General features: G+C 44.3%; 118 protein-coding genes (2 of these 118 cut by a window edge). 42 read left to right on the top strand and 76 right to left on the bottom strand.

Annotation, left to right across the window (positions count from 1 at the left end):
* The 3 genes in view from rimO to QZX97_RS03450 are tightly spaced (at most 46 nt apart) and all read left to right on the top strand, a layout consistent with a single transcriptional unit that may run on beyond the window.
* Window positions 1-1,189: the 3' portion of a 30S ribosomal protein S12 methylthiotransferase RimO gene (gene rimO, locus QZX97_RS03460; protein WP_295653661.1), read on the top strand. 146 nt of this gene lie to the left of the window's left edge; only the last 1,189 of its 1,335 coding nucleotides appear in the window; its start codon lies beyond the left edge, outside the window; it ends in the stop codon at window positions 1,187-1,189.
* Window positions 1,190-1,235: 46 nt separating this feature from the next.
* Window positions 1,236-2,837 (top strand): bacillithiol biosynthesis cysteine-adding enzyme BshC, encoded by a 1,602-nt coding sequence (gene bshC / locus QZX97_RS03455; protein WP_295653658.1) that lies wholly within the window; start codon window positions 1,236-1,238, stop codon window positions 2,835-2,837.
* A 41-nt stretch (window positions 2,838-2,878) separates the two neighbouring features.
* A complete protein-coding gene (locus QZX97_RS03450; RefSeq protein ID WP_295653657.1) occupies window positions 2,879-3,529 on the top strand; it encodes a hypothetical protein in 651 nt (216 codons plus the stop codon).
* 95 nt (window positions 3,530-3,624) lie between these two features.
* On the opposite strand, the gene QZX97_RS03445 is transcribed toward QZX97_RS03450, so the two are convergent.
* The gene (locus QZX97_RS03445; protein WP_295664171.1) at window positions 3,625-4,038 is read right to left on the bottom strand and encodes an SRPBCC family protein; all 414 of its coding nucleotides are present in this window, start codon (window positions 4,036-4,038) and stop codon (window positions 3,625-3,627) included.
* 433 nt (window positions 4,039-4,471) lie between these two features.
* Here QZX97_RS03445 and QZX97_RS03440 point away from each other — a divergent pair, with 433 nt between their 5' ends.
* Window positions 4,472-5,548 carry an Ldh family oxidoreductase gene (locus QZX97_RS03440; protein ID WP_295653653.1) on the top strand — a complete coding sequence of 359 codons (1,077 nt, stop codon included), beginning with the start codon at window positions 4,472-4,474 and terminating at the stop codon, window positions 5,546-5,548.
* Window positions 5,549-5,627: 79 nt separating this feature from the next.
* On the opposite strand, the gene lepB is transcribed toward QZX97_RS03440, so the two are convergent.
* The 5 genes from lepB to QZX97_RS03415 are packed head-to-tail and all read right to left on the bottom strand — an operon-like array spanning window position 5,628 to window position 10,287.
* A complete protein-coding gene (lepB, locus tag QZX97_RS03435; protein ID WP_295653651.1) occupies window positions 5,628-7,097 on the bottom strand; it encodes a signal peptidase I in 1,470 nt (489 codons plus the stop codon).
* 26 nt (window positions 7,098-7,123) lie between these two features.
* Entirely contained in the window at window positions 7,124-7,879 is a 756-nt protein-coding gene (gene dapB / locus QZX97_RS03430) for a 4-hydroxy-tetrahydrodipicolinate reductase (RefSeq protein ID WP_295653649.1), read from the bottom strand.
* The gene (locus QZX97_RS03425) at window positions 7,876-8,553 is read right to left on the bottom strand and encodes a DUF5683 domain-containing protein (protein WP_295653647.1); all 678 of its coding nucleotides are present in this window, start codon (window positions 8,551-8,553) and stop codon (window positions 7,876-7,878) included. The genes dapB and QZX97_RS03425 overlap by 4 nt, the downstream gene beginning before the upstream one ends.
* A gap of 2 nt (window positions 8,554-8,555) precedes the next feature.
* Window positions 8,556-9,473, bottom strand: a complete 918-nt coding sequence (locus tag QZX97_RS03420) for a ParB/RepB/Spo0J family partition protein (protein WP_295653644.1) — start codon at window positions 9,471-9,473, stop codon at window positions 8,556-8,558.
* A 7-nt stretch (window positions 9,474-9,480) separates the two neighbouring features.
* On the bottom strand, window positions 9,481-10,287 hold the full coding sequence (locus QZX97_RS03415) for an AAA family ATPase (RefSeq protein ID WP_295653642.1): 807 nt from the start codon (window positions 10,285-10,287) through the stop codon (window positions 9,481-9,483).
* 158 nt (window positions 10,288-10,445) lie between these two features.
* On the opposite strand from QZX97_RS03415, the gene QZX97_RS03410 reads away from it, so the two are divergent.
* A complete protein-coding gene (locus QZX97_RS03410; RefSeq protein WP_295653640.1) occupies window positions 10,446-10,967 on the top strand; it encodes an NAD(P)H-dependent oxidoreductase in 522 nt (173 codons plus the stop codon).
* A gap of 152 nt (window positions 10,968-11,119) precedes the next feature.
* Here the strand turns inward: QZX97_RS03410 and QZX97_RS03405 are convergent, their stop codons facing one another.
* The gene (locus QZX97_RS03405; protein WP_295653638.1) at window positions 11,120-11,812 is read right to left on the bottom strand and encodes a VIT1/CCC1 transporter family protein; all 693 of its coding nucleotides are present in this window, start codon (window positions 11,810-11,812) and stop codon (window positions 11,120-11,122) included.
* 100 nt (window positions 11,813-11,912) lie between these two features.
* Between QZX97_RS03405 and QZX97_RS03400 the strand changes: the two genes are divergently transcribed.
* Window positions 11,913-13,991, top strand: a complete 2,079-nt coding sequence (locus QZX97_RS03400; protein ID WP_295653637.1) for a TonB-dependent receptor — start codon at window positions 11,913-11,915, stop codon at window positions 13,989-13,991.
* Window positions 13,992-14,480: 489 nt separating this feature from the next.
* Here QZX97_RS03400 and QZX97_RS03395 read toward each other — a convergent pair whose 3' ends face one another.
* Complete coding sequence (locus QZX97_RS03395; RefSeq protein WP_295653635.1) at window positions 14,481-15,416, bottom strand: cobalamin-binding protein; 936 nt, start codon at window positions 15,414-15,416, stop codon at window positions 14,481-14,483.
* 172 nt (window positions 15,417-15,588) lie between these two features.
* On the opposite strand from QZX97_RS03395, the gene QZX97_RS03390 reads away from it, so the two are divergent.
* Window positions 15,589-17,499 carry a gliding motility-associated C-terminal domain-containing protein gene (locus QZX97_RS03390; protein WP_295653633.1) on the top strand — a complete coding sequence of 637 codons (1,911 nt, stop codon included), beginning with the start codon at window positions 15,589-15,591 and terminating at the stop codon, window positions 17,497-17,499.
* Here QZX97_RS03390 and QZX97_RS03385 read toward each other — a convergent pair whose 3' ends face one another.
* The 7 genes from QZX97_RS03385 to QZX97_RS03355 all read right to left on the bottom strand — a co-directional run bounded on the left by QZX97_RS03385 (window position 17,500) and on the right by QZX97_RS03355 (window position 23,187).
* On the bottom strand, window positions 17,500-18,039 hold the full coding sequence (locus QZX97_RS03385; RefSeq protein WP_295653631.1) for a C40 family peptidase: 540 nt from the start codon (window positions 18,037-18,039) through the stop codon (window positions 17,500-17,502).
* A 165-nt stretch (window positions 18,040-18,204) separates the two neighbouring features.
* Window positions 18,205-19,458 carry a DUF2130 domain-containing protein gene (locus tag QZX97_RS03380; RefSeq protein WP_295653629.1) on the bottom strand — a complete coding sequence of 418 codons (1,254 nt, stop codon included), beginning with the start codon at window positions 19,456-19,458 and terminating at the stop codon, window positions 18,205-18,207.
* A 37-nt stretch (window positions 19,459-19,495) separates the two neighbouring features.
* Window positions 19,496-20,422, bottom strand: coding sequence for a bifunctional riboflavin kinase/FAD synthetase (locus QZX97_RS03375; protein ID WP_295653627.1), 927 nt, complete (start codon window positions 20,420-20,422; stop codon window positions 19,496-19,498).
* A gap of 43 nt (window positions 20,423-20,465) precedes the next feature.
* On the bottom strand, window positions 20,466-21,191 hold the full coding sequence (gene truB, locus QZX97_RS03370; protein WP_295653626.1) for a tRNA pseudouridine(55) synthase TruB: 726 nt from the start codon (window positions 21,189-21,191) through the stop codon (window positions 20,466-20,468).
* Between the two features lie 41 nt (window positions 21,192-21,232).
* A complete protein-coding gene (locus tag QZX97_RS03365; protein WP_295653624.1) occupies window positions 21,233-22,021 on the bottom strand; it encodes an undecaprenyl-diphosphate phosphatase in 789 nt (262 codons plus the stop codon).
* Between the two features lie 3 nt (window positions 22,022-22,024).
* Complete coding sequence (locus QZX97_RS03360; RefSeq protein ID WP_295653621.1) at window positions 22,025-22,309, bottom strand: DUF3098 domain-containing protein; 285 nt, start codon at window positions 22,307-22,309, stop codon at window positions 22,025-22,027.
* Window positions 22,309-23,187 carry a permease-like cell division protein FtsX gene (locus QZX97_RS03355; protein ID WP_295653619.1) on the bottom strand — a complete coding sequence of 293 codons (879 nt, stop codon included), beginning with the start codon at window positions 23,185-23,187 and terminating at the stop codon, window positions 22,309-22,311. The genes QZX97_RS03360 and QZX97_RS03355 overlap by 1 nt, the downstream gene beginning before the upstream one ends.
* Window positions 23,188-23,496: 309 nt before the next feature.
* On the opposite strand from QZX97_RS03355, the gene leuS reads away from it, so the two are divergent.
* Entirely contained in the window at window positions 23,497-26,307 is a 2,811-nt protein-coding gene (gene leuS, locus QZX97_RS03350) for a leucine--tRNA ligase (protein ID WP_295653617.1), read from the top strand.
* A gap of 161 nt (window positions 26,308-26,468) precedes the next feature.
* A complete protein-coding gene (locus tag QZX97_RS03345) occupies window positions 26,469-28,994 on the top strand; it encodes an outer membrane beta-barrel family protein (RefSeq protein WP_295653615.1) in 2,526 nt (841 codons plus the stop codon).
* Window positions 28,995-29,133: 139 nt separating this feature from the next.
* Here QZX97_RS03345 and uvrA read toward each other — a convergent pair whose 3' ends face one another.
* On the bottom strand, window positions 29,134-31,950 hold the full coding sequence (gene uvrA, locus QZX97_RS03340) for an excinuclease ABC subunit UvrA (protein WP_295653613.1): 2,817 nt from the start codon (window positions 31,948-31,950) through the stop codon (window positions 29,134-29,136).
* 243 nt (window positions 31,951-32,193) lie between these two features.
* Between uvrA and QZX97_RS03335 the strand changes: the two genes are divergently transcribed.
* The 7 genes from QZX97_RS03335 (at window position 32,194) to QZX97_RS03305 (ending at window position 39,570) form a co-directional block, all read left to right on the top strand.
* Window positions 32,194-32,778, top strand: a complete 585-nt coding sequence (locus QZX97_RS03335; protein WP_295653611.1) for a sigma-70 family RNA polymerase sigma factor — start codon at window positions 32,194-32,196, stop codon at window positions 32,776-32,778.
* 189 nt (window positions 32,779-32,967) lie between these two features.
* Entirely contained in the window at window positions 32,968-33,342 is a 375-nt protein-coding gene (locus QZX97_RS03330; RefSeq protein WP_295653610.1) for a hypothetical protein, read from the top strand.
* 36 nt (window positions 33,343-33,378) lie between these two features.
* A complete protein-coding gene (locus QZX97_RS03325; protein WP_295653608.1) occupies window positions 33,379-34,065 on the top strand; it encodes a hypothetical protein in 687 nt (228 codons plus the stop codon).
* Window positions 34,066-34,350: 285 nt separating this feature from the next.
* Window positions 34,351-34,560, top strand: a complete 210-nt coding sequence (locus QZX97_RS03320) for a hypothetical protein (RefSeq protein WP_295653607.1) — start codon at window positions 34,351-34,353, stop codon at window positions 34,558-34,560.
* Between the two features lie 40 nt (window positions 34,561-34,600).
* The gene (gene nth / locus QZX97_RS03315) at window positions 34,601-35,350 is read left to right on the top strand and encodes an endonuclease III (RefSeq protein WP_295653606.1); all 750 of its coding nucleotides are present in this window, start codon (window positions 34,601-34,603) and stop codon (window positions 35,348-35,350) included.
* Between the two features lie 518 nt (window positions 35,351-35,868).
* Window positions 35,869-36,876 carry a recombinase RecA gene (gene recA, locus QZX97_RS03310; RefSeq protein WP_295653605.1) on the top strand — a complete coding sequence of 336 codons (1,008 nt, stop codon included), beginning with the start codon at window positions 35,869-35,871 and terminating at the stop codon, window positions 36,874-36,876.
* Between the two features lie 141 nt (window positions 36,877-37,017).
* The gene (locus QZX97_RS03305; protein WP_295653604.1) at window positions 37,018-39,570 is read left to right on the top strand and encodes a PKD domain-containing protein; all 2,553 of its coding nucleotides are present in this window, start codon (window positions 37,018-37,020) and stop codon (window positions 39,568-39,570) included.
* On the opposite strand, the gene QZX97_RS03300 is transcribed toward QZX97_RS03305, so the two are convergent.
* Window positions 39,567-41,384, bottom strand: a complete 1,818-nt coding sequence (locus QZX97_RS03300; protein ID WP_295653603.1) for a DNA mismatch repair protein MutS — start codon at window positions 41,382-41,384, stop codon at window positions 39,567-39,569. The two genes, QZX97_RS03305 and QZX97_RS03300, sit on opposite strands and share 4 nt — an antisense overlap.
* A gap of 71 nt (window positions 41,385-41,455) precedes the next feature.
* Between QZX97_RS03300 and rlmH the strand changes: the two genes are divergently transcribed.
* Together rlmH and QZX97_RS03290 are read left to right on the top strand one after the other, a co-directional pair.
* Window positions 41,456-41,929, top strand: a complete 474-nt coding sequence (gene rlmH, locus QZX97_RS03295) for a 23S rRNA (pseudouridine(1915)-N(3))-methyltransferase RlmH (RefSeq protein ID WP_295653601.1) — start codon at window positions 41,456-41,458, stop codon at window positions 41,927-41,929.
* A gap of 23 nt (window positions 41,930-41,952) precedes the next feature.
* Window positions 41,953-42,909 carry a cation diffusion facilitator family transporter gene (locus tag QZX97_RS03290; protein ID WP_295653600.1) on the top strand — a complete coding sequence of 319 codons (957 nt, stop codon included), beginning with the start codon at window positions 41,953-41,955 and terminating at the stop codon, window positions 42,907-42,909.
* Window positions 42,910-42,942: 33 nt separating this feature from the next.
* Here the strand turns inward: QZX97_RS03290 and QZX97_RS03285 are convergent, their stop codons facing one another.
* Together QZX97_RS03285 and QZX97_RS03280 are read right to left on the bottom strand one after the other, a co-directional pair.
* Window positions 42,943-43,563, bottom strand: a complete 621-nt coding sequence (locus QZX97_RS03285) for a DUF5606 domain-containing protein (RefSeq protein ID WP_363151828.1) — start codon at window positions 43,561-43,563, stop codon at window positions 42,943-42,945.
* Between the two features lie 19 nt (window positions 43,564-43,582).
* On the bottom strand, window positions 43,583-44,044 hold the full coding sequence (locus QZX97_RS03280; protein WP_295653598.1) for a peptidylprolyl isomerase: 462 nt from the start codon (window positions 44,042-44,044) through the stop codon (window positions 43,583-43,585).
* Between the two features lie 542 nt (window positions 44,045-44,586).
* On the opposite strand from QZX97_RS03280, the gene QZX97_RS03275 reads away from it, so the two are divergent.
* Together QZX97_RS03275 and QZX97_RS03270 are read left to right on the top strand one after the other, a co-directional pair.
* Window positions 44,587-46,023: a metallophosphoesterase gene (locus tag QZX97_RS03275; protein WP_295653596.1), complete on the top strand. Its 1,437-nt coding sequence runs from the start codon at window positions 44,587-44,589 to the stop codon at window positions 46,021-46,023.
* Between the two features lie 142 nt (window positions 46,024-46,165).
* Complete coding sequence (locus QZX97_RS03270; RefSeq protein WP_295653864.1) at window positions 46,166-47,347, top strand: asparagine synthetase B; 1,182 nt, start codon at window positions 46,166-46,168, stop codon at window positions 47,345-47,347.
* Window positions 47,348-47,404: 57 nt separating this feature from the next.
* On the opposite strand, the gene QZX97_RS03265 is transcribed toward QZX97_RS03270, so the two are convergent.
* From QZX97_RS03265 to lpxK, 3 genes are read right to left on the bottom strand one after another with little or no spacing between them, the layout of a single operon-like run.
* A complete protein-coding gene (locus tag QZX97_RS03265; RefSeq protein WP_295653593.1) occupies window positions 47,405-49,480 on the bottom strand; it encodes a putative porin in 2,076 nt (691 codons plus the stop codon).
* A 16-nt stretch (window positions 49,481-49,496) separates the two neighbouring features.
* Window positions 49,497-50,318, bottom strand: a complete 822-nt coding sequence (locus QZX97_RS03260; protein WP_295653590.1) for a purine-nucleoside phosphorylase — start codon at window positions 50,316-50,318, stop codon at window positions 49,497-49,499.
* Complete coding sequence (lpxK, locus tag QZX97_RS03255; RefSeq protein ID WP_295653588.1) at window positions 50,302-51,345, bottom strand: tetraacyldisaccharide 4'-kinase; 1,044 nt, start codon at window positions 51,343-51,345, stop codon at window positions 50,302-50,304. Before lpxK ends, QZX97_RS03260 begins: the two co-directional genes overlap by 17 nt.
* Before the next feature lie 76 nt (window positions 51,346-51,421).
* Between lpxK and QZX97_RS03250 the strand changes: the two genes are divergently transcribed.
* Complete coding sequence (locus QZX97_RS03250; RefSeq protein ID WP_295653587.1) at window positions 51,422-52,336, top strand: serine hydrolase; 915 nt, start codon at window positions 51,422-51,424, stop codon at window positions 52,334-52,336.
* A gap of 93 nt (window positions 52,337-52,429) precedes the next feature.
* Window positions 52,430-54,067: an L-glutamate gamma-semialdehyde dehydrogenase gene (gene pruA, locus QZX97_RS03245; protein ID WP_295653586.1), complete on the top strand. Its 1,638-nt coding sequence runs from the start codon at window positions 52,430-52,432 to the stop codon at window positions 54,065-54,067.
* A 39-nt stretch (window positions 54,068-54,106) separates the two neighbouring features.
* Here the strand turns inward: pruA and can are convergent, their stop codons facing one another.
* Complete coding sequence (gene can, locus QZX97_RS03240; protein WP_295653585.1) at window positions 54,107-54,772, bottom strand: carbonate dehydratase; 666 nt, start codon at window positions 54,770-54,772, stop codon at window positions 54,107-54,109.
* Window positions 54,773-54,940: 168 nt separating this feature from the next.
* Here can and QZX97_RS03235 point away from each other — a divergent pair, with 168 nt between their 5' ends.
* From QZX97_RS03235 to QZX97_RS03220, 4 genes are all read left to right on the top strand, one after another.
* Window positions 54,941-56,482, top strand: coding sequence for an acyl-CoA carboxylase subunit beta (locus tag QZX97_RS03235; protein ID WP_295653583.1), 1,542 nt, complete (start codon window positions 54,941-54,943; stop codon window positions 56,480-56,482).
* Between the two features lie 87 nt (window positions 56,483-56,569).
* A complete protein-coding gene (locus tag QZX97_RS03230; protein WP_295653581.1) occupies window positions 56,570-56,974 on the top strand; it encodes a GNAT family N-acetyltransferase in 405 nt (134 codons plus the stop codon).
* Between the two features lie 221 nt (window positions 56,975-57,195).
* Entirely contained in the window at window positions 57,196-58,308 is a 1,113-nt protein-coding gene (locus QZX97_RS03225) for a M42 family metallopeptidase (RefSeq protein WP_295653579.1), read from the top strand.
* An 82-nt stretch (window positions 58,309-58,390) separates the two neighbouring features.
* Window positions 58,391-59,293, top strand: a complete 903-nt coding sequence (locus tag QZX97_RS03220; RefSeq protein WP_295653577.1) for a sugar phosphate nucleotidyltransferase — start codon at window positions 58,391-58,393, stop codon at window positions 59,291-59,293.
* 97 nt (window positions 59,294-59,390) lie between these two features.
* Here QZX97_RS03220 and dnaK read toward each other — a convergent pair whose 3' ends face one another.
* From dnaK to rplC, 30 genes are all read right to left on the bottom strand, one after another.
* Window positions 59,391-61,289, bottom strand: coding sequence for a molecular chaperone DnaK (dnaK, locus tag QZX97_RS03215; RefSeq protein ID WP_295664166.1), 1,899 nt, complete (start codon window positions 61,287-61,289; stop codon window positions 59,391-59,393).
* A gap of 644 nt (window positions 61,290-61,933) precedes the next feature.
* Window positions 61,934-62,500 carry a 50S ribosomal protein L17 gene (gene rplQ, locus QZX97_RS03210; protein ID WP_295653572.1) on the bottom strand — a complete coding sequence of 189 codons (567 nt, stop codon included), beginning with the start codon at window positions 62,498-62,500 and terminating at the stop codon, window positions 61,934-61,936.
* Between the two features lie 154 nt (window positions 62,501-62,654).
* A complete protein-coding gene (locus QZX97_RS03205) occupies window positions 62,655-63,647 on the bottom strand; it encodes a DNA-directed RNA polymerase subunit alpha (RefSeq protein ID WP_219486814.1) in 993 nt (330 codons plus the stop codon).
* Between the two features lie 92 nt (window positions 63,648-63,739).
* Window positions 63,740-64,348 (bottom strand): 30S ribosomal protein S4, encoded by a 609-nt coding sequence (gene rpsD, locus QZX97_RS03200; protein ID WP_295653570.1) that lies wholly within the window; start codon window positions 64,346-64,348, stop codon window positions 63,740-63,742.
* A 65-nt stretch (window positions 64,349-64,413) separates the two neighbouring features.
* Complete coding sequence (gene rpsK, locus QZX97_RS03195) at window positions 64,414-64,803, bottom strand: 30S ribosomal protein S11 (protein ID WP_295653568.1); 390 nt, start codon at window positions 64,801-64,803, stop codon at window positions 64,414-64,416.
* 128 nt (window positions 64,804-64,931) lie between these two features.
* Entirely contained in the window at window positions 64,932-65,309 is a 378-nt protein-coding gene (gene rpsM / locus QZX97_RS03190) for a 30S ribosomal protein S13 (protein WP_295653567.1), read from the bottom strand.
* 70 nt (window positions 65,310-65,379) lie between these two features.
* Window positions 65,380-65,496 carry a 50S ribosomal protein L36 gene (gene rpmJ / locus QZX97_RS03185; protein WP_008506259.1) on the bottom strand — a complete coding sequence of 39 codons (117 nt, stop codon included), beginning with the start codon at window positions 65,494-65,496 and terminating at the stop codon, window positions 65,380-65,382.
* A 9-nt stretch (window positions 65,497-65,505) separates the two neighbouring features.
* On the bottom strand, window positions 65,506-65,724 hold the full coding sequence (gene infA / locus QZX97_RS03180) for a translation initiation factor IF-1 (RefSeq protein ID WP_219486810.1): 219 nt from the start codon (window positions 65,722-65,724) through the stop codon (window positions 65,506-65,508).
* A 70-nt stretch (window positions 65,725-65,794) separates the two neighbouring features.
* Window positions 65,795-66,580 (bottom strand): type I methionyl aminopeptidase, encoded by a 786-nt coding sequence (gene map / locus QZX97_RS03175; RefSeq protein WP_295653560.1) that lies wholly within the window; start codon window positions 66,578-66,580, stop codon window positions 65,795-65,797.
* A 5-nt stretch (window positions 66,581-66,585) separates the two neighbouring features.
* Window positions 66,586-67,926: a preprotein translocase subunit SecY gene (gene secY, locus QZX97_RS03170; RefSeq protein ID WP_295653558.1), complete on the bottom strand. Its 1,341-nt coding sequence runs from the start codon at window positions 67,924-67,926 to the stop codon at window positions 66,586-66,588.
* A gap of 6 nt (window positions 67,927-67,932) precedes the next feature.
* Window positions 67,933-68,379 carry a 50S ribosomal protein L15 gene (gene rplO, locus QZX97_RS03165; protein WP_295653557.1) on the bottom strand — a complete coding sequence of 149 codons (447 nt, stop codon included), beginning with the start codon at window positions 68,377-68,379 and terminating at the stop codon, window positions 67,933-67,935.
* A 4-nt stretch (window positions 68,380-68,383) separates the two neighbouring features.
* The gene (gene rpmD, locus QZX97_RS03160) at window positions 68,384-68,563 is read right to left on the bottom strand and encodes a 50S ribosomal protein L30 (protein WP_219486806.1); all 180 of its coding nucleotides are present in this window, start codon (window positions 68,561-68,563) and stop codon (window positions 68,384-68,386) included.
* A gap of 6 nt (window positions 68,564-68,569) precedes the next feature.
* Window positions 68,570-69,088, bottom strand: a complete 519-nt coding sequence (gene rpsE, locus QZX97_RS03155; RefSeq protein WP_295653554.1) for a 30S ribosomal protein S5 — start codon at window positions 69,086-69,088, stop codon at window positions 68,570-68,572.
* A gap of 12 nt (window positions 69,089-69,100) precedes the next feature.
* Window positions 69,101-69,451: a 50S ribosomal protein L18 gene (gene rplR, locus QZX97_RS03150; RefSeq protein ID WP_295653552.1), complete on the bottom strand. Its 351-nt coding sequence runs from the start codon at window positions 69,449-69,451 to the stop codon at window positions 69,101-69,103.
* Window positions 69,452-69,456: 5 nt separating this feature from the next.
* Window positions 69,457-70,014 carry a 50S ribosomal protein L6 gene (gene rplF / locus QZX97_RS03145; RefSeq protein ID WP_295653550.1) on the bottom strand — a complete coding sequence of 186 codons (558 nt, stop codon included), beginning with the start codon at window positions 70,012-70,014 and terminating at the stop codon, window positions 69,457-69,459.
* A 21-nt stretch (window positions 70,015-70,035) separates the two neighbouring features.
* On the bottom strand, window positions 70,036-70,434 hold the full coding sequence (gene rpsH / locus QZX97_RS03140; protein ID WP_295653548.1) for a 30S ribosomal protein S8: 399 nt from the start codon (window positions 70,432-70,434) through the stop codon (window positions 70,036-70,038).
* A 134-nt stretch (window positions 70,435-70,568) separates the two neighbouring features.
* Window positions 70,569-70,838: a 30S ribosomal protein S14 gene (gene rpsN / locus QZX97_RS03135; protein WP_295653545.1), complete on the bottom strand. Its 270-nt coding sequence runs from the start codon at window positions 70,836-70,838 to the stop codon at window positions 70,569-70,571.
* Window positions 70,838-71,401 (bottom strand): 50S ribosomal protein L5, encoded by a 564-nt coding sequence (gene rplE / locus QZX97_RS03130; RefSeq protein ID WP_295653543.1) that lies wholly within the window; start codon window positions 71,399-71,401, stop codon window positions 70,838-70,840. The genes rpsN and rplE overlap by 1 nt, the downstream gene beginning before the upstream one ends.
* Window positions 71,401-71,712, bottom strand: a complete 312-nt coding sequence (rplX, locus tag QZX97_RS03125; protein WP_295653861.1) for a 50S ribosomal protein L24 — start codon at window positions 71,710-71,712, stop codon at window positions 71,401-71,403. The genes rplE and rplX overlap by 1 nt, the downstream gene beginning before the upstream one ends.
* Window positions 71,713-71,743: 31 nt before the next feature.
* Window positions 71,744-72,112: a 50S ribosomal protein L14 gene (gene rplN / locus QZX97_RS03120; RefSeq protein ID WP_066006038.1), complete on the bottom strand. Its 369-nt coding sequence runs from the start codon at window positions 72,110-72,112 to the stop codon at window positions 71,744-71,746.
* Between the two features lies 1 nt (window position 72,113).
* Window positions 72,114-72,374 (bottom strand): 30S ribosomal protein S17, encoded by a 261-nt coding sequence (gene rpsQ, locus QZX97_RS03115; RefSeq protein ID WP_363151814.1) that lies wholly within the window; start codon window positions 72,372-72,374, stop codon window positions 72,114-72,116.
* 12 nt (window positions 72,375-72,386) lie between these two features.
* On the bottom strand, window positions 72,387-72,596 hold the full coding sequence (gene rpmC, locus QZX97_RS03110; RefSeq protein ID WP_295653540.1) for a 50S ribosomal protein L29: 210 nt from the start codon (window positions 72,594-72,596) through the stop codon (window positions 72,387-72,389).
* A gap of 81 nt (window positions 72,597-72,677) precedes the next feature.
* Window positions 72,678-73,100: a 50S ribosomal protein L16 gene (rplP, locus tag QZX97_RS03105; protein ID WP_295653538.1), complete on the bottom strand. Its 423-nt coding sequence runs from the start codon at window positions 73,098-73,100 to the stop codon at window positions 72,678-72,680.
* 52 nt (window positions 73,101-73,152) lie between these two features.
* Window positions 73,153-74,028, bottom strand: a complete 876-nt coding sequence (rpsC, locus tag QZX97_RS03100; protein ID WP_295653536.1) for a 30S ribosomal protein S3 — start codon at window positions 74,026-74,028, stop codon at window positions 73,153-73,155.
* A gap of 6 nt (window positions 74,029-74,034) precedes the next feature.
* Window positions 74,035-74,463, bottom strand: coding sequence for a 50S ribosomal protein L22 (rplV, locus tag QZX97_RS03095; RefSeq protein ID WP_295653533.1), 429 nt, complete (start codon window positions 74,461-74,463; stop codon window positions 74,035-74,037).
* A 3-nt stretch (window positions 74,464-74,466) separates the two neighbouring features.
* The gene (gene rpsS / locus QZX97_RS03090; RefSeq protein WP_219486794.1) at window positions 74,467-74,733 is read right to left on the bottom strand and encodes a 30S ribosomal protein S19; all 267 of its coding nucleotides are present in this window, start codon (window positions 74,731-74,733) and stop codon (window positions 74,467-74,469) included.
* A complete protein-coding gene (gene rplB, locus QZX97_RS03085; RefSeq protein ID WP_295653530.1) occupies window positions 74,733-75,557 on the bottom strand; it encodes a 50S ribosomal protein L2 in 825 nt (274 codons plus the stop codon). The genes rpsS and rplB overlap by 1 nt, the downstream gene beginning before the upstream one ends.
* Window positions 75,558-75,559: 2 nt before the next feature.
* Complete coding sequence (gene rplW, locus QZX97_RS03080; RefSeq protein WP_295653528.1) at window positions 75,560-75,850, bottom strand: 50S ribosomal protein L23; 291 nt, start codon at window positions 75,848-75,850, stop codon at window positions 75,560-75,562.
* 2 nt (window positions 75,851-75,852) lie between these two features.
* Window positions 75,853-76,482 (bottom strand): 50S ribosomal protein L4, encoded by a 630-nt coding sequence (rplD, locus tag QZX97_RS03075; RefSeq protein ID WP_295653526.1) that lies wholly within the window; start codon window positions 76,480-76,482, stop codon window positions 75,853-75,855.
* Between the two features lies 1 nt (window position 76,483).
* Entirely contained in the window at window positions 76,484-77,101 is a 618-nt protein-coding gene (gene rplC, locus QZX97_RS03070; protein WP_295653525.1) for a 50S ribosomal protein L3, read from the bottom strand.
* Between the two features lie 231 nt (window positions 77,102-77,332).
* Here rplC and QZX97_RS03065 point away from each other — a divergent pair, with 231 nt between their 5' ends.
* Window positions 77,333-78,736: a C45 family peptidase gene (locus QZX97_RS03065; RefSeq protein ID WP_295653522.1), complete on the top strand. Its 1,404-nt coding sequence runs from the start codon at window positions 77,333-77,335 to the stop codon at window positions 78,734-78,736.
* 88 nt (window positions 78,737-78,824) lie between these two features.
* Here QZX97_RS03065 and QZX97_RS03060 read toward each other — a convergent pair whose 3' ends face one another.
* Both QZX97_RS03060 and QZX97_RS03055 read right to left on the bottom strand, forming a co-directional pair.
* On the bottom strand, window positions 78,825-79,067 hold the full coding sequence (locus QZX97_RS03060) for a hypothetical protein (RefSeq protein ID WP_295653520.1): 243 nt from the start codon (window positions 79,065-79,067) through the stop codon (window positions 78,825-78,827).
* Between the two features lie 41 nt (window positions 79,068-79,108).
* Entirely contained in the window at window positions 79,109-80,374 is a 1,266-nt protein-coding gene (locus QZX97_RS03055; RefSeq protein ID WP_363151857.1) for a prephenate dehydrogenase, read from the bottom strand.
* Between the two features lie 90 nt (window positions 80,375-80,464).
* Between QZX97_RS03055 and QZX97_RS03050 the strand changes: the two genes are divergently transcribed.
* Complete coding sequence (locus QZX97_RS03050; RefSeq protein WP_295653519.1) at window positions 80,465-81,172, top strand: hypothetical protein; 708 nt, start codon at window positions 80,465-80,467, stop codon at window positions 81,170-81,172.
* Between the two features lie 102 nt (window positions 81,173-81,274).
* Here QZX97_RS03050 and rpsJ read toward each other — a convergent pair whose 3' ends face one another.
* The 5 genes from rpsJ to QZX97_RS03025 form a co-directional block, all read right to left on the bottom strand.
* The gene (rpsJ, locus tag QZX97_RS03045; RefSeq protein WP_040627320.1) at window positions 81,275-81,580 is read right to left on the bottom strand and encodes a 30S ribosomal protein S10; all 306 of its coding nucleotides are present in this window, start codon (window positions 81,578-81,580) and stop codon (window positions 81,275-81,277) included.
* A 144-nt stretch (window positions 81,581-81,724) separates the two neighbouring features.
* On the bottom strand, window positions 81,725-83,836 hold the full coding sequence (gene fusA / locus QZX97_RS03040) for an elongation factor G (protein WP_295664161.1): 2,112 nt from the start codon (window positions 83,834-83,836) through the stop codon (window positions 81,725-81,727).
* 137 nt (window positions 83,837-83,973) lie between these two features.
* Entirely contained in the window at window positions 83,974-84,441 is a 468-nt protein-coding gene (gene rpsG, locus QZX97_RS03035) for a 30S ribosomal protein S7 (RefSeq protein WP_295653513.1), read from the bottom strand.
* A 19-nt stretch (window positions 84,442-84,460) separates the two neighbouring features.
* Window positions 84,461-84,886, bottom strand: a complete 426-nt coding sequence (rpsL, locus tag QZX97_RS03030) for a 30S ribosomal protein S12 (protein ID WP_295653511.1) — start codon at window positions 84,884-84,886, stop codon at window positions 84,461-84,463.
* A 234-nt stretch (window positions 84,887-85,120) separates the two neighbouring features.
* Window positions 85,121-85,249, bottom strand: coding sequence for a hypothetical protein (locus QZX97_RS03025; RefSeq protein ID WP_295653509.1), 129 nt, complete (start codon window positions 85,247-85,249; stop codon window positions 85,121-85,123).
* Between the two features lie 136 nt (window positions 85,250-85,385).
* On the opposite strand from QZX97_RS03025, the gene QZX97_RS03020 reads away from it, so the two are divergent.
* Window positions 85,386-85,700, top strand: a complete 315-nt coding sequence (locus QZX97_RS03020) for an MmcQ/YjbR family DNA-binding protein (protein ID WP_295664158.1) — start codon at window positions 85,386-85,388, stop codon at window positions 85,698-85,700.
* 63 nt (window positions 85,701-85,763) lie between these two features.
* Here QZX97_RS03020 and katG read toward each other — a convergent pair whose 3' ends face one another.
* On the bottom strand, window positions 85,764-87,989 hold the full coding sequence (katG, locus tag QZX97_RS03015; protein WP_295664155.1) for a catalase/peroxidase HPI: 2,226 nt from the start codon (window positions 87,987-87,989) through the stop codon (window positions 85,764-85,766).
* Between the two features lie 302 nt (window positions 87,990-88,291).
* Window positions 88,292-89,521: an NADP-dependent isocitrate dehydrogenase gene (locus QZX97_RS03010; protein ID WP_295653502.1), complete on the bottom strand. Its 1,230-nt coding sequence runs from the start codon at window positions 89,519-89,521 to the stop codon at window positions 88,292-88,294.
* 131 nt (window positions 89,522-89,652) lie between these two features.
* Here QZX97_RS03010 and QZX97_RS03005 point away from each other — a divergent pair, with 131 nt between their 5' ends.
* Complete coding sequence (locus tag QZX97_RS03005) at window positions 89,653-90,075, top strand: hypothetical protein (RefSeq protein ID WP_295653500.1); 423 nt, start codon at window positions 89,653-89,655, stop codon at window positions 90,073-90,075.
* Between the two features lie 2 nt (window positions 90,076-90,077).
* On the opposite strand, the gene QZX97_RS03000 is transcribed toward QZX97_RS03005, so the two are convergent.
* Both QZX97_RS03000 and QZX97_RS02995 read right to left on the bottom strand, forming a co-directional pair.
* On the bottom strand, window positions 90,078-91,874 hold the full coding sequence (locus tag QZX97_RS03000; protein ID WP_295653499.1) for a DNA polymerase III subunit gamma/tau: 1,797 nt from the start codon (window positions 91,872-91,874) through the stop codon (window positions 90,078-90,080).
* A 90-nt stretch (window positions 91,875-91,964) separates the two neighbouring features.
* Window positions 91,965-92,663 carry a hypothetical protein gene (locus tag QZX97_RS02995; protein WP_295653497.1) on the bottom strand — a complete coding sequence of 233 codons (699 nt, stop codon included), beginning with the start codon at window positions 92,661-92,663 and terminating at the stop codon, window positions 91,965-91,967.
* A gap of 164 nt (window positions 92,664-92,827) precedes the next feature.
* On the opposite strand from QZX97_RS02995, the gene QZX97_RS02990 reads away from it, so the two are divergent.
* The gene (locus QZX97_RS02990; protein ID WP_295653495.1) at window positions 92,828-94,339 is read left to right on the top strand and encodes a hypothetical protein; all 1,512 of its coding nucleotides are present in this window, start codon (window positions 92,828-92,830) and stop codon (window positions 94,337-94,339) included.
* Window positions 94,340-94,342: 3 nt separating this feature from the next.
* A complete protein-coding gene (locus tag QZX97_RS02985) occupies window positions 94,343-94,897 on the top strand; it encodes a hypothetical protein (protein ID WP_295653493.1) in 555 nt (184 codons plus the stop codon).
* 48 nt (window positions 94,898-94,945) lie between these two features.
* Here QZX97_RS02985 and QZX97_RS02980 read toward each other — a convergent pair whose 3' ends face one another.
* Window positions 94,946-95,647, bottom strand: a complete 702-nt coding sequence (locus QZX97_RS02980; protein WP_295653492.1) for a hypothetical protein — start codon at window positions 95,645-95,647, stop codon at window positions 94,946-94,948.
* 544 nt (window positions 95,648-96,191) lie between these two features.
* Between QZX97_RS02980 and rpsF the strand changes: the two genes are divergently transcribed.
* From rpsF to QZX97_RS02955, 5 genes are all read left to right on the top strand, one after another.
* Entirely contained in the window at window positions 96,192-96,557 is a 366-nt protein-coding gene (gene rpsF, locus QZX97_RS02975) for a 30S ribosomal protein S6 (protein ID WP_295653490.1), read from the top strand.
* Entirely contained in the window at window positions 96,557-96,820 is a 264-nt protein-coding gene (gene rpsR / locus QZX97_RS02970) for a 30S ribosomal protein S18 (protein WP_295653488.1), read from the top strand. The genes rpsF and rpsR overlap by 1 nt, the downstream gene beginning before the upstream one ends.
* A gap of 16 nt (window positions 96,821-96,836) precedes the next feature.
* Entirely contained in the window at window positions 96,837-97,280 is a 444-nt protein-coding gene (rplI, locus tag QZX97_RS02965; protein ID WP_295653486.1) for a 50S ribosomal protein L9, read from the top strand.
* A gap of 75 nt (window positions 97,281-97,355) precedes the next feature.
* Window positions 97,356-98,081, top strand: coding sequence for a monofunctional biosynthetic peptidoglycan transglycosylase (gene mtgA / locus QZX97_RS02960; protein ID WP_295664152.1), 726 nt, complete (start codon window positions 97,356-97,358; stop codon window positions 98,079-98,081).
* A gap of 58 nt (window positions 98,082-98,139) precedes the next feature.
* Window positions 98,140-98,568, top strand: coding sequence for a hypothetical protein (locus QZX97_RS02955; RefSeq protein ID WP_295653483.1), 429 nt, complete (start codon window positions 98,140-98,142; stop codon window positions 98,566-98,568).
* Between the two features lie 50 nt (window positions 98,569-98,618).
* On the opposite strand, the gene QZX97_RS02950 is transcribed toward QZX97_RS02955, so the two are convergent.
* Window positions 98,619-99,236: a DUF1801 domain-containing protein gene (locus QZX97_RS02950; RefSeq protein ID WP_295653481.1), complete on the bottom strand. Its 618-nt coding sequence runs from the start codon at window positions 99,234-99,236 to the stop codon at window positions 98,619-98,621.
* Window positions 99,237-99,332: 96 nt separating this feature from the next.
* Entirely contained in the window at window positions 99,333-100,046 is a 714-nt protein-coding gene (locus QZX97_RS02945) for an endonuclease/exonuclease/phosphatase family protein (protein WP_295653479.1), read from the bottom strand.
* A gap of 169 nt (window positions 100,047-100,215) precedes the next feature.
* Here QZX97_RS02945 and QZX97_RS02940 point away from each other — a divergent pair, with 169 nt between their 5' ends.
* Genes QZX97_RS02940 through QZX97_RS02930 form a run of 3 tightly spaced genes read left to right on the top strand, consistent with a single transcriptional unit; the run spans window position 100,216 to window position 103,200 of the window.
* Entirely contained in the window at window positions 100,216-101,571 is a 1,356-nt protein-coding gene (locus tag QZX97_RS02940) for an oligosaccharide flippase family protein (RefSeq protein ID WP_295653477.1), read from the top strand.
* A gap of 11 nt (window positions 101,572-101,582) precedes the next feature.
* Window positions 101,583-102,086 carry a GNAT family N-acetyltransferase gene (locus QZX97_RS02935; protein ID WP_295653475.1) on the top strand — a complete coding sequence of 168 codons (504 nt, stop codon included), beginning with the start codon at window positions 101,583-101,585 and terminating at the stop codon, window positions 102,084-102,086.
* 46 nt (window positions 102,087-102,132) lie between these two features.
* The gene (locus tag QZX97_RS02930; RefSeq protein WP_295664149.1) at window positions 102,133-103,200 is read left to right on the top strand and encodes an alpha/beta hydrolase-fold protein; all 1,068 of its coding nucleotides are present in this window, start codon (window positions 102,133-102,135) and stop codon (window positions 103,198-103,200) included.
* 76 nt (window positions 103,201-103,276) lie between these two features.
* Here the strand turns inward: QZX97_RS02930 and QZX97_RS02925 are convergent, their stop codons facing one another.
* From QZX97_RS02925 to QZX97_RS02885, 9 genes are all read right to left on the bottom strand, one after another.
* On the bottom strand, window positions 103,277-104,980 hold the full coding sequence (locus QZX97_RS02925) for a DUF262 domain-containing HNH endonuclease family protein (RefSeq protein WP_295653472.1): 1,704 nt from the start codon (window positions 104,978-104,980) through the stop codon (window positions 103,277-103,279).
* Between the two features lie 97 nt (window positions 104,981-105,077).
* Complete coding sequence (gene atpG, locus QZX97_RS02920) at window positions 105,078-105,959, bottom strand: ATP synthase F1 subunit gamma (RefSeq protein ID WP_295653470.1); 882 nt, start codon at window positions 105,957-105,959, stop codon at window positions 105,078-105,080.
* Between the two features lie 146 nt (window positions 105,960-106,105).
* Window positions 106,106-107,677, bottom strand: a complete 1,572-nt coding sequence (gene atpA / locus QZX97_RS02915) for a F0F1 ATP synthase subunit alpha (RefSeq protein ID WP_295653469.1) — start codon at window positions 107,675-107,677, stop codon at window positions 106,106-106,108.
* Window positions 107,678-107,705: 28 nt separating this feature from the next.
* On the bottom strand, window positions 107,706-108,254 hold the full coding sequence (gene atpH, locus QZX97_RS02910; protein WP_295653468.1) for an ATP synthase F1 subunit delta: 549 nt from the start codon (window positions 108,252-108,254) through the stop codon (window positions 107,706-107,708).
* A gap of 80 nt (window positions 108,255-108,334) precedes the next feature.
* Window positions 108,335-108,847, bottom strand: coding sequence for a F0F1 ATP synthase subunit B (gene atpF, locus QZX97_RS02905; protein WP_295664146.1), 513 nt, complete (start codon window positions 108,845-108,847; stop codon window positions 108,335-108,337).
* Window positions 108,848-108,923: 76 nt separating this feature from the next.
* Window positions 108,924-109,130 (bottom strand): ATP synthase F0 subunit C, encoded by a 207-nt coding sequence (gene atpE, locus QZX97_RS02900; RefSeq protein ID WP_295653465.1) that lies wholly within the window; start codon window positions 109,128-109,130, stop codon window positions 108,924-108,926.
* Between the two features lie 39 nt (window positions 109,131-109,169).
* Window positions 109,170-110,345 (bottom strand): F0F1 ATP synthase subunit A, encoded by a 1,176-nt coding sequence (gene atpB, locus QZX97_RS02895; RefSeq protein ID WP_295653464.1) that lies wholly within the window; start codon window positions 110,343-110,345, stop codon window positions 109,170-109,172.
* A 19-nt stretch (window positions 110,346-110,364) separates the two neighbouring features.
* Window positions 110,365-110,748, bottom strand: coding sequence for a hypothetical protein (locus QZX97_RS02890; protein WP_295653463.1), 384 nt, complete (start codon window positions 110,746-110,748; stop codon window positions 110,365-110,367).
* Entirely contained in the window at window positions 110,745-110,978 is a 234-nt protein-coding gene (locus QZX97_RS02885; RefSeq protein ID WP_295653462.1) for an AtpZ/AtpI family protein, read from the bottom strand. Before QZX97_RS02885 ends, QZX97_RS02890 begins: the two co-directional genes overlap by 4 nt.
* A gap of 547 nt (window positions 110,979-111,525) precedes the next feature.
* On the opposite strand from QZX97_RS02885, the gene QZX97_RS02880 reads away from it, so the two are divergent.
* Both QZX97_RS02880 and QZX97_RS02875 read left to right on the top strand, forming a co-directional pair.
* The gene (locus QZX97_RS02880) at window positions 111,526-114,264 is read left to right on the top strand and encodes a hypothetical protein (RefSeq protein WP_295653461.1); all 2,739 of its coding nucleotides are present in this window, start codon (window positions 111,526-111,528) and stop codon (window positions 114,262-114,264) included.
* 1 nt (window position 114,265) lies between these two features.
* A protein-coding gene (locus QZX97_RS02875) for a transglycosylase domain-containing protein (protein WP_295653459.1) crosses the window boundary here: on the top strand, window positions 114,266-115,343 show its beginning. The gene runs 1,178 nt beyond the window's last position; the window shows 1,078 of its 2,256 coding nt (coding positions 1-1,078); it begins with the start codon at window positions 114,266-114,268; its stop codon lies beyond the right edge, outside the window.

Genomic DNA, 115,343 nt, shown 5'->3' with positions numbered 1-115,343 from the left:
TCAAAACCTCCGTAACGACGATATCATCGTGATCAATACCTGCGGTTTTATTGATAACGCCAAACAGGAATCGATCGATACCATACTGCAATACAGCGAGCTGAAGGAACAAGGTAAGGTAGGCAAGGTGATCGTTACCGGCTGCTTATCCGAACGTTACAAACCTGAGCTGGAGGCCGAAATTACCAACATCGATAATTACTTTGGTACCAACGACCTGCAAAATTTACTGCACAGCGTGGGCGCCGATTATAAGCACGAACTGATAGGTGAACGTTTGCTCACTACCCCATCGCACTTTGCGTACTTCAAAATTGCCGAGGGTTGTAACCGCCCCTGCTCTTTCTGTGCCATCCCGCTGATGCGGGGCAAACATGCTTCCACACCGATGGAGCAATTGGTGAGCAATGCGCAAAGTTTGGCCAAGAACGGTACAAAAGAACTGATATTGATTGCCCAGGACCTGACCTACTATGGCCTCGACCTTTACGGGAAACGTAACCTGGACGAGTTACTGCGCCGCTTAAGCGATGTGAACGGTATCGAGTGGATACGTTTGCAATACGCCTACCCTTCCGGCTTCCCGATGGAGATATTGGACGTGATTAACGAGCGCGATAACGTTTGCAAATATTTGGATATGCCCTTGCAGCACATCAGCGATGATATGCTGAAATCGATGCGCCGTGGCATCACAAAACAAAAAACTATCGACCTGGTGAATGCCATACGCGATAAGGTGCCTAACCTCGCCTTGCGCACCACGCTCATCACCGGCTATCCCGGCGAAACGGAGCAGGATTTTGAAGAGATGCTGCAATGGGTGGAAGATTCCCGTTTCGACCGTTTGGGGTGCTTTACCTATTCGCATGAAGAAAAAACACATGCACATAGTTTGGTTGACGATGTGCCCGAGCAAGTAAAGCAAGACCGTGTTGACGCCATCATGGAAGTTCAGCAAGGTATATCGTTTGATAAGAACCAGGAAAAGATAGGCCAAACCTATAAAGTGCTCATCGATAAAAAGGATGGCGGTTACTTTGTGGGCCGCACACAATTTGATTCGCCCGAGGTGGATAACGAGGTTTTGATAGATGCTGCATCACAATATGCCACCGTTGGCAGCTTTGTGAACGTGAAGATCGACAACGCCGAGGACTTTGACCTTTATGGAAATATTGTAAAATAAGTTATAATTGACGGGTTTTTAACTTATTGCTTTTACATTTGAGCCGATGGACGCCCACTGTATCAATTATTCGGACACCGGTTTTTTTTCGAAAACCATTTTACAATACCTGGATAACGACCCTGCCCTACAACCATTTTACCACAACCGGCCTGGTCTGGACGGTTTTGCCAAACAAATTGAAGAGCGGAAATACAATGCCGACCGAAATGTATTAGCTGATGTTTTAAAAGAGCAGTACGCTTCGATTTCGGATTTCGAATTTTCAATTTCGAATTTAGTTCGGAGCAATATTGAATTGCTTAAATTGGATAACACCTATACTATTACTACGGGGCACCAGCTCAATATATTTACCGGTCCGCTGTATTTTGTTTTTAAGATTGTGACGGCCATTAAGCTGTCGCGGGAACTGAAAGCGGCTTTTCCGGCTAAAAACTTTGTGCCGGTTTACTGGATGGCATCCGAGGACCATGACTTTGACGAGATAAACCATACCAACGCGGGCGGCAAAAAGATAGAGTGGAAACTGGACGCTGTTGGCGCGACGGGCCGCTTATCCACCAAAAGCATCCGCGAAGCGCTGAACCAATACAAAGGCATTTTAGGCCTGGGCGGTAATGCCGCTGAATTAGCTGAACTGGTGGAGGCCGCCTATACCAAATTTGATAAACTGGCCGATGCCACCCGCTATTTGGTGAACGCGCTGTTCGGGCAATATGGTTTGGTGATTTTGGATGCGGATGATGCGCGATTGAAAAAACAGTTCGCGCCTATTATCGAAAAAGACATTATAGGCCAGCATAGTTTTAAAAATATATCGGGTACCATACCCGCGCTGCAAAAGTTAGGCGCGCATATACAGGTCAATCCACGCGAGATCAACTTCTTTTACCTGACCGACACCCTGCGCGAACGTATTGTTTTTGAGCATGGCGTGTACGCAGTTTTAAATTCGGACATCAAATTTACCGAGCGGGAACTGCGCGATGAGATAGATGAACATCCCGAAAGGTTTAGCCCGAATGTGGTGATGCGGCCGCTTTACCAGGAAGTGGTGCTGCCCAACCTGGCTTATATTGGCGGTGGCGGCGAATTTGCTTACTGGCTTGAGCTGAAAGCCAATTTCGATTTTTATGGGGTTGATTTCCCGATACTGATCTTGCGCAACTCGGGGTTGATCGTAGATAAAAAGTCGGCTGATAAATGGAAGAAGACGGGTTTTGGCATAGCCGACCTGTTTAAACCCACCGAGGTGTTAAAGACCGAATGGGTAAAACAGCATACCCAAACTGACCTGAGCATCAGCAAGGAGTGGTTTGAACTGCAACATATTTTTGATGGCCTGAAACAGCGTGCCGCTGAAATAGACCCAACATTGGCTCCATCAACCGAGGCGATACAGTCGCGCTTAAAACACGCTATGGATAACTTAGAGCGCAAGTTGCTTAAAGCAGAAAAGCGTAAGCACGAGGTGAGCCTTTCGCATATCGAACATATCAAAAACCAGCTCTTCCCCAATGGCGGCCTGCAGGAACGGAGTGAAAATATCGCGTTGTTTTATGTGGCTTACGGCCAGCAACTGATCGATGACCTGATAGAGAAATTTGAGCCTTTGGCATTTAAGTTTGCGGTGATTACGGAATAGTTATTTAACTATATTTACTCTGCGCTAATTGCGGAAGCGGAATGAATCAAGTAATGATTATTTTTAAAATCAAAAAGATGGGAAACAAAATTCAAACGGCATTGAAAATTCTAATTTTTACGCTGTTGATTATACAGTGTAGTTTATGCTTTTCACAGGTTAATGATTTTGATGGTAAACCTAAGACTTTCTGTTGGACATATGATCATAATAATGATAGCTTCCTTTGGTTAGGATGTATTATCTATTCAAAAGAAGTTTATGGTCAAGTTAGGTGGGATGATAAAAAATTCTTTTTAGAGGTTACTGGAACATTCCAAAAAAATGCCAGCATTCCAGGCGATATTAATAGCTCAATCGAAGCTTACATAAAAAAGAACAAAAAGATCGATTTCACCTCACCCAAAGCAACACTTTTCCTTGACCGTTTTGTAAAGAATACTAATATTGTTATGGGTTTAATTTTTGAACCTGTTGAATCAGACAATTCAGTTAATGCCATGAAAGCTTTGGAGAATAAAATATTGAAAGATCCAAGCCTTTCGACTATATACAAATCTTATATCCCTGAACATCAGGACATGAGCATTTTATCTTCGGGTGAAGGAATTGCATTATATTTTCAGATGGCCTATTATTTAACAACATTAGATGATAAAAAAAACATACAAACCATTAAAGCTTTGTTGTAGAGAGTAAATTGACCCCATTTAGTTCAGATTTATAATATCTATCGTAGACCACCTATCGTGCAGAGGTTGCTTCGTTCCTCGCAATGACGCGGTGGTTAGTTCTCCTCCACATACTTCTTAAAATTATCCATAATGGCCTGCCAGCCGCCGCGCTGCATTTCGATGGGATTTTGCGTTTCCGGGTCGAAGGTTTCGGTTACGGTGGTTTGGTCGTCATCATCGGACGCGAAGGTGATGATGACTTTGCGGCCATCGCCTAAGCTGTAGGTGATCAGTTTATGGTCGATCACTTTATCGTACACGCCGGCAAACTCAAAGCTAAAGCTGCCATCTTTGGCGGCCATGGTGGCGCTGAACTTACCGCCTGTGCGCGGGTCGTTGGTGGCGGCGGGGCAATGCCAGTCGGGCGAGGCGAAGTTCCATTGGGTGATGTGCTCGGGCAACGTCCACATTTGCCATACGATCTCGATGGGCGCGTTTACGGTGGCTTGTACGGTGATTGGTTCCATATGGGGTGGTGATTTGTTGAGCGAGTTTACGGATTAATGTTTGAAAGTTGAAATGTTGGAAGGTTTTAAAGTTGGATATTTCGTTAGAATTTGCTATATTGTATGGAATAGCGAGTTGTGAATGGTGAGCGGTGAATAGAGTGAAAAGTTTTTTAAAAATACCTGTTTTTACCTGTTTTTTGGAAAGCGGGAAGCTTGAAGCACGAAGCCGGAAGCAAAATAAGTTCTTTGAAATATACCCATAAATACCCATGTTTTTGGCGGTTGTCATTGCGAGGTACAAAGCAATCACAGAGAAAGGTGTGGAAGCGACATGGTGCCGAAATATCAATTCGAGACCTATCCGCAGGGATTGCCACACTCGCGCTCGCAATGACAAAATAAAAAACACTTATAAATACCCATGAGAAAAACATAAAGCTAACTTTGCCGCATGACTTTTTCGGAACCTGAATTAAGGACTTTTACGGAGGAAATATTTTTGGCCATGGGCTGTAGCAACGCGCATGCGCATTTGGCTGCCGATGTGCTGCTACGCGCCGATATGCGGGGCATCGACTCGCATGGTGTGGCACGTTTAAGCGGCTACGTGCGCCTTTGGGAAAAGAAACGCATCAATACCACACCCGATATCAAAATAGTACACGAGACGCCTACCACGGCCACGGTTGACGGTGATGCCGGGCTGGGCTTGGTGGTAGCGCCCTTCGCCATGCAGGTTGCGATGGAAAAGGCAGCGCAATACGGCTCGGGATGGGTAGCGATACGCAATTCCAACCATTTTGGTATTGCGGGCTACCATGCCTTGTTAGCTGTAGAAAAAGATATGATCGGCTATACCATGACGAATGCCAGTCCGCTGGTGGCGCCCACCTTCTCGAACGAGCGGATGCTGGGCACAAACCCGATATGTTACGCTTTCCCCGCGGGCAAGTACCCGCCCGTGGTGGTAGATATGGCGACTTCGGCGGCAGCCAACGGCAAACTGGAAATAGCCCAACGCGCGGGCAAACCCGTGCCGGAAGGCTGGATACAGGATAAATCGGGGAATTTTACCACCGACCCGCACGCGCTAAAAACCGGCGGTTCGTTGTTGCCCCTGGGCAGCGACAGAGAACATGGCAGCCATAAAGGTTTTGGGTTGAGCGCTACAGTGGATATTTTATCGGCAGTGCTTTCGGGCGCTAATTATGGACCTTGGGTGCCGCCTTTCGTTTCGTTTTTGGATCCACCCGACGACCCGGTAGGTTTGGGCATCGGTCATTTTTTAGGTGCGATGCGGGTGGATGGCTTCAGGCCGATAGATGAGTTTAAGGCCAATATGGACAACTGGATACATCGTTTTAAATCGGCGCAGCCGATTAATGCAAACCAACCCGTCATCATCCCCGGCGAGCCTGAACTGGAAGCCGAAATTGAGCGGAAAAAGAATGGCATCCCGTTGGTGAACGCGGTGGTGAAGGATTTGAATGTGCTGGCGGAAAGGTTCGGGATAGAGAAACTAATGTAAGAGGGAAGACGGAAAATGGAAGATGTGAAAAGAGCATATCCTCACACATCTTCCATCTTACATTTTACATCTTCCCTTATCAATGTATCCCCCTGAACAGCCTGCTCCAGCGTATTTTGTTGAGGAAACCGCCGTTATCGTCCCAACTCATCCAGATGAAGAGGGCCTTTCCAACAATATGATCTTCGGGAACGAAGCCCCAGAAGCGTGAGTCTTCACTGTCGTGGCGGTTATCGCCCATCATCCAGTAATAGTTCATTTTAAAGGTGTAGGTATCGGTTTTAACGCCGTTTATGAAAATATCGTTGCCTTTTATCACCAGCTTATTGCCTTCGTACACTTCAATGCAGCGGCCATAAACAGGTAAGGTAAGGCTATCCAGTTTTACTGTCCAACCGGCTTTGGGTACAATTATCGGCCCAAAGTTATCTACGTTCCATTTGTAATCGGGCATTTTATGCAGCACGTAAAACTTAGGGTATTTATCGGGAAATACCGGGTACATCGGGTCGTCGGCATAGCCCTGTGTTATTTTTGGTGAAACCGACTTGATATACGAATAGCCCCTTAATGTATTTGCCGATTCCTGCGTCATGCTGGCGCCGGGAACCTGATCATAAAAAGTGATTTTAAGCTCCTCGTTTACTTTGGAGTTGATCTGCTCTTCGGTTTTTGTAGCGATATCATAATTCATTTGTTCGCCGGGTGGGTTTGGCGCGGCCTTGCCATTTACATACACCTGCGCCCCTACTACTTTCAAGGTATCGCCGGGAATGCCCTGACAGCGTTTGATATAGTTTTCGCGCTTATCTACCGGGCGGTACAACGGTGAGTCGGCATCCATGGGGTAGTTAAATACTACCACATCGCCGCGTTTAACTTCGCTAAGTCCCGGTAAACGGTGGTAAGGCAGTTCCCAGCCATCCCAATAGGCCTTGGTATTTAGCAAAGGCATGGTATGGTGTGCAAACGGAAAGGCGATAGGCGTCATGGGTGTGCGCGGGCCGTAGTTTACCTTGCTCACAAACAGAAAGTCGCCAACTAACAGCGAGCGCTCCATGGATGGTGTTGGGATGGTATAGGCTTCGATGAAGAAGGAACGTATGAGAGTAGCAGCGATGACCGCGAAAATGATAGCCTCAGTCCACTCCTGTCCGGATGATTTTTTTAGATGAGCCTTATGTTTTTCTTTAAACTCAGGGTTGCATGATGCCCCAATAAATTTGGTTTCTTTGTCTGTGCCCCATTTTGGTAAAAAGTAGAAACCAAATATTATTCCGGCTGCCCATTCAGACAGTTTGAATTTCCCATAGCATTTAAAAAAATCGATAGCTATGCCAATAGCGAACAGCAAATTTATGCCCGGGATAAGCATGAGTATGATCCACCACTTTGGCTTCTCGCTTATTTCTATCATGATATAGAAATTGACCAGCGGTATAATGGCCAACCAGCCCGGTTTATTGGCTTTTTCGAATAGTTTCCATAAACCGAAGCACGGGAGTGCGTAGAGCAATATAAATGCTAAAATAAATCCTACTATATTCACAATATTGTTTCTTAATTATTTATAAATCACTTAGCGTCAAAATTAAACATATCCTTTGCAGTAAAAAATCCTTTTTTACCTTGTATCCATTCGGCGGCCAGTACAGCACCAAGTGCAAAGCCCGAGCGGTTATGCGCGGTATGTTTAAATTCGATGGTATCAATTTCCGAATCGTATATTACGGTATGGGTGCCGGGCACGCTATCTATCCGCAACGATTCGATGAGTAATTGATCAGGTTTTAATTGGTCCAATATATCGCTGTTATCGTTCTTATCCAGCGTGTTTACCCATTCGTTTTTGGTATCGAGATTGTCGATTATACCCTCGGCTATCGTCATGGCTGTACCGCTTGGCGAATCGAGCTTTTGGGTATGGTGTATCTCCTCAACCTGTACATCGTAGTACGGGTATTTATTCATCAATTTGGCCAGCACTTCGTTTACGTGGAAAAACACGTTTACCCCCACGCTAAAGTTAGACGCATAGATGAGCGCGTTGTTACTGTCCAAACAGCTATCTTTTATTTGTTGGAGTTGGCCGTACCAACCGGTAGTACCTACCACAATGGGCACACCGGCTTCAAAGCATTTTTTGATGTTGCCCAAAACCGTGTCGGGCGTGCTGAACTCGATGGCTACATCGGCTTTTTGCAGATTTTCGACGGTCAGGTCGTCCAAATTATCGTGGTCGATTGTTAAAACGATTTGATGATGGCGGTCGGTAGCGATCTTCTCGATCATCTTGCCCATTTTACCGTATCCTAATAAAGCGATCTTCATTTTAATAAAAACGTAATTTTTAAACCGGGCGTAAATGTAGTATTAAAATTTGAAGCCAAAACAGGCTGATTTATCATTGTTGGCGTAACTTTAAAACTCAGGTTATCGTCCATACTATAAGAATGGATAAATTTGGCTTCCACATAAGCATCTACCATGTTAATGCCCCATACACCTACAATACCAAAGGCGGAAAGGTCACGGTTGCGCCTTAGCTGATCTTTATAGTCGTATATGGTTTGGTTTGGGATATTGATTATACTACTGCCCTGATAGCTCTTTATTGGTTCCGGTCCTTGCTCGCCATACTCGCGCCATTGCGACTCCGCCAAAAAAAGATTATAGTCGCGTCCGTTCGATATTAAATTGATAACCAGTGCCGTAAGGCCGCCATACAATGCCGGCAGGCGCCACCACAAGCCATGTCTGTTGTAAATTTGTCCCCAACCCGGAAATATAAGCGAACGCATCACGGCCGTGTGCGGGCTATGCGTGCTGTCGGGATGATCGGCAAGGTCTTTTTTTATTTTTGGTTTGAATGGTTTTGAGGTTACGGAATCTTTTTTACGCTGCTGTTCCGCTTTTTTATTTTGATGCAACAATGTGTCGGGCACCTGCGCTTTCGCGGATGAGCAAACCAATAAAAATATGAACAAGAACAGATACCTATACATGTTTACCAATCCAGCATTTCGAGGATGCGGCCAAGGTCGTCTTGCGATAAAAACGGTATTTCAATCGCGCCTTTGCCATCATCATCCAACTTCAATTTTACACGCGCCCCAAATTTGGAAGCCAGATCATCCTGAATTTTTTGCACCTGGAACGATAATGGTTCCGGCTTTTTGCCTTCTTTTCTTGGTACAGCACGTTGCAGATGGCGGGCCATCTCTTCAACTTTACGTACCGACAAGCCATTTTGGATGATCTGTTTGTGGAGATATAACTGCGCGGCAGGGTCATTTATTGTGATGAGTGCTTTTGCATGGCCCATACTGATCTGCCCATCGCGGATGGAAGCCTGTATACCGGGCGGCAATTTCAACAAACGCAGGTAGTTGGTAACGGTAGAACGGTTTTTGCTTACACGGTCGCCAAGCTCTTCCTGTTTCAGGTTGCACTCTTCCATCATACGCTGAAAGCTTAAGGCTACCTCAATGGCGTTCAGGTCTTGTCGTTGTATGTTCTCGATCAGCGCCATTTCGAGCATCTGCTGATCGTTGGCGGTGCGGATATAAGCCGGTATTTGTGTCAGGCCCGCTATTTTTGACGCGCGTAAACGGCGCTCGCCCGATATGAGCTGGTATTTGTTAGCACTTACTTTACGTACCGTGATGGGCTGTATCAAGCCCTGCAGTTTGATTGAGTCGGCCAACTCGCCCAAGGCCATCTCATCAAATTCGGTACGGGGTTGAAAAGGGTTTACTTCAATCTCACTTATCCTGATTTCGTTAACCGAGCCCAATTCATTTACAGTTGGGTTTGGATTACCGGCAACACCTCTGCCGGTATTAGCAGGAGCTGTACCAACATTATCATCGTTTAACAATGCACCCAAGCCACGGCCTAACGCGTTTCTTTTTTCTGAACTCATCTATTCTTTATTCTACAATTTGGGTAGTAACGTTATCCTCGGCTTTAACGAGGCCGTTATTACGCACTATTTCGCGGGCAAGGTTAAGGTAATTGATAGCGCCCTTGCTGTTGGCATCGTGCATGATGACCGATACCCCAAAACTCGGGGCTTCGCTTAAGCGGGTATTGCGTTGTATAATGGTTTCGAAAACGAGGTTCTCGAAATGTGTTTTTACTTCTTCAACCACCTGATTGGACAAGCGCAGGCGCACATCGTACATGGTGAGCAAAATACCTTCTATCTCCAAATCCGGGTTCAACCTGTTTTGAACTATTTTAATGGTATTCAATAATTTGCCCAAACCTTCTAACGCGAAGTATTCGCATTGCACGGGTATGATCACCGAATCGGCAGCCGATAAGGCATTAATCGTAATCAAACCCAATGACGGGGAGCAATCGATGATGATAAAGTCATAATCGTCCCTTACCATATCCAGCACCGCCTTCATTTTGTATTCGCGGTTGGTAAGGTTGATCATTTCTATCTCGGCACCTACCAGGTCGATGTGGGCGGGCAACAGGTCGAGGTTTGGCGTTTCTGTTTTTTGAATAGCTTCACGCGGGTCAATATCATTGATAATGCACTCGTAAATGCTGTTCTTAATGGTACGCGGATCGAACCCGATGCCCGACGTTGAATTGGCCTGGGGGTCGGCATCAACCAATAAAGTTTTATACTCCAACACGGCCAGGCTGGCAGCGAGGTTTATAGATGATGTAGTTTTACCAACACCGCCCTTTTGATTGGCTAAAGCAATAATTTTACTCATTGTGTGTAATTAATTTAAACGCGGAAAAGGCTGTATCTTTGTGCCGGAAAATAAACAGGGGAGTCTATTTTTCGGAGTCTTTTATCCGGGCTAAAGATACAAAATTATCTAATCAGGCAATCGAAACCTTTAGCTAAATACTAACATAGTTTACACAAATGGTTACTATTATTGCGGGCACCAACAGGCCCAAAAGTTCGACGTTAAAGGTTGCAAAGTATTATCAAAAATTATTGGAGCAAAAAGGGGTTACCGCCCATGTGCTTTCGCTGACGGAGCTGCCCGACGATGTCATCGTTAGCGACCAATTTGGCAAGCGCAGTGTGGCCTTCCAAAAGATTCAACAACAAATAACCGATACCAGCAAGTTTATTTTTGTGATACCTGAATATAACGGCAGTTTTCCGGGGGTGTTAAAGGTATTTATAGATGCCTGCGATTTTCCGGGCAGTTTTTATGATAAGAAGTCTGCTTTGGTGGGCATATCATCGGGCAAATACGGCAATATCAGGGGAATCGACCATTTTACAGGTGTTTGCAATTACATGAATTTGCATGTGATGCCGTTGAAGATTCACATCACCAACGTAAAGGAGGAGTTGGATGCCGACGCCGACTTGTTTAAAGAAGACACCCTTAAATTTGTGAACGAGCAGTTAGATAAGTTTATTAAATTTTGAGCTTAAAGCCGAAAGCATAAAGCTTAAAGCGGGTTAAAATCATCTATGTAAAAGCTTTGTATTTTGAGCTTAAAGCGGAAAGCATAAGGCTTAAAGCGAAATGAACAACGTCAATATAAAAAGCCTTTAGCTTTGTGCCTTAAGCTTTCAGCTCACTTCGCGTTTATCATCCTGGCTACTAAAAATGCCGCTGCTGCTGCCAAAGCACCAATAACCACTACTTTTAACGCACCTGTAACCGGTGGCTGGCCTGTTACTTTGCTTTTAAAGAAGCCGAATATAAATAAACAGATGAGGGTTACGCCGCATGAGTAGTATAGTGCTTGTTGTGAATTATTGATAAAAAAATATGGCGATAAAGGAATTATACCACCAACAATATATGATACCCCAATGGTAAAGGCACTCTTGGCTGCGCGGTTGGCTTCGGGTTTTTCGAGGCCGAGCTCAAAACGCATCATAAAGTCGACCCACTTGTCCTTGTCTTTAGCCATCTCGTCGGCTATTTCATTTTGCAGCGCTTCGGACATGCCAAAACCGGCGAATACTTCTTTTACTTCAGCTTTTTCCTGTTCGGGGATGCGTTCCACCTCGGCATACTCGCGGGCCAGTTCGGAGTTGTAATGGTCAACATCGGTACGGCCTGCCAAAAAGCCACCTAATCCCATGGCAATGGAACCGGCAACAATTTCGGCTATACCGGCAACCACAACAATGGACGATGAACTAACCGCGCCCGATAAACCTGCCGCCAAAGCAAAAGGCACGGTTAAACCGTCGGACATGCCAATAACAATATCGCGTATGGTATCTGTGCTTTGTAAATGCTGTTCGTGATGATGCATGGCTAAAATTAAGAAGCTTTATTTAAAACGGCAACGCGCGGCGCTTATTCAGTATGAGTCTTAATAGCTATATTTGTATCAGTATCATCAATCTAACCATTTGAAAGAAATTTTTACGTTCATCTTTCTGCTATCACTTGCCCCTGTTTATGCTCAAAACAGGCCTGACTCTTCCAATACCGACACCTCCAAAAAGCTTACCCAAGTAACCGTACGCGGCTATCTTTCCGAAAGGCCTTTGCTCAATACCCCTGCTTCGGTAGGTGTATTAAGCGCGCAGCAATTGCATTTGCAAACCGATAATTCGTTGGTGAACGCTATGAATACCGTGCCGGGTGTGCGGATGGAAGAGCGTTCGCCGGGGAGTTACCGTTTGTCGATACGGGGAAGTTTGCTGCGGTCGCCCTTTGGGGTGCGCGATGTAAAGATATATTTTGATGAGATGCCGCTAACCGATGCCGGTGGCAATACTTACCTCAACGCCATCGACTTTAACAGCGTGCAGGGTGTTGAGATTTTGAAAGGCCCCGACGGCAGTTTGTTTGGCGCAAACTCGGGCGGGGTGGTTTTGCTGAGCCCGGTGAACAAATACAGTACCGGCGATTTTGCAAGCGGAGGTGTTGATTTTGGCTCGAACCAATTGGTGCATGAGAACACGGCATTTCAGCAACAGCGTGGTAATAACCAACTCAATATTAATCAGGCCTACGAGAGTTATAGCGGCTACCGGCAAAACAGCAGTATGCAACGCAATTTTTTTATGGTGGACGACCAATTGCGTTATGGCGATGCAAATAAGATAAAGGCTATTGGCTTTTACTCGGACCTTTATTACCAAACGCCCGGCGGTTTAACCTTGGCGCAAATGATGGCCGACCCCTCGCAGGCGAGGCTGGCCACGCCTACCATTGCCAGCGCGCAGGCGCTTAATGCGCATATCGAAAGCAAAATGATATACGGCGGCTTAGTTAACGAGGCCAAATTCAGCGATAACCTGCGCAACGTGCTGACGGTGTTTGGCACGCATGTCGACTTTTTGAACCCCTCATTTACGGTGTACGAGCAGCGGGCGGAAAGTACGTTGGGCTTTCGTACCTATTTTGAGCTGTCGGCAAAAAAGGCCGACCCGCTACATTGGAAATTGAATCTGGGTTTTGAGTGGGAACAGACCAACTCCACAATTGGCGATTATGGCAACCATTTGGGTAATAAAGACACCACCCAAACCCGCGACAATATCAACACCAATCAAAACTTTGTTTTTACCCGTTTTACGGCCAACCTCAACAAACAACTCTTACTGGAAGCGGCTTTGAGTCTGAATAAATACAGCTATCAATTCGAGAATTTATATCCCTTAAACCAAACCGCATTTGCCAACCGCCCCTTCGATGCGCAGCTAATGCCGAGGCTGGCACTGGCTTATTCCATCACCAATAACTTTGTGTGGCGGGCATCGCTAAGCCGGGGTTACTCTGCCCCTGCCACGGGCGAGATACACCCTACCGACCACAGCATTAACACCACTTTGCAAGCCGAAGACGGCTGGAACTATGAAACGGGCTTCCGCTTGCAAAATGCAAATGAAAGCGCTTTTTTGGATGCCTCGGTGTTTTATTATGATTTGAACAATACTATTGTGCCGCGGCAAAACCCCAACGGCACTACGTATTATGTAAACGCCGGTGGTACCAACCAGCCGGGTTTTGAATTGTACTTTACGGACTGGCTCATCGGCCAAAACAGTACCGGTTTTGTGCGCGGGCTGCAACTGAACGAGAGCTATACCTACAGCGCTTTTACCTTTCGGGATTATGGGGACGGGGTGAACAATTACTCGGGCAATAACCTTACAGGCGTGCCTCGCCAGGTGGCGGTTACCAGTTTTAACCTGTTGCTGCCGCAGCAACTGTACTTTTTTATACAGCATAACTTTACGGATAAACTGCCGCTTAACGATGCCAACACGGTATATGCCAGCAGCTATAACCTGCTCGAAATAAAGTTGGGCTGGAAACATACACTCAACACCAAAACCCGCATCGAAATATTTGCCGGCGGCGACAACCTGCTGAACCAGCAATACAGCTTGGGCAACGATATCAATGCGGCTGCCAGTCGTTACTATAACCCGGCGCCATTGCGCAATTATTTTGCGGGGATGAGTGTGAGGTTTTGAGGGTGGTAAATTTTGAAAAAGCGGGTAAATTTTCTTACCTTGTGTGTGATTGGGATTGCACCGATTGTAAGTGATTGCACTGATTTTTATTAAAATATTTCTTACAATTTCCCCCCTGCTTTGAGTGGCAGTTGCAGTGGTGAGTGGCAGTGAGAAAGATAGGGTCTTTAAAAATACCTACTTTTACCCCCCCGTGTTTGAGTAGCAGTTGCAGTGGTGAGTGGCAGTAAGAAAGAAAGGTTCTTTAAAAATACCTACTTTTTCCCCCCGGTTTTGGCAAAGCGCAGAGGGCGCGGCGCAAAGCGTGTGGAGATGATTATTTGAAAAAACCTACTTTTACCCCCCCCCACTCAAGGATTGAATGATTGATTGACTGAATGATTGAATAAAGTTAGTTCTTTAATATACCTACTTTTACCCCCCTGCCCTGTTAGCCACCAGGAAATGAAAAATATACATTTTAGATGCAAAACATTGTAATACAAGGTATTATATCGAAAACCTCATCCAACCATTGCCTTCGTAGCCGAAGATGAACTGTTTGGGGTTGATGATCTCTGCGAGGATCTCGATGGAGTCGACGATACGGGGGCCGGAGCGGTTGAAATATTGGTTGCCATCGGCAATGTAAAGGTGGTTGTTTTTTACGGCCTTCATGTCGGCAAATCCCGGCAAGGAGAGCATGACGTTGATCTCTTTTAGCGTGCGTTGGATATCGAAGCCGCAGGGGGTGATGATAATGATGTCGGGGTCGGCAGCTTGCAGAGTTTCCCAGGTGATAAAGGGCGAGTGCTTGCCATTAACGGCCAAAACGGATGTACCGCCGGCTATATCGACCATTTCGGGAACCCAATTACCGGCTACCATGAGCGGTTCCATCCATTCGATACAGGCTACGGTGGGTTTATTATTTATGTATTTTAACTTATGGCGGATAATATCTATGCGTTCTTCGAGGCTTTCGATGAGCAGCTTGCCACGTTCGGGAACGTTGAGCTTTTTGGCGATAAGGATGATGTCGGAAAAAATATCGCCGAGGGTATTGGGTTGTACGGATATGATCTCGGCTTGTTTATCGAGCAGGTTTTCGAGGGCCAGTTCAACATCCTTTAGGCTTACGGCACATACCTCGCACTGGGCTTGGGTAAGTACAATGTCGGGGTTAAGTTGTTTGATGACCTCCTGGTTGATGGTATAAATGGAAAGAGCATCGGTAAGTATTTCTTTTACCTGTCGGTCAATCTCTTTACTGCTTTCGGCGGGCATAAACCTTACGTCCGAGCATTGCGGCAAACGCTTAACTGATTCGGGATAATCGCACTCGTGCGAACAGCCAACGAGGTTTTGTTCGAGGCCCAGGGCACAAACAATTTCGGTGGTTGCTGCCAATAATGAAACAATTTTCTTTTGGGGCGTTATATACATCGGGGCAAATGTACAAACAAAAACAAATGCGGCAGGTTAAAGGCAACAAAAGGTGCAAAAAGCCTGTATAACGTATATTAATTAACATTGGGCCTTAAAATGGGGATAACTTTTTAACCGATAACCATCGCTTAGGTTTATTTTTGCTACGGTGCGGATACTCTGATTTTTAATGAAGGCTGTTATATTTATTTGGGGAATTGTGATGTGTATGCTGCTTACTTCGGTGAGTGTTGCGCAGACATGTACAGGCAGCCTTGGCGACCCGGTAGTACATATCGATTTTGGATCCGGAACCAATGTACAGGGACCCGCATTGCCATCCGGTATTACTACCTATAGTTATGTGACCGGCAAACCTAACGACGGACAATATACCATAGCAAGCTCGACCGCGGGCATGTTCAGCAGTTGGTTTGTGGTGAACAGCGACCATACCGGTAATGCCGGTGGATACATGATGATAGCCAACGCGTCATATACTCCGGACGTATTTTATATCGACACCATTAAAGGGCTTTGCCCTTCCACCACTTACGAATTTGCAGCCTGGGTAATGAACCTGAACATGGTGGAGGCTGCTACTGCCAAGTTCAGTTTACCTAACATTACGTTCAGCATCGAACTCTCCAATGGTACGGTTTTACAAACCTATTCAACCGGTAATATACCACAAACCACCAGCCCTACCTGGATACAGTATGGTTTGACTTTCGCCACACCATCAAACCAGAACACGGTTATTGTAAAGATGACCAATAACGCGCCGGGTGGCGCAGGCAACGATATTTTGCTGGACGATATCACCTTCAGACCCTGTGGCCCTATTATGGTTACGGGGTTTGGTTCGGCGGCATCGTCAACTTATAACAACTGTACAGCCAACCCTCAAAAAGATACACTGAGTGCACATGTTTCGACAGGCTACGTGACCCCGGCCTATAAATGGCAACTGAACACGGGCAGCGGCTGGACTGATATACCGGGCGCTCTTGGCACGCAGTACATATTTAATCAGCCAACCGCTGTGGGCACCTATCAATACCGGCTTGCCAGTGCCGAAGCGGCCAATATCAGCACATCAAACTGTTTGGCGGTATCAAATATCACCACGCTTACGGTAACACAAACGCCGGGGGCAACAGCATCTGCCAACGGGCCCATATTGTGCGAGGGGCAAACCTTAAATTTAAGCGCCACGGGCGGGTCATCCTATAGCTGGACAAACCCGGCCGGCGTTGTGTTTAGTACAGCGCAAAACCCAAGTATCAGCAATATCGCGCTAACGCAACAAGGCAAGTACACGGTTACCGCCAGCCTTAACGGTTGCAGCAGCCAGGCCAGTGTTACCATTAGCGTGCAGCCGAAAATTACTGCAAAAGTTAATGCCGATACCACCATTTGTTTGGGCGGGAGCGCTAAACTGACCGCGAGCGGCGGCTTTCGATATTTGTGGAGCCCTTCAACCGGGCTATCGAACGATACGATTGCCAACCCTGTTGCTACGCCAACTGTTACGACAACTTATACCGTTATAGCTACCAATGCCAATTGCAGCAGTTCGGTAACGGTGAATGTGATACAACCGCCGGTTATCAGTGCCGGAGGGAACAAAAAGATAATTGAAGGCCAAATTGTGAAGTTGAGCGCTACTGCCACGGGAACTAACCTGAAGTATTTATGGACACCGTCGACGTATTTAGACAATCCAAATGTATTGACCCCAAATGCCTCGCCGCCAACGGATATAACTTATACCCTGCATGTAACATCGCCCTGTACAACGGTAAGCGATACGGCACAGGTAAAAGTGTATAAAAAGATAGTGATACCGAGCGTATTTTCGCCAAATGCGGATGGCATAAACGATACCTGGTACATCATAGGATTAGACGCTTACTCCGAAAGTTTGCTAACTGTTTACACACGCAGCGGGCAGAAAGTATTTACCAATATTGGCGGCAGCATTGCCTGGGATGGCACCTACAACGGAAAATTACTACCTGATGGAGTTTATTACTATGTTATCGACCTGAAAAACTCGACCCCAATGCTGTCGGGCTATATTACAATTTTGAAGTAGTTAAGCCGCGTCGTTTTGCTTTAGCAAACGGATGATCTGCACAAAGCGGCGCCGATATTTTTTATCCATGGCTGTGATGGTTACCGCATGCTCTTTACCGGATGTTGAATGGATAAACGTGGTTTCGTTGTTTTGGTTGCTTACGATGATACCGATATGGCCTATTTTGCGGCTACGCTTACTGGTGCCGGTAAACAGTATCACATCGCCGGGCTTTGCATCCTGCAACAATATTTTTTCGCCGTACGATATAAACTCGCATGATGAACGCGGAACCGGTATGTTGAAGTTTTTAAAGACATAGCTTACAAAACCCGAGCAATCGAAACCGTACAGCGGATTTGACGAAGCGAAGTGATAGTGCGTGCCCAGTAAAGTTTGGGCGAAGGACAGCAATTCTTCGGGACAAAGGGAGGATGACTGGTCATCGCCGGCTACGGTTTTTGTATGGTTAACGGGTTTATCAAAAGCCGATGCATACAAGTGCAGGGTACTTAAACAGATAATGGCAGCTAAAAGGGGAAGTTTTAGTTTCGTCATATATACTTTGCTCGCAAGTTATTGCTTTTACGTTTTTGAGCAAAGTAAGGTTGGTGTTAAAGTTTCAACAAAAAACGGCAGTTATTAACATATGCGCAAAGCGCATGGAGCAGAGCGCATAGTGTTTCTCTGTTTTACGCTTTGCTCCATGCGCCTTGCGCTTTGCTATTCCAGCAAAAGCGGGTCGCTATCGTCTTCGGTGAGGCTTAATTGTATGGCATCGCTGCCCGCAATGCCATCAACCGAACCGCGGATATGCGTGGCGTTGAGCAGTACTTTGTCAAGCTGTTTTTCACGGGCTTTCCACAGACGTTCCATGGTTTCTCGTTCTTTAAGGATAGACATGCGCATATCCATAAAGCCTTCGCGGATGGCTTTCCACTGGGCGGCAAACTCCGATCCCGTAAGGTAATCGTACAGCAGGTGCATTTTATCGCCCTTGTTTTCCTGCGATTTGGTGGCATTATACAGGCGCAAAATACCATCGCGCAAAACATAGGCTACGGCTTTAACCTCTTCGAACGAGCAAATCCACACGCCGTCTTTCTCGCCAAAACAATCCATTCCCTTGGGATAGCACTGGGTTACGATAACCGCGACATCCACACCAATATTGCGCATGTCCTTTTTCAACTTCTCGATCCATTCCATCGAAAAGGCTGTGGTGCGTTTACTTTCGTAGATAATTTTGCCGCACTCCTGCCCAAACTGGTTACGCACCACTTGTACACAATCGGCACCGCGTACGCCTTTGCCTACTTCGCTAATCACATCAAACGGGAAACTGCTGCGCAGCAGGTCTTCCAGTATCAGTTCCTGCACTTCGCCTTGTAACTGCATGGAGCCCTGCTCGGCTTTGCGTTTCATTTCTTCAACCAGCTTATTCTGATCTTCTATTTTCTTTTTGTACTCCATTATCAGTAACTGGTGCTCGGTATCTTTTACCAGGCTTTTTTCGGCTTCCTGCTTACGTATCTGTTCGGCGAGTTGGTCGCGTTGTTCCTGCAGTTTGCGCTGCAGCTGCAGTTCCATTTCTTCTTCCTTGTTTTTAAGCTCCTGCTCGCGCTTTAAAAATTCCAGCTCTTTTTGCCGCGATAGCTTGAGTTTTTCTTCGGCATCCTTACTGTTGTTCTCCAGCATTTTGAGCTGGTTCTCAAAATCGGCGGCTATGGTTTTACGCAGGTTTTCTTCGAGGCTTAGTTGGAGCGCCTTTTTTTCGTCGGCGAGTTTTTGTTCAAATGCCTGCAATTGTTGTTGCTCCTTTTTGCTGAACTCGTCGAGCTTGCGCATGTATTCGTCTTCCTTTTGTTTGGTGAAAGAAAGCATTTTTTCGCGCAGCTCTTTTTTATATTCCTCGGTCATGGCTTCCTCCAATGGGAAAACCGTACCGCAGCTTGGACACTTAACCTCTGTAGCCATAGTTCAATTTTGTAATGATGAAGATAGGATTTTTTATTTACGACAGCAATTTCAACACATCCAGCCTATCCTTTGCCAGTTGCAGTTTGAGTTCGTCCAGCGATTCGAATTTAAAGTCGCTGCGCACAAAATGGTGGAAATTGATGCGGATGGTTTGCTCGTAAATATCATGGTCGAAGTCAAAAATATTGACCTCGATATTGCGCGTCATCCCATTAATGGTTGGCCGGTGGCCGATGTATGCCATCCCCTGGTAAAGCTTATCGCCCACGTTTACCGTTACCGCGAAGATGCCGTCGGCAGGGATGAGTTTGTAGGTTTCGCCAACGAGGATATTTGCGGTTGGGTAACCAATCTGCCGGCCTATCTGGTCGCCGCGAATAACTTTGCCGCTGATAAAAAACGGATAGCCCAGATATTGGTTTGCGAGGGCAATTTGATCGCTTAATAAAGCTTCGCGTATTTTGGTGGAGCTTACGGCAACATCGTTAATGTCTTGCTCCGGTATTTCTATCACATCGTATTCAAACTCTTTACTCAGGCGCTGCAGATCTTCGAGGCCACCTTTACGGTCTTTGCCAAAACGGTGGTCATAGCCGATAACAATCTTTTTTACGCCGATACGCGCAACTAACACATCGTGGATATACTCCAATGCCGAAAGGTTACTAAAATCGCGGGAGAAGGGCGTAACGATTAAATGATCAATACCGAGACCCTCAAGTAATTGAGCTTTCTCATCGATGGTGGTGATGAGTTTGATATCCTGATCTTCGGGGTGCAATATCATGCGCGGGTGCGGGAAGAAAGTGAGGATAACCGTTTCGCCGCCGGTTTGCTTCGCCAGCTCGCACAGGGTAGCTATAATTTTGCGGTGGCCAATGTGTACGCCATCAAATGTACCAATGGTAACTACGGCATTTTTTACCGGTTTAAAATCGTTAATATTATGGTATATCTTCATGATGGTACAACGTGGCGAACCCGCTTATGGTTGCAAAATTAGCTTATTTTAGTTCTTCGGGTTGTGTTTTTTGTTCGCGGATATGGTTTACCAGTTCCAACACCTCAAACGCGTCATCCAGCTTAAAATTGCCGCTGCGGGTACGGCAAAGTTTTGATAAATAAGCCCCGTTATTTAGCGCCTTACCAAAATCGCTTACCAGAGAGCGGATGTAGGTGCCTTTGCTGCATACCACCCTAAAATCAACTTCGGGCAGGGCAATGCGGGTAATTTCGAAAGCGCTGACTGTTACAAAACGAGTGCGCAGCTCCACTTCTTCGCCACGGCGGGCTTTTTCGTACAGACGTTCGCCATTTATTTTGACGGCTGAATGCGCAGGTGGATATTGCTGTATATCGCCGGTAAATTGGGCTGTGGCCGCGTATACTTGTTCTTCGGTAATGTTGCTGATATCGAAAGTGGCATCAGCATCGGTTTCCATATCGTATGATGGCGTCGATTCACCTAACACCATTGTACCGGTATATTCTTTTTCTTCGGCCTGGAAAGTGTCAATCTGTTTGGTGAGTTTGCCTGTGCAGATGATGAGCAGGCCTGTAGCCAACGGATCTAACGTGCCTGCATGGCCCACTTTTAGTTTGAGCGGTTTTAGCGAGTTGCGTATTTTGCCCACCACGTCGAAACTGGTCCAGTTATAGGGCTTGTTAATGAGCAGCAATTCGCCTTCAGCAAAGTTAAAGGGACGGAATTTTGAGACAGGAGTATCCAAACAGATTTAAATAAAATGCAAAGATACTTAGAAAACGCTTGTTACGAAATGAACTTGGTGAGGCAAAGCACGATCACTATTATCCCTGCCAATATCCTATAGTAACCAAACAGTTTAAAGCCTTTCTTCTCCAAAAAGGTAATAAAGCTTTTGATGGCCAACATGGCTACGATAAAAGCGATGATATTACCGATGATCAAAAACTTTGCCTGGTCGCCGGTAAATAATTGCGTATGCGTTTTGTGGAAATCCCAAAGGTCTTTTACGGTAGCGCCAAACATGGTTGGTACTGCTAAAAAGAATGAAAATTCGGCGGCAGCTGTACGGCTCAATTTTTGGCTCATACCACCAACAATACTTGCGGCCGAACGCGAGATACCTGGTATAACCGCCAAACATTGAAACATACCTACTTTTAAAGCGGTTGCATAATTGATGTTTTCTTCTTTTTCGATGGTAGGTTTATTGAACCATTCATCGACAAACAACAGGATTATACCACCGACTAAAAACGAAATACCAACCACAAGCGGGTTTTCAAGCAACATGTCGATTTTCTTTTTAAAAAGTACACCGACAATAACCGCAGGTATTACACCGACTACCAGTTTATAATAAAAGTCAATCGATTTGAAAAAACGCTTGAAATACAATACCACTACCGAAAGTATAGCGCCTAACTGGATGACTACTTCGAAGAGTTTTACAAACTCATCTTTCTCGATACCCATCAGCGAGCTGGCAATAATCATGTGGCCGGTTGAAGATATGGGCAAAAATTCGGTAATGCCTTCTATGATGGCGAGGATAATAACCTGTAAAAAGTTCATGTTTTATTTGCTTTTAGATTTTTTGAATATCGCGATGAAACCTATGGCAAAACCACTTAATACTACCAACGGGGCCAATACTATTTTACGCCACTCGTAAATGTCGGTGGTGCCGCTCATCAGCGCAAAGCCGAAAAAGATTACCGCGATGGCTACCAGTGTTAACTGGTAATTTTGCTTACCGAACACAAACTGGATAGGCGTGTGGGTGATTTTTGCTTGGGTTGCTTTAGCATCTGTTGTTTTAACAGGTTGCGCAACGATGGGTTTAACTGGTTTTTGTGCCATTATCTGTAAAGATCGTAAATTTTTAAACGTAAGAATTTGTTTACCGCTAAATAGGTGCTAAAGCCCGAAATAAATATGCCGATGCCGATGACACCTAAAAACACGATGCCGAACTCATAATAATTTTGCAGGATGATGAGATCGGGTATTTGCTGGTAGGCAAGGTATAACAGGCCCATCAGCAACATAATGGCGATGAGCGCGCCCAGCAAACCATGCCATATACCATACAGCAAAAACGGTTTGCGGATAAAGCCTTTGGTAGCGCCAACCAATTGCATGGATTTGATGAGAAACCTTTGCGAATAAATGGCCAGGCGTATAGTATTATTAATGAGCGCAAGCGACACCACCAAAAATATGATGGTAAAGCCTAATATAATGATGCTGATGGTCGCTATACGGTCGTTCATGAGGTTGACGAGCGATTGCTGGTAGATAACCTCTTTAACCAGCGGGTTTTTTATCAGCTTAGCTTTAAATTGGGTGATGCTGGCATTGTTGGCATAATCGGCCTTGAGGTACACATCGATAGATGAGAGTAAGGGGTTATATCCCAAAAACTTTACAAAATCTTCGCCCAGGTCTTTTTGAAGGTTACGGGCGGCCAGTTCTTTACTGACATATTGGGTTTGTTTTACTTCGGGTTCGCTATCCAGTTGTTTTTGCAGTTGCAGTACATCGGTTTCGCGGGCGGCATCGTTAACTATGATATTGAGTACAATGTTCTCTTTAACGTAACGCGACAGATTATTAAAATGTACCAGGATGAGGCCTAACAACCCAAGCATGAGCAACACCAGCGCAATACCAAATACCGTTGATATGTAAATGGACTTCGTTTTTTTTGCCGATACGCTTGGTTCAAATTCTTCCATGGATGCCTGTTAGTGCTGCGAAATTAAAAAACCCCGGCATAAAGGTAAAATATAATTCTGTTTAAATTATATGGCATCAAAAGGATAGCGTTGTTTTTAACATAAATTAACTTGGGTTGGTTGATTGGTGAACAGCTAAAACTCTTTGATGTGATGCTGGCTATCCGGCTATTTGATTGTTAGGTCATTTGCATATCCGCACATTTACTCATTTGCACATAAATAGCCACATCTTCCATCTTAGGTCTTCCATCTTCCATAAATCCTGTGGATTTTATTATTTTCGCAGCTTATACGGAATAAAGCGAAATGGATTATCAATTTAAAGATATAGAGAAAAAGTGGCAGGCGTTTTGGGCGGCTAACCAAACTTTTAAGGCCGACAATGAGTCGTCCAAACCCAAGTACTACGTGCTGGATATGTTCCCCTACCCTTCGGGCGCAGGGCTGCACGTAGGTCACCCGCTTGGTTATATCGCTTCGGATATCTTTTCGCGCTATAAACGCTTAAAGGGCTTTAACGTATTACACCCTATGGGTTACGATTCGTTTGGTTTACCTGCCGAGCAGTACGCTATACAAACGGGGCAACACCCGGCAATCACTACCGAAGAAAATATTGCCACCTACCGCCGCCAGTTGGACCAGATCGGCTTTTCGTTCGACTGGAGCCGCGAGGTTCGCACCAGTTCGCCGGGATATTACAAGTGGACGCAGTGGATCTTTATGCAGTTGTTCAACAGTTGGTACAATAAAGATGCGGACAAGGCGGAATCTATCGATGTCCTCGTAAAGAAATTTGAAAGCAATGGCTCAGCAGGTATTGATGCCGTTTGCGATGATGATACCCTGAGTTTTACCGCCGCTGAATGGAAGGCGATGAGCCACGATGAGCGACAATCCGAATTGTTAAAATACCGCCTTACTTACCTGCGCGAAAGTACCGTGAACTGGTGCGCCGCTTTAGGTACTGTATTAGCTAATGATGAAGTGAAAGATGGCTTTAGCGAGCGCGGCGGCTACCCCGTTGAACAAAAGAAAATGATGCAATGGAGCATGCGCATTACCGCTTATGCCGAGCGCCTGCTGCAAGGCCTGGATAAAATTGACTGGCCCGACCCGCTGAAAGAAATGCAGCGTAACTGGATTGGGAAGAGTATTGGCGCGATGGTGAAGTTCCCATTAGAATCAAGAGTCAAGAATCAAGAGTCAGGAGCGGAAATTTCTTATTTAGAGGTATTTACCACAAGGGTTGATACCATCTTCGGCGTATCGTACATGGTGATAGCGCCTGAGCATGAACTGGTGCAGGCCTTGACTACGCCCGAACATAAGGCAGGTATTGATGCCTGCATTGCCCAAACCAAAAAGAAAAGCGAGTTGGACCGCATGGCCGATACCAAAACCATTAGCGGTGCTTTTACGGGAAGTTATGTTGTGAACCCGTTGAACGGTGATAAAGTGCAGGTTTGGATAGCCGATTATGTGCTGGCCGGATATGGTACAGGCTGCGTGATGGGCGTACCATCGGGCGATCAGCGCGATTATTTATTTGCCAAGCATTTTAATTTGCCCATTATCCCCATCATCGACATACAGAACATCGAAACCGAGGCCGACCCTACCAAAGAAGGGAAATACATCAACTCCGGTTTTATTAACGGCATGGGGTATAAAGAGGCCACTGCGGCCGTTATTGCTAAATTAGAAAGCATGGGCATGGGCAGCGGTAAAATAAACTACCGCATGCGCGATGCTATTTTTGGCCGCCAGCGCTACTGGGGCGAGCCGGTGCCCGTTTATTTTAAGGACGGGTTGCCTTATTTGATTAAAGAAGAAGAATTGCCTTTGGTATTGCCCGAGGTGGATAAATATTTACCTACCGAAAGCGGTGAGCCGCCTTTGGCAAGGGCCGAAGGCTGGAGGTACTCCGCGGACGCCGCCTATGAACTAAGCACCATGCCGGGTTGGGCAGGTAGCAGTTGGTACTGGTACCGCTATATGGATGCACAAAACGATACAGCGTTTGCATCCGAAAAGGCGATAGCTTATTGGAAAGATGTTGACCTGTACATCGGCGGGAGCGAACATGCTACCGGGCACTTGTTGTACAGCCGTTTTTGGAACAAGTTTTTGAAGGACATGGGTTTGGTGGTGGAAGAAGAGCCTTTCAAAAAACTCATTAACCAAGGGATGATTCAGGGGCGAAGCAACTTTGTTTACAGAGTGAGCGATGCTGAGGGTCGTGGAACGAATATGTTTGTTTCGCATGGATTGAAAGCGCAATATCATACTACTCCGATACATGTGGATGTGAACATTGTAGAGAATGATATTCTCGATATTGCGAAATTCAAAAAATGGCGCGATGATTTTGCCGATGCCGAGTTTATCCTCGAAAACGGTAAATACATTTGCGGTGTCGAAGTCGAAAAGATGTCGAAATCCAAGTACAACGTGGTTAACCCGGACGACATTATTGAACGCTATGGTGCCGATACGCTGCGCATGTATGAGATGTTTTTAGGCCCGCTGGAGCAAAGCAAACCCTGGAATACCAATGGCATTGAAGGTGTGTTCAAATTTTTGCGCAAGTTTTGGCGTTTGTTCCATAATGATGCATGGGAGTTCAGTGTTTCTGATAATGAGCCGTCGAGAGCTGAATTGAAATCGCTGCATAAAATCATTTTGAAAGTACAGGAGGATATTGAGCGCTTTTCATTCAATACGTCGGTTTCGAGCTTTATGATAGCGGTAAATGAACTTACTGATCTAAAATGTAACAAGCGACAAATATTGCAGGATATGGTGATTATCCTGTCGCCCTACGCGCCGCATATTTGCGAGGAGTTATGGGTATTATTAGGTAATGCACCGGGCACTTTATCCTACGCAACTTATCCTAAATTTAACCCCGAGTATTTGGTGGAGAATGAGTTTTCGTACCCGATTTCGATCAATGGTAAAACTAAAACCAATATCAATTTTTCGCTGAGTTTGGATGACAAGGAAATCGAAGATCAGATCGTTGCGCACGCCGAACTGCAAAAATACCTTGAGGGGAAGGCCATCAAGAAGGTAATTGTAGTAAAGGGACGCATCATCAATATTGTGATTTAAAACAAATTCGTCAGCATAGTTTTTACAAATGCCCGCGGTAAGCGGGCTTTTTTTTTGTAACATATTTAACAGAATAGGCTATTGTCGTAAATATTTACAATGTACAGGTTATTGGCTGTAACAATTCGCTTATTTTTGCCTCCAATTACAAAAAGAATAAAATGAAACGTTTTTATATACTGATAAGCATACTATTTTTCGCGTTGACCACTAAAGCCCAGCTTGGAGGCGGGTCGGACGTTGTGGGCAGGATACAGGGCGTGGTACTCGATTCCATCACCAAAAAACCTTTAGATTATGCCACGATAGCGCTATTCAGGAGTGGTGGCAAAGTACCATTGAACGGTATTTTAACCGACGAAAAAGGTGTTTTTAAACTAAACAATGTAAAGATAGGCAAGTACAAAGTGGTGATTACTTTTATAGGCTATCCATCAAAAACAGTTGACCCGGTGGTTACCACACAATCGAAGCCCGATTTTAACATGGGGACTATTTTCGTTGCGCCATCGGGCAAAACACTAAAGGCGGTTGAAATTGTGGGTACAGGCCCTATTATCGAAACCAAAATTGACAAGATTGTTTTTAACGCCGAAAAGGACATTACTTCGACAGGCGGAAACGCATCGGATGTGTTGCGCAAAGTACCTTTGGTATCGGTGGACATTAACGGCAATGTTGCCTTGCGCGGCGACCAGAACGTAAAGGTGCTGATCAACGGCAAACCATCAGGCGCTATGGCTAACAATCTGGCCGATGTATTAAAATCTATCCCTGCCGACCAGATCAAAACCGTGGAAGTAATTACTTCGCCATCGGCAAAATATGACGCGGAAGGCTCAGCAGGTATCATCAACATCGTAACCAAACAAAGCAATATTTCGGGCATCAGCGGTTCGGTAAGTGGTGGTGTAGGTACACGCCAAAACAATGGCAACGCCAATTTAAATATCAACCAAAACCGTTTAAGTATAACCGGCAATTTTGGCGGTAACTTTACCTGGCCGCAAACCAGTACCACCAATTCGGGAACTACTTATGATGCGAATGACTATATCAGCACCCCGGTAAGTACAAACCGCATTACCAGGTATGGTTATAGGGGTTCGGGTTCGTTAAGCTACGATTTTAACAGCTTTAACAGTTTTAACTCTAATATCGCCTTGAACCAGGGTGGTTTTAAGGCAGTTGGCGGTGGTACCACAACTGCAGATTTTGCCAATAACATCTTTTCGTACAGTAATAGTGCCGACAGCCATACTACATTCGGTGGTTTTGACTGGAATAATGATTATGTGCATAAATTTAAAAAAGACGGCCATCAGATAGATATCGCGGGTGAATGGAGCCATGGTATTACTGACTTTAACTCGACATCGCTGTATACCACTAACGCGTATGAGACTAACTCTTTAGGTGCCGATCTGATGTCGGTTGACAATGGTGTTAACAATGAATACACCCTGCAGGCCGATTACACCTTACCGGTAAATGATAAATTTAAGATCGAGTCGGGAGGTAAAACTATTATCCGCCGTATAAGCAGCGTATTTGATAATTATAACGGACTGTCGAACGGTGCCGACTTAACTCCACCAAGCGCGTTTACCCATAACGATACGACATCGAACAAATACGACTACAACCAGAATGTTTACGCCGCTTACACGGTGTTAACTTTTACTTTGCCTAAAGCCTATGCATTGCAGTTAGGCGCACGTGTAGAGAATACGCAAATCAATGGCGCACCTACATCGGCTATACAAAGTATACCTCCTTTCAGCAACAGCTATACCACTTTTATACCTACAATGGCTGTATCAAAAACCATAGGCAACCAAACCTTTAAGTTGACTTATACCAAACGCATCCAAAGGCCAAGTTTAACTTATTTGAACCCGTTTGTAAATGAAAGTAACGGCACTTCAGAATCGAAGGGTAACCCGCAACTGCAACCCGAGATATCGCAATATGCAGAGTTGAACTATTCTACTTTTATTGGTGCATCTGTCATCAACATATCGACGTATTATAAATATACCAACAACCTGATAGAGGGTATCTTATATCCTATTACGGTTAACAACAAACCAGCTACCCTTACACTTTATCAAAATGTGGGATCGAACAGCTCGTGGGGTGCAAGCTTTTTTGGGTCGATAAACCCGATTAAAATATTGACCATTCGCGGTAGCATCAACGCCTATACATACGACCCGACCCCGAACGGCGTGTTCTTTAGCTACCAAACCGATAACAACACCTATATTTCATACAATGCGTTTTTAAGCGGTTCGGTCAGTTTAAAGAATGGTTTTTCGGCCGAATCGTTTGTGATATTGAACTCACCTAAACACAGTATACAGGGTGTTACACCATCATTCAGCTTGTGGATTGTTGGTTTAAAGAAAGAGTTTTGGAACAAACAAGCCAGTTTGGGGTTGAACACTTTCGATCCGTTTACCGAGAACAAAGCGTTTAACAGCACCATTCAAGCAACCGCTAATGGTAAACCATTTACCCAATACAGCTATACCGAGTTCCCGTTCCGTTCGTTTGGTATATCGTTTAGCTACCACTTTGGTAAGGTTAAATTTGCCGACCCGAACGACCCGACACAACAAAAGAAAAAGGGTGTTAACAATGATGATTTGAAATCGGGCGATTCGACTGGGCCTGGGAAGTAAATATCTATTAAAATGCAGCGTGATAAATAGTTCGCGACATAGCAAGTGGGGTGCCGAAACAAGTTCGGCATGACCTGCGAGATTTTAACAAAAAACGCCCCGTTAAACAGGGCGTTTTTTTTGTTTTGGTTTTGGTTTTTTATTTAAAGCGTTCTTTTAAATACTTACCGGTATACGAGTTTTTCTCTTTGATGAGGTCTTCAGGCAGGCCTTCAAAAATCACTTTGCCGCCGTTGTTGCCGCCTTCGGGGCCGATGTCGATTACCCAGTCGGCACATTTTATGACGTCCATATTGTGTTCGATAACGATGATGGTATTGCCATGTGCCAACAAGGCATCGAATGATTTGAGCAGCTTTTTAATATCGTGGAAATGAAGGCCGGTGGTTGGCTCATCAAATATGAACAGGGTTTTGTTGGCGTTGTTGCCCTTTACCAGGAAGGATGCCAGCTTGATACGCTGCGCCTCGCCGCCCGACAATGTGTTTGACGATTGACCTAAATGCACATAGCCCAAGCCCACATCAACCAATGGTTTTATTTTGGCGATAATTTTGGGTTCTTTGGCAAAAAACTCCAAAGCCTCGTCGATGGTGAGGTTCAGTATATCGTCAACGTTCTTTTCGTTATAGGTTACATCAAGGATGTGTTGTTTAAAGCGCTTGCCTCCACAGGTTTCGCAGGTAAGGAAGATATCGGCCATAAACTGCATCTCTATCTTCACCTCGCCCTCTCCCTGGCAGGTATCGCAGCGGCCGCCCTCTACGTTGAACGAGAACACCGATGGCTTTAAACCGGCAGCTTTTGCGGCGGGCTGGTTGGCCAGCAGGTTACGGATTTCGTCCCAGGCTTTTACATAGGTTACCGGGTTTGAGCGCGATGAACGCCCGATTGGGTTTTGGTCAACCAGTTCGACCTGTTCGATGCGTTTGTAGTCGCCATCAATGCTATCGTAAGCGCCCGTTTGCTCGCCATTATAGCTGCCCAATACCTTTTGAAGTGCCGGTGCCAAAATGCGCTTAACGAGGCTGGTTTTGCCCGAGCCGGAAACGCCCGTTACTACGGTCAGTATCCCGATAGGGAATTTGGCGTTTACGTTTTGCAGGTTGTTTTCGCGGGCACCACGTATTTCGATAGCGTCGGTCCATTTGCGGCGGTGGGCCGGGATGGCTATCTCTTCCCTGCCGCTCAGGTATTTGCCGGTGAGGCTGTGTGCGTCTTTAATAATTTCATCAAAGGTGCCGGTAAATATCAGTTCGCCGCCGTGGGTACCGGCCTCGGGGCCGATATCGATGAGATGGTCGGCAGCCTGCATGATTTCTTCTTCATGCTCTACGATGATGACGGTATTGCCCACATCCCGTAAGGAACGCAGCACACCAATCAGTTTTTGGGTATCGCGGGGGTGCAGGCCAATGCTGGGTTCGTCCAATACGTAAATTGAACCTACCAAACTACTGCCCAATGATGTTGCCAGGTTAATACGCTGCGACTCACCTCCCGACAAGGTATTGGATAACCTGTTGAGCGTTAAATAACCCAAACCTACGTCATTTAAAAAGTTGAGGCGGTTGATGATCTCGATAAGTAAGCGTTTGGCAATGGTTTCGTCGTGCTCGTTCAGCTTCAGGTCGCTGAAAAACTCATAGGCTTTATCCAGCGGCATCAGCACAATATCGGTGATGGACTTACCGTCAATCTTTACGTACGATGCATCCATGCGCAGGCGGCTGCCTTTGCAATCGGGGCAGTTGGTTTTGCCGCGGTAGCGCGACAGGATGACACGGTATTGTATTTTATAGGTTTGCGCCTCCAGTTCTTTAAAAAACTCGTCGAGGCCGCGGAAGTACTTGTTACCCGTCCATAACAGTTTTTGCTGTTTTTCGGTAAGTTGATTGTACTGGCGATGTATCGGAAAATCGAACTTTAAGGATTCTTTGATGAGTTGGTCGTTCCATTCGCGCAGTTTTTCGCCGCGCCATGGGGCAATGGCGCCTTCGTAAATGGTTTTGCTTTTATCGGGTATCACCAGGTCTTCGTCGATACCAATCACCTTTCCATAACCCTCGCAGCGTTTGCAAGCCCCGTAAGGGTTGTTAAAGCTGAAAAAGTTGGGCGATGGCTCTTCAAATTTGATATCGTCCAACTCAAACCTGTCGCAAAAGAATTTTTCAAGGTCGGTACCGCCTTCACTTTGGTAGCGCACATAGCAATCGCCTTTACCTTCAAAAAAAGCGGTTTGCGCCGAATCGGCGGCGCGGCTCAAGGTTTCGTCCTCGTTATTTTTGGTGATACGGTCGATCACGATGCGTATCTGCCCCTCGCCCTCCAGCGATGCTGCACTGATGGACATATCTTCCAACAAATCTTCGATTTTGGAGAGTTTGCCCAGGTATTCTACGCGTACAAAGCCTTTTTGCATCAAAACCGCCAACTCTTCTTTTAAACTGCGGTTGTTATGCGGGTGCAATGGCCCCAATATGGTAACGGTGGTATCGTCGGGCAGGGAGGCTATGAAATTGACCACATCGGTAACGGTATCTTTTTTTACCACATTGCCCGATACCGGCGATATGGTTTTGCCGATGCGCGAGAACAGCAGTTTGAGGTAATCGTATATCTCGGTAGAGGTGCCCACGGTTGAACGCGGGTTGGAGGTGATGACCTTTTGCTCAATGGCGATGGCCGGAGCTATACCTTTAATATAATCGACATCGGGCTTGTTCATCCTACCCAAAAACTGGCGCGCGTAGGATGAAAGGCTTTCCACATAGCGTCGCTGGCCTTCGGCGTATAAGGTGTCGAACGCGAGTGATGATTTACCCGAGCCCGACATACCTGTAATAACAACCAACTTGTTTTTGGGGATGGCAACATCCATATTTTTTAAATTATGAACCCTTGCCCCTTTTATAATGATATTTTTTTGCGGATCTTTCTCTGTTTCCTTATTCATCTAAATGTAAAAAACTCCTTATATTTGTTTTTAGAACAACATTATCCGTAAATTGTATAACGATTTAAAAAACACCGTTAACTGACCCGCAAAAATCAGAATATTACACTTAATTTTTGCTATTTGCAGAAATTATTGTTTCATTTGAAAATCAAACTTTTTGTCATCTAAATAATCCAACTATAGAAGCAACTCTACTTTATTTATAATCGTATCTTATTTAAAGATTTAAGTAGCAATACTATGGATTTTCAATCGAAAAGTGACCAGGATCTTATCCATCTATACATCACAGGCACCGAAGCCGGTCTGTCTGAATTGATACGCCGCTATCAGGGTAAAATATACACCTCCATTTACTTACTGGTAAAAGATGAAGAACTTGCCGAAGATATCTTTCAGGATACTTTTATCAAGGTGATACATACTTTAAAGGCCGGCAGGTATAACGAAGAAGGTAAATTTTTACCATGGGTGATACGTATTGCGCATAATTTAGTGATTGACCATTTCCGCAAGGAAAAACGTACCCCAGTAATTAATAATGGCGACGACTTTGATATTTTTGAAGTGCTGGGCCGTTATGACGAAAGTACCGAAGACCGCCTGGTTCGCGAGCAGACTTATAAGGATTTGAAAACCCTGATACACTTGCTGCCATCGGAACAGAAAGAGGTGCTGATTATGCGCCACTACGGCGACCTGAGTTTTAAGGAAATAGCCGATATTACCGATGTAAGCATCAACACCGCGCTGGGCCGCATGCGTTACGCGCTGAACAACCTGCGCAAAATGATGCTGAGTAAAGAGATGAGTTTGAAGGGGTAAGAAAAGCCTGTTTATAGATATTTGAACGCCGGATATTAAATTGTCCGGCGTTTTTTGTTTAAAAGCTTTTAACCACAGAGGGCACGGAGAGGGGAAGCGCAGAGGGGCGCGGAGATATTATATAATCTTTGAGTCCTTATTTCCATGCAGGGTTGGTGATACAATCTAAATAATTTCTATTTTTATTCTATGAAAATATTATCAGTGATAATTTTATCAGCCCTATTTATTTCTTGTGGTAATTCAAATCAACCAATTAATTGGCCAGTTCATGTGGCTAAGGATGATCTACAAGCATATGATATAAAATATCATGGCCATTTATTCGACAATGGCCTTACCATAACAGCCACTATAGTGAATAAAAGTAATTCCATTAATTACAAGGATGTAAAGTTAGTTGTAAAATATTACTCAAAAACCAATACAGTAATGGCGAGTAATTATTATACAGTTTACGAATACTTAAATGCCGGGCATTTGTTGAAAGTTAATCTTAAAGGTACAGGGTATCAAAGTTTGGGCAACTTATCCGTGGGTGTAATTGATGCAACAAGATATTAAACCATATCCTATTAAAGTAAATTAAAAGTGAGAAAAATGAAAAAATTATTAATTCTTTCCTGCCTTATTCTAATGGGACAAACCGTAAACGCTCGAAGTTCAAACTTTAGCATTAATTTTAATATTCAAAAAAAATCAAACATTGTTTCTGCTTACATTGAAAACTCCAATGTTTTTGTAAGCTATGCTGATAAATCAATAAAGCAATTGACATTTAATAGTTCTGACTCATCTCCAATAATTCTAAGAAATGAAAATGCAGTACTTTTTGTAAGAAATGCAGGTGGTGATGCTAATAATCCAAAAGTTAAAAAAATAATGAAAGTAAATTGTGGTTCTCTTATTGAAACAACAATTACAGAGAAAAAGCCATACCAAGATGGGTTGGCTTTTACATACTATATTTTAGGCATTCAAAACCTAACCCTTTCTTTAGATGAACAACAGGTTTATTTTACTACAGAGTGCTATGCTACGGGTAATGAACTGGTAAAAGTCGACTTAGCTACTGGCAAATGGAGTAAAATATTTCCTGCTGATAAATTCGAACTTATAAAAAGAGGTTCCTATAAAGGTCTATTCTTAATAGGTAGAAATGAGATTAAAGGGGCTGGTGGCAGATTTACTTACTATTATCTGGTCAATGAAAAAAATGAAGCTTTGAAGGAATTTGACTCAGAGAGTAGTTATAATCTTTTCAAAAATAACTTCATCAATAATTAAATCCCAGCGCAGGGTCCTTTTCAAGAGAATCTACGGGGACATCAATATTAAATTAATGTTATCGCTGTAATTAATTTTTCATCTAAGATGAAAAATTGTAAGCGTTTGCATAACAATGTGGTACAATAAGCGTTTGCATTGATATGCCTCTATTTAGCTGCAAAGGCACATTTTCGCTTCGCATTCCCCGTATAATGAACGAAGATGAAAAAAAGATGAAAAAAAGATGAAATTGTAAAATAATTCATCGTAGCTTTCGTTTAATTTCTAAAATTAACGAAGCGTATGATAGCAACCTTTACAAAAACCTCAACCATAACCACTAATGACACAGACATGGAACAGATGGGTTATGCAACAACAGCCTTGGGACCGGAAGAAGTAGCTTTCTATAATTCGCTCGTTACGGGGCTTAACAGTCTGCAACGGAATCCCAAAAAAGAAACGTTACAAAGCATATTGACTTACTCTGAAAATTACCCTTCGGAAAAATAATAGCATGGCCGCGCTTTAGCGGCTGTTGTTATATTTGCAAATGCTTAAAAAAGAACGTTACCAGCATTTTGTAGACTATTTCAGCAAGCACCAACCCGATGCAGTTACCGAACTGCATTATACCAACCCTTTTCAATTACTGGTGGCCGTTATCCTATCGGCACAATGTACCGATAAGCGCATCAACCAGGTTACCCCTGCCCTGTTCACCAAATTCCCGACACCCGAGTTGCTGGCCGCATCGGACGCGGATGAGGTTTTTGGCTACATCCGCAGTGTAAGTTATCCCAACAACAAAGCCAAACACCTGGTAGGCATGGCCAAAATGCTGGTTACCGATTTTGGCAGCCAGGTACCCAGCGATGTAAACGATTTGCAAAAACTGCCCGGTGTGGGCCGCAAAACCGCCAATGTGATAGCCAGCGTGGTTTACGATATGCCGGCCATAGCGGTAGATACACACGTATTCAGGGTATCCAACCGCATCGGGCTCACCACCAAGGCCACTACCCCATTGGCCGTAGAAAAACAATTGGTAAAATACCTGCCGCAGGAAACTTTAGCCATTGCCCACCACTGGCTGATATTACACGGTCGCTATACCTGTTTGGCGCGCAGCCCGAAATGTGAAGTTTGTCCGCTAACATGGTTTTGCAAGTATTATGAAATTACGCATACCGAGGCTTATTTGCAAAAAGCTGAGGCTGCCGTTAAACGCAAAGCCGACTTGGCCAAAAAGAAAAAGAAACTGGATGCGATTGGTAAGGAGTTGAAGAAAAGGGCGGTGTAGTTATTGGGTTATCAAGGCTGATTTTCGTATATTTGTATTGCTGGATTTCACCGATTTATTTTGGTTGATTTCACCGATTTGTTATTTGAAAGAATACCCATAAATGCCCATAGGCGGTGATGGAAGATGTAAAATGGCATCCCGATGGCTATCGGGAGGAAGATGGAATAAATATTCTTTGAGAACACCCATATTTACCCATAGGCGGTGACGGAAGACGGAAGATGTAAAATGGAAGATGTTTTTTTATTGTACCCATATTTGCGGTTTGTGTTTATGAGTCGAGAAAGAAAATTCGAAATTGAAAATACCCATATTTACGCATGGGATTTTTTGTCATTGGGCATTGGTCATGGAGTCATTTTTTATTTGCATATGCGCACATTTGTAAATTCGCACATTGAAACGACACCCATATTTACCCATAGTTGAAGGCCAAAAAACAATAAAAAAATATTTTACCAAAAAAATTAGTAATTACCAATATTATTAGTAATTTTGTTTTATACAATTAGCATATGAGCAGCGTAGAAAAATTAAAAGCATTACAGCTTACCTTAGATAAGCTTGAAAAATCATACGGAAAAGGCACCATTATGAAGCTTGGCGATAGCGCCATTGAAGCTTTGGAAGTGATTTCGACCGGGTCGTTAGGATTGGATATTGCCCTGGGTGTTGGCGGTTTGCCAAAAGGTAGGGTGATTGAGATATACGGGCCTGAATCGTCGGGTAAAACCACCTTGGCCATACATGCCATTGCCGAATCGCAAAAACAAGGTGGTATTGCCGCCTTTATTGATGCGGAACATGCTTTTGATAAGTACTACGCCAAAAAGCTGGGTGTTGACGTAGAGAACCTGCTGATATCGCAACCGGACAATGGTGAACAAGCTTTGGAAATTGCCGATAACCTGATCCGCTCGGGCGCAATTGATATCATCGTGATCGACTCGGTTGCGGCATTGGTGCCAAAAAGCGAGATAGAAGGTGAAATGGGCGACTCGAAAATGGGCTTACAGGCCAGATTGATGTCGCAAGCCTTGCGTAAGCTAACCGGTACCATTAGCAAAACAGGTTGTTGCTGTATATTCATCAACCAATTACGTGAGAAGATCGGTGTGATGTTCGGTAACCCCGAAACCACTACCGGTGGTAACGCTTTGAAGTTTTATGCTTCGGTGCGTTTGGATATCCGCAGGGTATCGCAGATAAAAGACACTGAAGAGGTATCGGGCAACCGCGTAAAAGTGAAAATCGTTAAAAACAAAGTGGCCCCGCCATTCAGGATAGCCGAGTTTGACATCATGTTTGGCGAAGGCATATCAAAAGCAGGCGAGATCATCGACCTGGGTGTGGAGTATGATGTGATCAAAAAAGCAGGTTCATGGTTTAGCTATGGCGATACCCGCCTGGGCCAGGGCCGCGATGCCGTTAAACAATTGATACTGGACAACCCCGAGCTAATGGAAGAACTGGAAGCCAAGATAAAAGAGGTTGTTACCGGCGATAAGCTGGAAAAAGTGTAAGTTTTTAGTTAATAAACAATGTGTAGTCCTGCCTGTTGAAAAACGGCGGGACTTTGTTATGTTTGGGCATAAATTAACCGGGTTAAACATAAATCAGGCCTTTTTTCGTTAAAGGATATAAGCAAATAGACCATTGGCGCTTTGAGGACACTCTACCTATTACTTTTCGTCTTTATCTCGGGTGCGGTTTATGCGCAGGCACCTGCTAATGACAACCCCTCAAACGCTACACTGTTGCCCATTGTAAAATCATATTGTTCGACCGACGGGCAGTATACCAGCGTGGGCGCAACGCCATTTTTTTCGGGCGACCAGTTTAAGGATGTATGGTTCAAGTTTACAGCGGTGGCTTTTGACGTAAGCATTACCGCGACTGCGAACGGCACCAACCCGTTAAACTCGCCGGGAATTGACATTTACACCTATGATGCGAGTACCAACATCTATACCAATATTATAGGTTCTTCGGCAAATGGCAGCATTGTAACCACGTTTTACAAGGGCGGTCTGACTATAGGGCAAACCTATTATTTCAGGGTGTATGGGTTAAGTAATAACAATACCGGGACGTTTAAACTGTGTATCAACAACTATAACCCGGTGCTGCAGGTTGGCCAGGATTACGGAACAGCCTCAGTTTTGTGCGATAAATCGAGCTTTACACAGACCGGGGTTACCGGCGCGGGCTTAAATAACCGGGAAGCGGCGGGCACTTGTTTAGATTACAGCGGCGGCAACGGCCCTATTGAAGCTAACAGCGCCTGGTACAAATGGACGGCAGCTACAAGCGGTTCGCTAACTTATACCATCACCCCTACGGTTACTGCACCAATTGCCGACGATATCGACTGGGTATTATACGACCTTGGGCCTGCTGCCAACAATGCTACACCTGCTTCTCAATATGCCATACGCTGCGACGCCAGCCGAGGCGTGGATTGCACAGCACCGGACCCGATCTATTTTAAAACAGGGCTAAGGGACGGTGAAACCCATACCACAGAATACGGAGGATGTTCGCCTACCAACGATGGCTATGATACTACTGTAAATATGATAAAAGGGCATGTTTACGCCTTGCTCATCAATAATTTTTCGAACGGGAACAATGGGGTTACCATTGATTTTGGCGGCACGGGTACTTTTGTTGGGCCGACAGCGGCTTTGACGGTAACGGGCGGCACACCGTGCACTGCTGGGCAGGTATTTACCTTCACCAACCAGTCGACCAATTACACCAGCCTGAAATGGACCTTTGGTGAGGGCGCAACGCCACTAACCGCTACAGGTAACGGGCCTTTTGCGGTCACCTATTCCTCGGTAGGCCAAAAAACAGCGGTGTTGGAAGCCATAGGCGGGCAAGGCTGTACCATAGTAGCCGATACCACTTTTACCGTCGGACTAAAGCCACCCAAACCTGTTATCGACACCATCAACAAAGTTTATTGCTTATTGGATACGCTGACGTTGAGTACGCCATCGCAATTGAACTATACCTACCAATGGATAGGGCCAAATAATTTTTCGAGTACGGCTTCGACGGTAAAAGTGCCACTGACATCCTATAATATGGCGGGGACATACAGCTTACTTGCCACCCAATTTGGATGTACCAGTGATACCGCGTCTATCGCATTGGTGAATATAGGAACGAAGCCTGTGGATGATTTTACCATTACCGCCAACAGCCTGTGCACACCACAGCAGAATTTCACGATAGTGAATAACTCAACAAACTATACTTCGCTGCAATGGGATTATGGCGCAGGAGCAAACACGCCAACGGTAATCAACGGCAATACGGTGAACGTTACGTACAATACTTATGGGGTAAAAACTGTAACCCTTACTGCAACAGGGAGCAAGGGTTGTGTTACGGTGCTTTCGAAAACATTGACTAACCCCTTAAAGCCTCCGGTGCCTTTGATAAACGAAAGCCAGCCGCAGTATTGTGTAGGCGATTCGATCACATTAAGCACTGCCCCCCAATTGACGCCGACCACCTACACTTGGAACGGGCCAAATAATTTCAGTTCGACGGCTGCGGTAGCTAAGATAGCGGCCACGGGGCCGGCTGTTGCAGGCACCTATTCGCTGGTGATAACACAGGGCTTGTGCTCGAGCAATGCGGGTACGATAACCATCAATGCATCTGATATCATACCCAATCCGGTGGCTTCCTTTACGGCAATACCGACCATCCCGGGAACTGTATACTTCCCTAACGGCGTAGCCTTCGCCAATACGTCCTCCAATGCTGATACCTATTTATGGAATTTTGGCGATGGGACTACCTCAACCTTAGAAAACCCTATACATTATTATACCACCAAGGGAGATTACACTATTACGTTAACAGCTACCAATAAAGGCCTGTGCAGCAAAAGTGTTTCGGAAGGTAAACTGGCTGTTCGGTTTAACGTGTTTGTTTTTATCCCGAATACCTTTACGCCAAATGGCGATGGTATTAACGACAACTTTAAGGTGACCATGACCAACCTCAAAACCTACCATCTGCAAATATTCAACCGTTATGGTACACGGCTTTTCGACAGCACCAACGTAAGCAATTACTGGGCGGGGCTATACAATGGCTCGGCAGTGCCGGTAGGTACTTATTACTATGTGATAGACGCCGTTACGCTGAACGACGACCCGCTAAAAGAATCGGGTTCGGTTACGGTGATACGTTAAACGGCATCAACATCTATACCAATCTGCTTGAGCAACAACGAGGCGTTGAACGTTTTGCACTCGCCATGTTTTATCTTGTAATCGAATAGCATTTCGCCATCGATAACCTGAATGTCGAAATAGAAGTTGCGGATGTATCCGGGATGATCATCTTCGAGTCGGGCTATTTGCAGGTCGTGCGTGGCCACCAGGCCGACACCGTTCTTTTTTATGAGCCGCTCAATGACCGCTTTTGAGCCGCGGTATTTATCCACCGAATTGGTACCGCGCAGCATTTCGTCGATGAGGAAGAAAACTTTATCGCCATGTTCGACAGCATGCAGGAGCATTTGCAGACGGTCAAGTTCGGCTTTAAAAGTGGAAGTGCTTTCGTTCAGCGAATCTTTGATGCGCATATAGCTTATGATGGTAACCACCGAAACCGACATGCTTTTTGCACAGACCGGGGCACCACTTAATGCCAGCACCGTATTGATGCCCAGTGTGCGGAGGAAAGTACTCTTGCCGGCCATGTTGGAGCCTGTGATGATATCGATCTTCAGAGCATCGTTCAAATCATAGTCGTTAGCGACACGGATATTGCTGTTGATGAGCGGATGCGCGATGCTTTTTGCAGATAGCGTATAATTGTCGCCTTCGTCGATTTGGGGGAAGCACCATTCGGGATAATTGATATGCAGGCTTGCTAAAGCAAACAGGGCTTCAAATTCGGCGACGGTTTCAAAAGCTGTTTCCAAGCTCAGGTGGTTTTCGCGCTTCCAGTTTTCGATACCGATAACCTGTTTTACGTTCCACAAAAAGAGGAGGTTAACAATAGCGCCAACAAACACATTGAGCCTCACATCAAGGTTGGTTATCAAATTTGCAAGCGCTTTAATATTATTGGATACCGATCCGTTGTGCTGCTGCTTCACCTTATTGGCGATAGCCACATTGTATGCGGATGCAAAGGTTTCGTCCTCTATCATCTTGAAGACAGCGACATATTTACCCAGGGTTTTACCCATTTTACCTGCCAGTATATCGGCCTTTTTGACTTGCTCACTATAGTTGGAAGTGATGCGGCCATTCACCACCCCGATAAACGCAACGGCGTACATGGCATCATGATAAAAGTAAATGGAAGCTATGGTGAGCAACGAAATATAAGGTATCACTTTAACATAAACCGCCAATAGCTTTTCGTGCGGGATATCAATCGGCAAACGAAGGAAAGTAAACAGATGTTTAATATGATTGACGTCCAACTTTGTAGCAAACAGGATGGATGCCTGGAAATTCAGTTTCCAATCGTTTTTGCCGACCAGCTCTTTAACAGCCTCCTGCCTTTGTATAATACTTTCCTTTTTTGATGGCGCATTTAGCCAAGCAGCCAGTTTAAGTATACCCGGCGCTGTTGCTGACCGATTGATCAATTGGTACAATGAACCTTTACCAAAAATATCAAGATCGGAAGTGTAGTAATGCTTTTCATTATTAAACTGCTCGCCGGTATGATACATATTTAAACGGGAAGCCATACTATCCAACTCGTTTTGGCTAACGGTTTTAAGGTTCTGAAAAATCAATAATTGAGCCTCGTGAACATTCTGCTTGCGTACCATCCAGCCAAAGGCGACAATAAAAAGCAAAACCACAGCCGACAGCAAGACATAGTCGTTCGTAGTTGCTGCCACAACCACCATAAACACGAAGAACAAAAAAAGCCCTAATCGGGTAAGCGAGTAGGTATCCACAAGTTTTTTGTATTTATCGACCTGCTGCTGTGCCGATGCGACACGTTGATTGTATTGTTCTGCGATATTGTCTGTCATACTATTATTCTTACAACAAATTAAAGCGAAATTGGGCGCTTATCCTCAAATATTCGTTCTTTTGTTGCACAATGAAGATCACTTTACTTACTGTTGGCAAAACCGAAGATGCCTGGATAAAAGACGGCACGGACAAGTATTTAAAAAGGCTGAAGCATTATATCAAATTCGAGCTGACCGAGCTGACCGAATTGAAGAACACCAAAGCTTTAAGTCAAGACCAGCAAAAAGCCAAAGAAGCCGAACTCATTTTTAAAAACCTGGCTACAACCGACCATGTTGTTTTGTTGGACGAGAACGGCGCGGAACTTTCGTCGCAAAAGTTTGCCGATATGCTAAACAAGAAGATGCTGGCATCGGTACAAAACCTGGTGTTTATCATCGGCGGACCCTACGGTTTTGATGAGAGCATCTATCAACGCGCCAACGAAAAATTATCGCTTTCGCAGATGACGTTTTCGCACCAAATGGTGAGGGTATTTTTTGCCGAGCAGGTTTACCGGGCTTTAACCATATTAAAAGGCGAACCTTATCACCATCAGTAACAAAAAACGTATATTTGTTCTATATGTCAGGTCATAACCACAGTCATGGGCACAGTCATGACCACAGCCACGGCTTTGGTCACCATCACGACCATTCTCCTAAAATCGACAACATCAACACAGCATTTGTCATCGGCATCATCCTCAACTCTGCTTTCGTAGTTATCGAAGTGGTTACAGGTCTGATTACCGGCTCTTTATCATTGTTGACCGATGCCGGCCATAACCTCAGCGATGTGGCGGCGTTGGCTTTAGCCTTGTTGGCCTTTAAACTTACCAAAGTTGTATCGAACAGTAAATACACTTACGGTTATAAAAGCTCAACCATTATTGTTTCGTTGCTGAATGCTTTTGTGTTGATAGTAGGTATCGGGGTAATTGTATATGAAGCGATAATGCGTTTTATGCACCCGCAACCGTTGGAAGGCGGCACTATTGCGGCTGTCGCTTTTATCGGCATTGGGGTTAACGCGGTTACCGCCTGGTTGTTTACCCGGGGCGACAAAGCCAAGGACAAAGACCTGAACGTGCGAGGGGCTTACTTGCATATGGCTATTGATGCCATCGTATCGATGGGTGTGGTGGTTTCGGGCATTGTGATTTACTTTACCCATCTGTATTGGATAGATAGTGTGGTAAGCTTGATTATCGGCATTGTGATATTAGGCGGTACCTGGAACTTGTTGAAAGACAGCCTGCGCCTGGCTATGGACGGTGTGCCAAAAGAAATGGATTTGGGAAATATAAAGGCCGAATTGCTAAAAGTTAAAGGGGTTGTCGATGTGCACCACGTACACGTTTGGGCACTGAGTACTACCGAAAACGCATTAACGGCACATATTGTGATCAGTGAGAGCAGCCTGCCCGATTTTGACCATATTAAACATGAGTTGAGGCACACGCTGCAACATCTCGAAATAAACCACAGCACTTTTGAGCCTGAGTTCAGCACAGGCAAATGCATGCATTTAGCTTGTTAGCGAAATATTTCGTCGAAAGAAAAAGACCGGATATTATTCGGCCTTTTTCTTTTTAGGGGCAGCTTTGGCCGGTTTTTCGGCTTCGGCAGATGTATCGGCAGCTTTGGCCTTTGCTTTTTTGGCGGCTGGTTTTGTAGGCATTTCAGCAACTTCGTCAACAACCGGAGTTGCTATTACAGGAACTTCTGCCATCGGCGCTTCGGTAGGCACTTGCTCTTCGTTAAACAGAGGTAATGTCTTCAGGATATTAAACCAATTGATGATTTTCTTCATATCTGAAGCATAAACCTTTTCCTCATCATGTTCGGGCGCTACTTCCCTAAAAAAGCGGCGCAGTGTATTGCCATCGGCCTTTGCATCGGGTACCGAGGCGGCAGCTTTCATTTTGGCGAAAACATCAGTAAGGCGGAGATCTTCATCCCATCCAAAAATGGTTATCTCATCCAGAGCGGCCAATTTAGCTGTCGATAAATTGACTACCAGTTTAGTTTTTTGCGCATCAAGGCTCTCTAATATAAAGCCGGTTTTGTTTTGTGCCAGTGCTTTCCACAAACCCGGTTTACCCGATACCGATACTATTCCCTGTAAATTCATATTTTTTGCATAGCGCAAAGCGTTGAGCGCAAAGCGCAAAGCATTATCGCCATGCACCATGCGCTTAGCGCTTCGCTAATTAATCTTCAACAATTTCGATGCTGGTTATTTTATCGCCCTGGCGGATGCTGTCTACGATGTCAACATTTTCTATAACCTTGCCAAAAACGGTGTGGTTCCTGTCTAAGTGCGCTGTGTTGGCACGGCTGTGGCAGATAAAAAACTGTGAGCCGCCGGTATTGCGGCCTGCGTGTGCCATCGACAAAACGCCGCGATCATGATATTGATTTTCGCCGGTCAATTCGCAATCGATGTGGTAACCGGGGCCACCGGTACCCGCACGGTGCGCTGTCTCGGGCGATTTTGAATTTGGGCAACCGGTTTGTACCATAAAGTTAGGTATCACACGGTGAAAAGTTACGCCATTGTAAAAGCCGTCTTTAGCCAGCTTAATAAAATTGGCTACTGCTTTAGGGGCATCCTGTTCGTAAAAGGAAACGGTCATGTCGCCTTTTTCGGTTTTGATTATCGCTTTACTCATTTCGTTTTAAAATTCTGAGCGGCAAAGTTAGTAAAAAAGGCGGAAGGTAAAAGGTAGCCGTAAACCCAAAAACAAAGCAGGAAGTTCCATATCGTTTTTTCAATTTTCATAATACAGGCTTCAAAATCAATTGGGTACATGGGTATTTATGGGTGTTCTCAAAGAATATTTATTATATCTTCCTTCTTCCATTTTACCTCTTCCATTACAGCCCTTGGGTAAATAAGGGTGTTCTCAAAGAATATCTATTCCATCTTCCGTCTTCCATTTCACATCTTCCATCATTACCTATGGGTATTTATGGGTAAATTTCAAAGAACTTCTTTACGCGCTAAACTTTTTGTTTTGGCTTCCCCCTGTCTCAGTAAATTGTAAAACGTCCATACAATATAGCATTTTTTTTCGTCATTATCAATCAAATAATCGCGGTAACTGTTTGTCTGTTAATTTCCTGTTATAAATGCAACAACAAATTAATTTGCTCAAAATCTGCCTAATAAAATTTATACCATTGTCTCAATTTTATATAAAGCCCCTTTAAAATGAGATATCTGTACCTCGCCATTTTCATGCTTATCGGCTTTCAAACTATTAAAGCCCAGGATGTAAAATCCAACGAATTATTTATCGCTAAACCATACCTACAGATTGGCCGTCAGCCTACACCAACGTCTTTAGACATTTTATGGCATGTTGCCGATGTAAATGCCGACTGGACGGTTGAAGTACATAATACAGGTAGTACCGCGTGGGTAAAAACACCGGTACCGGCATATACCCGAATAGCAGTTAAGGGCATTGATACCCATCGGATTTACACGGCGAAATTAACTGGATTAACGCCAGGCTCGGTGTTCAGCTATCGGCTGCTGAAAGACGGGAAAGTCGTTTTTTCGGCCGAAGGAAAAGCACCAAAGTCAGCTAACCAAAGTTATCGCTTTTTAGCAGCCGGTGATATCGGTGCTGAAACTCCCGACCAAAAATTGATTGCCCTACGCGCTTTTGAACAAAAGCCCGATTTTGTGATCGTACCCGGAGATATCGTTTATGAAAATGGCACGGTTTCCGAATACCGACAAAAATTCTGGAATATTTATAATGCAGACCATGCCGACACACAAGGCGCTCCGCTCATGAGCTCTGTTCCGTTTATAACAGCGGCAGGAAATCACGACACAGACAACCGCGATTTGGATAAATACCCGGATGGCCTTGGTTATTATATGTTTTGGGACCAACCACTTAACGGACCATTAGGTGCCGAAGGCAGTGCCGCAGTGCCGGTTCTAAAGGGTTCGGAAGAAAACCGCAAAGCATTCATGGCCGCCGCCGGCGATGCATATCCAAGAATGACCAACTATTCCTTTAACTATGGTAATGCGCATTGGACTGTCTTAGATGGCAACCCCTATGTCGACTGGTCGAACAAAGAACTGCTCGACTGGCTTAAAAATGATTTGGCTTCGGCCAAAGGTGCTACCTGGCGTTTTGTGATGTTTCATCATCCCGGGTTTAGCTCCTCACATGAGCATTTTGAGCAACAACAAATGCGCGTTTTGTCGCCCGTGCTTGAGGCGGGCAACGTTGATGTGGTATTTAATGGGCATGTGCATAATTATCAGCGTTCTTTTCCTTTAACATTTATCCCTTATAAAAAGAGCATCCCATTGCTTGGAGGTAAAGATGGCAAGACAGTTCGCGGCACTTTGGTTACGGGCAGTTGGAAATTGGATATGGCTTATAACGGTAAAACCATCACCAAACCAAACGGTATCATATATATTGTAACCGGTGCAGGTGGTCAGGAACTATATAATCCCGAACAAAACAATGACCCTGATTCGTGGCAAAAGTTCACCTGTAAATTTATATCGGATGTGCACTCCTTTACCGTAGCCGATGTAAAAGACAAGACGATTACTATCCGCCAAATCTCGGCTGAGGGAAAAGAGTTGGACGCTTTTACAATTAACAAATAAACACTGCAATTCAATAACCACATTTGGCAATAGCATCAACAAAAATTCGTTATTTTTGGACATGATGCGTTCGAAATATTTTTTAGTTTTCTGCTTTTTGCTTTCTTCTTTCTGTTCAAAGGCGGCATCTATACTGATACCGATGGACGACCAGCAAAAGGACCATCTTAAATCCTATGGCATTGCTTTTTGGGTATTGGCCAAAAATGAAGAGGTAGATTGGTTGCTCAATTATCGTGGCGGCAGCTTTTTAACGCATTATGCTAAAGCGATCGAGGATGAGTGCAAGATACGCGGCGTAAGCTATGAGGTATTACCTGATGCCAAAACCGATGCCATTATTGCTCAGGTGAGCGACCCCTCGGTCAACATGGACCTGGTGAAACTGGAGAAAGCGCCCAAAATGGCGGTGTATTCGCCCAAAACCAAACTACCCTGGGACGATGCCGTTACCTTGGTGCTGAAGTACGCCGAGATACCCTATGATGTGGTATATGATGAAGAAGTTATAAAAGGCGACCTGCCCAAATACGACTGGCTGCACTTGCACCATGAGGATTTTACGGGCCAATATAGTAAGTTCTATGCCGGTTTTAGGTTTTCGAGCTGGTATGTTGATGATGTACAACAGCAAGAGGCCATGGCGCACAAACTGGGCTTCAAAAAAGTATCGCAAATGAAGCTGGCGGTGGCTCAAAACATCCGCGATTTTTGCGCCGGAGGTGGCTTTTTGTTCGCCATGTGCTGCGGGGCCGATACATTCGATATTGCTTTATCGGCAGCCAATACCGACATCTGCGAAAGCATGTTCGATGGTGATGGAGCAGACCCCGACGCGCAATCGAAATTGGATTATACACAGGCTTTTGCTTTTCAAAATTTCACGCTCGACATGAACCCCATGTCGCACTCGTTCAGCAATATCGATGTTACCCAAACCCGCCAGGTTGACCGCGCCCACGATTTTTTTACCCTGTTTGATTTTTCGGCCAAATGGGATGTGGTGCCCAGTATGTTGACCCAAAACCACGACAAAGTGATAAAAGGTTTTATGGGCTTAACTACCGCATTCCGCGAAAGCCTGCTAAAACCCGGCGTTACCATTATGGGCGAAATGAAAACCGCCGGAGAGGCACGCTACATCCACGGCGAATACGGCAAAGGCCAATGGACCTTTTATGGCGGCCACGACCCGGAAGATTACCAACATCAGGTAAACGACCCGCCAACAGACCTGAGCCTGCACCCTAATTCGCCAGGCTATAGATTGATACTGAACAACGTATTGTTCCCCGCGGCAAGGAAGAAAAAGCAGAAAACTTGAGAAAAAAGTCAAGAAATAAGCCAATCAGTCTTGATTCTCGGCTCTTGATTCTTGAGTCTAATTATAGAAGTTCCACAGCACCCCAAATTTTATGCTGGCATCGGGCATAGGATAACGGTTTACAGTATAGTATCCCTGGCTCTGTAGTCCCTGGTTGGCATAATCGTACATGATGAAAAAGTTAGTGTTCTTTAGCGTCGCCTTCATAAAAACGGTCGCCACGGGGTACGACGAAAACTGAACGTTCGGCCCGTTGTAAAACTGACCAAGGCCGACAGCATACGACGGGGCTGTGTATTGCGAATTGTATCTTACGTTAATACCCGTACTCATATTAAGTACCTGGAACAGCAAGCGGTTATAATACAGGCTACTATAAATGTATAGGTCAGGGGTGCGGAGGGTTGATTGTTGGTCGGTTTTTTGGTATACTGCAAAGTTATCGAAGTGGAACCGGCCCAAGGTGATGTTTTTACCCGCGCTCAGTTTGATCAGATTGATTGGTGTAAGAGATTCCATCGGGGTAGCATCGATACCACCGGGCTGGGCTTCAAAGTACAGGTAATTATTGATAAGAAAATACTCGGCCTTCAAATCGAGTTGTAAGGCCTGATTGATATAATTAACCGATAGCCCGGTTGTTTTTGTGTTTTTGAAGCTATTGTTGAACATAAAGTGGTTTGATACCCAACTGGTGGCCACCAATGGCGGCGAACTGTTTTGGGTGTACGCCCCGAAGATTACTTTGCCCACTTTATCACCTCCTGACAGTGTTAGGTTGGTGCTGTAAAGGTAGTTTCCGGCATCGCGGCTTGTTGGGGCAATCTGCTGGAAATCAGCGTCCAAGGCCATGCGGTCGCTAAATCGGTAGCTGGCCTTTGCCTTTAGCGTGATGTCCTGAAAGATGTTGTCTTTCTTTTTGTCCAGTTGTGGCAAACCGGTAGATGCCGCGGTGTCCAAAACAAATTGCGAGTAGCTGTAAAGGTCGTGCTTGATGCCCAAGTCGAGCTTAAGCTCGTTTTTTACAAAACTGACCGATTTGCCCCGCAGGTAAAAACTATAAGATATCTCATTCGAAAAATGATAGACTACCAATGAGTCTTGCGAAACGGACTGGCTAAAATAAGAATCGGGGAAAACCTTATACGTATCTATATCATTTTGCAGAAACTTGTATTTCTGTATGTTATAGAAAAACGTGTAAGCAATGCGCTGTGTGGGCAGTATTTTGGCTGTGGTGCCCGAATCGCTGCTCAAACTGTCTACGCGTCCTAAGTAGTAAAATTGTTTAATGTAAAAGCCATTGTCGCGAATGTTGTCGCGGGTATCATTTAGCCTTACGGGTAAGTTTATCCTGCCACCTAACGAAGTAGCGTTTGGGTCTGTAAATATGGCATCTGCTGTTGTGGAGCCGCTTTCTGGTGCCTTCAGGTTATTAAAAAACAGGTTAGCCAACAGGTTGTAACGTTTACTTGGCGACTCGTACCAAGTAAAAAAGGCAGCGCCCAAATGATCGGCATGTTGCCGGGCGTATACCCCGTTCGAACCAATACGGTTAAAGTTGAGCCCGATATTCCAATTGGGTTTGATGTTTTGCGTATGCATTATCTTAAAAACCTGCTCAGACAGATTGCCGATAGAAGTTACGAGGTACAAACTGGTAATAGGTACACGAGCCCGGTAGTATTGTATGTCCGGCGGCAGCAACAAATAGGCATCCAGGTAATGGAGGCCCACATCAAAGCCTATAGTTTTGTCGGGCTCAAATAACAAATTTCTCTCGGCCAAACCCAAACCGCCAATACTGATCTTAGGGCTGCGGATCTGGTATAGCGGACTATAGTTCTCAAAATTGGTAAGGCCGGTATCCAGCGGGAATATCTGTGTGCTATCGTTCAGCAAACGCTCATTGGTCACCCTGATAAATCTCGAACTAAAAATAACCGAGTCGCGGCGGTGTTCTTCTTGTTTACGCAAGGTGTCGAGCAAGTCATCGTCGCTCAGCACTTTGCGGGTAGTGCCCGTGGAAGTATCGCGCATGTGGTTGGGCTGTACCTGCCCGTTACCCGCATTTTGTTGAGTACCGTATTGGGCTAAAGCAACCTGCACAAACAAACAGGGCAGTAATGCCAAAAAATATTTAAGCCTGTTAGTTATCAAGTTGGGTGATGAGTTCTTTTAGTATCAGGGTCAATTTAGGTTCGGCGGCGGTAGCAACGGCCAGTATCTCTTCAACCGAAACCGGCTTCAATGTATCGGGGAAACCTTCATCCGTTAGCACCGAAATGGCAAAAACAGGCAGGCCCATATGGTTGGCTACAATAACTTCGGGCACGGTGCTCATACCGACTGCGTCGCCGCCAATTATACGCAAAAACCGGTATTCGGCACGTGTTTCCAGGTTCGGCCCGGTAACGGATACGTAAACACCTTTGTGGCATGTAATCTTATTGTTGCCGGCAATTTTCATTGCTTTATCAATAAGGGTATGCTGATAAGGTTCGCCCATATCCGGGAAACGCGGACCAAGGTCGCTGTTATTGATGCCGATCAACGGGTTTTGCGCCTGCAGATTGATATGGTCTTCTATCACCATCAAATCGCCTTTCCGAAAATCAGGGTTGAGGGCGCCACTTGCGTTCGATACAAAAAGTGTCTTGATACCCAACATTTTCATTACCCTTACCGGGAAAGTGATTTGCTGCATGCTATATCCTTCATAATAATGCAGCCTGCCCTGCATGGCAACCACCCTTTTACCCGAAAGTTTCCCAAATATCAGTTTACCCGAATGGAACTCTAATGTCGAAATCGGAAAATCAGGAATGTTGGAATACATCATCTGCTTTTCAATCTCTATTTCGTTAACCAAACCACCTAAACCAGTACCTAAAATAATCCCGATTTCAGGCTCAAAATCACCAATACGGGCTTTTATATAGGCTGCCGTGCGTTCAATATTGTCTAACATAATCTTTAACTATCGTATCAAATTGCTGTTGGCCGTTCATTAATTTAACCGTGATCGGCACAACCAAAAAGTTCAACTGTTTTACCGTTTCAACCAATGCCTGTTCACGTAAACGTTGCGCATCCTTTTCTGTTGTTATAATGAGCTTTTTTTGTGCGCTACAGGCATTAAACTCATCGGCAAGTTTAGCAATATTTTTTGTGCTAAACCGGTGATGGTCGGGATAATTGTGGTGTATTACCGTTTTTGCGGTACTCTCGAGTTGTTTGACCAAAGGTTCCGGGTTGGCAATGCCGGTTAATAAAAAAATGATGGTATCACTATCTATTTGTGATGATACATTGTAACCATCTATATCCTGCAACGCAGAGTAACTGATGGCGCTAAAAAACAATTGCTGGTGCGGGTATGGCGCCACCTTCACCCGTAGCTTATCCATCTTATATTCGTTGAGTGTTGCCGGGCATTTTGTCACCACAATAATATCAGCCCGCTTACGGCCGGCGTAAGGCTCGCGCAGGTTACCGGTGGGCAATACCCAACGGGGCTCGTATACCCTGCTGTAATCCAATAGCAAAATGCTTAGTCCCGGCTTAACAGCGCGATGCTGATAGGCATCATCGAGTATAATTAAATTGTGAGCGGCTTTTAATCGCAGTATACCTTCTACCCTATCTTCGCAAACCGCAACGGTGATGTCAGGGAATTTTTGTTTAAACTGCGCCGGTTCATCGCCTGTTTCGGCAGCATTGGTATCAGCACTTGCCTCAATATACCCTTTGGTTAACCGCCCATACCCACGGCTCAACGTTGCCAAAGTTCGGTCATCTCTAAACAGCCGTATCAGGTATTCGGTCATGGGGCTTTTACCTGCACCACCCACGTCAAGGTTACCTACTGATATAACCGGGATATTAAAACTGCTGCTTTTAAATATTTTCGCATCATAACACCAATTGCGCACTACAACCGCTAACCAGTACAGGCATGAGAAGGGGAACAAAAGTAAACGCAGGTATTTTATCATACTATGCCGCAAAGATACAAAACACCTTTAATGCAATTTTTAAAACAGAAATGTTAAATTAGGTGAAAGTTTTGCTATGAAGTCATTGTTTATAACCCCTTTGTTGATACTCTCGTTTTGTTGCGCCTTTGCCCAACAAAAAACCGATGAAAAGCTGCAGGCCAAATTGCAGGACCTTTTAAAAGGCTTTCATGGCGATGCAGGCGTATACGTCAAAAACCTAAAAACAGGTAAAATAGCTGCTATTAATGCCGATACACTATTCCCTACTGCCAGCATGATCAAGGTGAGCATACAATGCGGACTGATGGACAAGATTGAAAAAGGCGAACTGAAATACCACCAAAAACTGGTTTACCGCGATTCATTGCTCTACGCCGGCGACGATATTTTAGGCTCTTTTAAAAACGGCGACTCCATTGAATTGGCAAAAGTAGCCATGCTGATGATTACCATGAGCGACAACACCGCCAGCCTGTGGATACAAAAATTGGTTACCGGACAGTATATTAACGCCTGGCTGGATCAAAACGGCTTTACCGGCACCCGTGTCAATTCGCGGGTAGCGGGCCGCGAGGCCATCCGCAAAATATATGGTTGGGGCATGACAACGCCCTACGAAATGTGCCGCCTGCTCACCCTGATACACGATGGCAAAGCGGTTAGCCCGGCAGCCAGCGAACGCATGTACCGCAACCTGGTGCGTATTTATTGGGATGAAGAAGCCATGTCGCAAATACCGCCTTATGTGCGTGTCGCAGCTAAACAAGGCTTTGTAGACCATTCCCGCTCGGAGGTTGCATTGGTTAATGCGCCCCATGGCGATTATGTGTTCTGCATCATCACCAAAAACCAAAAAGACACTAGCTACACCCACTATAACGAGGGCTTTGTACTCATCAGGGATGTATCGGCTTTGTTATGGCATTATTTTGAACCTAAAGACAAATGGCAACCCGCCCCTGGTATGGATAAATTTTGGGATCCGTGATTTGCTCCTCTGCAAATCACCCTATTTTTACATCCCTACATTTACCATTCGCACATCGGTAATATCTTTATATTTGTTAAACATTATACTGATATGCTTAAAGGATTTTTCGATGTACCCAAGCCGGTAAACGAGCCGGTACTCAATTACGGGCCGCGCAGTTTAGAGCGCGCCGCACTGAAAGCCGCCCTTGCAGAAGGCCGCGCCACAGTAACCGATATACCGATGTATATCGGCGATAAAGAAGTGAAAACTGGCAAAAAGCTTGAAGTGCGCCCTCCGCACGACCATCAGCACCTGTTGGCCACTTTCCGCGAAGGTGATACCAGCCACGTACATGCCGCTATTGATGCCGCCCTTGCCGCCAAAGCCGATTGGGAAGCCATGCCCTGGGAACAGCGTGCCGCCATATTTTTAAAAGCTGCCGAACTACTATCCGGACCATACCGCTATAAAATGAATGCGGCGACCATGCTTGGCCAGTCGAAAAACGCTTACCAGGCCGAAATTGATGCCGCTTGTGAGTTTATCGACTTCTTGCGTTTCAACGTAAGCTATCTGGCCGAAATATATGCCCAACAGCCACCCATATCGCCCAAAGGCGTATGGAACCGTGTTGAGCAGCGCCCGTTGGAAGGTTTTGTATTTGCGATAACGCCTTTCAACTTCACCGCTATTGCGGGAAACCTGCCAGCATCAGCAGCCATGATGGGCAATGTGGTGGTTTGGAAACCTGCCTATACCCAGCTGTATGCCGCCAATGTCATTATGCAGCTATTTAAAGAGGCCGGTTTGCCGCCCGGTGTCATCAACATGATTACGGTGGACGGCCCTATTGCCGGCGATATCATCTTCAGCCACCCGGATTTTGCGGGCATCCACTTTACCGGGTCTACCGCAGTGTTCCAAAACATCTGGAAAACCATTGGCACCAATATCCATAAATTTAAAACCTACCCGCGCATTGTGGGCGAAACCGGCGGCAAAGATTTTGTGCTTGCACACCCCAGTGCTAACGCTGATGTGGTAACAACGGCTTTGGTTCGTGGCGCGTTTGAGTATCAAGGGCAAAAATGTTCTGCGGCGTCGCGCGCATACCTACCCAAATCGCTTTGGCCTGCCATCAAAGAAAAATTTACCCGCGACCTGGCCTCTTTGAAAATGGGCCCGACCGAGGACTTCGAAAACTTTATCAACGCCGTTATCGATGAGAAATCGTTCGATAAGCTGGCACGCTATATCGACCAGGCCAAAAAAGACAAAGGCGTCGAAATTATTGCCGGCGGCCATTACGATAAAAGCAAAGGCTGGTTTATTGAACCTACCGTTATTGTAGTGGAAGACCCTTTTTACATCACCATGTGCGAAGAGCTTTTCGGCCCGGTGTTAACGGTTTATGTTTATGATGACAGGGATTTTGACAAGGTGTTGGAAATCATCGATAAAACATCCATCTATGCCTTAACAGGCTGCATTATCTCGCAAGACCGTTATGCTATCGCGAAAGCAACCTACGCTTTGCGCAACGCCGCGGGCAACTTCTATATTAATGACAAGCCAACAGGGGCGGTAGTAGGTCAACAGCCTTTCGGTGGTGCAAGGGGTTCAGGCACCAACGACAAGGCGGGCTCCATGATCAACCTGCTGCGCTGGGTATCGCCAAGCACCATCAAAGAAACATTTGATCCGCCTAAAGATTACAGGTATCCGTTTTTGGATAAGGAGATATAAAAAAAGAGCGATGGATTTAAAATCCATCGCTCTTTCTGTTTATTTAAACTTAAACACCTCGTTTAGTTTCTCATTGTTTTTAACGCTCACCTTCAAGTCATTAATGTAGCCGGTATTTAACCGGTACACCCAACCGTGCACGCTTAGGTCGCGGCCGTTTTTCCAGGCGTTTTGCACGATAGATGTTGACGAAAGGTTGTTCACGTTCTCTATCACGTTCAACTCTACCAATCGGTCGGTCCGCTTTTGTTCATCTTTAATGCCGTCTAATTCGGCTGTATGCAGGCGGTAAACATCTTTAATATGGCGCAGCCAGTTATCCACAATCCCGAACTGTTTATTGCTTAATGCCGCAATTACACCGCCGCAACCATAGTGCCCGCAAACAATCACATGCTTTACTTCCAGTATGTTCACCGCGTAATCGAGCACCGAAAGCATGTTCATATCCGAGTGTACCACTACGTTTGCAATATTGCGGTGCACAAATATCTCACCCGGCTTGGTATGGGTAATCTGGTTTGCCGGCACGCGGCTATCGGCACAGCCAATCCACAAAACGGGTGGCGTTTGGCCTGCGGCCAATTTTTCAAAATAGTCAGGGTCGAGTTGGAGTGTTTCCTTTACAAAAGTCTTATTGCCTTCCAGTAATTTTTCGTAGGATATTAAATTGGCTTTTGATAGGTCGTCTTTTTCGGCGCACATAATTATTCTATGGTTTTTACAGGATTTGACTTGCCCGCAAATTTAGATAATATACTCAATTTTTATAGACTGCCAACCAAATATCACCGCAACAATTCACTGCTCACTATTCACCATTCACTATATAATTCCTATTTTTAACCCCTAACATTAATAAACCTCAGTAAAGTGGATAAAAAGCTCTACCTATTAAGTCAGAAAAAGCAAGAGGCGCTGTTGGGCGGCGGCCCTTCGCGTATCGACAGTCAGCATAAAAAGGGGAAACTAACGGCCCGCGAACGTTTACATTTTTTGTTGGATGAAGGTTCTTTTCAGGAAATCGGCATGCTGGTCGCACACCGCTCTACCGATTTTGGGATGGAAAAAGAGAAATATCCCGGCGATGGGGTAGTTACCGGCTATGGCACCATCAATGGCAAAATAGTTTACGTTTTCTCGCAAGACTTCACAGTTTTCGGTGGTTCATTATCCGAAACCCATGCCGAAAAAATCTGCAAGATCATGGACCTGGCCATGAAAAATGGAGCACCCGTTATTGGCTTGAACGATTCTGGTGGCGCGCGCATACAGGAGGGCGTAGTATCACTTGGTGGTTATGCCGATATATTTTACAAAAACACCATGGCATCAGGCGTTGTGCCGCAAATATCGCTCATCATGGGCCCATGTGCGGGCGGCGCAGTATATTCTCCTGCCATTACCGACTTTATTTTGATGGTGGAGCATACTTCGTATATGTTTGTTACAGGCCCTAACGTAGTGAAGACCGTAACACACGAAATCGTAACATCCGAAGAGTTGGGTGGTGCCATGACACATGCCACAAAATCGGGTGTAACACATTTTGCTTGTGCCAACGAGATTGAGGCCATACAGAACGTTAAAAAGCTATTGAGCTATATGCCCCAAAACTGCGAGGAAAAGGCATCATCGCTTCCATACGAAAGCGGCGACGAACTTCGGCCTTCTTTAAACAACCTATTGCCTGAAAACGTCTCACAGCCTTATGATATGCGCGAGGTGATTAGCGAAGTGATTGATGAAGGCTCATTTTTGGAGGTACATAAAGATTTTGCCGAAAATATCGTGGTCGGCTTTGCGCGATTGGCAGGCCGAAGCATCGGCATTGTGGCCAACCAACCTGCATTTTTGGCCGGTGTATTGGATATCCATTCATCAACAAAAGGGGCCCGCTTTATCCGCTTTTGCGATAGTTTTAATATTCCCTTATTGGTTTTCGAAGATGTACCGGGTTTTCTTCCCGGCACTGATCAGGAATGGAACGCCATTATCACTAACGGCGCTAAATTGCTATACGCTTTTTGCGAGGCTACCGTGCCGCGGATCACGGTGATTACCCGTAAGGCGTACGGCGGAGCATACGACGTAATGAACTCCAAACACATAGGTGCCGATATGAATTATGCCTGGCCTTCGGCCGAGATTGCGGTAATGGGGGCCAAAGGCGCTGCTGAAATTATTTTTAAACGGGAAATCAGTACCGCGCCCGATCCGGATGCTAAATGGAAAGAGATGGAGCAACAGTATGCCGATATATTTGCCAACCCATACCGGGCCGCAGAGCGTGGTTTTATCGACGAGGTAATAGATCCCGCCGAAACCCGCGCGAAGCTGATACAGGCTTTTAAAATGCTTGAGAACAAAGTGGTGAACAACCCAAGAAAGAAGCATGGGAATATCCCATTGTAAATTCAAAAGTCAAAATTCAAAAGTTAAAAGATCATACCTCGGTAACACAAAGTTTTTTTGAATTTTGACTTTTTAATTTTGACTTAAATGCACATCGAACAAATAACCCCGCAACTTACCTGGCAATTACGGCGCAATGTACTGTATCCCAACAGTATGCTTTGGGAAATGGAAATGGACGAGGATAACCATGGTTACCATTTCGGCGCGTTTATCGACAATCAACTTATCGGTGTGGTGTCGTTGTTCCAACAACAGGATGTTTGGCAGTTCCGCAAATTCGCTATCGACCCGGCACATCAGGGTAAGGGGATTGGTCGGCTACTGTTGCAATATATCAGTCAATTTGTCCAAAATGAAGGCGGAAGCAGGCTTTGGTGCAACGCCCGTTTGTCGGCTATTGAATTTTACCTTAAATCAGGCTTTATCGAAACCGGTGAGTACTTTTCAAAAAACGGCTTCGATTACCAGATACTCGAGACAAGCCTATAAAAAAACCAGCCCGTATCCACTAAATACGGGCTGGCCCTCAACTAAATAAACATGAATTATACGAATATTATTCACTCATCCAAATTACGTGATAGCGTATAAAGTAATTGTTAATTTACCAATAACAGTAATTGCTATATTCATCATATTACACGTTGCGAAATACTGATTAATGCGTTTATATTTGCTGAGGCTTACCAGCCTGTTCTAAATTTAACATCATGGCTAAAAAGAAATCCGAAGAGAAAAAGCACGTTCCCATCGTCAATAAAAAATCACTTGAGTTTTTTGAAAAATACATTAACAACGCCTCGCCTACCGGTTTTGAGTGGAAAGGCCAGGAAATGTGGCTCGACTACCTTAAACCTTATATCGACACGCATTACGTAGACAATTACGGCTCGGCTGTAGGTATCATCAACCCCAAAGCAAAATACCGGGTAGTAATAGAAGCTCATGCCGATGAGATTTCCTGGTTCGTCAACTACATCACAAGCGATGGTTTGATCTATGTGATCCGTAATGGCGGTTCCGACCACCAGATAGCTCCTTCAAAACGGGTAAACATCCATACCGATAAAGGCATGGTAACCGGTGTTTTCGGTTGGCCTGCTATCCACACCCGCAGCGGAGAAAAAGAAGAAGCCCCAACCCTTAAAAATATCTTCCTCGACTGCGGCTGTACCAGTAAAGACGAGGTGGAGAAATTAGGCATCCATGTAGGCTGCGTGATTACCTATCAGGACGAGTTTATGGTATTGAACGACCGTTACTATGTTGGCCGTGCGTTAGATAACCGTGCCGGTGGGTTTATGATAGCCGAGGTTGCCCGCCTTTTAAAAGAGAATAAAGTAAAATTGGATTTTGGCCTGTACATCGTTAACGCGGTGCAGGAAGAAATAGGCTTGCGCGGCGCCGAAATGATAGCCGGCTATATTGAACCCGATGTGGCCATTATTACCGATGTTACGCACGACACCACTACGCCGATGATTAACAAAAACACGCAAGGAGATTTGGCCTGCGGTAAGGGGCCTGTCGTATCTTATGCGCCGGCTGTTCAAACTAACCTCAATAAATTATTGATCGAAACCGCGGAAAAAGCCAAAATACCTTTCCAGCGTCAGGCTTCATCGCGTTCAACCGGTACCGACACCGACGCCTTTGCATACTCTAACAATGGTGTGCCGTCGGCATTGATATCGTTGCCTTTACGTTACATGCATACCACCGTAGAGATGATCCACAAAGAAGACGTCGACAACGTGATCAGGCTGATCTACGAAACATTGCTCAACATCAAAGCGGGACACGATTTCAGATACTTTAAATAAGCAACAGAAGGCAATGTTATCAATTTATTAACCTTTATAAAGGCATTATCACACACATTAAAATATAGTTACCTTAGTATATATGAAACCTACATTACTCATTTTGGCCGCGGGGATGGCCAGCCGTTATGGCAGCATGAAACAGGTAGATGGCTTTGGCCCTAACGGCGAAACCATTATCGATTACTCCATTTACGATGCCATTAAGGCGGGTTTTGGTAAAGTTAGCTTTATCATCCGCGAAGAATTTGTGGACAACTTTAAAGCTATATTCGAGCCTAAACTGGCAGGCAAAATTGAAACCGACTATGTGTTCCAAAGCTACGACCTGAAACCTTTTGGTATCCACAAGGTAATTGAGCGCGCCAAACCATGGGGAACCGCGCATGCCGTTTTAGCCGCACGTAATCAGGTTAAAGAGCCTTTCTGCGTGATCAACGCCGACGACTTTTATGGTTATGATTCTTTCGAGAAAATGGCCAAATTCCTGACCAGCGAAGTGTCGGATGATTCCTATTCACTGATAGGATATCAGGTTGACAAAACCTTGTCCGATTACGGCTCCGTTTCGCGTGGTGTATGCAAGGTTAACGAGGCAGGTAACATGGTCGAGATAAACGAACGTACCGAAGTATACTTTACCGATGGCGGTAAAGTGGCCTACAAAGACGCCACCGGCGAACATCCGCTGCCGAACGATACACGCGTATCCATGAATTTTTGGGGCTTTACCCCCGCCGTGTTTGACCAAAGTTTAGACATGTTTAAAAAGTTTGTGGATGCCAACGAGAATAACCCTAAAGCCGAGTTCTTTATCCCGTTGGTGGCCGATGAGCTGATTAAAAGCGGACAAGCATCCTTCAAGGTAATCCCAACCGCCTCAAAATGGTTCGGCGTTACCTATAAAGAAGATAAACCGATCGTACAAAAAAGCATATCCGACTTGGTGAACAGCGGCGTGTACCCTGAAAATCTCTGGGCATAACATATCATAAACATTACAACAAAAAGCCCCGATTGGATAAACCAATCGGGGCTTTATATTTCCTGCTCTCCATTAGCTAATGGAGGCCGGGGGGAGATTATTTCACTTCTTCAAAGTCAACATCAGTTACATGATCTGCATTGCCTTGCGGGGCACCTTCAGCAGCGTGCTCCGCACCTGGTTGTGCACCGGCATCAGCGTTTTTGTACATATCTTCTGATGCGGCGTTCCATGCGGTTTGCAGTTCAGCCTGGATAGTATCCAAATCATTAAAGTTTTTTGCTGCATAAGCCGCTTTCAACTTTTCTAATCCGCTTTCTATCGGTGCTTTCTTGTCAGCTGGGATCTTATCGCCGTACTCTTTCAATTGTTTTTCGGTCGAGAAGATCAAAGCATCGGCAGCGTTGAGTTTGTCAACTTCCTCTTTTGCTTTTTTGTCAGCATCAGCGTTAGCCTCGGCTTCATCCTTCATCCGTTTGATGTCGGCATCAGTCAAGCCCGAAGAAGCCTCGATACGGATCTTTTGCTCTTTGCCTGTAGCTTTATCTTTAGCACCTACGTGTAATATACCGTTAGCATCAATATCAAAAGTTACTTCGATTTGAGGCACACCGCGAGGTGCTGGTGGTATACCATCTAAGTGGAAACGGCCAATGGTGCGGTTTTGAGCTGCCATTGGGCGCTCACCTTGTAAAATGTGGATCTCAACCGATGGCTGACTGTCGGACGCGGTAGAGAATGTTTCCGATTTTTTAGATGGGATAGTGGTATTGGCTTCAATCAGCTTGGTCATTACACCACCCATGGTTTCGATACCTAACGAAAGCGGGGTAACATCCAGCAATAATACATCCTTTACGTCGCCCGATAACACACCACCTTGTATAGCGGCACCTATCGCAACAACTTCATCCGGGTTAACTCCTTTTGATGGGGCTTTACCAAAGAATTTTTCAACTGCTTCTTGTATCGCAGGGATACGGGTTGAACCACCTACCAGGATGATCTCGTCGATATCAGATACCGACAAACCTGCATTTTTCAATGCTGTTTTACAAGGATCGATGGTACGTTTGATCAGGCTGTCGGCCAATTGCTCAAATTTAGCACGGGTTAATGTTTTAACCAAGTGCTTTGGCATACCGTCAACAGCGGTAATGTATGGCAAGTTGATTTCTGTTTGAGCCGAGCTCGACAACTCAACCTTAGCTTTTTCAGCAGCTTCTTTTAAACGCTGTAAGCTCATCGGGTCGCGGCGCAGGTCAAAACCTTCGTCAGCTTTAAATTCGTCGGCTAAATAGTCAATGATCACCTGATCAAAGTCGTCACCACCAAGGTGTGTATCACCATCGGTTGATTTTACTTCAAACACGCCATCACCTAATTCCAATACCGAAACGTCATGTGTACCACCACCGCAGTCAAACACAACAATTTTCATATCCTTGTGTGCTTTGTCCAGGCCATAAGCAAGTGCAGCGGCAGTTGGTTCGTTAATAATACGGCGTACATTTAAACCTGCTATTTCGCCTGCTTCTTTGGTTGCCTGGCGTTGCGCGTCGTTAAAATAAGCCGGTACGGTAATAACCGCATCAGTTACTTCGTGCCCCAAAAAGTCTTCAGCGGTTTTCTTCATTTTCTGAAGTATCATGGCCGAAATTTCCTGTGGGGTATACATACGGTCGTCAATTTGAACACGCGAAGTGTTATTGTCGCCCTTTACCACTTTATAAGGTACACGCGATATTTCTTTGGTAACCTCGTTAAACTGGTTACCCATAAAACGTTTGATCGATGAGATCGTTTTTGTTGGGTTGGTGATAGCCTGGCGTTTTGCCGGGTCGCCAACTTTACGTTCGCCGTTGTCAACAAATGCAACAACCGATGGCGTTGTACGTTTCCCCTCACTGTTAGCGATAACTACAGGCTCATTGCCTTCCATTACTGCTACGCAGGAGTTCGTTGTTCCTAAGTCGATTCCTATTATTTTAGACATATATTTTGTTTTTACTATGTTGAATACAAAGATTTACTACAGCTGTTTAACAAGCCTTGTGCCAAATAGGCTATGGCAGTTGAATAAACGCGTTAAATCACAAAATCGTCAGATTGCAAATTCAATAATGACAGGTTGGCAGGCACTGTTGGCAAAAGTTACGTGGCCAAAACCCTCCATATACATCCTATTATAGGGGTACCTTAACATCGAACACATGGGTATTTATGGGTATTCATTACGGCGTCATTGCGAGGAGGAACGACGAAGCAACCCCTGCGCGGCAATCATAAGCGATTGGTAAATTACCTAAGTATATGGGTATTTATGGGTATAATTTCAAAGAACATTTTTCATCTTCGCTCATCCGCCATAGCTTTAGCGAAGGGCTGCACCATCATAGCCTATGGGTATTTATGGGTTAAAATTCAAATGTCAAAACCGCATTTACTACTTTCACCATTTGTTTCAAGATACGAAAAATAGTTCAGATTTTCAAATTAGTTTATCCATTCTCAACAAAATCAGTCAACCTTTTTTAGGACTTGACAGCATTGCTCATCCTAAATTCAATTTACTTATTTCTACCCACAAAAAAAGCCCCACTCAATCTGAGCAGGGCTTTCTATATTCGTTAAAAAAACTTATTCGCCTTTTTCTTCTTCAGCAGCGTCAGCAGCAGGTGCTTCAGGAGCTTCTTCTACAGCTGGTGCAGCAGGAGCTTCGTCAACTACAACAGCTTCTTCCACACTTACAGGGGCAGCAGCAACCGGAGCAGCCTTGCCTTTACCAGATCCACCACGACGACGGGTTGCTTTCTTAGCAGTAGCAGCTTCGCCTTTAGTGTAAACGGTATTATAATCTACCAATTCTATGATGGCCATCTCGGCGTTATCACCTAAACGATTTTCCATCTTCACAATACGGGTATAACCACCGGGGCGGTTAGCAATCTTCTCAGCAACTTCGCGGAACAACATTGCTGTAGTATCCTTGTCTTGCAGGTAGCTAAATACGGTACGGCGCGAGTGCGTAGTATCTTCTTTTGCTTTAGTAATAATAGGTTCAACATACATGCGCAATGCTTTTGCTTTTGCCAATGTAGTTGTAATACGCTTGTGTAAAATAAGCGAAGAAGCCATGTTCGCCATCATCGCCTTACGGTGACTGTTGGTGCGGCCTAAGTGATTTAATTTTTTACCGTGTCTCATTTTTTTGTTGATTTTTCACGTGCATACCGTTGGGGAAATTGCTCAACCCTCGGAATTATGCGGTCGCTTAATTATATAGTTAATTGTTAGTGGTCAGTAGTGCGTAAGAATATTGAGAAAACAACTCACTATTCACAACTCACCGTTCACCAAATTATTCTTCGTCTAACTTAAATTTCGACAGGTTCATACCAAAAGATAAACCTTTTGATTTAACCAGGTCCTGAATTTCAGTCAGTGATTTTTTACCAAAGTTCCTGAACTTTAACATATCCGCAACATCGTACGATACCAGGTCAGCCAGGCTGCGGATATCGGCTGCCTTTAAGCAGTTCAGTGCACGTACCGAAAGGTCAAGGTCAACCAATTCAGTTTTCAGGATCTTGCGCATGTGCAAAATCTCCTCGTCAACTTCTTTGGTTTCTTCTTTAGCTTGCGCTTCCAACATCATGTTCTCATCGCTGAACAACATAAAGTGTTGGATCAATATTTTGGCAGCTTCTTTCAAAGCATCCTCAGGATGAACCGAACCGTCAGTAGCAATATCCAACACTAATTTTTCGTAGTCGGTCTTTTGCTCAACGCGATAGTTCTCAATAGTATATTTAACGTTCTTGATCGGTGTGTAGATCGAATCGATAGCAATAACACCTAACATAGCGTCAGGGTTCTTGTTCTCTTCGCTGGCAACATAACCTCGACCTTTAGCTACGGTCAGCTCAATTTCGAGCGTTACCGACGAGTCCATGTTACAGATAACCAAATCAGGGTTAAGGATAGTAAAGTTGTTCGAAAACTTAGTGATATCGCCGGCTTTAAAAGAATCCTGACCGTTGATGATCACGAATATCTTTTCCGAATCGCCCGACTCACCTGTTTTCTTCATACGAACTTGTTTTAAGTTCAATATGATTTCGGTAACGTCTTCAACCACACCTTTAATGGTCGAAAATTCATGAGTTACTCCCGAAAAACGAACTGAAGTGATCGCATAACCTTCTAATGACGAAAGTAAGATACGACGTAAAGCATTACCAATAGTTATACCGAAACCTGGTTCTAACGGACGAAATTCAAACGTGCCATCAAAATCAGTTGATTTCTGCATGATAACCTTATCTGGTTTTTGAAATGCTAATATTGCCATTTATATCTTTTATTTATTGTTTTCTTAATTGGACTGTATTCAAACGGAAAAAGACCGGCCTGGGCCAATCGTTCTCCGCATAAGTATCATTATTATTTTGAGTACAACTCGACGATCAGATTTTCCTTTATGTTTTCAGGAATCTCATCACGGTTTGGATAGTTCAGGAATACTCCGCTTAAATTCGCGGCATCCCATTGCAACCAGCTGTATTTGTTTATTTTGCGGCCTGCAACCGAGTTGGTTATGGCTTCCATTGTTTTTGATTTCTCACGTACCGCGATTACATCGCCTGCTTTTAAAGCGTATGACGAGATGTTCACAACTTCGCCGTTTACGGTGATGTGCTTGTGCCCAACCAATTGGCGTGCACCTGAACGTGTTGGGGCAATACCTAAACGGTAAACCGCATTGTCCAAACGTGCTTCTAAAAACTTCAATAAGTTCTCGCCAGTGATGCCTTCTTTGGCCGATGCGCGGTGAAACAGGTTTTCGAACTGACGCTCTAATACACCGTAAGTGTATTTAACCTTTTGTTTCTCCATCAACTGAGTTGAATACTCAGATTGTTTTCCTCTTCTTTTCGAGGCCCCGTGCATGCCGGGAGCATAATTTTTTCTTTCTAACGCTTTATCAGGACCGAAGATTGGTTCTCTGAAACGGCGCGCAATTCTGGATTTTGGACCTGTATATCTTGCCATTTTTGTTTGTTTTAAAGTATCATTCGGCCCGCAGCCGATGAATCTTAGCTTTAAAAATTAATAAATTAAACTCTTCTCCTTTTTGACGGACGGCAGCCATTGTGTGGCAGCGGAGTAATGTCCTTTATTGTTGTAACCTCGATACCTGCAGTTTGCAAAGTACGGATAGCCGACTCACGGCCTGAGCCCGGACCTTTAACAAATACTTCTACTTTGCGTAAGCCTAAATCATAAGCTACTTTACCGCAATCAGAAGCTGCCTGGCCTGCTGCATATGGTGTGTTTTTCTTCGAACCCTTAAAGCCCATTTTACCTGCCGACGACCATGAAATAGCCTGTCCGCTTTTGTTGGTCAAGGTGATGATGATATTGTTAAAAGTTGCGTTGATGTGTGCTTCGCCTATTGGCTCAACAATTACAACGCGTTTTTTGGTAACTTTTTTAGTCTTAGCCATTTTGTTTTTTAGATTTTAGATATGAGACTTGAGATATGAGATTCTTTCTCGCTCCCGGCACTCAGTACCTTGTTTTTTATCTTATCTGTTCCAGCTAAGGGATGAAACCACCCCTCACCTATCAATTATTACTTAGTAACCTTTTTCTTGTTGGCAACAGTCTTACGTTTACCTTTACGGGTACGCGAGTTGTTTTTAGTACGTTGGCCACGTAACGGTAAACCTTTACGATGACGTGTACCACGGTAGCAACCTATATCCATCAAACGTTTAATGTTGAGTTGCACCTCAGAGCGTAATGCACCTTCAACTTTTACACGATCGTTAATGATGGTACGGATAGCAGTCAACTGCTCATCTGTCCAGTCCTGAACTTTGGTATTCAAATCAATACCAGCTTCAGTTAATATTTGCTGAGCTGTAGTACGGCCAATACCGTAAATGTAGGTTAAACCTATTTCTCCTCGTTTGTTTCTTGGTAAATCAATACCTGCTATCCTTGCCATATTTTTTTATTTGTTTTCAAGTAAGACCGAACGGCGGGCCACCGTTGTACGGATCTTTACAATTTCTTTTTTATCCCTGACGTTGTTTGTACTTAGGGTTCTTCTTGTTAATTACATAAAGTTTCCCTTTACGACGGATGATCTTGCAATCAGCACTACGTTTTTTTATTGATGCTCTAACTTTCATCTTTTCTATTTATTTATATCTGTAGGTTATCCTGCCTTTTGATAAATCATAAGGACTCATCTCCAATTTCACCCTGTCGCCAGGTAGTATTTTGATATAATGCATCCGCATTTTACCCGAAATATGCGCAATAATTTCGTGTCCGTTTTCCAACTCCACCCGAAACATCGCGTTTGATAATGCTTCCTTTATTGTACCGTCTTGTTCAATTGAGGCTTGTTTAGCCATATATTACTGATTTCTATACAATTATCCGCCTTAAAAGCGGGACGCAAAATTAAACATTATTTTTTATATTTTATTCTTTTTCTTTCAAAACTTCTTCGATATATGAAAAAGTAGAAAGTATATCGGCTTTCCCCTTGTTGATGGCTACCGTATGCTCATAATGTGCTGAAGGTTTTCCGTCAATTGTCGATACCGTCCAGCCGTCGTCCCAAAACCTTACACCGGCTCGCCCGGCGTTTATCATGGGCTCAATGGCAATCACCATACCCTCTTCCAGTTTAATGCCCGAACCCCGCTTGCCATAGTTTGGTACTTCGGGCTTTTCGTGTAAACGTACACCTACACCATGCCCCACCAGTTCTTTCACAACACCAAAACCATGCTTTTCAGCATGTTCCTGTACCGCGTAACCAATGTCGCCTATGCGTAAACCGACTACCGCTTTTTCAATACCCAGCACCAGGCACTCTTTGGTAACCCGCATCAACGTCTTTACCTGATCGCTCACCTCGCCAATGGCAAAGGTGTATGCCGAATCGCCGTAGTATTTATGGAGTACTGCACCGCAATCAACCGATACCAGGTCGCCCGGCACCAACTCATAGTTGCTTGGAAAACCATGCACCACCTGGTTGTTTAAAGAAATGCAAAGCGAATACGGAAAACCGTTATAATTTAAAAATGCCGGTACACCTTTATGATCACGTATAAAAGTCTCGGCAAGTTTATTTAGTTCAATTGTTTTTATCCCCGGTTTGATAACTTTTGCTATCTCCGCAAGGGTTTTTGATACCAATAACGAACTTTCTCTTATTAGTTCTATCTCCTCGACAGACTTATAATTGATTTTTGACATTATGGTTAAATTGCCGACGGCGTTGTACCGGCCGCACTCGGGATAGCTGTCCTACCCTTGATCCTGCCGGTTTTCATCAAACCATCATAGTGGCGCATCAATAAGTGGCTTTCTATCTGCTGCAAGGTATCCAATACTACACCCACCAAAATAATCAGCGATGTACCACCAAAGAAACGCGCAAACTGGCTGCTTACCGAAAATATAACTGCTATAGCCGGAATGATGGCGATTATGGCCAGGAATATAGAACCCGGTAAAGTTATTTTCGAAATGATATCGTCTATAAAATCCGCCGTAGCTTTGCCTGGTTTAACACCCGGTATAAAGCCACCGTTCTTTTTCATATCGTCGGCCATTTGGTTTGGATTTACCGTAATAGCCGTGTAGAAATAAGTAAAAACGATGATCAACAATGCAAACAACAAATTGTGCGGCCATGATTGAACATCGGATAAAGCGATAACAACACTGTTAGAACCTGCCGATTTGAACAAGCTTGGTATAGCAGCCGGAATAAACATTAATGCCTGCGCAAAAATGATAGGCATAACACCGGCAGCATTCACCTTTAAGGGGATATACTGGCGCACACCACCGTATTGCTTATTACCTACAATACGCTTAGCATACTGTACAGCAATTTTGCGTGTACCTTGTACAATTAATATGGTAAACATTACCACAGCTATTAAGGCTACAAGCTCAACAACAAATATGAACAAGCCACCGGCTCCGTTAACACGCGTTAAAAACTCCTGGCCAACAGCAGTTGGCAACTGCGCTATAATACCCACCATAATGATGAGTGATATACCGTTACCAATACCTTTATCCGTTATCTTCTCACCCAACCACATTACAAATAATGTACCTGCGGTCAATACAAATACCGATAGGATGGTAAAATATGGGTCAGGGATAAGCGGTGCCGAGCTTACCTGCGACCTTACATAGCCTACGGCCTGTAAAGCGGTAATACCAATGGTCAGATAACGGGTCCATTGGTTAAGCTTGTTACGGCCGCTTTCCCCTTCTTTCTGCAATTTTGTGAAGTATGGCACGGCTATACCCAATAACTGCACCACAATGGACGCCGAAATATAAGGCATTACACCTAACGCAAAAATAGAACCCCGAGAGAATGACCCACCGGCGAACATATTCAGCATACCCATTAATCCTTCTTTACCCCTTTGAGAGTCAAGAGTCGCCGGATTGATACCCGGCAATACGATGAACGAACCTATGCGGTAAATTAAAAGAAATAAGAATGTGTTCGAGATACGCACCCTTAAATCCTCAATTTTCCAGATATTGGATAAAGTTGTGAAAAATTTCTTCATTGAAATTTATAACTTAACGATTGAACCACCGGCTGCTTCAATAGCTTTTTGTGCAGTGGCCGAAAATGCATGTGCTGTAACTTCTAATTTTGCTTTTAACTCGCCACGTCCCAATACTTTTACCAGGTCGTTCCTTGATACTAAACCGTGTTCTTTCAGTATGTCGAAGTTGATCGCGGTTACACTGTATTGGTCGGCAAGGCCTTGTAAAGCATCCAAGTTAACGCTTACATACTCTACACGGTTAGGATTTTTAAAGCCAACCTTAGGTACACGACGTTGCAATGGCATTTGGCCACCTTCAAAACCAACCTTGGTTGATGTACCCGAACGTGAACCGGCACCTTTATGACCACGTGTCGATGTTCCGCCACGGCCCGAACCGGTACCACGACCAATTCTTTTTCTGTTTTTAGTAGAACCTTCTGCAGGTTTCAGATTACTTAAGTTCATAATATTAAATGCTTTCTACTGCTACCAAATGATTAACTTTCCTTACCATACCGATGATAGCTGCATTAGCCTCAACTTCTACACTGTGGTTTATTCTTTTTAAACCTAAAGCTTCGATGGTTTTTTTCTGGCGCTCACTTCTATCGATCACGCTTTTAATCTGAGTTATTTTGATTTTTGCCATGACTGATTATCCGTTAAATACTTTACCTAAACTAATTCCACGTTGTTGGGCCACAGTGTAAGCATCGCGCATTTGCGATAATGCTGATACAGTTGCTTTTACCACGTTGTGCGGGTTTGACGAACCTTTCGATTTTGCCAATACGTTGTGTATACCGGCACTCTCCAACACGGCGCGCATCGCACCACCGGCTATAACACCGGTACCGTTTGCTGCTGGTTTTAAGAAGATAAAACCACCCGAAAATTTACCTATTTGCTCGTGAGGTATAGTTCCGTTTAAAATCGGAACTTTTACCAGGTTCTTTTTAGCATCATCAATGCCTTTGGCAATTGCTTCGGTAACCTCTTTGGCTTTACCCAAACCGTAACCTACAATACCATTTTCATCGCCTACAACCACAATGGCCGAAAAGCTGAATGTACGGCCACCTTTGGTTACTTTGGCTACACGTTGGATGCTCACCAAGCGGTCTTTTAATTCGATTTCGCTCGATTTTACTCTTTTTATGTTAATAGTTGACATCTCTCTGTTGTATTAAAAAATTAAACCACCTTCACGTGCACCTTCAGCCAACGATTTAACGCGACCATGATACAAGTAACCATTCCTGTCGAAAACAACTTGTTTTATACCGGCTGCAATTGCTTTTTCGGCAACCAATTTACCAACCGCTACCGATTGGTCTGATTTGCTGCCTGCTGTTGCAAACTCTTTTGATAAAGATGAAGCCGAAACTAATGTTTTACCGGTAATATCATCTATAACCTGGGCATAAATCCCTTTATTGCTCCTGTATACTGACAGGCGCGGACGCTCTGAAGAACCCGAAAGACGTTTCCTGATCCCTTTCTTAATTCTGTCCCTTCTTGATAATTTAGCTGCCATGTCGATTATTTTTTAGATGCTGATTTACCTGCTTTTCTCCTTAACACTTCGCCAACAAACTTGATACCTTTACCTTTATATGGTTCCGGTGCACGTAGCGAGCGTATTTTTGCAGCTACCTGGCCTATCAATTGCTTGTCTATCGACTCGAGGATGATGGTTGGGTTTTTACCCTTATCAGCAGTGGTTGTAACTTTAATTTCTTGTGGTAACTGGAACACATAGTGGTGAGAGAAACCCAACACTAAATCCAATGTATTACCTGTATTGGTTGCACGGTAACCTACACCTACCAACTCTTGTTCAAGTTTGTAACCTGTTGTTACACCAACAACCATATTGTTGATCAATGCGCGGTATAAACCGTGCAATGCTTTATGGCGTTTTTGTTCCGACGGGCGTTGTACTACAATGTGTCCGTCTTCCTGGGCTATAGTGATGTCGCCATCAACTGCCTGGGTCAATTGTCCTTTTGGTCCTTTTACGGTTACTACATTATCATCCGATACGGTAACGGTAACGCCTGCGGGGATCGCAATGGGTGCTTTTCCTACTCTTGACATTTCTTGTTTCTCCTTATCTGATTAATAAACGTAACATAAAACTTCGCCACCAATGTTTTGTTGACGGGCTTCTTTATCGGTCATTACACCTTTCGAAGTCGACAATATGGCGATACCTAAACCATTTAATACGCGCGGCAAATTAGCCGTGCCTGCATATTTCCTCAAACCTGGTTTGCTGATACGCGCTATGCTGCGTATAGCCGGAATTTTTGTTATCGGATGATATTTCAAAGCAACTTTGATGATGCCCTGAGGACCATTATCCTCAAATTTAAAATTCGCGATGTAACCTTTTTCGAAAAGCACTTTCGTGATTTCCTTTTTCAGGTTTGATGCAGGAATTTCAACAACCCTGTGGTTGGCTTTAATAGCATTCCTTACTCGTGTAAGATAATCTGCAATTGGATCTGTATTCATTACTATTGTTTATGATGGTGGTTTCCGTAGACCTTCCATCGGTTAATTATTCAATTTTTGAGCTTAAAGCTGAAAGCACAAAGCTAAAAGCATCTTGTCTCTCTCAGCTTTAGGCTTTTAGCTCACTAGCTTTATTACCAGCTCGCTTTCTTTATTCCCGGTATTTTACCGGCCAAAGCCATTTCGCGGAATGTAACACGCGAAATACCAAACTGGCGCATGTAACCACGCGGGCGACCTGTTAATTTACAACGGTTGTGCAATTTTACCGGGCTCGATGCTTTTGGCAATTTGTCCAGTCCTATAAAATCACCGGCGGCTTTAAGGGCTGCCCTTTTATCAGCATATTTAGCTACTAACCTGGCACGTTTTACTTCACGTGCTTTTACACCTTCTTTAGCCATTAGTTGTTGTTGTTTTGATTTTTAAATGGTAAACCAAATTGCTTAAGCAATTCTAACGCTTCAACATCGTTATCAGCCGAGGTTACAAAGGTAATATCCATACCCATGATCTTGTTAATTTTGTCGATGTTGATTTCAGGGAAAATAATTTGCTCGGTAATACCTAAAGTATAGTTACCGCGGCCGTCAAAACCCTTATCGTTAATGCCTTTGAAATCACGTATACGTGGTAAAGCAACGGCAATCAAACGATCTAAAAATTCGTACATGGTATTGTCGCGCAAGGTAACACGTACGCCAACCGGCATATTTTTACGCAACTTAAAGTTCGATATATCTTTTTTCGATTTTGATGATACAGCTTGCTGACCGGTAATTGTAGTCAACTCGTTTATAGCTACTTCAATTAACTTTTTATCAGTAGTTGCAGCACCAACACCCTGGTTGATAGCAATTTTTTCAAGCTTCGGAACCTGCATTACGCTTTTATACTGAAATTTCTCTTTCAGTGCGGTGCGAATTTCGTCCTTGTATTTCGATTTTAATCTTGGTACGTAAGTCATTACTTAATTTCCTCCCCCGATATTTTTGCTACCCTAACTAATTTACCTGCTTCGTTCTTTGTCCTTCCAACACGTGTTGGTTTACCCGATTTCGGGTCGATCAACATCACGTTCGAAATATGCAACGCAGCTTCTTGCTTAATTATACCACCATTCGGGCTGGTAGCATTTGGTTTGGTATGTTTCGATACCATATTCGCGCCTTCAACCAAAATACGGCTGGTAGCGGTTATTACTTCTAATACTTTTCCTTGCGAGCCTTTTGAATCGCCGGCTATCACCTTTACCAGGTCGCCTTTGCGTATCTTCAATTTTACTTGCGTATTTTTCTTTCTTTCCATGTTACAATACCTCCGGTGCTAATGATACAATTTTCATGAATTGTTTTTCACGCAACTCCCTTGCAACAGGCCCAAAAATACGGGTACCTCTCGGCTCGTCCTGGTTGTTTAACAAAACGGCTGCGTTGTCGTCAAAACGGATATAAGAACCATCCTTGCGCCGGATTTCTTTTTTTGTCCTAACCACTACGGCTTTACTCACTGTACCTTTTTTAATGTTGCCTGATGGCAAAGCACTTTTTACGGTAACAACAATTTTATCGCCTATCGAGGCATATCTCTTGCCTGTACCGCCTAACACACGGATCACTAAAACTTCTTTAGCTCCGCTGTTGTCGGCAACATTTAGTCTTGATTCCTGTTGTACCATCTTATTTAGCCCTTTCTAAAATTGTAACTAATCTCCAATTCTTACTCTTGCTCAACGGGCGGGTTTCCATAATCAATACGGTGTCGCCAATACCACAGGTATTTGTTTCGTCGTGAGCCATAAATTTGGTAGTCTTTTTCACAAACTTACCATAGATAGGGTGCTTTACCTTACGCTCAACAGCTACAACGATAGATTTTTCCATCTTGTTGCTAACTACCAGGCCGGTACGTGTTTTTCTTAAATTTCTTTCCATTTCCATCGACTCTAAAAATTAATTCTTTTCAGAAGCAGAAGCCGCTTTGCGCTTTGTCAATTCAGTATTTAAACGAGCAACATCTTTCCTCACTTTAGTAATGCGGGTAGGGTTTTCTATCGCCGAAACTGCGTGTGCAAATTTCAGTTTGCTTAGATTGGCCTTCTCCTCGCTTACCCTTGCGGTAAGTTCTTCGGTTGATAGCTCTAAAATTTCTGAGTTCTTCATTTTCTTGTTAATTATTCGTTAATATGCAACTTTGCGTTATCTACTTTATAAGAGGCAAAGCCCACTGTATTACAGTTTTCTTTAAGCTTCTACGTAATCTCTACGTGTTATAAATCGTGTTTGTACCGGTAATTTACCTGCTGCAAGGCGCAAAGCCTCTTTAGCAACTTCCAACGGAACGCCTTCGGCTTCGAAGATGATCCTTCCCGGACGTACTACCGCTACCCAATATTCGGGTGCACCCTTACCTTTACCCATACGTACCTCTGCCGGTTTCTTGGTTACCGGTTTGTCAGGGAATATACGTATCCATACCTGGCCTTCACGTTTCATAAAACGTGTTACAGCGATACGGGCAGCCTCGATCTGGCGACTGGTTATCCAGGCGGCTTCGAGTGATTTTATTCCGAAAGAACCGAATGACAGTTCAGCACCACGAGTGGCTAAACCTTTCATCCTGCCTTTTTGCATCTTCCTGAACTTCGTTCTTTTTGGCTGTAGCATTGTCTTTAATTCTTATAATAAACGATGTCTGTCTCGACTTGATTTCTACTAATTATCTCTTTCCACCCGGACGGTTACCACCACCCTGGCCTCCACGGTTACCACCTTGGCCCGGTCCACCCGGACGGCTTCCACCGGCACCTGGACCACCACGACGGTCGCCACCTGGTCCGCCACGACGATCACCACCTGGTCCACCACGACGATCACCGCCACGGTCGCCAAATGCTGCCGCGCCTTCTGGACGTCCGCCTTTGCCGCTTGCGCTGCTTGTACCGCCAATGTTTGGCGACAAATCGCGTTTGCCGTAAACTTCACCTTTGCATATCCAAACCTTGATACCTATTTTACCATAGGTTGTCAAAGCTTCGGCCAAAGCGTAGTCAATATCGGCACGGAAAGTGTGCAATGGAATTCTACCTTCTTTATATTGCTCAGAGCGTGCCATTTCAGCACCACCTAAACGGCCCGAGGTCATGATTTTGATACCTTCGGCGCCCATTCTCATGGTCGAAGCTATCGAAGTTTTCATGGCACGACGGAACGATATACGTGCTTCCAGTTGTTTTGCTATACCTTCTGCAACTAATTGTGCATCAAGCTCCGGGCGTTTTATTTCGAAGATGTTGATTTGAACGTCCTTTTTGGTCAGTTTTTTCAACTCTTCTTTAATTTTATCAACTTCGGCGCCACCTTTACCAATCACAATACCCGGACGGGCAGTGTGGATAGTTACAGTGATGCGTTTTAAAGTACGCTCGATCACAACTTTCGATACGCCGCCTTTAGCGATACGTGCCGAAAGGTATTTGCGGATTTTTTCGTCTTCAACTAATTTGTCGGCATAGTGATTACCACCGAACCAGTTAGAATCCCAACCTCTGATGATGCCTAACCTGTTACCTATTGGATTTGCTTTTTGTCCCATTTCAAATTAATTGTTATCGTTTTTACTATCCACAACCAAGTGTACGTGGTTTGAGCGTTTACGGATACGGTATCCCCTTCCTTGTGGTGCAGGGCGCAGTCTTTTTAACTGACGGCCGCCACCTACAGAAACTTCCTTCACAAATAAACCGCTATCTTCTACACGTTTACCTTCGTTTTTAGCTTCCCAGTTTTTAATGGCCGATAACAATAGTTTCTCAACCCTGATAGCTGCTTCCTTGTTGGTATACTTTAATATGTACAACGCTTTCTCTACCTTTTCGCCCCTTATCAGGTCGACAACCAAACGCATTTTGCGCGGCGAGGTAGGGCAGTTTTGTAATTTAGCAATAGAAGCGCCGCCTGTAACAGCCTTTGCTGCTTCTTTCTGCTGCCTGATCAATACAGACTTTTTGATTTTAGTTGTTGCTTCCATGCCTTATTTTTTCTTTTCTGCGTGTCCACGGAATGTACGGGTTGGCGCAAATTCTCCCAACTTGTGCCCAACCATGTTTTCTGTTACATACACAGGGATAAACTTGTTACCGTTGTGTACTGCGAACGTATGACCTACGAAATCAGGAGAGATCATGGAACGACGTGACCAGGTTTTAACTACTGATTTTTTTGCCGTGTCATTCAAGGTCAGAACTTTTCTTTCCAGGTTATGATCTATATACGGTCCTTTTCTAATTGAACGTGCCATTATTTCTTCCTTCTTTCAATGATATAACGATCGGATGATTTCTTCTTGTCGCGGGTTTTGTAGCCTTTGGCCAATAAACCTTTGCGTGAACGTGGGTGACCACCTGAGGCCCTGCCCTCGCCACCACCCATAGGGTGATCTACCGGGTTCATGGCTACACCACGCACCCTTGGACGACGACCTAACCAGCGTTTGCGGCCGGCTTTACCTAACACTTCGTTCGCTTTGTCGCCGTTCGAAACGGTACCGATAGTTGCCAAACAAGTCGACAGTATCATACGTGTTTCGCCCGAAGGCAATTTGATGATTGCATATTTGCCATCGCGGGCAGATAGCTGAGCATATGTTCCGGCCGAGCGGGCAATACTGCCACCCTGACCTGGGTTTAACTCAATGTTGTGGATAATAGAACCCAATGGGATACTTTTTAATGGTAAAGTATTTCCAACTTCAGGAGCAACGCTTTCGCCCGATAATACTACCTGGCCAACGGTCAACCCTTCAGGGGCTATCATATATCTTTTCTCGCCATCGGCAAAGTGCAATAATGCGATACGTGCCGAACGATTCGGATCATATTCAATTGTTGCTACAGTAGCCGGGATATCAAACTTATTACGTTTAAAATCAATTAACCTGTACGATTGTTTGTGACCACCGCCAATATAGCGCATCGTCATTTTACCATCGTGGTTACGGCCACCCGACCTTTTGTGAGATACCACCAACGTTTTTTCAGGAACGTTTGTTGTTATATCCGAGTTATCGGCACCTACCCTGAAACGGGTACCTGGTGTTACCGGTTTAAATCTTTTAACTGCCATCTCTATATTGTGCTATAAAAGTCAATAGTTTCACCATCTTTTAATGTGATGATCGCTTTTTTATACTTTGCGGCGCGGCCCGATACCGGTCCGGCTTTAGTATTGCGGCTCTTCAACTTTCCAACGTAGCGCATGGTGTTTACTGCAACTACATTTATACCATACATGGTCTCAATTGCTCCTTTGATCTGGATCTTGTTGGCGCGTGGGTCAACAATAAAAGCATAGCGGTTAAGCTTCTCGGTTAATTGAGATACCTTTTCTGTAAGTAAGGGTTTCTTTAATACTTCCATGATTACTTAGCTAATGCTTCCTCCAAAGTTTTAACAGAACCGGTGGTCAATAATAACTTGCCTGCGTTCAGCACATCATATGTGCTCAACTGGTCGGCAGTAATTACTTTCGCCTTTTTGAGGTTCCTGCTTGATAAATAAATATTATTATCTGCTGCTGCTAACACTAACAAAGTTTTTTCGTCTGTTAAGTTAAGCGCGGCTACAAAATCGATATAGCTTTTAGTTTTAACAGCTTCGAAAGTGAAGTCCTCTAAAACTACTACATTGTTATCTTGTGCTTTGTATGATAAAGCAGATTTGCGGGCAAGCGATTTCAACTTCTTGTTCAGCTTAAAGCTATAGTCGCGTGGTTGCGGACCAAATACACGGCCACCACCATTAAACAAAGGAGACTTAATACTACCTGCACGGGCACCGCCTGTACCTTTTTGTTTGTACAATTTGCGGGTCGAACCTGCAATCTCGTTACGTTGTTTTGATTTGTGAGTTCCCTGGCGCTGGTTAGCTAAATATTGCTTAACGTCCAAATAAATTGCGTGATCGTTGGGCTCAATACCAAATACCGACTCAGGTAGATGCAAACTTGCACCTGTTTCTTTACCTGATACATTTAATACTTTAACTTCCATCTTATTTATCCACAATTACAAATGAACCCTTAGCTCCTGGGATGGAACCCTTAACAACTAACAAATTTTGCTCCGGATACACCTTAACAACCTGAAGGTTTTGAACCTTAACGCGGCTGTTACCGGTTTGACCTGCCATACGCATACCTTTAAATACACGCGAAGGCCATGAAGAAGCTCCTAATGAACCCGGTGCCCTTAAACGATTGTGCTGACCGTGAGTTTGCATACCTACACCGGCAAAACCATGACGTTTAACAACACCCTGAAAACCCTTACCTTTAGAGGTACCTACAACATCCACAAAATCACCTGTTTCAAAAATATCTACAGTAACAGTGTCACCAAGAGATTTTTCGTCTTCAAAACTTTTGAATTCAACAAGCTTACGTTTTGGAGTAGTACCGGCTTTTTGGAAGTGGCCATTCAATGGGCCAGAAGTGTTTTTCTCCTTCTTTTCACCATACGCTAACTGAACAGCAGCGTAACCGTCTGTATCCACAGACTTAACATGTGTTACAACACATGGTCCAGCTTCGATCACAGTACATGGGATATTTTTCCCTGTCTCGTCGAATATGCTGGTCATACCTACTTTTTTACCAATTATTCCTGACATTTTCTTTTTAGTTTTTTGCCCATCGAAGCAGTAGGGCTTCGTTCAAGGCAGTTTTTCCCCGCTAAGGGACGGCAAAGATAGGAAACTTATATTAACTTTCAAATAGTTAGATAGTTATTTTTATAATTATTTGCCGATTGTAAAATGCACCCGTTTTTTCTCTTTTTAAAACTTATTTCAGTATTTTTAAAACCGTAACAACACATCAACTGAACTTATTATTTAAAAATCATGAAAAACACGATTTTCGGTATCTTGCTGTGCACCAGCTTGTTTTTATTATTTGGTTGTAAAGAGACCCCTAAAACCCACGATCGCCTTGCCGGCTCGTCCAGAAGTGAAAAAGGCGGATGGATATATGTGCACCTGCAGGGCTCCCCTGCCGATATCGGGTACCAACACGGCTACTTACTGTCCAAAGAGATAGATACGCTGATGAAGATCATGAACTACTATATGCCCTATGCCAGCAAAAAAGACTGGGCGTTTTACCGCAAATCAGCTTCCGACTTTATATGGAAAAAACTTGACCCCGAATATAAAGCCGAAATAAAAGGCATCAGCGAAGGACTGCAGGCACAAGGCATGAAATATGATAGCCTGGATGTTACTGCCTTGAATGCTTATATAGAGCTTTCGCAATATTATGTGCCTACTTTGATGAACAAAATAAAACCCGGCAGCGGTGATAACAAGGCACCCGGCAATTGCAGTGCTTTTATCGCGACGGGCAGTTATACCAAGGATGGCAAGATCATCATCGGCCATAATAACTGGACCGACTATATAGTAGGTGAACGTTGGAACGTGATTGCCGATATCGTCCCCGAAAAGGGCAACCATATATTAATGGACTGCCTGCCCGGTTTTATACACAGCGGCGACGACTTTGTGATTACCAAAAACGGGCTGTTGATAACCGAAACCACTATTACCGGTTTTAAAGGTTTTGACACCACCAAAACCGCCGAGTTTATGCGTGCCCGCAAAGCGGCGCAATACAGTAACAGCGTTGATGATGTAGTAAAGATAATGACCACCGACAATAACGGCGGCTACGCCAACGATTGGCTGATTGGCGATACCAAGACCAACGAAGTGGCGAGGTTAGAGTTAGGATTAAAAGATTACCGCGTGTGGCGCTCAAAAGATACCGCTATTATTGGTTCCAACTTCCCCAGCGACCCTAAACTGATAAAAGAAGAAACCACCTTTAAGGTAGATGATAAAACCAACTCGCCAAATGCACGTAAAGTGCGTTTATTACAATTGATTGAGCAGTTTAAAGGAAAGCTCGATATAGAGACCGGCAAAAAAATAGAAGGCGACCGATACGATGCCCTGCAAAACAAAGAAGCCAGCAACCGCTGCGTTATTAGCGGCCACGTTGACGAGGACCCGCATGGCTGCCCTGAGTGGGACGAGCCGCCATTCTTCCCGATGGGTGCGGTGCAAAGTAAGGTAACCACTGCTGCATTAGCTGCCAATATGCAACTATGGGCACACATGGGCCACCCCGATGGCATGGACTTTATTGCTGCACCATATTTTAAACTGCACCCAGAGTACCAATACCAAAGCAAATACCTGAGGGACATGAAAGCTTATGAGTGGACGTTGTTTGGGGCACAATAAGAAATTTCCAAACGATGAGAAGTTTCCAAAAAAATATGCAGATGTTCAACGTACAAATCTGCTGTGATAAAATAGTTATAGCCGCCTGTTAAACATGAATCAGTTTAGCAATAGCTATCATAGCAGCTAATTGGCCTACCCAAAATATGAACATCCATTTGATGACATCGCTACGCACATTAGCCAAGTCTTCTTTTGTGGCTAAAGAGTCCTTTTTGGAATCGAACTCTTTTTCAACTTTGGTTTCAACAAATTCAATTAAGTTTTGAGCTTCTTTTTCCCCAAGCTTTTCCTTTAGAATTTGAAATAGTTGTATCTCTGAAACTTGCATATCCAAATATATATCAAATTTAATTCCAAAACAAAACGTCTCTATTCCATCAACCGTCTAATTAACTCGGCGCTTTGTTGCTTGCCTTGCTCCAGCCTGTCGCCGAAGAAATTTTTCACCTGGTTAAAGTGTTCTTTGTAGCCTTTCATATCACCATAGATGATGATGGACGACCATTCGCGCACGGCGGAGTGAAATTCCAGGTCGTCGCCACGGATGGTTTTATCATACAGGGCAGCTTCGATGGATTCTTCGAGCAGCTCTTCATTCTTGAAAAGATACTCGGCTATGCCCAGCCTCAGGCGAAATGGCGGTGTCTGGCAGATCAGGTTATCATACGGGTTTACACCCAAGTGGTACCAGGCATCAACCATGCTCAATAAACTTAAGTGCGAGTTGGGTTTACGCAGTTCGGCTTTCCCCGATAAGGAAAACTCCCGCATCACGGCATCATTTAATAATATTGGTTTGCGGCTTTCGTGAAAAACAAAGTCGCGGGCCTTATATATTCGTTCGCGGAAGTCTTTTTCCTCTTCCTTTATCATCAGTTTGAACAATTCCGATTCCGAAACCGCGTAGCGCTTTACCTGCTGGCGCGCGTAAGGATTCAAAATAGCCAAACCGGCATAAACGTGCGCTTTATAGCTAAAAATGCGTAGCGTGGTCAAAATCTTCACATTATCAATGCCACCGATATAAGAAGCGTTTTCCCAGGGGAAAAACCCGGCTTCTTTCCAGGCGGTGCCCATACTCTCAAAACCAACGTGGGTAACCGCTTGAGTATCGGCAACTATCTTATCGTGTTCGTGGTAGTCGGCAATCTCTACAATATCCGACCCTAAGGCGGTAAAGACGTCCATCATCCTCTGGTACACTTTGGCATTGCTGCGATGTGGGATAATGGCCATTTTTTGCTTGTCGGGCTCAAAACCAGGACCGTGTAGCGCATGTATGGTTACAATGAATACATCGGCAGGCAGGTATTTTTCAAAGGCTTCTATCTCGGGATGCTTTACTGAGGTTTGACCGGCAACTATGGTTCCCGGCTTAGCTGATGCACCGTATTGCGCTACAACCTTGCCAATCATTTCGGCTTCAACCGAGTAAATGAGCAAGTCGGCTTTTGCCGATACCTGGTGCCCGTCGTCATAAACGGTAATGCCCAATGGCTTCAGTTCCTCCATCAATTTGGCCTTGTTAGCAGGCAGGTCGCAGCCGCAAACGGTATAGCCAACTTTTGCAAAAGCTTTGGCGTATAAACGACCCATATCGCCCAGTCCAATTATCCCGATATTCATGGCGCTAATATAGGTAGGTGGTACGATATTTACTTCTACATTTAGTATTTGGATTTTTATGCTAATTTTACTTACACAAAAACGCCAATTTCCCCGTTTATGAACAACAAAGTATGGTTATCTTTTTTTACAGCTGTAGGCCTTATCGTAACGGGCATAAACAGTTACAGCCAGGACAGTACAACAAAACAGGTTCCTGTTGTAAAAAAAGTATACAGTAAACCGGTTGCGCAAATACCGGTAAAACCTGTAACAACAGCGCCGTCCGGTCAAACCCCTCTAAATACGCAACCGGTACTTCCACCTCCACCCGCCGATAACAGCCTTGCCGGGCAATACAACTATTTGCTGCAACATACCTACACCTACCACGTAACCATGTTGGAAGCTTACCACAAAAGTGTGATGGATACCCTGAACGCCACCAAACGCAAATTAAAAGACGCCCAGACGAAAATTGCACTGCAGGCTGATTCGCTTGCCAAACTGACCACAAGCACCAAAGACCAGCTAACCGTTAGCACCCAAGAGTCATCACAGATCAGTTTCTTTGGTGTGCCGATGTCAAAAACATTGTTCAGCACGATAATGTGGGGACTGGTTTTGGTTTTGGGCGCATCGCTGGCATACGTTATTTACAGCTCGGGCAGCAACAAACAACAAGCCGCATACCGCACCCAATTATACGATGAACTGACCGAAGAGTTTAGAGCCTACAAAGCCAAAGCAAACGACAAGGAAAAGAAACTGGCCCGCGAATTGCAAACCGAGCGCAATAAGCTCGATGAGTTGATGGGGAAGAAATAAAGGGTAAGAGCCCAGAATCAAGAGGCAAGAAATACAATTAAACAAAAAGCCGCTCTCCTTTCGGAAAACGGCTTTTTTATTTCTGGTTAAAATCGCGGCTAACTAAACTTTGATCTCAACTTCAACGCCACTTGGCAACTCTAATTTCATCAGCGCGTCAACAGTTTTTGAATTTGAACTGTAGATGTCTAACAAACGTTTGTAAGAGCATAATTGAAATTGCTCACGTGCTTTTTTGTTCACGTGCGGTGAACGCAAAACGGTGAAGATTTTCTTTTCAGTTGGCAAAGGGATTGGTCCGCTTACCACAGCACCCGTAGGTTTTACTGTTTTTACGATCTTTTCGGCAGACTTGTCTACCAGGTTGTAATCGTACGATTTTAATTTGATCCTGATTCTTTGGCTCATGTTGTTTTTGTTTTATGGTTGCCGTAAGAGCTATTAGTTACGGTTCCCGGTTTCTATTTAATTTGCAAATTTGAATATGTGCAAATGTGCAAATGAGTTGGCGTGCATTTGCACATTTACTCATCTGCACACTCGCACATTTTATTATGCGTTCGCTGCAGCTTTTTTGCCTTTAGCTTTTGCTATTACTTCTTCCTGTACGTTGCGTGGTGCCTCAGCATAGTGATCAAACTCCATGGTTGAAGTTGCACGGCCGCTGGTGATGGTACGTAACTGGGTTACATAACCAAACATCTCGCTCAACGGTACAGTTGCTTTGATAACCTGTGCACCTGCGCGCGAGTCCATACCTAACAACTGTCCACGACGACGGTTCATATCACCGATAACATCACCCATATTTTCTTCAGGGGTCAATATCTCGATCTTCATGATTGGCTCAAGCAATACCGGTTTACACCTTGGCAATGCTTCGCGGTAAGCACCACGGGCACATATCTCGAAAGATAACGCGTCCGAATCGACAGCGTGGAAAGATCCGTCAATTAAACGAACTTTCATATCCACCAAAGGATAACCTGCTAATACACCATTGTCCATAGCGGCTTTGAAACCTTTTTCTACAGAAGGGATAAATTCGCGTGGGATTGAACCACCGCTGATTTCGTTCACAAACTGTAAACCTGTCTGACCTTCGTCATTCGGCGAAATGATAACCTGTATATCTGCGAATTTACCACGGCCACCGGTTTGTTTCTTATATGTTTCGCGGTGTTGTACCTGGCCTGTGATGGCTTCTTTGTAAGCAACCTGCGGAGCACCCTGGTTAACTTCAACTTTAAACTCACGTTTCAAACGATCCATGATGATGTCTAAGTGAAGTTCGCCCATACCTGATATAATGGTTTGGCCGCTATCTTCATCAGATGCAACGCGGAAGGTTGGATCTTCTTCAGACAATTTTGCTAAAGCCATACCCAATTTATCCACATCAGCCTGAGTTTTAGGTTCGATAGCCAAACCGATAACCGGCTCAGGGAAATTCATCGACTCTAATACAATAGGGTGTTTCTCATCGCACAGGGTATCGCCTGTTTTGATATCCTTAAAGCCAACTACCGCAGCAATATCACCAGCACCTACGTTAGGGATAGAGTTTTGCTTGTTAGCGTGCATTTGGAATATACGGCTGATACGCTCTTTGTTTTCAGAACGCATGTTATAAACGTATGAACCGGCTTCCAGATTACCTGAATAAACACGGATAAAGCACAAACGGCCTACAAAAGGATCGGTTGCGATTTTAAATGCCAAAGCTGCAAATGGTTCTTTTTCCGAAGGCTGACGAACAACTTCTTCGCCGGTTTCGGGGTTAGTACCCACAATGCCTTCAACATCCATTGGCGATGGCAATAATTCCATCACATAATCCAACATGGTTTGTACACCTTTGTTTTTGAATGATGAACCGCATACCATCGGAACGATCTTAGCGTCCAATACGGCTGCACGTAATGCGTTAAGCACTTCGCGTTCGGTAATGGTTTCAGGAGCTTCAAAGAATTTCTCCATCAGGCTTTCATCGTAATCAGCAACCGCTTCCAATAATTTTTCCCTCCACTCGGTAGCTTCCTCGATCATATCGGCAGGGATAGGAACTTCGGTAAAGGTCATCCCTTTATCATGCTCATTCCAAACTATACCCCTCCAGTTGATCAAATCCACAACACCTTTAAAGCCTTCTTCGGCACCAATTGGCAATTGCAATGGTACAGCGTTGCTGCCCAACATGGTTTTAACCTGCTTAACAACTTTCAAAAAGTCGGCACCGCTACGGTCCATCTTGTTTACGAAGCCTATACGGGCAACGTTGTAGTTGTTAGCCAAACGCCAGTTGGTTTCCGATTGTGGTTCAACACCGTCAACAGCCGAAAACAAGAACACCAAACCATCCAATACGCGCAGCGAGCGATTTACCTCAACGGTAAAATCCACGTGGCCCGGTGTATCGATAATATTGATGTGGTATTGCTGGCCACGGTATTTCCAATCGATAGTGGTTGCAGCCGAAGTGATGGTGATACCACGCTCCTGCTCTTGTGCCATCCAGTCCATAGTAGCTGCACCTTCGTGCACCTCGCCAATTTTGTGGTTAACACCTGCATAATATAATATACGCTCAGTAGTGGTAGTTTTACCCGCATCAATGTGGGCAGCAATACCGATGTTCCTGGTGTACTTTAAGTCTCTTGACATATTAATTTTTTTTTGGATTTCTCCGATTTAGCAAAATGATTTCACAGATTGTTTAATAACTACACCGACCTCTGGTTTTAAATTACATTGGATATAAATCAGTGTAATCAAAAACAAAAATCGGTGTAATCAATATATTAGAAACGGAAGTGAGAGAACGCTTTGTTGGCTTCAGCCATTTTGTGCGTATCTTCTTTCTTCTTCACCGCTGCACCTTCACCTTTGGAAGCCGAAATAATTTCGCCTGCCAATTTTTCCATCATGGTTTTTTCGCCACGTTTACGTGCATAGCTGATCAACCATTTCATACCCAAAGCAATTTTACGCTCCGGACGAACTTCGGTTGGCACCTGGAAGTTTGCACCACCAACACGGCGGCTCTTTACTTCAACGGCAGGCATTACATTGTTCAATGCTTTTTTCCATGTATCTAAACCGCTTTCGCTGGTTTTTTTCTCAACAAGTTCAACAGCATCGTAAAATATGGTATAGGCGGTACTTTTCTTCCCGTCGTACATCATGTTGTTTACAAACCTTGTTACCAAAGTATCGTTAAACTTTGGATCAGGAAGGATAATTCTCTTTTTTGGTTTTGACTTTCTCATTGCTATCTATCCTCCTTAATTATTTCTTTTTCTTAGCTGGTGCGCCTTTTCCTGCCGGAGCTGCTGCCTGACCTGGTTTAGGGCGTTTGGTACCATATTTTGAACGACGTTGGTTACGACCGGCTACGCCCGAAGTATCTAACGCGCCACGGATGATGTGGTAACGTACACCTGGTAAATCCTTAACACGGCCACCACGTATCAAAACGATCGAGTGCTCCTGTAAGTTGTGGCCTTCACCAGGGATGTAAGCATTCACTTCTTTTCCGTTGGTTAAACGCACACGCGCAACTTTACGCATTGCTGAGTTTGGTTTTTTAGGGGTAGTGGTGTACACACGGGTGCACACGCCTCTTCGCTGTGGACATGAGTCCAACGCTGGCGACTTACTCTTGTCAACCATAGCTACTCTACCTTTTCTAACTAATTGTTGAATAGTAGGCATTGTTCCTTTTAAATGTTTATTTACTTCTGTCCTTATTTTAAGGACTGCAAAGGTAGGAAGTTATCTTTTGATATACAATAGGTTGAGATAAATTTAATTTAGGGATAATATGGGGAGTGGTGAGGAGCGGGCAGTCAGTGGGTTGATTACGTTGCCGGGTGGTTGACTTATATGGGTAAATATGGGTACTTTTAAAAAATTCACCTGGGCGTTCCCGTTGGCCAACGGGCCGCGCTATCCGTTGCAAGCCCTCGCCGCTGATAGAAGCGGATCCGGGCTTTCCACTACTACCGCTAACGCTACCTCATGGGTAATTATGGGTATAGTAAACATATCTTCCATCTTACCTTTTCCATCTTCCATAATCTACTATGGGTAAATATGGGTGTTTTAAAAAGAACAAATAAGAAATTTTTCGGGTAAGCAGCCTTATCACCCCCCTACCACAAATATCGTCAAAACATTGCGAATATCCAAAAAAACGACCAATTTTAAACCCATGACCGAAGAACACATCCGCGATTATTGCCTTGCCAAACCCGACACCGAAGAAGGACTGCCCTTTGGCCCCGAGGTATTGGTTTTTAAAGTAAAGAACAAAATATTCCTGCTGCTCCGCCTGGACCAACACCCTATCACCTTCAACGTAAAGTGTGACCCGGAAAAAGCCATCGAAGAACGCGAACGCTACCCGGCCATACAACCAGGCTACCACATGAACAAGAAACACTGGAATACCATTACAGTTGATGGCTCGCTGACTACCCGGCAACTGCAAAGCTTTATTGATGACAGTTATGCTTTGCTGGCATAACACCAGCAAAAAGGCGCCCCCGCAAGGGGGCGCCTTTAGTAATTCGATAACCTAACTTTAAAATCAGGTCAGGTCGAAACGGTCAAGGTTCATCACTTTGGCCCATGCGGCAATAAAGTCGTTTACAAACTTCTCTTGTGCATCCTCGCAGGCATATACCTCGGCCAGGGCGCGAAGCTCCGAGTTGGACCCAAAGATCAGGTCGGCACGGGTACCGGTCCATTTAACCGCTCCCGTTTTACGGTCGCGGCCTTCAAAAACATCTTGCGCATCGGTAGTGCTATTCCACTTTGTGTTCAGGTCCAACAGGTTCACAAAAAAATCAGTGGTAAGCGTTCCCGGGCGTTTGGTGAACACACCATGCTGCGAATGGTCGAAGTTGGTGTCCAACGCGCGCATACCGCCGACCAGAACGGTCATTTCGGGTGCGGTCAGGGTCAATAGCTGTGCCTTATCAATCAATAATTCTTCGGCGCCTATCGAATACCTCGCTTTTGTATAATTACGGAAGCCATCTGCTTTCGGTTCGAGCGCGGCAAAGGATTCAACATCGGTTTGCTCCTGCAAAGCATCGGCACGTCCCGGCACAAAAGGCACTTTAATTTCATGCCCCGCATTTTTTGCTGCCTGCTCAATAGCCGCGCTACCGCCCAACACGATCAAATCGGCCAACGAAACCGTTTTACCGGTATTGTTAAACTCTTTTTGGATGCCTTCGATCACACCTAAAACTTTAGCCAACTGCGCAGGGTTGTTCACAGCCCAGTCTTTTTGCGGGGCCAAGCGTATGCGTGCACCATTTGCCCCGCCGCGTTTATCTGAACCACGGAAAGTTGATGCTGAAGCCCATGCGGTGGATACAAGTTCGGATACAGAAAGACCCGATGCCAGTGTTTTACCTTTCAGCGCAGCGATATCCTCGTCGTCAATTAGTTTATGTGTTACTGCAGGGATAGGGTCTTGCCAAATCAATTCTTCGGCAGGTACTTCGGGGCCAAGGTAACGGGCACGCGGGCCCATATCGCGGTGGGTCAGTTTGAACCAGGCCCGCGCAAATGCATCGGCAAATTGATCGGGGTTTTCATAAAAACGCCTCGATATCGGTTCGTAGATAGGGTCTGCTCGAAGTGCGATATCAGTGGTCAGCATAAATGGCGCGTGGCGCTTTGCCGGGTCGTGCGCATCGGGTACTAAACCTGCACCTGCCCCACCTTTTGGCTGCCATTGGTGTGCCCCTGCGGGGCTTTTGGTCAACTCCCACTCGTAACCAAAAAGGTTTTCGAAATAATTATTGCTCCATTTGGTGGGCGTAGTGGTCCATGCACCTTCCAGCCCGCTGGTAATGGTATCATCGGCATTGCCTGTGCCGAAGCTATTTTTCCAGCCCAGGCCTTGTTCTTCAATGCCTGCAGCGGCGGGTTCCTTTGCCACATATTTACTTGGGTCGGCAGCGCCATGGGTTTTGCCGAAGGTATGCCCACCGGCTATCAGGGCCACCGTTTCTTCATCGTTCATGGCCATGCGGCCAAATGTTTCGCGGATATCGCGTGCCGAGGCAAGCGGGTCGGGGTTTCCGTTAGGCCCTTCGGGGTTCACGTAGATCAAACCCATTTGAACAGCGCCAAGCGGGTTTTCCAATTCACGGTCTCCTGTGTAACGGTTGTCTCCGAGCCATTCTTTTTCCGAGCCCCAGTAAATATCTTCGGCAGGTTCCCAAACATCGGCACGGCCGCCTGCAAAACCAAAGGTTTTAAAACCCATCGACTCGAGCGCACAATTGCCGGTCAGGATCATCAAATCGGCCCAGGATATCTTCTTGCCATATTTCTTTTTTATAGGCCAAAGTAATAGCCTTGCTTTATCAAGGTTGGCATTATCGGGCCAACTGTTCAACGGTGCGAAACGTTGGGTACCCATGCCTGCCCCGCCCCTGCCATCGCCAATGCGGTAAGTGCCTGCGCTATGCCAGGCCATCCTGATAAAGAAAGGGCCGTAATGTCCATAATCGGCCGGCCACCAATCCTGCGAGGTGGTCATCAATTCGAAAATATCTTTCTTTAAAGCAGCCAGGTCAAGGCTTTTAAACTCCTCAGCATAATTGAAACCATCGTCCATCGGGTTGGATAATGCCGAATATTGGCGAAGGATGTTCAGTTTTAGCTGGTTTGGCCACCAGTCGCGGTTGCGCGTGCCGGCTCCTGCTGTTTGTTTTAACGCCCCGCCGTGAAACGGGCATGAGGCCTCGTTTTTACTTACATCAGCCAGGGGCTGAGATCCGTTATTGTCCATAATAGGTATAAATTGATTTACACGAATTTAGGGTAATAATCTGGCAACCTGCCATGACCGGAAGCCGAAAATTTAATAATTTACATCATTATGGCGAAGGCTTTGTACTTAGGCGGCGAAAGTATGTGCAAATGAGAAAATGTGCAGGTGTGCAAATGTTTTTTTTCAAAGTCTACCTAACACGCTGGCGCGAGGCAAGAGCCTCGCTACTCACAACCCTGTCATTGATGCAATGACAGAATTCAAAAAAGGGTCAATTTGCTATGCAAATTGACCCTTTTATATTTAATAGACCGGGCTAATTACTTACCCAACTTCTTTTTCAAATTTTCGTCAATAGCTTCCAAAAACTCTTCGGTGTACAGGTAATCGGTACCGTGTTCTACTTTTGGTTTAATGGTGATGGCCAGGTCTTTGGTCATTTTGCCGCTTTCAACGGTTTCTATACAAACCTGCTCAAAAGCATGGCAAAAGTCAATTAACTCCTGGTTACCGTCCAGCTTGCCGCGGAACTCCAAACCACGTGTCCACGCGAAGATAGACGCGATAGGGTTGGTTGATGTTGGCCTGCCAGCCTGGTGCTCACGGTAGTGGCGGGTTACGGTGCCGTGTGCTGCTTCTGCTTCCATCACAGTACCGTTCGGGGTAACCAATGTGGAAGTCATTAAACCCAACGAACCAAAACCTTGCGCTACGGTATCGCTTTGTACGTCGCCATCATAGTTTTTACAAGCCCAAACAAAGTTACCATGCCATTTCAAAGCAGAAGCAACCATGTCGTCAATTAAGCGGTGCTCATAAGTAATTTTAGCTTCCGCGAATTTGGCTTTGTAATCGTTTTGGTATATCTCTTCAAAAATATCTTTAAAACGACCATCGTATTTTTTTAGGATGGTGTTTTTGGTCGATAAGTATAAAGGCCAGCCTTTCATCAAGGCTTGGTTAAAGCAGGCATGCGCGAAACCCTTGATCGACTCATCGGTGTTATACATCGCCATGGCTACACCATCGCCCTTAAAGTTATACACTTCAAAACTTTGTTCGGCACCGCCGCCTTCAGGCGTAAAAGTTATGGTCAGTTTTCCTTTGCCTTTGGTTACAAAATCGGTAGCGCGGTACTGGTCGCCAAAAGCATGGCGGCCGATGCAGATCGGGGCTGTCCAGTTGGGCACCAAACGGGGCACATTGCTCATCACAATAGGCTCGCGGAAAACCGTTCCGTCCAAAATGTTACGGATGGTTCCGTTTGGCGATTTCCACATTTGTTTCAAACCAAATTCTTTAACCCGCTCTTCATCAGGAGTAATGGTAGCACATTTTATGCCTACGCCGTATTTTAAAATAGCATTTGCCGAGTCGATAGTAACCTGGTCGTTGGTTTCATCGCGGTACTCAATGCCCAGGTCATAGTATTTAATGTCGAGGTCGAGGTAAGGGATGATCAGTTTGTCTTTAATAAATTTCCAGATGATGCGCGTCATTTCGTCGCCATCAAGCTCCACAACCGGGTTAGCTACTTTAATTTTTGACATATGGGGTTATTCTTGTGTTTCAATTTTTACAAGCGGCAAATATATAATTTTGGGTTTGAACGTTTTAATAATGTTAGTCATTTTTTCTGGCAAGGTTTTTTCTTAGTATTACGCAACTAAATCTGTAGACCATGAACGCGCAAAAAAACAACCCCGGAACCAAAGCACCTAAATATATCGACAGCACCGATTCGCTGAACGATAAAGTGGACCGCGAAAACCTACGCTACAATAAAGAAGACGATAGCTATGAGTTTGATATAAAAAGCGATAACCCCGATTACGACCACCCCGACCCTTACAACACCTCGGTGAAAGATGGCGGCGATATGCTATCCACCTACGATGAATCTAACCCCTTGGCTGTGGATGAATACATTAAGGATGAATCGTTAGAACTTGATGCACCGCACCTGGGTATGCACATTGACCAGGGCGAGAATTTGGAGACCGATATTGTAGACCATTTGCTGGCTCATACCCCCGAAGATGACCGGGATGATTTAGATGAGGAAGGATATCCGAAAAATGATATGCCGGGAAGAGTGCGGTAATCCTACTCCAGCTCCAAATTAAACCGTTTCCTTAATTCGGCCAGTTCGGGGTTTTTGGTTGCCATATGTTGGAATTTTTCGGAAGCGGTATAAGGGCGCTTGGCTACTGTCGACTCCTCAATACGGGTATTCACTTCGATGTCGAAATTTTTGAGCGTGGTGCGTAAGTGGTTCAGCAGGTTATGCTTGTCATCGCGAAAGGCCAGCTCCTGAGCTTTGGTGGTAACAATAATTTCGTACAAGCAATTTCCCAAGGCTTTTGGCGCGTCGGCGGTAAAAATGCTCAGCAAATTCATTTTGCCTTCTTTTTTTATGATGGCGGCATATTGGTGCCAGCATTCCATAAAAGCTTCTTCGGTAAATTGTTCCTTATCAACACCCCTGATGTAAGGGTCTTCTTCTTCCTCTTTTTGGATAACCTTACCGATATCTTTTAACGACGGTATTTTTACCGAAGTGGAAGCGATATTTAAATTAGGTACAAATGCAATTAATTTGGGTGTCTGAACCGGTTCGGCTACGGCAGCATTCACCGGTGCTTGCGGCTTTGGCTGCTCGGCTATCTGCACCCCGTTTGTTTTAGGATGTTCGGGTTGGGTGGTATGATACGGTACTTCGGGCTCGGTTACTATTACGGGCTCAGGTTTTTTTTTTACCTGCCCTTCGGGCTGGTTGGTATTAAGTGGTGTGGTTGCGAGGCTGAGCGCCGAACTGATATGGCACATTTTGAGCAGCGCGAGTTCTACCTGCAAACGCTGGTTTTTGCTTAGCTTATAGTTCAGGTCGCACTGGTTGGCAATGTTCATGGCCGATAGCAGGAACGATACCGATGCCGCTTTACTTTGTTCCAGGTATTTCCGGCGGATGCCTTCACTTACTTCCAGCAGTTTCAGTGTTTCGGTATCCTTACCCACCAGCAAATTGCGGAAGTGCTCGGTAAGGCCGGATATAAAGTGGCTGCCATCAAAACCGTGCGACAATATCTCGTCAAACAACAACAGCGTTGCGGCGGTATCCTCGTTCAGCAGGCTTTGGGTGGCGTTAAAGTAATAGTCGTAGTCTAAAATATTCAGGTTATCGATAACCGAACGGTAGGTTACGTTGCCGCCCGAAAAGTTGACTATCTGGTCGAACATGCTCAAAGCATCACGCAAGCCGCCATCCGCTTTTTGGGCGATGATGTGCAAGCCATCGTCCTCGTACTTTATTTCCTCTTTTTGCGCGATGGTGGCCAGATGATTGGCCATATCCTCTACCCGTATCCGGTTAAAATCGAATATCTGGCAGCGCGACAATATAGTGGGCAGTATTTTATGTTTTTCGGTGGTGGCCAGTATAAATATGGCGTAGGGCGGTGGTTCTTCCAGCGTTTTTAAAAAAGCGTTAAAAGCTGCCTGCGACAGCATGTGCACTTCGTCGATAATATATATCTTGTATTTGCCGGCACCGGGCGGTATGCGCACCTGTTCTATCAGGCTGCGGATATCTTCGACCGAATTGTTCGATGCCGCATCCAGTTCATGCACATTGAAGGAGTTGCCCCGCGCAAAGGCCTTGCACGAATCGCACTCGCCGCAGGCTTCCACATGGGCCTGCAAATTGGTGCAGTTGATGGTTTTGGCCAGTATGCGCGCGCAGGTGGTTTTACCCACCCCCCGCGGACCGCAGAACAAAAATGCCTGCGCCAGCTGGTTATTTTTTATGGCGTTTTTTAACGTGTTGGTGATATGTTGCTGGCCCACAACGGTATCGAAGGTAACCGGGCGGTATTTACGGGCCGAAACAATAAAATTATCCATCGCAACTAAATTATAAATATTGCGGGGTATGTGCAAGGGGGAAATTTAAGGATTGTCATTTGAATTATGCCAACTACTCAAAATCTTTTATCAAAAAAACTTCGTCTTGGTTTTTACATATACGTTTGAACCTACAGGTTTACCATTTTGGGTTGCAGGAATAAATAATTTATCATCGTCGCTTAGCTTATCCAATTGAATTTCGTACAGTTTTTTAAAATTTTTGCTTATTACTAATAGTTGCCACCGGGTTAAAATTCCATCAGCACCAACATTTAATATATGGGTACAAATGTATTCTTTTGACATCCCTTCATTATGCATGTCCTTAATAAACTGGTCAATGCGTGCGTCTATAAGAAACCAATAACCGTAAAAGTTGCCGCCTAATTTTATAGGATAAGTCAATGAATCGGTATCGCTGATTTTTGTGTCAAACTCAAACCGGGCAAATGAAGTATCTGGTTTTCGTGCAAAAATAACTTTGTTATTGGTATAATCATAAGCCTGATCTATAATACCTTTAATACTATTATACCGCCATGTACCAACCTTCACACCATGATCATAGCGACCACTGGCTACAAGAATCTTTTCATGAAAAAAGGCTTGGAATAACCCCTGATTAACTTTTTTATCGGCCTTTAATACCGTAAACTTTTCTTGGATGTCGGTGGATGGGTTATTTGTACGTGTGACCGTTTCGGGCCCGGCATTGGCCGTGGTGTCCTGCGCGTAGCAAAATCCGGTAAAGGTAATCAGCAATAAGGTTAAGAAAGTATGTTTCATGGTTAAAGCGCGGTCAGTTTTAAAATGTATCTTGAACAGGCGGTTAAATTACGCATTTTGGAAAATAAAATATACCCGTGAAAACACCGTATAAAATACCGTGTTTTCACCTATTGCAAAGCCGGATATATCACGATATATTTAGCAATATTAAAAACACCCTTATGAAAAAAAGTTACACTAACCGGCTGTTAATTAAAGTATTTGGATTATTGTTATTAATTATCACTGCTTTTATAGTAAATAGCTGCAGGAAAAACAATTCCGTTTCGCCAGAGACCAACATCGGTAACGATATAGACCTGGCTGCCCTGCAAAAAATTTATACTAACGATTCCGTGCCCGGCAACGTATTAGTGACCGATAAGAGTACTTTGATACAAACGAGGGACGTTATTTGGGGCAAGATTTATTTTTTGCAACGCGCCAAAAGCAGGGTGTTGGAATTTGACATCAATAAGGATAATAATCTTTGGACATTAGGGGCGGCCCCATCGTTGACAAAAAACAAAACCAGCGCTGTTTTTTTGGAGTTTAACGATGGCAGCCGGTTAAATTTTTATATGAAAGTTATTGAAAACCTACAGGATTCTACCAGCAGTTCGGTTATACCTTATGTTCATTACAACAACATACCTGCAAATTTTAGCGGGCAGGTAATGTTTTATACGTTGAACAGGCAATTTATTAACGGGTATAATTATGTTAATGGTAAAATAAAAGGATATTATACACCGAACAAGTCAACAACATCAGGTAATGGGAACATACAATCCATCAATCCTAAATTAGCAACTTTGATATATGAGACAGATTGTTTTGTGGGCTATACATATGGGTATAATATAGACGATAATGGTGTCTATCATGTAAGCCCCCTTCGCGATGTTACTGTAACTTGCTACAGTTTTTCATACGATGATGGTACTGGCGACGATAATACTAATAATGGCCCCGTTACCGGAGACCCGAGTACTGGCGGAGACCCCGGAGATGGCAATACGCAACCGCCGCCTTGTAACCCACCGGTACCGACAGACACCACCACAACAAATACAACACCGCCATCAACTTCACCTTATCCAAATGTGATACATGGGCATGCGGTAGTACAGAGTCTCGCAGGGTGCCCGCCTGCGGATGCGACGCCACCTCCACCTGTTGGTTTTCGACCTTTATGTAAAAGTAGTATCGTGTTGACTTTTTCCTCGAGTAATAGTAGCGAAGTCAATTTGACTGGCGTTCAATTTGGGATTACCGATTTACCACATTTCCCTTTTTATCAAACACAAACTAATGTGATTGTTTTTAATTTGTATATTAGTATCCCAAACAACATTATTGATCCTACGAATCCGTCTAACTTAGTAACCATAACGCCAAGTATGCAAAAAGAATTTATTTATCAAGCTTATCATTATGCAAGCGCACAAATAAATTTAATTCATGGACAAGACTTTTTTTTAGCGGGAGCACAACCTGTATATTCATCACTATATGCAACTTTGGTAATGTTTTATTTAAATAACATTGCTTTACAAGGCATGTTTCCCGCATTCGAGAACGCAAACCCTGGATTAATACCGTCATTAGGTGCACGAGCGAGTACATTAATTAACCCATTAAAAGCAACTCCGGCGGTATATACTACAGCAGCATCTGGTGAAGGATGTTAATATATGATGATAGAAGAATATTTTAAACTTGTTTACAACTACTATCCAAAAAATCTTTTTGTTTCTGATTTAGGCTATCCTTATACCGAGGAAATGGCTAGATATTTTAAATTAGAAAGTAGGGCAAAAGAGAACAACGGATCATTTAAAAAAACAATTGAATCTTTGTCTTTAGAATTTAATTGTTTGGTTATGGACAACTCCTTTTGTGGTGCTTTTGACTTATCCTACAGAGCTATATTCTACATACCGAAAAACCTAAATATCACTCGATTTACACGATGTGTAATTAATATTGGTGTTTTAGCAAAATACTATTGCGTTTATTTAACCCAAGCTTATGCAAACGGGAAAAATACTTTTTATGATAGAACGGTGAATGAAAATGAGCAGGGCTTTGTAAATAAGGTTTCTTTGATAATTCAAGAAAATTTTCCTGATTATAGGCCATTTCCTATAGAAAAATCTAATGTAAAAATTCCAAATATTTATTCAGCTAAAAGACCCGGCGAGTTTGCAACCCTTTTTGAGTGCTTAATGACAGACTATATTTTATAGTTAATTAATGATGATTAATGTAATTTGTTTATTTACTTGCACCACCCATCAAAAATACACCTGCATATAAATATCTACATACACCTTTGCCGGTATGGGTTTGCCGTTCTGTGTTGCAGCTACGAACAGCTTATCATCATCGGACAGTTTATCCATCGGCACTTCGTACAGTTTTTTAAAATTGCCGTTTGTTGCCAAAAGCTGCCAGCGGGTTAGCATGCCATCGGGGCTTACACTTAATATATTGGTACATCTAAATTTCCCCGGCAAATGGGAATCGTGCATATCCTGCGAAAATGGCACAACAGTTTCATTATAAACAAACTGATACCCATAAAAAGCACCGCCTATTTTTATAGGATAGGTAAGCTTATCGGTATCATTTATTTTTGTATCAAAATCAAACTTAAACCATGCGGTGTCGGGTGCTGTTACGTATATCAGTTTTCTATTGGTATAATCATACACTTGGTCTAAGGTGCCCTGCGTATTATTGTAGCGCCATTTGCCCATTTTCTTCCCATCTTCATATTTCCCACTGGCTACCAAAATAGCATCATTAAAAAAAGCTTGAAACAAGCCTTGTTTTGTTTTTTTATCGGCTTTGAGCACGCTAAATTTCTCAATTATCTTTTCGAATGGCTTATTGGTACGTGTAACCGTTTCTGGTTCAGCATGGGTTGTGGTATCCTGCGCATGGCAAAAACACATTACCTGCATCAGCAGCAAACATAACAAACAGCGCTTCATGAGTCTAACATAAGAAAATACCAAAAATCAAACAATTCCGGGCGTTAATATACGTATTTATACTTACGTAAAAATACGGTGAAAACACCGTACAAATTCAGTGTTTTCACCTATAGGAATGTCGATTTAGCCGTTATACCTTTGACTTAAACAAAGACGCAGTTATAATTAATTACGGGGAAAATGATTAATCCATAACTCTTTGTTAAACAGGTGTGTTTAGGCGGTGAGGCTCCAAAAGCTTCGCCGCTTTTTTTTGCGCCGTTGACTCACCCGGTCGTGGCTACGCCCGACCACCCTCTCTTCCGCTGCGCGGTAAAGAGGGTGTTGAAGAGGGTGATTTGTTTTCTTTACCCTCTTTGCGGCTTGCCGCAGAGAGGGTCGGCCAGCGCAGCGCAGTCGGGGTGAGTCAACAGGCTGCTTTTTCAAGGCTCCTACCTTGCTGTAAATCATTTATTTAAAAGGCTTTGATTGTTTTAAATAAATCCCTACATTTGCGTCCCGCTTTTAAGGCGGTAAAAACATTAAAAAAAAACAATTTTAAATGCAACAGTACGAAACAGTGATCATTCTGACCCCGTTGTTGTCGGTAGAAACTGCGAAAGAGGCCGTAGCCAAATTCACCAAGATTCTGACCGATAACGGAGCCGAAATTATCCAGGAGGATAATTGGGGTTTGAGAAAACTAGCGTACCCTATTGAAAAGAAAACAACAGGGTATTATCACCTAACTGAATTTAAGGCACCGGGTGAGCTTATCAACAAATTGGAAGTTGAATACCGCCGTGATGAGCGCGTAATGCGTTTTCTGACGATATCGTTAGACAAACATGCTACCGCTTATAACGACAAAAAACGCAGCGGTGCTTTTAACCAGAAAAAAACTAAAACCGAGGAGGTAGCAGCATAATGGCAAAAGATCAAATCCAATACGTTACTGCCCTCAAAGTGGAGGATAACCGTAAAAAATACTGCCGTTTTAAAAAGAACGGGATAAAGTATATCGATTACAAAGACGCTAACTTTTTATTGAAGTTTATTAACGACCAGGGTAAATTATTACCACGCCGTTTAACAGGTACTTCGTTAAAATTCCAGCGCAAAGTGGCACAAGCCGTTAAACGCTCACGCCACATTGGTTTATTACCTTATGTTACTGATTCTTTAAAATAAGCAGGAGGATAAACACATGGAAGTTATTTTAAAACAAGACATCAAAAACCTCGGCGAAAAAGACGATGTGGTAAAAGTAAAGCCGGGTTACGGCCGTAACTTTTTGATCCCGCAAGGGTTTGCCGCATTGGCTACGGTTTCTGCACGTAAGGTATTGGCCGAGAACCTGAAACAGGCCCAGTTTAAACAAGAAAAAATACGCAAGGATGCCGACGCTATTGCCGCACGTTTAGAAGGTATTGTACTTTCTATCGGTGCCAAAGCAGGCGAAACCGGTAAAATTTTCGGTGCCATCAACACGATCCAGATAGCTGATGCATTGAAGAAAGAAGGTTTCGATGTCGACCGTCGCCGTATTACTTTTGACGCAGAACCTAAGTTTGTTGGCGATTATACAGCGAATTTAAACCTGCATAAAGAAGTGAAAGTTAAAGTTCCGTTTACTGTAGTTGCCGAGTAAGGCCCACTTTAAACAGGAAACAAATTATACAAGGTGTTTGGCGAAAGCTAAGCACCTTTTTTTATTTTTGTTGAAATGGCTAAAACAAAAAAGAGCAGTGCGAAAACAAAAAGAGGTGGCATATGGAGCCGCGTACTCCGCATACTAAAATTCTCGGTATTGCTTTTTGTGGGACTGAGCATTTTTGGCGTTATACTGCTACGTTTTGTAAACCCGCCCTTTACCTGGCTAATGGTAATGCGGGGCTTTGAACGCAAAAGTGATGGCAAGGATTGGAAGATCGACAAAAAGTGGATCAGCTTTGATGACATTGCCGACCCGATGAAGCGTGCCGCCGTTGCCGCCGAAGACCAAACCTTTTTAGAGAACCACGGTTTTGATTTTAAGGCCATGGAAAAAGCCATCGACAAAAATCAACATAGCCACAAATTAGTTGGAGGCAGCACCATTACCCAGCAAACTGCCAAAAATGTTTTCCTGTGGCCGGGGCGAAACATCATACGCAAAGCCTTCGAAGCCTGGTTTACTTTGCTGATAAACATCCTTTGGAGCAAAGAGCGCATAATGGAAGTTTACCTGAACGAAATAGAGATGGGCGATGGCATTTATGGTGTGGAAGCCGCATCGCAGGCCTATTTTCATAAATCGGCAGCAAACCTCAATAGCTCGCAGGCAGCGCTGATCGCCGCATGCTGGCCCAACCCGCGCAAGTGGTCGCCGGCCAACCCAACCGATTATATCCAGCACCGCAAATACCTCATCATGAAAAACATGAGAAGATTGGGGCCGATGGATTTTTAACCCCCTGGCCCCCTAAACAGGGAAGAATAGTTTGATATATTTTAAATTGCAAGATTAAATGTCAAAATACCCAAAAGTCAAAGATGTAACCCTTGTAGGCACTTATCCAGGGCTTACTAAGTCCGGTGGGGGTTTCGTCTGGGATGAAGTTTTAGAGTACCGCGTTTGGTGTCACCCACCAGCCGGAGCTCCTGAAAGTGAAGAAGGAGATAGCAGCGACTATTACTATTATTTTGATAATTATGAAGAAGCACTTGAGTTTTCGGAAGAAAATCCGGGAACCGAAGAACCCTTAGCGCTCATCCTGCAAATGGAATATATAAATGAGCCTAAACCCGGAAAATACGTTCACATGAAAGAGGAAAGAATAACAGAATGGCCTGTTGAATTTCTTAATTGCCCGAAAAGAACTCCAAATACTATCCCTGATTTTTTCTCACCCACTGCTCCAAGTAACAGGCTGGATATTTTACGAGGCTTAGTATAAGACCTGTATCAAATATTGAATTCTTGTTCCCCCTTTAGGGGGTTAGGGGGCTACTGATACTTCCAATGCCTGCTCTTCCCTTCGCTTATCCATTCCAACGCCTGTTCCATACGTTTTTGCTTGGTGGCTTCGCTTTTGGCATCCACAAACCACTCGATATATTCCTTTTTCTTTGAGGGGCTAAACTCTTCGAAATGCATTTTTGCCATGGAATTGCCTTCCAACATGGTGTTAAACTCGGGCGGCATCACCAGGGCCGGTTTGGCTACTGCCGGTTTTGGATTAACACGTAATGTCACTTTAACACCGTTTTCATTCAGCACAACGGCTTCTTTGATGTAGGCGATTAGTATTTCATCCGATGGAAGGTCGGCGAGTGTATATATTTTTCCCAGACTACCGGCCGCCGCGTCATCTCCTTTGGCAATAACTTTATGTTCGTCCTTTAGCATAGCGGCTTTCCAAAAACCAAAGCTGGCATGCTCTTTAAAGGCGGCCATATTGCACAAAGTACCTTTATAATCAAAAAACGGGAAGCCCCATTTTATAGTCTCCACAACATCCGGGCAGGCCTGGTGCACAAGTTCGCGCAGGTGCGTTAAAACGGGTTTTGCAAAATCGCCCGACTTGGCGATATAGGCATCAATACTTGGGTCGGTATTTTCCATTAAGCTAAATTAACAAATAGATAAAAATATTTTACACAACATCGGCAAAGACTTTTTTTGTAGCTACTAACCATCATCAGTTGTGCCAGAGATGGATTACCCACCAAACTGCACCACCAAAGGCTGATGGTCGCTTAGTGTGCACCAATCATCGTGGCTGCCTATTTCAACATTGGTTAGCTTTTGGATAAAATCGGCAGAGGCGAAACAGTAATCGAGGTGGTAGGGTTTATCCGGATGCCGGTACAGGGAAAAGGTGGAGTGCTGCTCGGTGCCATGTGTTTGGCTGTGGTGATGATGGTATACGCTGGCAATGCCTTTTTTTGCGAGGGTTTTTACCACATCGGTATGGTTGCCGATGCGACGGGGCTTGTCCCAAATGGTATTGCTGTTAAAATCGCCGGCAAGGATGGTGCGTTCGTTACGGATAAGCCTTTTATAGTGAGCCAATGCCTTCCATATCTGGCCCACATATTGGTGTTCGGGTTCCTGCGGGTTGTTGGCCCATATCGCGAAAAGTGTAAAATCTATATCACCGCCGGTAACCGCTACAGGCAAGATGGTTTTGAAAGCCGGATTATGCGCTTTTAACAATCGCAACTTATGGTTGCCGTACGAAATAACGCCAAGACCTTTATTCTGGTTGCTGCCGTACCAAATCATGTCAGTCGGTTGCGGCATACCTTTAGGGAAAATGAGTTTTTCGGGGCTTTCGCATTCGGGGATAATGAGGATATCTGGCTGGTATTGCAGTATGGCCTGCGCCTTTTTCCGAAAGGCCATGTTACAGTTCCAGGTGATCATCTTCATAAGGATAAAGCTACACCGTTTTGAACTGATATTTTTCCTGCTATCAACTTTATTGGGATGGAGGCATTATTGCCGATATAGCCGCTAAAGGCGCCCACAAAGGAATTGTAAATAATTCATATCATTTTTAGCAGAAATATCGTATATATGCCAAACCAGAACTATAAGCATGCCATTCCCTAAGTTGTCAAGTCTCAAGAACAAGCATATCCTTGCGTTGATTGGCAATATCGTTATCGCGGGTTTTGGTATACTCACCATTGCGCTGTTAGCTCGGGTAATGAGCAAGGACGATATGGGCGTATACTTTTTCTTCTTTATCGTATACAATCTGGCCGACGCGATACGCAACGGACTGCTGACCACTGCCACCATCAAATTTTACGCGGGCGCTGCTCCCGAAAGAGCGCAGGCAGTGTTGGGCTCGGTTTGGTATTTGGCCCTGGGTTTAACTGTTGCCATGTTATTGATAAACCTCGGTGCCGTGCCTTTTATGCACACCATCGACAACGACGAGGTGGTGATTGTTATCCAATGGTTTGGGCTCACCGTGCTAAGCTCGTTACCGTTCAATATCACGTTTTGGATTATGGTGGCCGATGAGGATTACGTCAGCATACTTTGGTTGCGGCTGGTCAATAGCGGCAGTACCATAACCTGTTTTGCTGTGTTGGCATTGCTGCACAAAGCCAGCTTGTTCAACGTGCTGTTTGCCAATTTTGCAACTAATTGCGTTACCAGTATCATTTGTATGGTAATGGGTTATTCAAAGGTAAACCTGCTGTTCAAACGCACGAAGGAAGTGGTTGCAGAGTTGTTCGCGTTTGGCAAATTCAGCTTATCGAGCACGGTAAGTTCGTATTTTTTGGGTGCGGCCAACGGGTTTATTGTGAACGGTATGCTTGGAGCCGCTGCGCTGGCCGTGTTCAGCATCCCCAACAGGTTGATGGAAATTGTTGAGATACCCTTGCGCAGTTTTACGGGTACGGGCATGTCGGCAATGGCAACGGCGTATAACAACAACAATATGTACCATTTAACCTTTGTGAGCAAAAAATACTCGGGCATGTTGACGCTGGTATTTATACCGGTGGCCATCATTACGTTTTTTTGTGCCGACCTGGGTATCTGGATACTGGGCGGGAAACAGTATTTGGGCACTGCAGCGCCCAACATACTGCGGTTGATGATGTTTGTGGCCATATTATACCCGATAGACCGCTTTAACGGCATTACGCTCGATATTATCAACCAGCCCAAAATCAATGTTTATAAGGTTATCATTATGGGCGCGGTAAATATTGTGGTAGCGCTTGTGGCCATATCGCTGTTGAAGAATGTTTATGGTGTGGTTATCGCCACTTTTTCTACGACGATAGCGGGGCTGTTGTTTGGCTATCATCATTTGCGCAAGCATTTGAAATACACCATAAAGGATATATTGGGTTTGGGGTATGTGGAGCTAAGGAATTTTTTTAACGAACGGATTTTGAAAAAGCCACCGGTTAATCCACCTGTGCAATAACACCTCATTTTATGCTTATCCGAAAAGCGAGCTTGAACGATGTACCCGCCATTATGCAGGTTGTACGCCATATTGTCCCATTGATGCAGGCAGATGGTAATTTTCAGTGGAGCGACAGTTATCCCAATACCGAAGTTTTTGAGAAGGATATCGCCCTCGACCAGCTTTGGGTGGCCGAAGTAGATAAGGAGATTGCAGGGGTAATTGCTATTACTACCGACCAATCGCCGGAGTACGCTGATGTGGGCTGGGATATTACCGAAACCACCATTGTAACACACCGTTTGGCGGTGGATACTAAATTTCGGGGGATGGGCATTGCGGCCGCATTGCTGCAACAAGCCGAACAGGTTGCGACAGAGCGTGGCATAAGCATCCTGAGTATCGATACCAATATAAAAAACAAGGCCACACAAGCGCTTTTCCCAAAAATGGGTTATGTGTTTGCGGGCGAGATAGGTTTGGCTTTCAGGCCGGGGCTAAGCTTTTATTGTTACGAAAAGCGTTTGGCATAAGTACCTGTTTTTTTTCCTAATTTGGACGATCCAATTACTGCTTATTATGAAACAGGTACCAAAAGCCGTTAAGGTGTTTTTTAAGTTATTAACGGCACTCCTTTTACTTTTTAGCCTATCATCTGTTCATGCGCAAACCCAGGCGGCCTTAAAAGGCTCGGTTGAGCGTATCAGGGTACATGGCAAAAGCTTGGAAGGCAACCTGCTTGGAGATTCAGCCGACCGCTATGTTTCCATCTACCTGCCGCCGGGTTACCGTAGCAATACCAAAAAGCATTACCCGGTGGTTTACTTTCTGCATGGCTTTACCGATGATGATGCCAAGTTTTACGGTTTCGCGAAGCATTGGACCAATCTGCCGCCCATATTCGACAGGGTAATGAGCGCGGGCGGGTCGGCCGAGATGATCATCGTTACACCCAATGCCTATAACAAGTTCTTCGGCTGTATGTACTCCAACTCGGTAACTACCGGCGATTGGGAGGACTTTGTGTCCAAAGACCTCGTATCGTACATCGACACGCATTACCGCACCATACCCAAGGCCGAAAGCCGTGGACTGGCCGGCCACTCGATGGGCGGTTATGGCACCATGCGGATAGGGGAGCGGCACCCGGAGGTGTTCTCGAGCATATACCTGTTGAGCCCAAGCTCGCTGTTGGCGGGCAATACCAACCTGTCGGACCCGAAGTTTCTGGCCGATACCACCTTTAGCTATGCCGCTTTTTTGAAAGCCGGTTTCAATATCAAGTATATGTATGCCTGCGCGGCGGCATGGTCGCCAAACCCCAACAAGCCGCCATTGTATTTTGATATGCCTGTTGGCGATAAGCAAGCCATGATACTACAAAAATGGGCCGCCAATATGCCCTTAACCACCATCGATCAATACGTCCGCAACCTGCGGCAACTGCATGCCATCGCCTTTGATGCCGGCTCAAAAGATGAGAACATCGCGGCAAGCTTAAAAGTGTTAGACGCGGAGCTGAACAAATACAACATTGCGCATAGCTTTGAGATATACGACGGTACGCATACCAGCCGCATAGCCGAGCGTATCGAAACCAAGATGCTGAAGTTCTTTTCGGATAATTTAGTGGGGGAAGGGAAGTAGTATTAGGTAAGTTAAAGCGGCACTTTAATAAATTAGAATAAAGGTTTTTGATGGCTGGTTTTTTGGCAATTATATCTTATTTGGCATCTGCATATGGTACCCGCCAACATGCTGTAGCCCATCTTGACATTTCTTGTTGCCTAAGGTCAAGCGTAGTAGGTGTCCACTCATCAACTAATATTTTCTTACTAATCATATACTGACTTTTTGCATAGGATATTTTTTTTGTTTCAAGAAGAGAATCTCCGCACTCGTTATTAAGATGATCCTCTAACAAAGTATAGTTCCCTAAACGATATATATATGCTTCTTGTAAAACGGGAGGGAAATATTTATCCCACTGTACCGGCGGGTTTTCAGGCAAAATATGTTCTATAGTAGCTGGATTATATTCAAAATCATTATCCCCACCTTGTTGAAGATGGTTCTCAATTTCAAAAAGAATATAGCGGACTAATTTTTTATCACGTCCATATGAATACAAAGTAATTGTAGAGAAGTCATTTTTGAAATCATTATCACTCACATATAATGATTTGATTTCATTAAATACTTGCGATGTATTTTGGATTAAGTTGTTAAATATTTTTACGGAAACCATATTGTATAAATCTTCCATGGCATTGGCCTGACGACTTCCTATGATATTGTATCTAAAAGATACTACTGATATTAATCTAAGGAGTTTATCGTATTCTGTGTCAATGAATTTATCTCTCGCGACCATTAATAGTGGAAGTTGTTGCTTTACACCAAATAACTTTATTTCTCTTATTCTTTTAAAGCGTTCCCTATTACCTTGCCATTCAGGATTAGATGGGTCTTGTAAAGCTATATACAGACCAGAAGATCTTTCCAATTGTTCCAGTAGTTCGAAAACCTGTACATTACTTTGGATGTTTCCTCTTATAATTTTAAAAAGCTGTTCTTGCCTTACGATCGGGTTGCGTGATATCCAGTAATGTCTTAAAAAAGTCGGGAACTTATTTAAACCAATAGATGTTGCTATTTTTTTCCAAATATCCTTTGCTACTCTAATATCAGCTTCGGACAATAGTGAAAATAGATAATTTTTAAGTAAATCGGTTACTGTCAAATCTACACCACGATAATTCAGCGTTTCAAATAAAGTGTATGCGCTAAGTTCGTCTTCAACCTCGATTTTTATAAACATCATTTTATCTCCTATAGTTTTACTTAAGAAATTTGCCAGTTTTTCGCCGTCAGCATCAATAAAATGTGTCTTGATTTTATTATATAAATACATAAAAGAATCCCACATTAATTTATCTGATTCAGGAAGTGTTCTTTCGTTTACCGGAGGCTGCAGTTGCAATAATCTGCTTTGATAAAAACTATCATTATTTTCATTTAAAAATAGTTTACTGGAATAAAGTAGTGAGCCGGGATCTCTTTGTCCCAAAAAACCTCTTCTTAATTCCATAATTCTTTCCTGATTTCCAGAACTATCGATATTATTATCAATTAAATCCTGAATATTTTTTAAAACAGCTAAAGCTAAAATACTTAATGTTGTAAATCGTTGTTGACCGTCTATAACAAGGAAATTCTTTTCTCCTTTTTTTTGTAATACCACAGCACCCATATAATGGTCCCTACCCGTATCAATTATTACTTTTATGTCTTCCCACAAATCAATTAAATTATCCTCCCTCCAAGAATAATCTCTCTGAAATGTAGGAACACGATATGTCACACCATTTCCAAACAGGCCATTAAGACTCGTTGTGCTTGGGGTCATCAAATTTTTTTCAGCCATAAGTAATTAAATTCAAAAATGAACTTATAACAAATATAGTCATCATAAAACAAAAAAGCCCTGCATAGCAGGGCTTTGTAAATAGGTTTATTACTTCTTAACTCGATAACGCAGCCGCTCCGCTCACAATTTCCGAAAGTTCGGTAGTGATGGCTGCCTGGCGGGCCTGGTTGTAGCTTAATTTTAAAGCGTTCAACAAGTCGCCTGCGTTTTCGGTGGCTTTATCCATGGCCGTCATACGGGCGCCATGCTCTGAGGCATGCGAATCCAACACGGCACGGTATAATTGTATTTTGATGTTCTTTGGTATCAATTGGTCAACAATTTCCTCTTGCGATGGCTCCAGGATATAGTCGACATTTGATGCTGATGCACCGGCTTTCTTTTCTGCTTTAGGCACGGGCAGCAATTGCTCCACATTGATAAACTGCATGGCAGCGTTCTTAAAGTGGTTATAAACAACTTCAACACGGTCAAATTCACCTTTTAAAAAACCCGTCATAATGGCTTCGGTAACTGCCGAAACATTTTCGAAAGTTAATGCAGCAAACAGCTCGTTGTTATTGCCGATCACATTGAATTTACGGCGGGTATAAAACTCCTGCGATTTTTTACCGATGGCTACGATAGAAACATTGCCCGCTTTTAGCTGGTTATTGTATTTTTCGGAGATCAGCACGTTGGCGGCTTTAATGGCATTCGCGTTGAACGCGCCTGCCAAACCACGGTTCGAGGTTACCACTACAACCAACACCTTATTAGGCTCGCGCTCCTGCAAAAAGGGCGATGAACCTTCCTCTAAACTGGCCGACAGGTTACTCAATATGTCGTTCAGTTTATTGGCGTAAGGCCTTAGCTGCACAATAGCATCCGTAGCACGCTTCAGCTTAGCCGCCGAAACCATTTTCATAGCCTTGGTGATCTGCTGTGTCGACTTTACCGATGCGATCCGGTTTCTTACTTCTTTTAAGTTTGCCATTCTTTTTTTGGTATTGAGTATTGCGATATGCGTATTGCGAATTATCGCTTTACATTACCACTAACACACATTACTATATTTGGCTTAAGTGTATCGCATATTACAACTTATCATCGCAATACGCAATACGCTCTACGCACATCTATTTAATATTTTCCAGTCAATTCTTTCGCCACAGTTTCCAGTGTGCTTATCGCATCATCCAGTTTGCCTGCTTTTAAGCTTGCTAAAGCTTCAGGGAAACGTTGTTCCAATTGGCTCAAATACTCAGCTTCAAATTCCCTAACCTTGTTTACAGGTACGTTACGCATCAGATTTTTTGTACCGATGTATAATATTGCTACCTGTTTTTCAACGGTCATTGGCGAAAACTGTCCTTGTTTCAATACTTCCACGTTACGAGCACCTTTATCCAACACAGTTTTGGTTGAAGCATCCAGGTCCGACCCGAATTTTGAGAAAGCCTCTAACTCGCGATATTGTGCCTGATCCAATTTCAAGGTACCTGCAACTTTCTTCATCGATTTAATTTGCGCGTTACCACCCACACGCGATACCGAGATACCTACGTTAATGGCCGGGCGAACACCCGCGTTGAACAAGTTCGATTCCAAAAATATCTGACCATCGGTAATCGAGATTACGTTGGTTGGGATATAGGCCGATACGTCGCCGGCTTGTGTTTCGATGATAGGCAGTGCGGTTAACGAACCACCACCTTTAACCATACCTTTGATAGATTCAGGAAGGTCGTTCATCGCTTGTGCGATGGTATCAGATGCGTTGATTTTTGCCGCACGCTCTAACAGACGGCTGTGCAGGTAAAACACGTCGCCGGGATAAGCTTCACGGCCCGGTGGGCGGCGTAACAGCAGCGACACTTCGCGGTACGCAACAGCCTGTTTCGACAAATCATCATAAACAATCAAAGCAGGGCGTCCGGTATCACGGAAAAACTCTCCGATGGCGGCACCGGCAAATGGCGCGAAGAACTGCATTGGAGCAGGCTCCGATGCTGAAGCAGCCACAATAATAGAGTATGGCAATGCGCCATTTTCTTCCAAAGTACGCAACACGTTAGCAACGGTCGAGTTTTTTTGGCCGATGGCTACATATATACAATAAACCGGTTTACCGGCTTCGTAAAATTCTTTTTGGTTGATGATGGTATCGATACAAACAGCCGATTTACCGGTCTGCCTGTCGCCGATAACCAACTCACGCTGGCCACGGCCGATCGGGATCATCGCGTCGATCGCTTTGATACCTGTTTGCAAAGGCTCGGTAACCGGCTGACGGAAAATTACACCCGGGGCTTTACGCTCCAACGGCATTTCGTAAGTAGTGCCTGTAATAGGCCCTTTACCATCAATTGGCTCGCCCAGAGTGTTTACCACACGGCCAAGCATGCCTTCGCCAACTTTTATCGAGGCAATTTTGCTGGTGCGTTTTACGGTATCACCTTCTTTAACAGCGTCCGACGGGCCTAACAATACCACGCCCACGTTGTCTTCTTCAAGGTTCAATACAATGCCCTGCAGGTTGTTGTCAAAATCAACAAGCTCGCCCGACTGTACTTTTGTTAAGCCGTAAACGCGGGCTATACCGTCGCCAACCTGTAGCACGGTACCTACTTCTTCCAATTCAGATGCTGACTTAAAGCCCGACAATTGCTGACGCAAAATTGCCGATACTTCGTCTGGTCTTACCTCTACCATTTTAAATTTATTTAGAGTTTTGTTTTAATTATTCAATTACTTTTTGTGCAAACTCGCTTTTCAGTTTCTTCAGCGCGTTGGCTATGCTGGTATCTACCTGCCTGTCGCCAACGGTCAAAACAAAGCCGCCGATCAAACTTGGATCTACTTTGGTTTGCAGTATAATGTTGCCGCCTATTTCTTTTTGGATCAGGGCGGCAATTTTTGCTTTGTTTTCTTCGGATAAGGCTGTTGCCGATGTAACAGAAGCCTTAACAATGTTCTTTTTAACGTTGTACTGGTTGATAAACTCCTGTGCGGTATAGTACAATACCTCGCCGCGGCTTTTATCTATCATCAGGTTAAAAAATAGTTGGGTGGCCTTGTTCACCTTACCGGTAAATAAGGCATCCAATATTTTTTTCTTCTTATCGTGCGGGATGATCGGGTTGCGCAAAACCGCTTGTAGCTCGCTGCTGGCCTTCAATGTTTGCACAAATAATTCCATATCGCCCTTCACCGCCTCCAGCGACTTTTGCTCTTCGGCAAGATCGATCAGCGATTTAGCGTACCTGGCTCCTACGGTTAATTCAGACATATTTCTTATGTGAGTGGTGAGTGGTGAATAGTGAGTAAGTGAGCGTCCACTCACTTACTCACAATTCACTGCTCACTATCCTAATTTAATTTCACTTGTTTTAACAAATCGGCAACCAACGCGTCCTGTTTGCCTTTATCTTCAAATTGTTTTTGCAATATTTTTTCGGCTATTTCGATAGAAAGGCTTGCCACCTGGTCTTTTACCAGCGCAAGCGCGATAGCGGTTTGGCTATCAATTTCCACGCGCGCTTTTTCTATCATGCGGGCACCTTCTTTGGCAGCGGTCTCTTTAGCATCGCTAACAATTTGGTCCTTCATCTTTTTAGCTTCGCGCAAAATGTTATCGCGTTCAATACGGGCTTCCTTTAACAAAGCTTCGTTTTCGCCGGTTAAACGTGCCATTTCTTCTTTGGCGGCTTCGGCTCTTGCTAAGGCGTCTTCAATAGATTGTTCACGTTCAGTTAAGGCCGCCAAAATTGGTTTCCATGCAAATGCCCGCAACAGCACGAACAAGATACCGAACGCAACTACTGCCCAAATGAACAATCCCGGGTCGGGACTAACCAACGGATTTACTGATAATACTATCATATAATTAAATAATCAATGTCAAAAAAAACAAAAACAAGGCTGCGGCCAATCGCCTGCAACCCTGTTTTAAATTTAGTTACTTGGTTAAGAAAGCAACAACCACAGCGAACAATGCAACAGCTTCAACGAATGCAGCTGCGATAAGCATTGCAGTTTGAATTTTGTTTGCAGCCTCAGGTTGACGGGCCATGCCCTCCATAGCTTTTCCACCAATTTGTCCGATACCGATACCTGCTCCAATAGCAGCTAAACCAGCACCAATTCCAGCAATACTTCCAGTCATTTTAGTAATTATTAATATATGTGTAAAAAAAATTCAAAATTAATGATGCTCTTCAGCGTGATGTTCTTCTATCGCCATACCTATAAACAAGGCCGACAGAATTGTAAATATAAAGGCTTGCAAAAAACCTACCAAAAGCTCGATCAAACTGATAAACAGTACGAACGGTATAGCAAAAGCCGATACATATACTGATTTTAAGATAATGATCAACGAAATCAAACTCAATATCAGGATGTGGCCCGCTGTAATATTGGCGAACAAACGTATCATTAAGGCAATTGGCTTGGTAAAAATACCAATAAACTCTACTAATGGCATTAATGGAACAGGAAATTTTAACCACCATGGCACGCCGGGCGTATTAAAAATGTGTTTCCAGTAGCTTTTGTTGCCACTAAATGTGGTGATAAAAAACGTGCACAATGCCAGCATACAGGTTATCGCTATGTTGCCCGTAAGGTTGGTGCCACCCGGAAATATCGGTATCAAGCCCAAAAGGTTGTTTATCCAAACAAAAAAGAATACGGTAAGCAGGTAAGGCATATACTTAGCATACTTGTGACCGAGTTGTGGTATGGCTATATCGTCGCGAACGAACAATATAAAAGGCTCTAAGGCCGATTGCATCCCTTTTGGCGCTTTGCCGGTTCTTTTTTTGTATGTAGCCGCAATGTTCAAAAAAATGATGAGCAACAAGGCAACAGAGATGAATAGCGCCAGCACATTTTTGGTAATCGATACATCCAATGGCTTATCATTGATGGGTATATTGTTCTCGTCAACTTTAACGTAGCTGCCATCGGCATATTTAGTTGCTGACGGATAATAGTATTTCCCTTCAAAGTTGACCATCGACTGGCCTTTCACCGTAAATATGGAATCACCATGCTGGTCAGCGTCGTGTTTGTTTGATAAAAAGGTAACAAAACCATTTTTGGTATACAAAATTACAGGTAATGGGATAGCTACTTTATTTTCGCCTTCTCCCCAAAAATGCCACTCGTGCGAGTCGCCAATGTGGTGCAATATAGTGGCAGAAATGTCTTCTTCTTTTTCGGCCTTAATACCTGCTTTTGCTGTATCTGAAACGGTGGTTTTAGCGTCTTTTAGAGTATCAATAGCCTTCGCATTGTTCAAAGCGAGTATAAAAAAAAGCGTAAAAAGTGCTATCGCTCTAAAAAATTTTGAAGTAAAATGGCGTTTATTGTTCATTCTTGCAAGAAAACTACTTTCAATTTTGGTTGCGCAAGTTAATCAACAAACAATAAATTTCAAACACCGAGTTGAATAAATATAGATAAAAAAAGTTAATCAAAAAATTACCCCCATTTACGTCTATTTCAGAGGTATAAATAAAGATTACAATCATCCACAAAAGGAACTTTAACATGGTGCCGCCCAAAAAAGTTTTTACCAGGCCCGTACCACTGCTTATGATACCCAAATGGTTAAGTAAATGGATTACCAGGTTAACAATGGCGAACAAACCAAAAAACTGCCAGAAGTAAGGGATAAGCAGGTCGCGATGGGCAAAAAAGACCTGCGCCACGATCGGTGGTATGGCCAGTAGTATATTAAATACGATGAAATATCGGTAGTATAGTGCTAACTTCATTTAGTAAGTTGTTTTATGGTGGTGTAGATGGAAAGGCACACACCCACCAGGCACAATAAAGCGGTGGCGTATGGAATGGTATTGCCCATGTGCTTGTCGATCTCGTATCCCCCGAAGGCAAAGACAGCTATAATGGCTACCATCTGGAAAACCACCGCGCTGTATTTAGCATAGTTATTTGCTGAGTTGTTAGCGTCGCCGCCTTTATCTTGGTTTTCAGAATTTTCCATCGGGCAAAATTATCCAAATATTTTTAATATGGGATGTAAGACATGGGTATTTATGGGTATCCCCAAAATGTGCAAATAAGTAAATGTGCATATATGCAAATGCTTCTTCCTTTTTACACTTTGCGCATGGCGCTATACGCTTTGCGAAACACATGGGTATTTATTGAGTACCCACAAAAACACATCTACATTTTTCAAAGAACAGGGTGGTATCCAAATAGCTACTGAGAAGGAGTTATTTTTTATACTTTCTTCTTAATCGCTGTGCGCTCTGCACTATGCGCTTTGCTCTTAATACAAAAACACAAAAATTAAGCGTTATAGGCCAGTCGCATCAGCGCAATCAAAAAAATCATCACAAACATTTTATATCAGCGGTCAAACAAATAATTAATAAAATACCTTTGTAAAGCGTTATAATTGTTTAATCGAAAAAACGGATTTGAAACTGTCATTACCAAAGCTTTTTACAAGGGTTAATCTATTCATAACGTGCCTGTTAATTGCCGGCTGTACTTTCGAAAAAGAGAGCAGGTTCAACCGCTCTATGCAAAATTTAACAGCGAGGTATAACATCCTGTTCAACGCCAACGATATGTTAAGGCAAAAACAGGTGAAATACGCCGACCTTTACCCCGATAATTATTCGAAGATATTAGACGTTTACCCCGATACTGCCGGTAAATCGTCCACCCCGGATAAAGACCTCGAGGCGGTCATCGTGCGCGGCAACAAGATTATCAGCGAGAAAGACCAAAGCCATTATATTGGCGATGCTTATTTGATTTTAGGAAAGGCCAATTTTTTGGAAGGTAAGTATTTTAACGCCACGGAATTTTTCAGTTATGTGGTACGCACCTTCCCGAAAGAAAAAAACCTGACACAGGATGCCTTGGTTTGGAAAGCGCGGAGTTTAATGCACACTAACGAATTAAACCTGGCCGACAGCGTATTGGATACCGCCATGATCCGCATCTTTCCGAAACAGGAAAACATTGCCGATGTATATGCCACCCGCCTGCAATACGATATTTATACTGAAAAATATACCGATGCCGAGCAGATGGCAAAGCAGGCCGTGCATTACACGCATGATACAGGCCACCGCCTGCGCTGGACCTTTATTTTGGCGCAGATACAGGAGTTGAACCACAAACTGCCCGAAGCGTATAAAAACTATAGCAGTGTTGAAAACAGCAACGCGCAATTCGAAATGTCGTTCAATGCCGGGCTTAACCGCATCAGGGTGCAGCAAAGCGAGGGCGGCCTGGCCATAAGCCGGATAGACCTATTGAAAAAGCTATTGAAAGATGATAAGAACGCCGATTTTATCGACCAGATATATTACCAGATAGCCGAAATTTACTACGAGCAAAAGAATATTACCGAGGCTATTAAGAATTATAATTTCTCCATCCGCAAAAGCACCCGGAACATGAACCAAAGGGGGCTTTCGTATTTGCGACTGGCCGAAATCAATTTTAATGTAAAGGCCGACTACAGTAAGGCCAAAAAATATTACGACAGCACGCTCAACAGTTTATCGCCCGGGTTCCCCGGCTATCAGGCCATCCTGAAAAAGGCCAATAACCTGCAGTTGCTTGCCGACAGGTTGCAGATCATATCCCGCGAGGACACCTTGCAAATGTTGGCCAAACTGGACGAAAAAGCGCGCGCGGCCAAAATAAAGCAATTGGCAGCAATAGCTATCGCGCAGCAGCAACAACAGCAACAAGCTTCTGCAGCTACCGCCTATGGTGGCGGTATCCCTGCCAATAACAACCAGCCCAGCCGCAATGCCGGGGCAGGTGGAAACAGTAACTTTTATTTTAACAACCCCGGTGCCATCAGTCAGGGCTATACCGATTTTAAAAGGGTTTGGGGCAACAGGCCCTTGACCGATAACTGGAGGATTAGTGTTAAGGCTGGCAGTGCGTCGGGCACCCAGCCATCGGCACCTGCGGGCCAGGGGCCTGGTGGTGTGGCATCGGGCAACCAGGCACAAAATAGCGCGGCCAATTCTGCCAGTCTAAAAATACAGCAGGACCTGCAGCAAAACATCCCGCTTACACCAGCGCAACTGGCACAATCGAACAACCGTATTTACAATGCCTACCTGGATATCGGCAATTTTTACCGCGACATAGTTGACGACAAAAAAGAAGCTATTGCCACTTACGAGTTATTGTTATCACGGTTCCCCAACAATGTGAACAAAGCCGTGTTGTACTATAACCTGTACCGCTTGTATAGCGATACCGACCCGGCGAAATCGGAAATCGATAAGAATATCATATTGAAGGATTACCCGGAATCTGATTTTGCCAAAATCATTCTCGACCCGGATTATACCAGGAAACTGAACGATAAGAACGCAGAATTCACCTTGTTTTACACCCGCCTGTTCGACCTGATTGCCAAACGCAAATATCCCGAGGCCGTTATTAAAGCCGACGAGCTTATCCGCTTATACCCCGCCAGTACCTTTTTGGCGCAAGTGTATTACCTGCGCGCGCTGGCATTGGGGCATGGCCAAACATTGGAGCCCTTTAAATTGGAGTTGGATACCATCATCCAAAAATTCCCGAACGATAGGTTGATAGCCCCACTGATCAAACAACATTTAACCTACATAGCCGATAACCGGACTGAGTTGGCAGCGAGACCGGTTATATTGGTAGATGGCGACTCAACCGAAGTGCCCTTTATGTTGCGCCAGCAAAAGTTTAACGATACGCCTTACTACCCCAACAATGTTGTGTACGCCAAACCACAAAATGCAATAGCGAAAACAACAAGCCCCGTTAAGCCGGCTAATGTTCCACCAGCCCCTGTTCCCGCAAAAACAGATTCGTCAAAATTGGGTGGCCCGCTTAAAAAGGACTCGCTGGCCAAAGGCACGCCAGCTAAACCCGATGCGCCGTCTATATTCTCGTTAAAGGACAGTACCAATTATTATTTTGTGGTTAACGTGAGCACCAATCGTGTAAACCTCGCGCCATCGCGCTTTGGGATCGGGCAGTTTAACCGGGCTAACTTTCAAAACAGTCCCATAAAACACCAGTTAAAAAACGTTGGGGCAAACCAATTGATTTATGTTGGCCGTTTTGGCAGCTTAATTGCAGCTAAGGCCTACGCACGGGCCATAGCGCCTTTATTGCCCGAGATAATGAACGTAACTGCAGATAAATACACATTTTTCATCATCACACAACAAAATCTGGATAAATTAGCGGACAAAACCACGCTGGACAGTTACTTTGATTTTTATCAAAAAAATTATTGATATGTACACAAGGAACCAAAAAGATAAACTCACGCCACAGGATATTAAGCACTATAATTTACTGATTTGGAAAGTTATAGGCGGATGCTTCCTCTTTTTTGTATTGATGATTACTTTAACCTGGCTGGGCTTGTTTGGGCCATTACCCTCGTTCCGCGACCTGGAAAACCCTAAAAGCGACCAGGCATCCATCATTTTTTCGGAAGATAAAGAAGAGTTGGGCAATTACTTTGTCCATAACAGGTCGAACGTTACCTATAAGCAGATATCGCCCAATGTGCTCAATGCCTTGATAGCTACCGAAGACAAGCGTTTTTACGATCATTCGGGTATTGACTTCCGTCGTAATTTTACCAGTATTTTATACAACCTCATCGGCAAAAAACAAGGAGGCAGTACCATAACGCAACAATTGGCACTCAACCAGTTTTCTGAAAAGAGCCGCGAACACAACCGGGTATTGCGGGTTTTCCAAAAACTAAAAGAATGGATAACCGCCGTGCGGATTGAACGCCGGTACACCAAGGAAGAAATCATTACCATGTACCTCAATACTGTTGACTTTGGTGCTTACAACACTTTTGGCATCAAATCGGCCGCACGTACGTATTTTAATACCTCGCCCGACAAGCTTTTGCCCGAGCAGGCGGCGGTTTTGATAGGCATGTTAAAAGGACCCGGCTTATATTCGCCGATAACCCACCCCACCAATGCGTTGAACAGGCGCAACACCATTTTAGGCTTAATGGCCGATGCCGGCTTTTTAAGCGATGGACAGGCCGACGAATTAAAAAAGAAACCAATAGCGCTCGATTTTAACCCCACGGATAAAAACGAAGGCCCGGCCCCGTACTTTAGGGCGGTGTTGAAGAAGGACATTCAAAAAATATTTGAAGAGCAAAATATCACCAAAGACGGTGTGCCATACGACCTTGACCGCGATGGTTTGAGGATTTACACTACTATTAACTCCACCATGCAGGAATATGCCGAAGATGCGCAAAAGGAATACATGGTAACCCTGCAAAACCAGTTTAACAATCATTGGAAAGGCGTAAACAAAGAAAAAGCGATCAGTA

It is taken from the genome of uncultured Mucilaginibacter sp. (assembly GCF_903893715.1).
Taxonomy (GTDB): Bacteria; Bacteroidota; Bacteroidia; order Sphingobacteriales; family Sphingobacteriaceae; genus Mucilaginibacter.
This window is presented reverse-complemented; position numbering and strand designations above follow the sequence as displayed.

Excerpts from the sequence above, each read along its gene's own strand:
- rpsK (WP_295653568.1), bottom strand. The coding sequence starts at position 64,803 with ATGGCTAAGACTAAAAAAGTTACCAAAAAACGCGTTGTAATTGTTGAG.
- QZX97_RS02885 (WP_295653462.1), bottom strand. The coding sequence starts at position 110,978 with ATGGAAAATTCTGAAAACCAAGATAAAGGCGGCGACGCTAACAACTCA.
- atpB (WP_295653464.1), bottom strand. The coding sequence starts at position 110,345 with ATGAACAATAAACGCCATTTTACTTCAAAATTTTTTAGAGCGATAGCA.
- recA (WP_295653605.1), top strand. The coding sequence starts at position 35,869 with ATGAGCAGCGTAGAAAAATTAAAAGCATTACAGCTTACCTTAGATAAG.
- QZX97_RS03270 (WP_295653864.1), top strand. The coding sequence starts at position 46,166 with ATGGACGACCAGCAAAAGGACCATCTTAAATCCTATGGCATTGCTTTT.
- QZX97_RS03365 (WP_295653624.1), bottom strand. The coding sequence starts at position 22,021 with ATGAACTTTTTACAGGTTATTATCCTCGCCATCATAGAAGGCATTACC.
- rplN (WP_066006038.1), bottom strand. The coding sequence starts at position 72,112 with ATGGTACAACAGGAATCAAGACTAAATGTTGCCGACAACAGCGGAGCT.
- rpmJ (WP_008506259.1), bottom strand. The coding sequence starts at position 65,496 with ATGAAAGTTAGAGCATCAATAAAAAAACGTAGTGCTGATTGCAAGATC.
- QZX97_RS03000 (WP_295653499.1), bottom strand. The coding sequence starts at position 91,874 with ATGGATAATTTTATTGTTTCGGCCCGTAAATACCGCCCGGTTACCTTC.
- QZX97_RS03300 (WP_295653603.1), bottom strand. The coding sequence starts at position 41,384 with ATGACAGACAATATCGCAGAACAATACAATCAACGTGTCGCATCGGCA.
- rplB (WP_295653530.1), bottom strand. The coding sequence starts at position 75,557 with ATGGCAGTTAAAAGATTTAAACCGGTAACACCAGGTACCCGTTTCAGG.
- rpsM (WP_295653567.1), bottom strand. The coding sequence starts at position 65,309 with ATGGCAAGGATAGCAGGTATTGATTTACCAAGAAACAAACGAGGAGAA.
- atpE (WP_295653465.1), bottom strand. The coding sequence starts at position 109,130 with ATGACTGGAAGTATTGCTGGAATTGGTGCTGGTTTAGCTGCTATTGGA.
- QZX97_RS02890 (WP_295653463.1), bottom strand. The coding sequence starts at position 110,748 with ATGAAGTTAGCACTATACTACCGATATTTCATCGTATTTAATATACTA.
- QZX97_RS02980 (WP_295653492.1), bottom strand. The coding sequence starts at position 95,647 with ATGAAGCGCTGTTTGTTATGTTTGCTGCTGATGCAGGTAATGTGTTTT.
- QZX97_RS03360 (WP_295653621.1), bottom strand. The coding sequence starts at position 22,309 with ATGGCACAAAAACCAGTTAAACCCATCGTTGCGCAACCTGTTAAAACA.
- rplP (WP_295653538.1), bottom strand. The coding sequence starts at position 73,100 with ATGCTACAGCCAAAAAGAACGAAGTTCAGGAAGATGCAAAAAGGCAGG.
- lpxK (WP_295653588.1), bottom strand. The coding sequence starts at position 51,345 with ATGATAAAATACCTGCGTTTACTTTTGTTCCCCTTCTCATGCCTGTAC.
- QZX97_RS03290 (WP_295653600.1), top strand. The coding sequence starts at position 41,953 with ATGTCAGGTCATAACCACAGTCATGGGCACAGTCATGACCACAGCCAC.
- QZX97_RS03020 (WP_295664158.1), top strand. The coding sequence starts at position 85,386 with ATGACCGAAGAACACATCCGCGATTATTGCCTTGCCAAACCCGACACC.
- QZX97_RS02985 (WP_295653493.1), top strand. The coding sequence starts at position 94,343 with ATGATGATAGAAGAATATTTTAAACTTGTTTACAACTACTATCCAAAA.
- QZX97_RS03425 (WP_295653647.1), bottom strand. The coding sequence starts at position 8,553 with ATGTATAGGTATCTGTTCTTGTTCATATTTTTATTGGTTTGCTCATCC.
- atpA (WP_295653469.1), bottom strand. The coding sequence starts at position 107,677 with ATGGTAGAGGTAAGACCAGACGAAGTATCGGCAATTTTGCGTCAGCAA.
- rpmC (WP_295653540.1), bottom strand. The coding sequence starts at position 72,596 with ATGAAGAACTCAGAAATTTTAGAGCTATCAACCGAAGAACTTACCGCA.
- QZX97_RS03375 (WP_295653627.1), bottom strand. The coding sequence starts at position 20,422 with ATGAAGATATACCATAATATTAACGATTTTAAACCGGTAAAAAATGCC.
- dnaK (WP_295664166.1), bottom strand. The coding sequence starts at position 61,289 with ATGTCTAAAATAATAGGAATCGACTTAGGAACAACGAACTCCTGCGTA.
- rplR (WP_295653552.1), bottom strand. The coding sequence starts at position 69,451 with ATGGCAGCTAAATTATCAAGAAGGGACAGAATTAAGAAAGGGATCAGG.
- rpsC (WP_295653536.1), bottom strand. The coding sequence starts at position 74,028 with ATGGGACAAAAAGCAAATCCAATAGGTAACAGGTTAGGCATCATCAGA.
- QZX97_RS03325 (WP_295653608.1), top strand. The coding sequence starts at position 33,379 with ATGAAAAAATTATTAATTCTTTCCTGCCTTATTCTAATGGGACAAACC.
- rpsS (WP_219486794.1), bottom strand. The coding sequence starts at position 74,733 with ATGGCACGTTCAATTAGAAAAGGACCGTATATAGATCATAACCTGGAA.
- nth (WP_295653606.1), top strand. The coding sequence starts at position 34,601 with ATGCTTAAAAAAGAACGTTACCAGCATTTTGTAGACTATTTCAGCAAG.
- QZX97_RS03410 (WP_295653640.1), top strand. The coding sequence starts at position 10,446 with ATGGTTACTATTATTGCGGGCACCAACAGGCCCAAAAGTTCGACGTTA.
- QZX97_RS02935 (WP_295653475.1), top strand. The coding sequence starts at position 101,583 with ATGCTTATCCGAAAAGCGAGCTTGAACGATGTACCCGCCATTATGCAG.
- QZX97_RS03005 (WP_295653500.1), top strand. The coding sequence starts at position 89,653 with ATGAACGCGCAAAAAAACAACCCCGGAACCAAAGCACCTAAATATATC.
- QZX97_RS02995 (WP_295653497.1), bottom strand. The coding sequence starts at position 92,663 with ATGAAACATACTTTCTTAACCTTATTGCTGATTACCTTTACCGGATTT.
- QZX97_RS02925 (WP_295653472.1), bottom strand. The coding sequence starts at position 104,980 with ATGGCTGAAAAAAATTTGATGACCCCAAGCACAACGAGTCTTAATGGC.
- rpsR (WP_295653488.1), top strand. The coding sequence starts at position 96,557 with ATGGCAAAAGATCAAATCCAATACGTTACTGCCCTCAAAGTGGAGGAT.
- QZX97_RS02990 (WP_295653495.1), top strand. The coding sequence starts at position 92,828 with ATGAAAAAAAGTTACACTAACCGGCTGTTAATTAAAGTATTTGGATTA.
- rplI (WP_295653486.1), top strand. The coding sequence starts at position 96,837 with ATGGAAGTTATTTTAAAACAAGACATCAAAAACCTCGGCGAAAAAGAC.
- rpsH (WP_295653548.1), bottom strand. The coding sequence starts at position 70,434 with ATGAATACAGATCCAATTGCAGATTATCTTACACGAGTAAGGAATGCT.
- QZX97_RS03065 (WP_295653522.1), top strand. The coding sequence starts at position 77,333 with ATGAAAAACACGATTTTCGGTATCTTGCTGTGCACCAGCTTGTTTTTA.
- QZX97_RS03025 (WP_295653509.1), bottom strand. The coding sequence starts at position 85,249 with ATGGAAGATGGAAAAGGTAAGATGGAAGATATGTTTACTATACCCATA.
- rplO (WP_295653557.1), bottom strand. The coding sequence starts at position 68,379 with ATGAACTTAAGTAATCTGAAACCTGCAGAAGGTTCTACTAAAAACAGA.
- rpsL (WP_295653511.1), bottom strand. The coding sequence starts at position 84,886 with ATGCCTACTATTCAACAATTAGTTAGAAAAGGTAGAGTAGCTATGGTT.
- QZX97_RS02940 (WP_295653477.1), top strand. The coding sequence starts at position 100,216 with ATGCCATTCCCTAAGTTGTCAAGTCTCAAGAACAAGCATATCCTTGCG.
- QZX97_RS03260 (WP_295653590.1), bottom strand. The coding sequence starts at position 50,318 with ATGTTAGACAATATTGAACGCACGGCAGCCTATATAAAAGCCCGTATT.
- QZX97_RS03415 (WP_295653642.1), bottom strand. The coding sequence starts at position 10,287 with ATGAGTAAAATTATTGCTTTAGCCAATCAAAAGGGCGGTGTTGGTAAA.
- QZX97_RS03395 (WP_295653635.1), bottom strand. The coding sequence starts at position 15,416 with ATGTATATAACGCCCCAAAAGAAAATTGTTTCATTATTGGCAGCAACC.
- QZX97_RS03380 (WP_295653629.1), bottom strand. The coding sequence starts at position 19,458 with ATGGCTACAGAGGTTAAGTGTCCAAGCTGCGGTACGGTTTTCCCATTG.
- atpF (WP_295664146.1), bottom strand. The coding sequence starts at position 108,847 with ATGATAGTATTATCAGTAAATCCGTTGGTTAGTCCCGACCCGGGATTG.
- rplQ (WP_295653572.1), bottom strand. The coding sequence starts at position 62,500 with ATGAGACACGGTAAAAAATTAAATCACTTAGGCCGCACCAACAGTCAC.
- katG (WP_295664155.1), bottom strand. The coding sequence starts at position 87,989 with ATGGACAATAACGGATCTCAGCCCCTGGCTGATGTAAGTAAAAACGAG.
- bshC (WP_295653658.1), top strand. The coding sequence starts at position 1,236 with ATGGACGCCCACTGTATCAATTATTCGGACACCGGTTTTTTTTCGAAA.
- QZX97_RS03250 (WP_295653587.1), top strand. The coding sequence starts at position 51,422 with ATGAAGTCATTGTTTATAACCCCTTTGTTGATACTCTCGTTTTGTTGC.
- rplD (WP_295653526.1), bottom strand. The coding sequence starts at position 76,482 with ATGGAAGTTAAAGTATTAAATGTATCAGGTAAAGAAACAGGTGCAAGT.
- QZX97_RS03280 (WP_295653598.1), bottom strand. The coding sequence starts at position 44,044 with ATGAGTAAAGCGATAATCAAAACCGAAAAAGGCGACATGACCGTTTCC.
- QZX97_RS02955 (WP_295653483.1), top strand. The coding sequence starts at position 98,140 with ATGTCAAAATACCCAAAAGTCAAAGATGTAACCCTTGTAGGCACTTAT.
- rplV (WP_295653533.1), bottom strand. The coding sequence starts at position 74,463 with ATGGAAGCAACAACTAAAATCAAAAAGTCTGTATTGATCAGGCAGCAG.
- fusA (WP_295664161.1), bottom strand. The coding sequence starts at position 83,836 with ATGTCAAGAGACTTAAAGTACACCAGGAACATCGGTATTGCTGCCCAC.
- QZX97_RS03230 (WP_295653581.1), top strand. The coding sequence starts at position 56,570 with ATGCACATCGAACAAATAACCCCGCAACTTACCTGGCAATTACGGCGC.
- QZX97_RS03420 (WP_295653644.1), bottom strand. The coding sequence starts at position 9,473 with ATGAGTTCAGAAAAAAGAAACGCGTTAGGCCGTGGCTTGGGTGCATTG.
- QZX97_RS02930 (WP_295664149.1), top strand. The coding sequence starts at position 102,133 with ATGAAACAGGTACCAAAAGCCGTTAAGGTGTTTTTTAAGTTATTAACG.
- QZX97_RS03345 (WP_295653615.1), top strand. The coding sequence starts at position 26,469 with ATGAAACGTTTTTATATACTGATAAGCATACTATTTTTCGCGTTGACC.
- QZX97_RS03205 (WP_219486814.1), bottom strand. The coding sequence starts at position 63,647 with ATGGCAATATTAGCATTTCAAAAACCAGATAAGGTTATCATGCAGAAA.
- pruA (WP_295653586.1), top strand. The coding sequence starts at position 52,430 with ATGCTTAAAGGATTTTTCGATGTACCCAAGCCGGTAAACGAGCCGGTA.
- atpG (WP_295653470.1), bottom strand. The coding sequence starts at position 105,959 with ATGGCAAACTTAAAAGAAGTAAGAAACCGGATCGCATCGGTAAAGTCG.
- QZX97_RS03320 (WP_295653607.1), top strand. The coding sequence starts at position 34,351 with ATGATAGCAACCTTTACAAAAACCTCAACCATAACCACTAATGACACA.
- secY (WP_295653558.1), bottom strand. The coding sequence starts at position 67,926 with ATGAAGAAATTTTTCACAACTTTATCCAATATCTGGAAAATTGAGGAT.
- QZX97_RS03440 (WP_295653653.1), top strand. The coding sequence starts at position 4,472 with ATGACTTTTTCGGAACCTGAATTAAGGACTTTTACGGAGGAAATATTT.
- QZX97_RS02950 (WP_295653481.1), bottom strand. The coding sequence starts at position 99,236 with ATGGAAAATACCGACCCAAGTATTGATGCCTATATCGCCAAGTCGGGC.
- uvrA (WP_295653613.1), bottom strand. The coding sequence starts at position 31,950 with ATGAATAAGGAAACAGAGAAAGATCCGCAAAAAAATATCATTATAAAA.
- QZX97_RS03225 (WP_295653579.1), top strand. The coding sequence starts at position 57,196 with ATGGCTAAAAAGAAATCCGAAGAGAAAAAGCACGTTCCCATCGTCAAT.
- QZX97_RS03060 (WP_295653520.1), bottom strand. The coding sequence starts at position 79,067 with ATGCAAGTTTCAGAGATACAACTATTTCAAATTCTAAAGGAAAAGCTT.
- rplF (WP_295653550.1), bottom strand. The coding sequence starts at position 70,014 with ATGTCAAGAGTAGGAAAAGCACCCATTGCGATCCCCGCAGGCGTTACC.
- mtgA (WP_295664152.1), top strand. The coding sequence starts at position 97,356 with ATGGCTAAAACAAAAAAGAGCAGTGCGAAAACAAAAAGAGGTGGCATA.
- rpsF (WP_295653490.1), top strand. The coding sequence starts at position 96,192 with ATGCAACAGTACGAAACAGTGATCATTCTGACCCCGTTGTTGTCGGTA.
- leuS (WP_295653617.1), top strand. The coding sequence starts at position 23,497 with ATGGATTATCAATTTAAAGATATAGAGAAAAAGTGGCAGGCGTTTTGG.
- rlmH (WP_295653601.1), top strand. The coding sequence starts at position 41,456 with ATGAAGATCACTTTACTTACTGTTGGCAAAACCGAAGATGCCTGGATA.
- can (WP_295653585.1), bottom strand. The coding sequence starts at position 54,772 with ATGTGCGCCGAAAAAGACGACCTATCAAAAGCCAATTTAATATCCTAC.
- QZX97_RS03390 (WP_295653633.1), top strand. The coding sequence starts at position 15,589 with ATGAAGGCTGTTATATTTATTTGGGGAATTGTGATGTGTATGCTGCTT.
- QZX97_RS03405 (WP_295653638.1), bottom strand. The coding sequence starts at position 11,812 with ATGCATCATCACGAACAGCATTTACAAAGCACAGATACCATACGCGAT.
- QZX97_RS03275 (WP_295653596.1), top strand. The coding sequence starts at position 44,587 with ATGAGATATCTGTACCTCGCCATTTTCATGCTTATCGGCTTTCAAACT.
- rpsJ (WP_040627320.1), bottom strand. The coding sequence starts at position 81,580 with ATGAGCCAAAGAATCAGGATCAAATTAAAATCGTACGATTACAACCTG.
- map (WP_295653560.1), bottom strand. The coding sequence starts at position 66,580 with ATGTCAAAAATCAATTATAAGTCTGTCGAGGAGATAGAACTAATAAGA.
- QZX97_RS03355 (WP_295653619.1), bottom strand. The coding sequence starts at position 23,187 with ATGGAAGAATTTGAACCAAGCGTATCGGCAAAAAAAACGAAGTCCATT.
- rplW (WP_295653528.1), bottom strand. The coding sequence starts at position 75,850 with ATGGAAGTATTAAAGAAACCCTTACTTACAGAAAAGGTATCTCAATTA.
- QZX97_RS02945 (WP_295653479.1), bottom strand. The coding sequence starts at position 100,046 with ATGAAGATGATCACCTGGAACTGTAACATGGCCTTTCGGAAAAAGGCG.
- QZX97_RS03330 (WP_295653610.1), top strand. The coding sequence starts at position 32,968 with ATGAAAATATTATCAGTGATAATTTTATCAGCCCTATTTATTTCTTGT.
- QZX97_RS03450 (WP_295653657.1), top strand. The coding sequence starts at position 2,879 with ATGAATCAAGTAATGATTATTTTTAAAATCAAAAAGATGGGAAACAAA.
- QZX97_RS03385 (WP_295653631.1), bottom strand. The coding sequence starts at position 18,039 with ATGACGAAACTAAAACTTCCCCTTTTAGCTGCCATTATCTGTTTAAGT.
- QZX97_RS03010 (WP_295653502.1), bottom strand. The coding sequence starts at position 89,521 with ATGTCAAAAATTAAAGTAGCTAACCCGGTTGTGGAGCTTGATGGCGAC.
- atpH (WP_295653468.1), bottom strand. The coding sequence starts at position 108,254 with ATGTCTGAATTAACCGTAGGAGCCAGGTACGCTAAATCGCTGATCGAT.
- infA (WP_219486810.1), bottom strand. The coding sequence starts at position 65,724 with ATGGCTAAACAAGCCTCAATTGAACAAGACGGTACAATAAAGGAAGCA.
- QZX97_RS03285 (WP_363151828.1), bottom strand. The coding sequence starts at position 43,563 with ATGGTGCATGGCGATAATGCTTTGCGCTTTGCGCTCAACGCTTTGCGC.
- QZX97_RS03050 (WP_295653519.1), top strand. The coding sequence starts at position 80,465 with ATGAACAACAAAGTATGGTTATCTTTTTTTACAGCTGTAGGCCTTATC.
- rpsD (WP_295653570.1), bottom strand. The coding sequence starts at position 64,348 with ATGGCAAGATATACAGGTCCAAAATCCAGAATTGCGCGCCGTTTCAGA.
- dapB (WP_295653649.1), bottom strand. The coding sequence starts at position 7,879 with ATGAAGATCGCTTTATTAGGATACGGTAAAATGGGCAAGATGATCGAG.
- QZX97_RS02880 (WP_295653461.1), top strand. The coding sequence starts at position 111,526 with ATGCAAAATTTAACAGCGAGGTATAACATCCTGTTCAACGCCAACGAT.
- QZX97_RS03335 (WP_295653611.1), top strand. The coding sequence starts at position 32,194 with ATGGATTTTCAATCGAAAAGTGACCAGGATCTTATCCATCTATACATC.
- rpsN (WP_295653545.1), bottom strand. The coding sequence starts at position 70,838 with ATGGCTAAAGAAGGTGTAAAAGCACGTGAAGTAAAACGTGCCAGGTTA.
- rpsQ (WP_363151814.1), bottom strand. The coding sequence starts at position 72,374 with ATGGAAATGGAAAGAAATTTAAGAAAAACACGTACCGGCCTGGTAGTT.
- rpsG (WP_295653513.1), bottom strand. The coding sequence starts at position 84,441 with ATGAGAAAGTCAAAACCAAAAAAGAGAATTATCCTTCCTGATCCAAAG.
- rpsE (WP_295653554.1), bottom strand. The coding sequence starts at position 69,088 with ATGTCAACTATTAACATAAAAAGAGTAAAATCGAGCGAAATCGAATTA.
- rpmD (WP_219486806.1), bottom strand. The coding sequence starts at position 68,563 with ATGGCAAAAATCAAAATAACTCAGATTAAAAGCGTGATCGATAGAAGT.
- QZX97_RS03220 (WP_295653577.1), top strand. The coding sequence starts at position 58,391 with ATGAAACCTACATTACTCATTTTGGCCGCGGGGATGGCCAGCCGTTAT.
- QZX97_RS03445 (WP_295664171.1), bottom strand. The coding sequence starts at position 4,038 with ATGGAACCAATCACCGTACAAGCCACCGTAAACGCGCCCATCGAGATC.
- rplE (WP_295653543.1), bottom strand. The coding sequence starts at position 71,401 with ATGACTTACGTACCAAGATTAAAATCGAAATACAAGGACGAAATTCGC.
- rplC (WP_295653525.1), bottom strand. The coding sequence starts at position 77,101 with ATGTCAGGAATAATTGGTAAAAAAGTAGGTATGACCAGCATATTCGAC.